Annotated in this window: 131 protein-coding genes and 1 tRNA gene (1 of these 132 cut by a window edge); 112 read left to right on the plus strand and 20 right to left on the minus strand. The window is 70.2% G+C overall.

What is annotated here, in order from left to right:
• Position 1: 1 nt before the first annotated feature.
• Together ACIRJP_RS18625 and ACIRJP_RS18630 are read right to left on the minus strand one after the other, a co-directional pair.
• Positions 2-1057 (minus strand): hypothetical protein, encoded by a 1056-nt coding sequence (locus tag ACIRJP_RS18625; protein ID WP_404174875.1) that lies wholly within the window; start codon positions 1055-1057, stop codon positions 2-4.
• Between the two features lie 127 nt (positions 1058-1184).
• Entirely contained in the window at positions 1185-1637 is a 453-nt protein-coding gene (locus ACIRJP_RS18630) for a hypothetical protein (RefSeq protein WP_404174878.1), read from the minus strand.
• A 157-nt stretch (positions 1638-1794) separates the two neighbouring features.
• Here ACIRJP_RS18630 and ACIRJP_RS18635 point away from each other — a divergent pair, with 157 nt between their 5' ends.
• From ACIRJP_RS18635 to ACIRJP_RS18720, 18 genes are all read left to right on the plus strand, one after another.
• Positions 1795-2112 carry a helix-turn-helix transcriptional regulator gene (locus ACIRJP_RS18635; protein WP_404174881.1) on the plus strand — a complete coding sequence of 106 codons (318 nt, stop codon included), beginning with the start codon at positions 1795-1797 and terminating at the stop codon, positions 2110-2112.
• A 123-nt stretch (positions 2113-2235) separates the two neighbouring features.
• On the plus strand, positions 2236-2757 hold the full coding sequence (locus ACIRJP_RS18640) for a hypothetical protein (protein WP_404174884.1): 522 nt from the start codon (positions 2236-2238) through the stop codon (positions 2755-2757).
• Positions 2758-2827: 70 nt separating this feature from the next.
• On the plus strand, positions 2828-3634 hold the full coding sequence (locus ACIRJP_RS18645) for a hypothetical protein (protein ID WP_404174887.1): 807 nt from the start codon (positions 2828-2830) through the stop codon (positions 3632-3634).
• A complete protein-coding gene (locus tag ACIRJP_RS18650; RefSeq protein WP_404174890.1) occupies positions 3631-4725 on the plus strand; it encodes a YqaJ viral recombinase family protein in 1095 nt (364 codons plus the stop codon). Before ACIRJP_RS18645 ends, ACIRJP_RS18650 begins: the two co-directional genes overlap by 4 nt.
• A 2-nt stretch (positions 4726-4727) precedes the next feature.
• Positions 4728-5756, plus strand: a complete 1029-nt coding sequence (locus tag ACIRJP_RS18655; RefSeq protein WP_404174893.1) for a recombinase RecT — start codon at positions 4728-4730, stop codon at positions 5754-5756.
• A complete protein-coding gene (locus tag ACIRJP_RS18660; protein ID WP_404174896.1) occupies positions 5753-6493 on the plus strand; it encodes an exonuclease domain-containing protein in 741 nt (246 codons plus the stop codon). The genes ACIRJP_RS18655 and ACIRJP_RS18660 overlap by 4 nt, the downstream gene beginning before the upstream one ends.
• Complete coding sequence (locus ACIRJP_RS18665; protein ID WP_404174899.1) at positions 6490-6804, plus strand: hypothetical protein; 315 nt, start codon at positions 6490-6492, stop codon at positions 6802-6804. The genes ACIRJP_RS18660 and ACIRJP_RS18665 overlap by 4 nt, the downstream gene beginning before the upstream one ends.
• Before the next feature lie 2 nt (positions 6805-6806).
• Positions 6807-7535 carry a hypothetical protein gene (locus tag ACIRJP_RS18670; RefSeq protein WP_404174902.1) on the plus strand — a complete coding sequence of 243 codons (729 nt, stop codon included), beginning with the start codon at positions 6807-6809 and terminating at the stop codon, positions 7533-7535.
• Positions 7528-8136, plus strand: coding sequence for a RusA family crossover junction endodeoxyribonuclease (locus ACIRJP_RS18675; protein ID WP_404174905.1), 609 nt, complete (start codon positions 7528-7530; stop codon positions 8134-8136). Before ACIRJP_RS18670 ends, ACIRJP_RS18675 begins: the two co-directional genes overlap by 8 nt.
• Positions 8133-8543, plus strand: coding sequence for a hypothetical protein (locus tag ACIRJP_RS18680; protein WP_404174907.1), 411 nt, complete (start codon positions 8133-8135; stop codon positions 8541-8543). Before ACIRJP_RS18675 ends, ACIRJP_RS18680 begins: the two co-directional genes overlap by 4 nt.
• The gene (locus ACIRJP_RS18685) at positions 8540-8821 is read left to right on the plus strand and encodes a hypothetical protein (RefSeq protein ID WP_404174910.1); all 282 of its coding nucleotides are present in this window, start codon (positions 8540-8542) and stop codon (positions 8819-8821) included. The genes ACIRJP_RS18680 and ACIRJP_RS18685 overlap by 4 nt, the downstream gene beginning before the upstream one ends.
• Positions 8822-8829: 8 nt before the next feature.
• Complete coding sequence (locus ACIRJP_RS18690) at positions 8830-9204, plus strand: WhiB family transcriptional regulator (protein ID WP_404174913.1); 375 nt, start codon at positions 8830-8832, stop codon at positions 9202-9204.
• Positions 9167-9409, plus strand: coding sequence for a hypothetical protein (locus ACIRJP_RS18695; protein WP_404174915.1), 243 nt, complete (start codon positions 9167-9169; stop codon positions 9407-9409). The genes ACIRJP_RS18690 and ACIRJP_RS18695 overlap by 38 nt, the downstream gene beginning before the upstream one ends.
• Positions 9406-9651, plus strand: coding sequence for a helix-turn-helix domain-containing protein (locus tag ACIRJP_RS18700; protein WP_404174918.1), 246 nt, complete (start codon positions 9406-9408; stop codon positions 9649-9651). Before ACIRJP_RS18695 ends, ACIRJP_RS18700 begins: the two co-directional genes overlap by 4 nt.
• A gap of 157 nt (positions 9652-9808) precedes the next feature.
• The gene (locus tag ACIRJP_RS18705; protein ID WP_404174921.1) at positions 9809-10363 is read left to right on the plus strand and encodes a hypothetical protein; all 555 of its coding nucleotides are present in this window, start codon (positions 9809-9811) and stop codon (positions 10361-10363) included.
• A 266-nt stretch (positions 10364-10629) separates the two neighbouring features.
• Positions 10630-11541: a hypothetical protein gene (locus tag ACIRJP_RS18710; protein WP_404174924.1), complete on the plus strand. Its 912-nt coding sequence runs from the start codon at positions 10630-10632 to the stop codon at positions 11539-11541.
• Entirely contained in the window at positions 11541-11696 is a 156-nt protein-coding gene (locus tag ACIRJP_RS18715; RefSeq protein WP_404174927.1) for a hypothetical protein, read from the plus strand. The genes ACIRJP_RS18710 and ACIRJP_RS18715 overlap by 1 nt, the downstream gene beginning before the upstream one ends.
• A gap of 80 nt (positions 11697-11776) precedes the next feature.
• Entirely contained in the window at positions 11777-12214 is a 438-nt protein-coding gene (locus ACIRJP_RS18720) for a hypothetical protein (protein ID WP_404174930.1), read from the plus strand.
• Positions 12215-12431: 217 nt separating this feature from the next.
• On the opposite strand, the gene ACIRJP_RS18725 is transcribed toward ACIRJP_RS18720, so the two are convergent.
• Positions 12432-12641, minus strand: a complete 210-nt coding sequence (locus ACIRJP_RS18725; protein WP_404174933.1) for a type II toxin-antitoxin system prevent-host-death family antitoxin — start codon at positions 12639-12641, stop codon at positions 12432-12434.
• A gap of 78 nt (positions 12642-12719) precedes the next feature.
• Between ACIRJP_RS18725 and ACIRJP_RS18730 the strand changes: the two genes are divergently transcribed.
• The 18 genes from ACIRJP_RS18730 to ACIRJP_RS18815 all read left to right on the plus strand — a co-directional run bounded on the left by ACIRJP_RS18730 (position 12720) and on the right by ACIRJP_RS18815 (position 26213).
• Positions 12720-13220, plus strand: a complete 501-nt coding sequence (locus tag ACIRJP_RS18730) for a GIY-YIG nuclease family protein (RefSeq protein ID WP_404174936.1) — start codon at positions 12720-12722, stop codon at positions 13218-13220.
• A 375-nt stretch (positions 13221-13595) separates the two neighbouring features.
• Positions 13596-13814 carry a CRISPR-associated protein Cas5 gene (gene cas5, locus ACIRJP_RS18735; RefSeq protein ID WP_404174939.1) on the plus strand — a complete coding sequence of 73 codons (219 nt, stop codon included), beginning with the start codon at positions 13596-13598 and terminating at the stop codon, positions 13812-13814.
• A gap of 179 nt (positions 13815-13993) precedes the next feature.
• Positions 13994-14866: a hypothetical protein gene (locus ACIRJP_RS18740; RefSeq protein ID WP_404174942.1), complete on the plus strand. Its 873-nt coding sequence runs from the start codon at positions 13994-13996 to the stop codon at positions 14864-14866.
• A complete protein-coding gene (locus ACIRJP_RS18745) occupies positions 14863-15072 on the plus strand; it encodes a hypothetical protein (protein ID WP_404174945.1) in 210 nt (69 codons plus the stop codon). Before ACIRJP_RS18740 ends, ACIRJP_RS18745 begins: the two co-directional genes overlap by 4 nt.
• Positions 15073-15160: 88 nt before the next feature.
• Positions 15161-15985 carry a DNA adenine methylase gene (locus ACIRJP_RS18750; RefSeq protein WP_404174948.1) on the plus strand — a complete coding sequence of 275 codons (825 nt, stop codon included), beginning with the start codon at positions 15161-15163 and terminating at the stop codon, positions 15983-15985.
• Positions 15982-16734, plus strand: a complete 753-nt coding sequence (locus tag ACIRJP_RS18755) for a zinc ribbon domain-containing protein (RefSeq protein WP_404174951.1) — start codon at positions 15982-15984, stop codon at positions 16732-16734. Before ACIRJP_RS18750 ends, ACIRJP_RS18755 begins: the two co-directional genes overlap by 4 nt.
• A gap of 211 nt (positions 16735-16945) precedes the next feature.
• The gene (locus ACIRJP_RS18760; RefSeq protein WP_404174954.1) at positions 16946-17509 is read left to right on the plus strand and encodes a hypothetical protein; all 564 of its coding nucleotides are present in this window, start codon (positions 16946-16948) and stop codon (positions 17507-17509) included.
• A gap of 15 nt (positions 17510-17524) precedes the next feature.
• The gene (locus tag ACIRJP_RS18765) at positions 17525-17728 is read left to right on the plus strand and encodes a hypothetical protein (protein WP_404174957.1); all 204 of its coding nucleotides are present in this window, start codon (positions 17525-17527) and stop codon (positions 17726-17728) included.
• A 68-nt stretch (positions 17729-17796) separates the two neighbouring features.
• Entirely contained in the window at positions 17797-18186 is a 390-nt protein-coding gene (locus ACIRJP_RS18770) for a hypothetical protein (RefSeq protein ID WP_404174960.1), read from the plus strand.
• Positions 18187-18189: 3 nt separating this feature from the next.
• On the plus strand, positions 18190-18690 hold the full coding sequence (locus ACIRJP_RS18775; RefSeq protein ID WP_404174963.1) for a hypothetical protein: 501 nt from the start codon (positions 18190-18192) through the stop codon (positions 18688-18690).
• Positions 18691-18839: 149 nt separating this feature from the next.
• Entirely contained in the window at positions 18840-19238 is a 399-nt protein-coding gene (locus tag ACIRJP_RS18780; protein ID WP_404174966.1) for a hypothetical protein, read from the plus strand.
• Positions 19239-19331: 93 nt separating this feature from the next.
• Positions 19332-20105 carry an XRE family transcriptional regulator gene (locus tag ACIRJP_RS18785; RefSeq protein ID WP_404174969.1) on the plus strand — a complete coding sequence of 258 codons (774 nt, stop codon included), beginning with the start codon at positions 19332-19334 and terminating at the stop codon, positions 20103-20105.
• Between the two features lie 13 nt (positions 20106-20118).
• Entirely contained in the window at positions 20119-21309 is a 1191-nt protein-coding gene (locus tag ACIRJP_RS18790) for a M20 family metallopeptidase (protein WP_404174972.1), read from the plus strand.
• Positions 21310-21455: 146 nt separating this feature from the next.
• Positions 21456-21626 (plus strand): hypothetical protein, encoded by a 171-nt coding sequence (locus tag ACIRJP_RS18795; protein WP_404174975.1) that lies wholly within the window; start codon positions 21456-21458, stop codon positions 21624-21626.
• 69 nt (positions 21627-21695) lie between these two features.
• Positions 21696-23441 carry an asparagine synthase-related protein gene (locus ACIRJP_RS18800; RefSeq protein ID WP_404174978.1) on the plus strand — a complete coding sequence of 582 codons (1746 nt, stop codon included), beginning with the start codon at positions 21696-21698 and terminating at the stop codon, positions 23439-23441.
• The gene (locus ACIRJP_RS18805) at positions 23435-23731 is read left to right on the plus strand and encodes a PqqD family protein (protein WP_404174981.1); all 297 of its coding nucleotides are present in this window, start codon (positions 23435-23437) and stop codon (positions 23729-23731) included. Before ACIRJP_RS18800 ends, ACIRJP_RS18805 begins: the two co-directional genes overlap by 7 nt.
• On the plus strand, positions 23728-24144 hold the full coding sequence (locus tag ACIRJP_RS18810) for a lasso peptide biosynthesis B2 protein (RefSeq protein WP_404174983.1): 417 nt from the start codon (positions 23728-23730) through the stop codon (positions 24142-24144). Before ACIRJP_RS18805 ends, ACIRJP_RS18810 begins: the two co-directional genes overlap by 4 nt.
• Before the next feature lie 182 nt (positions 24145-24326).
• Positions 24327-26213, plus strand: a complete 1887-nt coding sequence (locus ACIRJP_RS18815) for an ABC transporter ATP-binding protein (protein ID WP_404174987.1) — start codon at positions 24327-24329, stop codon at positions 26211-26213.
• A 132-nt stretch (positions 26214-26345) separates the two neighbouring features.
• Here ACIRJP_RS18815 and ACIRJP_RS18820 read toward each other — a convergent pair whose 3' ends face one another.
• Positions 26346-26840 carry a hypothetical protein gene (locus tag ACIRJP_RS18820; RefSeq protein ID WP_404174990.1) on the minus strand — a complete coding sequence of 165 codons (495 nt, stop codon included), beginning with the start codon at positions 26838-26840 and terminating at the stop codon, positions 26346-26348.
• Positions 26841-27197: 357 nt separating this feature from the next.
• On the opposite strand from ACIRJP_RS18820, the gene ACIRJP_RS18825 reads away from it, so the two are divergent.
• Positions 27198-27632 carry a helix-turn-helix domain-containing protein gene (locus ACIRJP_RS18825; protein WP_404174993.1) on the plus strand — a complete coding sequence of 145 codons (435 nt, stop codon included), beginning with the start codon at positions 27198-27200 and terminating at the stop codon, positions 27630-27632.
• A 45-nt stretch (positions 27633-27677) separates the two neighbouring features.
• Here the strand turns inward: ACIRJP_RS18825 and ACIRJP_RS18830 are convergent, their stop codons facing one another.
• Positions 27678-27920, minus strand: coding sequence for a GntR family transcriptional regulator (locus ACIRJP_RS18830; protein ID WP_404174996.1), 243 nt, complete (start codon positions 27918-27920; stop codon positions 27678-27680).
• A gap of 145 nt (positions 27921-28065) precedes the next feature.
• On the opposite strand from ACIRJP_RS18830, the gene ACIRJP_RS18835 reads away from it, so the two are divergent.
• Positions 28066-28254 carry a hypothetical protein gene (locus tag ACIRJP_RS18835; protein WP_404174999.1) on the plus strand — a complete coding sequence of 63 codons (189 nt, stop codon included), beginning with the start codon at positions 28066-28068 and terminating at the stop codon, positions 28252-28254.
• Between the two features lie 339 nt (positions 28255-28593).
• Here the strand turns inward: ACIRJP_RS18835 and ACIRJP_RS18840 are convergent, their stop codons facing one another.
• Positions 28594-28923 (minus strand): hypothetical protein, encoded by a 330-nt coding sequence (locus ACIRJP_RS18840; protein WP_404175002.1) that lies wholly within the window; start codon positions 28921-28923, stop codon positions 28594-28596.
• Between the two features lie 208 nt (positions 28924-29131).
• Between ACIRJP_RS18840 and ACIRJP_RS18845 the strand changes: the two genes are divergently transcribed.
• The 12 genes from ACIRJP_RS18845 to ACIRJP_RS18900 all read left to right on the plus strand — a co-directional run bounded on the left by ACIRJP_RS18845 (position 29132) and on the right by ACIRJP_RS18900 (position 35657).
• Positions 29132-29605: a hypothetical protein gene (locus ACIRJP_RS18845; RefSeq protein WP_404175005.1), complete on the plus strand. Its 474-nt coding sequence runs from the start codon at positions 29132-29134 to the stop codon at positions 29603-29605.
• On the plus strand, positions 29602-29766 hold the full coding sequence (locus ACIRJP_RS18850; protein WP_404175008.1) for a hypothetical protein: 165 nt from the start codon (positions 29602-29604) through the stop codon (positions 29764-29766). The genes ACIRJP_RS18845 and ACIRJP_RS18850 overlap by 4 nt, the downstream gene beginning before the upstream one ends.
• Complete coding sequence (locus ACIRJP_RS18855; protein ID WP_404175010.1) at positions 29763-29948, plus strand: hypothetical protein; 186 nt, start codon at positions 29763-29765, stop codon at positions 29946-29948. The genes ACIRJP_RS18850 and ACIRJP_RS18855 overlap by 4 nt, the downstream gene beginning before the upstream one ends.
• Positions 29949-30030: 82 nt before the next feature.
• Entirely contained in the window at positions 30031-31242 is a 1212-nt protein-coding gene (locus ACIRJP_RS18860) for a hypothetical protein (protein WP_404175013.1), read from the plus strand.
• Positions 31239-31910, plus strand: coding sequence for a nuclease-related domain-containing protein (locus ACIRJP_RS18865; protein ID WP_404175016.1), 672 nt, complete (start codon positions 31239-31241; stop codon positions 31908-31910). Before ACIRJP_RS18860 ends, ACIRJP_RS18865 begins: the two co-directional genes overlap by 4 nt.
• Entirely contained in the window at positions 31907-32242 is a 336-nt protein-coding gene (locus ACIRJP_RS18870) for a hypothetical protein (protein WP_404175019.1), read from the plus strand. The genes ACIRJP_RS18865 and ACIRJP_RS18870 overlap by 4 nt, the downstream gene beginning before the upstream one ends.
• Complete coding sequence (locus tag ACIRJP_RS18875) at positions 32239-33153, plus strand: hypothetical protein (RefSeq protein ID WP_404175022.1); 915 nt, start codon at positions 32239-32241, stop codon at positions 33151-33153. The genes ACIRJP_RS18870 and ACIRJP_RS18875 overlap by 4 nt, the downstream gene beginning before the upstream one ends.
• On the plus strand, positions 33150-33653 hold the full coding sequence (locus tag ACIRJP_RS18880) for a hypothetical protein (protein ID WP_404175025.1): 504 nt from the start codon (positions 33150-33152) through the stop codon (positions 33651-33653). The genes ACIRJP_RS18875 and ACIRJP_RS18880 overlap by 4 nt, the downstream gene beginning before the upstream one ends.
• A 1-nt stretch (position 33654) precedes the next feature.
• Entirely contained in the window at positions 33655-34845 is a 1191-nt protein-coding gene (locus tag ACIRJP_RS18885; protein WP_404175028.1) for a hypothetical protein, read from the plus strand.
• A gap of 80 nt (positions 34846-34925) precedes the next feature.
• Positions 34926-35171 carry a hypothetical protein gene (locus tag ACIRJP_RS18890; protein ID WP_404175031.1) on the plus strand — a complete coding sequence of 82 codons (246 nt, stop codon included), beginning with the start codon at positions 34926-34928 and terminating at the stop codon, positions 35169-35171.
• A 55-nt stretch (positions 35172-35226) separates the two neighbouring features.
• The gene (locus tag ACIRJP_RS18895) at positions 35227-35394 is read left to right on the plus strand and encodes a hypothetical protein (protein WP_404175034.1); all 168 of its coding nucleotides are present in this window, start codon (positions 35227-35229) and stop codon (positions 35392-35394) included.
• Positions 35391-35657: a hypothetical protein gene (locus tag ACIRJP_RS18900; protein ID WP_404175036.1), complete on the plus strand. Its 267-nt coding sequence runs from the start codon at positions 35391-35393 to the stop codon at positions 35655-35657. Before ACIRJP_RS18895 ends, ACIRJP_RS18900 begins: the two co-directional genes overlap by 4 nt.
• Positions 35658-35885: 228 nt before the next feature.
• On the opposite strand, the gene ACIRJP_RS18905 is transcribed toward ACIRJP_RS18900, so the two are convergent.
• Positions 35886-36431, minus strand: a complete 546-nt coding sequence (locus tag ACIRJP_RS18905; protein ID WP_404175039.1) for a GIY-YIG nuclease family protein — start codon at positions 36429-36431, stop codon at positions 35886-35888.
• Positions 36432-36441: 10 nt separating this feature from the next.
• Positions 36442-36723, minus strand: a complete 282-nt coding sequence (locus ACIRJP_RS18910) for a hypothetical protein (protein ID WP_404175042.1) — start codon at positions 36721-36723, stop codon at positions 36442-36444.
• Positions 36724-36908: 185 nt separating this feature from the next.
• Here ACIRJP_RS18910 and ACIRJP_RS18915 point away from each other — a divergent pair, with 185 nt between their 5' ends.
• The 39 genes from ACIRJP_RS18915 (at position 36909) to ACIRJP_RS19105 (ending at position 78984) form a co-directional block, all read left to right on the plus strand.
• Complete coding sequence (locus ACIRJP_RS18915; RefSeq protein ID WP_404175045.1) at positions 36909-37703, plus strand: hypothetical protein; 795 nt, start codon at positions 36909-36911, stop codon at positions 37701-37703.
• An 89-nt stretch (positions 37704-37792) separates the two neighbouring features.
• A complete protein-coding gene (locus tag ACIRJP_RS18920) occupies positions 37793-38464 on the plus strand; it encodes a hypothetical protein (protein ID WP_404175048.1) in 672 nt (223 codons plus the stop codon).
• A gap of 276 nt (positions 38465-38740) precedes the next feature.
• Complete coding sequence (locus ACIRJP_RS18925) at positions 38741-39385, plus strand: hypothetical protein (protein WP_404175052.1); 645 nt, start codon at positions 38741-38743, stop codon at positions 39383-39385.
• The gene (locus ACIRJP_RS18930; protein WP_404175055.1) at positions 39385-40560 is read left to right on the plus strand and encodes a hypothetical protein; all 1176 of its coding nucleotides are present in this window, start codon (positions 39385-39387) and stop codon (positions 40558-40560) included. The genes ACIRJP_RS18925 and ACIRJP_RS18930 overlap by 1 nt, the downstream gene beginning before the upstream one ends.
• Positions 40557-41270, plus strand: a complete 714-nt coding sequence (locus tag ACIRJP_RS18935) for a formyltransferase family protein (protein ID WP_404175058.1) — start codon at positions 40557-40559, stop codon at positions 41268-41270. Before ACIRJP_RS18930 ends, ACIRJP_RS18935 begins: the two co-directional genes overlap by 4 nt.
• A gap of 93 nt (positions 41271-41363) precedes the next feature.
• On the plus strand, positions 41364-41771 hold the full coding sequence (locus ACIRJP_RS18940) for a hypothetical protein (protein ID WP_404175061.1): 408 nt from the start codon (positions 41364-41366) through the stop codon (positions 41769-41771).
• Positions 41772-41803: 32 nt separating this feature from the next.
• Positions 41804-43219, plus strand: coding sequence for a phage terminase large subunit (locus ACIRJP_RS18945; RefSeq protein ID WP_404175287.1), 1416 nt, complete (start codon positions 41804-41806; stop codon positions 43217-43219).
• A 344-nt stretch (positions 43220-43563) separates the two neighbouring features.
• A complete protein-coding gene (locus ACIRJP_RS18950; RefSeq protein WP_404175064.1) occupies positions 43564-43890 on the plus strand; it encodes a DUF1360 domain-containing protein in 327 nt (108 codons plus the stop codon).
• Positions 43887-45629: a hypothetical protein gene (locus ACIRJP_RS18955; RefSeq protein ID WP_404175067.1), complete on the plus strand. Its 1743-nt coding sequence runs from the start codon at positions 43887-43889 to the stop codon at positions 45627-45629. The genes ACIRJP_RS18950 and ACIRJP_RS18955 overlap by 4 nt, the downstream gene beginning before the upstream one ends.
• A complete protein-coding gene (locus ACIRJP_RS18960; protein ID WP_404175070.1) occupies positions 45626-45844 on the plus strand; it encodes a hypothetical protein in 219 nt (72 codons plus the stop codon). Before ACIRJP_RS18955 ends, ACIRJP_RS18960 begins: the two co-directional genes overlap by 4 nt.
• Entirely contained in the window at positions 45837-49256 is a 3420-nt protein-coding gene (locus ACIRJP_RS18965; RefSeq protein WP_404175073.1) for a phage minor head protein, read from the plus strand. The genes ACIRJP_RS18960 and ACIRJP_RS18965 overlap by 8 nt, the downstream gene beginning before the upstream one ends.
• 27 nt (positions 49257-49283) lie before the next feature.
• The gene (locus tag ACIRJP_RS18970) at positions 49284-49640 is read left to right on the plus strand and encodes a hypothetical protein (protein WP_404175076.1); all 357 of its coding nucleotides are present in this window, start codon (positions 49284-49286) and stop codon (positions 49638-49640) included.
• A gap of 107 nt (positions 49641-49747) precedes the next feature.
• Complete coding sequence (locus ACIRJP_RS18975) at positions 49748-51451, plus strand: major capsid protein (RefSeq protein ID WP_404175078.1); 1704 nt, start codon at positions 49748-49750, stop codon at positions 51449-51451.
• 86 nt (positions 51452-51537) lie between these two features.
• Positions 51538-52380 carry a cupin gene (locus tag ACIRJP_RS18980; RefSeq protein ID WP_404175081.1) on the plus strand — a complete coding sequence of 281 codons (843 nt, stop codon included), beginning with the start codon at positions 51538-51540 and terminating at the stop codon, positions 52378-52380.
• Positions 52377-52937, plus strand: coding sequence for a C2H2-type zinc finger protein (locus ACIRJP_RS18985; protein ID WP_404175084.1), 561 nt, complete (start codon positions 52377-52379; stop codon positions 52935-52937). Before ACIRJP_RS18980 ends, ACIRJP_RS18985 begins: the two co-directional genes overlap by 4 nt.
• Before the next feature lie 3 nt (positions 52938-52940).
• On the plus strand, positions 52941-59204 hold the full coding sequence (locus ACIRJP_RS18990; protein ID WP_404175087.1) for a hypothetical protein: 6264 nt from the start codon (positions 52941-52943) through the stop codon (positions 59202-59204).
• Positions 59205-59257: 53 nt separating this feature from the next.
• Positions 59258-59743 carry a hypothetical protein gene (locus tag ACIRJP_RS18995; protein ID WP_404175090.1) on the plus strand — a complete coding sequence of 162 codons (486 nt, stop codon included), beginning with the start codon at positions 59258-59260 and terminating at the stop codon, positions 59741-59743.
• Between the two features lie 50 nt (positions 59744-59793).
• Positions 59794-60735 carry a hypothetical protein gene (locus ACIRJP_RS19000; protein WP_404175093.1) on the plus strand — a complete coding sequence of 314 codons (942 nt, stop codon included), beginning with the start codon at positions 59794-59796 and terminating at the stop codon, positions 60733-60735.
• Positions 60735-61199: a hypothetical protein gene (locus ACIRJP_RS19005; protein WP_404175096.1), complete on the plus strand. Its 465-nt coding sequence runs from the start codon at positions 60735-60737 to the stop codon at positions 61197-61199. Before ACIRJP_RS19000 ends, ACIRJP_RS19005 begins: the two co-directional genes overlap by 1 nt.
• Positions 61196-62218, plus strand: a complete 1023-nt coding sequence (locus ACIRJP_RS19010) for a glycosyltransferase (RefSeq protein WP_404175099.1) — start codon at positions 61196-61198, stop codon at positions 62216-62218. The genes ACIRJP_RS19005 and ACIRJP_RS19010 overlap by 4 nt, the downstream gene beginning before the upstream one ends.
• Before the next feature lie 119 nt (positions 62219-62337).
• A complete protein-coding gene (locus ACIRJP_RS19015) occupies positions 62338-63039 on the plus strand; it encodes a hypothetical protein (protein ID WP_404175102.1) in 702 nt (233 codons plus the stop codon).
• A gap of 2 nt (positions 63040-63041) precedes the next feature.
• On the plus strand, positions 63042-63749 hold the full coding sequence (locus ACIRJP_RS19020) for a hypothetical protein (protein ID WP_404175106.1): 708 nt from the start codon (positions 63042-63044) through the stop codon (positions 63747-63749).
• Entirely contained in the window at positions 63746-64561 is an 816-nt protein-coding gene (locus ACIRJP_RS19025; RefSeq protein WP_404175109.1) for a hypothetical protein, read from the plus strand. The genes ACIRJP_RS19020 and ACIRJP_RS19025 overlap by 4 nt, the downstream gene beginning before the upstream one ends.
• Positions 64562-64573: 12 nt before the next feature.
• Positions 64574-65179, plus strand: coding sequence for a hypothetical protein (locus ACIRJP_RS19030; RefSeq protein ID WP_404175112.1), 606 nt, complete (start codon positions 64574-64576; stop codon positions 65177-65179).
• Positions 65176-65559, plus strand: coding sequence for a hypothetical protein (locus ACIRJP_RS19035; protein ID WP_404175115.1), 384 nt, complete (start codon positions 65176-65178; stop codon positions 65557-65559). The genes ACIRJP_RS19030 and ACIRJP_RS19035 overlap by 4 nt, the downstream gene beginning before the upstream one ends.
• 145 nt (positions 65560-65704) lie before the next feature.
• The gene (locus ACIRJP_RS19040; protein WP_404175118.1) at positions 65705-66478 is read left to right on the plus strand and encodes a hypothetical protein; all 774 of its coding nucleotides are present in this window, start codon (positions 65705-65707) and stop codon (positions 66476-66478) included.
• Positions 66479-66748: 270 nt separating this feature from the next.
• Positions 66749-67291 (plus strand): hypothetical protein, encoded by a 543-nt coding sequence (locus tag ACIRJP_RS19045; protein WP_404175121.1) that lies wholly within the window; start codon positions 66749-66751, stop codon positions 67289-67291.
• 5 nt (positions 67292-67296) lie between these two features.
• Positions 67297-67518, plus strand: coding sequence for a hypothetical protein (locus ACIRJP_RS19050; RefSeq protein ID WP_404175124.1), 222 nt, complete (start codon positions 67297-67299; stop codon positions 67516-67518).
• Between the two features lie 102 nt (positions 67519-67620).
• Positions 67621-71034, plus strand: coding sequence for a hypothetical protein (locus tag ACIRJP_RS19055; RefSeq protein WP_404175127.1), 3414 nt, complete (start codon positions 67621-67623; stop codon positions 71032-71034).
• Position 71035: 1 nt separating this feature from the next.
• Positions 71036-72475, plus strand: coding sequence for a hypothetical protein (locus ACIRJP_RS19060; RefSeq protein WP_404175129.1), 1440 nt, complete (start codon positions 71036-71038; stop codon positions 72473-72475).
• Between the two features lie 797 nt (positions 72476-73272).
• Entirely contained in the window at positions 73273-74280 is a 1008-nt protein-coding gene (locus tag ACIRJP_RS19065; RefSeq protein ID WP_404175132.1) for a hypothetical protein, read from the plus strand.
• Positions 74280-74750 (plus strand): hypothetical protein, encoded by a 471-nt coding sequence (locus ACIRJP_RS19070; protein WP_404175135.1) that lies wholly within the window; start codon positions 74280-74282, stop codon positions 74748-74750. The genes ACIRJP_RS19065 and ACIRJP_RS19070 overlap by 1 nt, the downstream gene beginning before the upstream one ends.
• 60 nt (positions 74751-74810) lie before the next feature.
• Entirely contained in the window at positions 74811-75530 is a 720-nt protein-coding gene (locus ACIRJP_RS19075; RefSeq protein WP_404175137.1) for a hypothetical protein, read from the plus strand.
• A 166-nt stretch (positions 75531-75696) separates the two neighbouring features.
• Complete coding sequence (locus ACIRJP_RS19080; RefSeq protein ID WP_404175140.1) at positions 75697-76431, plus strand: hypothetical protein; 735 nt, start codon at positions 75697-75699, stop codon at positions 76429-76431.
• A gap of 12 nt (positions 76432-76443) precedes the next feature.
• Positions 76444-76773, plus strand: coding sequence for a hypothetical protein (locus tag ACIRJP_RS19085; protein ID WP_404175143.1), 330 nt, complete (start codon positions 76444-76446; stop codon positions 76771-76773).
• A gap of 3 nt (positions 76774-76776) precedes the next feature.
• Entirely contained in the window at positions 76777-77850 is a 1074-nt protein-coding gene (locus tag ACIRJP_RS19090) for an N-acetylmuramoyl-L-alanine amidase (protein WP_404175146.1), read from the plus strand.
• The gene (locus ACIRJP_RS19095) at positions 77851-78141 is read left to right on the plus strand and encodes a hypothetical protein (RefSeq protein WP_404175149.1); all 291 of its coding nucleotides are present in this window, start codon (positions 77851-77853) and stop codon (positions 78139-78141) included.
• On the plus strand, positions 78138-78431 hold the full coding sequence (locus ACIRJP_RS19100) for a hypothetical protein (protein ID WP_404175151.1): 294 nt from the start codon (positions 78138-78140) through the stop codon (positions 78429-78431). The genes ACIRJP_RS19095 and ACIRJP_RS19100 overlap by 4 nt, the downstream gene beginning before the upstream one ends.
• 121 nt (positions 78432-78552) lie before the next feature.
• On the plus strand, positions 78553-78984 hold the full coding sequence (locus ACIRJP_RS19105; RefSeq protein ID WP_404175153.1) for a DUF6221 family protein: 432 nt from the start codon (positions 78553-78555) through the stop codon (positions 78982-78984).
• A gap of 188 nt (positions 78985-79172) precedes the next feature.
• Here the strand turns inward: ACIRJP_RS19105 and ACIRJP_RS19110 are convergent, their stop codons facing one another.
• Positions 79173-79346, minus strand: a complete 174-nt coding sequence (locus ACIRJP_RS19110) for a hypothetical protein (protein ID WP_404175156.1) — start codon at positions 79344-79346, stop codon at positions 79173-79175.
• Between the two features lie 24 nt (positions 79347-79370).
• Positions 79371-79703, minus strand: coding sequence for a DUF6233 domain-containing protein (locus tag ACIRJP_RS19115; protein WP_404175159.1), 333 nt, complete (start codon positions 79701-79703; stop codon positions 79371-79373).
• 245 nt (positions 79704-79948) lie between these two features.
• On the opposite strand from ACIRJP_RS19115, the gene ACIRJP_RS19120 reads away from it, so the two are divergent.
• Positions 79949-80965: an NAD-dependent epimerase/dehydratase family protein gene (locus ACIRJP_RS19120; RefSeq protein ID WP_404175162.1), complete on the plus strand. Its 1017-nt coding sequence runs from the start codon at positions 79949-79951 to the stop codon at positions 80963-80965.
• Here ACIRJP_RS19120 and ACIRJP_RS19125 read toward each other — a convergent pair whose 3' ends face one another.
• Complete coding sequence (locus ACIRJP_RS19125; protein WP_404175165.1) at positions 80966-82378, minus strand: DNA-binding protein; 1413 nt, start codon at positions 82376-82378, stop codon at positions 80966-80968.
• 175 nt (positions 82379-82553) lie between these two features.
• Here ACIRJP_RS19125 and ACIRJP_RS19130 point away from each other — a divergent pair, with 175 nt between their 5' ends.
• The 11 genes from ACIRJP_RS19130 (at position 82554) to ACIRJP_RS19180 (ending at position 89499) form a co-directional block, all read left to right on the plus strand.
• Positions 82554-83027 (plus strand): ATP-binding protein, encoded by a 474-nt coding sequence (locus ACIRJP_RS19130; RefSeq protein ID WP_404175168.1) that lies wholly within the window; start codon positions 82554-82556, stop codon positions 83025-83027.
• Complete coding sequence (locus ACIRJP_RS19135; protein ID WP_404175171.1) at positions 83024-83473, plus strand: DUF6415 family natural product biosynthesis protein; 450 nt, start codon at positions 83024-83026, stop codon at positions 83471-83473. The genes ACIRJP_RS19130 and ACIRJP_RS19135 overlap by 4 nt, the downstream gene beginning before the upstream one ends.
• A 329-nt stretch (positions 83474-83802) precedes the next feature.
• Complete coding sequence (locus tag ACIRJP_RS19140) at positions 83803-84003, plus strand: DUF5999 family protein (protein WP_404175174.1); 201 nt, start codon at positions 83803-83805, stop codon at positions 84001-84003.
• Positions 84000-84656 carry a hypothetical protein gene (locus ACIRJP_RS19145; RefSeq protein WP_404175176.1) on the plus strand — a complete coding sequence of 219 codons (657 nt, stop codon included), beginning with the start codon at positions 84000-84002 and terminating at the stop codon, positions 84654-84656. The genes ACIRJP_RS19140 and ACIRJP_RS19145 overlap by 4 nt, the downstream gene beginning before the upstream one ends.
• A 194-nt stretch (positions 84657-84850) precedes the next feature.
• Positions 84851-85081: a hypothetical protein gene (locus ACIRJP_RS19150; RefSeq protein WP_404175179.1), complete on the plus strand. Its 231-nt coding sequence runs from the start codon at positions 84851-84853 to the stop codon at positions 85079-85081.
• Entirely contained in the window at positions 85078-85644 is a 567-nt protein-coding gene (locus ACIRJP_RS19155) for a nucleoside-diphosphate kinase (RefSeq protein WP_404175182.1), read from the plus strand. Before ACIRJP_RS19150 ends, ACIRJP_RS19155 begins: the two co-directional genes overlap by 4 nt.
• Positions 85645-85672: 28 nt before the next feature.
• Positions 85673-86845 carry a radical SAM protein gene (locus ACIRJP_RS19160; RefSeq protein ID WP_404175185.1) on the plus strand — a complete coding sequence of 391 codons (1173 nt, stop codon included), beginning with the start codon at positions 85673-85675 and terminating at the stop codon, positions 86843-86845.
• Positions 86842-87444 carry an exonuclease domain-containing protein gene (locus ACIRJP_RS19165; RefSeq protein WP_404175189.1) on the plus strand — a complete coding sequence of 201 codons (603 nt, stop codon included), beginning with the start codon at positions 86842-86844 and terminating at the stop codon, positions 87442-87444. Before ACIRJP_RS19160 ends, ACIRJP_RS19165 begins: the two co-directional genes overlap by 4 nt.
• Complete coding sequence (locus ACIRJP_RS19170; protein ID WP_404175192.1) at positions 87441-88037, plus strand: AAA family ATPase; 597 nt, start codon at positions 87441-87443, stop codon at positions 88035-88037. The genes ACIRJP_RS19165 and ACIRJP_RS19170 overlap by 4 nt, the downstream gene beginning before the upstream one ends.
• Entirely contained in the window at positions 88034-88816 is a 783-nt protein-coding gene (locus ACIRJP_RS19175) for an aldo/keto reductase (protein ID WP_404175195.1), read from the plus strand. The genes ACIRJP_RS19170 and ACIRJP_RS19175 overlap by 4 nt, the downstream gene beginning before the upstream one ends.
• Before the next feature lie 191 nt (positions 88817-89007).
• On the plus strand, positions 89008-89499 hold the full coding sequence (locus ACIRJP_RS19180; protein WP_404175199.1) for a response regulator transcription factor: 492 nt from the start codon (positions 89008-89010) through the stop codon (positions 89497-89499).
• Between the two features lie 88 nt (positions 89500-89587).
• Here ACIRJP_RS19180 and ACIRJP_RS19185 read toward each other — a convergent pair whose 3' ends face one another.
• A complete protein-coding gene (locus tag ACIRJP_RS19185; RefSeq protein WP_404175202.1) occupies positions 89588-89788 on the minus strand; it encodes a DNA-binding protein in 201 nt (66 codons plus the stop codon).
• Positions 89789-89917: 129 nt separating this feature from the next.
• On the opposite strand from ACIRJP_RS19185, the gene ACIRJP_RS19190 reads away from it, so the two are divergent.
• The 6 genes from ACIRJP_RS19190 to ACIRJP_RS19215 all read left to right on the plus strand — a co-directional run bounded on the left by ACIRJP_RS19190 (position 89918) and on the right by ACIRJP_RS19215 (position 96927).
• A complete protein-coding gene (locus ACIRJP_RS19190; protein WP_404175205.1) occupies positions 89918-90502 on the plus strand; it encodes a helix-turn-helix domain-containing protein in 585 nt (194 codons plus the stop codon).
• 71 nt (positions 90503-90573) lie between these two features.
• Positions 90574-92151: a tyrosine recombinase XerC gene (gene xerC, locus ACIRJP_RS19195; RefSeq protein WP_404175208.1), complete on the plus strand. Its 1578-nt coding sequence runs from the start codon at positions 90574-90576 to the stop codon at positions 92149-92151.
• Positions 92152-92363: 212 nt separating this feature from the next.
• Positions 92364-92427, plus strand: a tRNA-Ile gene (locus ACIRJP_RS19200).
• A 926-nt stretch (positions 92428-93353) separates the two neighbouring features.
• Positions 93354-93551 (plus strand): hypothetical protein, encoded by a 198-nt coding sequence (locus ACIRJP_RS19205; RefSeq protein ID WP_404175211.1) that lies wholly within the window; start codon positions 93354-93356, stop codon positions 93549-93551.
• Between the two features lie 130 nt (positions 93552-93681).
• A complete protein-coding gene (locus ACIRJP_RS19210) occupies positions 93682-95565 on the plus strand; it encodes an ABC transporter ATP-binding protein (protein ID WP_404175214.1) in 1884 nt (627 codons plus the stop codon).
• Between the two features lie 96 nt (positions 95566-95661).
• Positions 95662-96927, plus strand: coding sequence for an MFS transporter (locus ACIRJP_RS19215; protein WP_404175217.1), 1266 nt, complete (start codon positions 95662-95664; stop codon positions 96925-96927).
• Between the two features lie 56 nt (positions 96928-96983).
• On the opposite strand, the gene ACIRJP_RS19220 is transcribed toward ACIRJP_RS19215, so the two are convergent.
• Genes ACIRJP_RS19220 through ACIRJP_RS19230 form a run of 3 tightly spaced genes read right to left on the minus strand, consistent with a single transcriptional unit; the run spans position 96984 to position 101019 of the window.
• Complete coding sequence (locus ACIRJP_RS19220) at positions 96984-98330, minus strand: carboxyl transferase domain-containing protein (RefSeq protein WP_404175220.1); 1347 nt, start codon at positions 98328-98330, stop codon at positions 96984-96986.
• Positions 98323-99774, minus strand: a complete 1452-nt coding sequence (locus tag ACIRJP_RS19225; RefSeq protein WP_404175223.1) for an acyl-CoA synthetase — start codon at positions 99772-99774, stop codon at positions 98323-98325. The genes ACIRJP_RS19220 and ACIRJP_RS19225 overlap by 8 nt, the downstream gene beginning before the upstream one ends.
• 36 nt (positions 99775-99810) lie before the next feature.
• Complete coding sequence (locus tag ACIRJP_RS19230; RefSeq protein WP_404175226.1) at positions 99811-101019, minus strand: nitrate/nitrite transporter; 1209 nt, start codon at positions 101017-101019, stop codon at positions 99811-99813.
• 148 nt (positions 101020-101167) lie between these two features.
• Between ACIRJP_RS19230 and ACIRJP_RS19235 the strand changes: the two genes are divergently transcribed.
• On the plus strand, positions 101168-101599 hold the full coding sequence (locus tag ACIRJP_RS19235; RefSeq protein WP_404175228.1) for an Lrp/AsnC family transcriptional regulator: 432 nt from the start codon (positions 101168-101170) through the stop codon (positions 101597-101599).
• On the opposite strand, the gene ACIRJP_RS19240 is transcribed toward ACIRJP_RS19235, so the two are convergent.
• From ACIRJP_RS19240 to ACIRJP_RS19255, 4 genes are all read right to left on the minus strand, one after another.
• A complete protein-coding gene (locus ACIRJP_RS19240) occupies positions 101577-103178 on the minus strand; it encodes a GAF domain-containing protein (RefSeq protein ID WP_404175231.1) in 1602 nt (533 codons plus the stop codon). The two genes, ACIRJP_RS19235 and ACIRJP_RS19240, sit on opposite strands and share 23 nt — an antisense overlap.
• 22 nt (positions 103179-103200) lie before the next feature.
• A complete protein-coding gene (locus ACIRJP_RS19245; protein ID WP_404175233.1) occupies positions 103201-104238 on the minus strand; it encodes a rod shape-determining protein in 1038 nt (345 codons plus the stop codon).
• 182 nt (positions 104239-104420) lie between these two features.
• A complete protein-coding gene (locus ACIRJP_RS19250) occupies positions 104421-104981 on the minus strand; it encodes a hypothetical protein (RefSeq protein WP_404175235.1) in 561 nt (186 codons plus the stop codon).
• 33 nt (positions 104982-105014) lie between these two features.
• Positions 105015-105518 carry a MarR family winged helix-turn-helix transcriptional regulator gene (locus tag ACIRJP_RS19255; protein WP_404175237.1) on the minus strand — a complete coding sequence of 168 codons (504 nt, stop codon included), beginning with the start codon at positions 105516-105518 and terminating at the stop codon, positions 105015-105017.
• A 149-nt stretch (positions 105519-105667) separates the two neighbouring features.
• On the opposite strand from ACIRJP_RS19255, the gene ACIRJP_RS19260 reads away from it, so the two are divergent.
• The 4 genes from ACIRJP_RS19260 to ACIRJP_RS19275 all read left to right on the plus strand — a co-directional run bounded on the left by ACIRJP_RS19260 (position 105668) and on the right by ACIRJP_RS19275 (position 108768).
• Positions 105668-106687 (plus strand): NADP-dependent oxidoreductase, encoded by a 1020-nt coding sequence (locus ACIRJP_RS19260; protein WP_404175239.1) that lies wholly within the window; start codon positions 105668-105670, stop codon positions 106685-106687.
• Between the two features lie 89 nt (positions 106688-106776).
• Complete coding sequence (locus ACIRJP_RS19265; protein ID WP_266733217.1) at positions 106777-107205, plus strand: organic hydroperoxide resistance protein; 429 nt, start codon at positions 106777-106779, stop codon at positions 107203-107205.
• Positions 107206-107318: 113 nt separating this feature from the next.
• Positions 107319-108137, plus strand: a complete 819-nt coding sequence (locus tag ACIRJP_RS19270) for an EI24 domain-containing protein (protein ID WP_404175242.1) — start codon at positions 107319-107321, stop codon at positions 108135-108137.
• Positions 108138-108159: 22 nt separating this feature from the next.
• Positions 108160-108768 (plus strand): LysE family translocator, encoded by a 609-nt coding sequence (locus tag ACIRJP_RS19275; protein WP_404175245.1) that lies wholly within the window; start codon positions 108160-108162, stop codon positions 108766-108768.
• 22 nt (positions 108769-108790) lie between these two features.
• On the opposite strand, the gene ACIRJP_RS19280 is transcribed toward ACIRJP_RS19275, so the two are convergent.
• A protein-coding gene (locus ACIRJP_RS19280; RefSeq protein ID WP_404175248.1) for a flavin monoamine oxidase family protein crosses the window boundary here: on the minus strand, positions 108791-109459 show its 3' portion. The gene runs 1287 nt beyond the window's last position; only the last 669 of its 1956 coding nucleotides appear in the window; its start codon lies beyond the right edge, outside the window; it ends in the stop codon at positions 108791-108793.

Consider the following 109459-nt stretch of genomic DNA (forward strand, 5'->3'; position numbering starts at 1 on the left):
ACTAGTTCTGTGTGACCTCGACGTCAAGGGTGTCGATGCGGAACCCCACCGGTACGCGCCAGGCGTCCACGCAGAGAGTCCAGCTGCCCTCTATGTGGCCGCCGGCCGGGACGGGTGCAGGTAGCTCGCGCGTCTGCTTGATGGTGATCCAGTCGACGCCGAGCGGGCCGAGGATGTGCGTTCCGAAGCGGAGCGTTCCCGATGTTGCTGTGGTGCCGCCGGTGTTACGGATGTCTACGGTCACGTTCTGGCACCACCGCGTGTCCGTGTCTGCGAGCCGGGGCGTCCCGACCGTGAGGACGGCGGGGCTGGCTGGTTTGGTGGGCTTGACGGGTTCGGGAGGCTTGGTGGGTTCCGTGGTGCCCGGCCCCTCCGGCTGGCCAGTGGGTGGCGTTGAAGGCCCACCCGTCCCCTCCTCGGCACCGCCCTCGGGCCTGCCGCTTCCTCCATCGCTTGCAGGGGCGTGGCTGCTTGCGCTCGGCTCCGGTGTTGCCTCGGGGTGGCCGGCACGCTCTTGCTCCTCGTCGGTTATGAGGTCGACTGCGGCGTCCGCCGGGAGGATGCCGCCGTTCTGTGTGTCGCGCGGGGTCTTCCATCGGGAGCCGCGGGGGTTCCGGTCTGGGGCATCGAGGATGTCGGCGCCGTTGCGGTCCGGGGCGGCGGCGGCTGGGCGGTGGCCGCGGTCCTCGGCGGGTTCGTTGTCGCTGGCGGTCATGGTGAAGGCGGCGGCGGTGGTCACGGTGGCGACGGTGGCCGCGGCGGTGAGGGTGAGTACGCGGTGGCTCTGCCAGAGGGAGCGGAGGCGGTCGCGGACGACGGTGACGGCGGCGAGTGCTCCGCCGCCGATGTAGAGAACGAGGTGGCGCTTGCGGCGGGCCGGTCCTCGTTCCTCGGGAGGTTCGTCGGCGAGGCTTGAGGCGATGCCGGCGCCTGTGAGGGCGGCGATCCGTTGGGCTGCTACCTGGGCGCTGAGGTCGGTGATCAGCTGTCGGTTCTGCTTCCATCCTTGGTAGAGCAGAACTATCGCCAGTGTTGCGGCCCCTAGAAGTGCTGCCATTGCCAGCAGCACGAGGTCTGTCACGGTGTCCCCCTAGACGTGGTGTGGTGACATTCCGTGAATGATCATGCGCTAGGGGAAGTTTTTTACTGATTCGTAAGGGTTCGTGACAAATCTGTGACGTGCGTCATCCGGCGCGTCGCTGGCGACGCTCCTCCTCGCCCCCTATGGGCCGATTCGTGAGGTCGAGGCGGCGGATCACCTCGGCCTGCGCCTCCGGCGGGAGCGCGGCCATGATCGCGTACACCGCATCCACGGGCGGGGCGTAGGCAGGCGCCGGCGTCGGCTCCGGGGTGATCTCCTTCAGTGCTGCCGCGGCGTCCTCGCGCCCCACTTTGACGAGCTGGTCCGGGGCGACGCCGACGACCTGTGCAATGCGGGCCAGGGTCTCCGGTTTCGCCCTTACCTCTCTGTACTCCCCGCCCCCGAGGGACTCGGCGCCGCTGACGATCTGACGCCACAGCGCCTCGCTGATGCGTGCCTGCTTGGCGGTCTCGCGGACGGTAAGCCGCTGCTGCTTGCGGGCCGCCTCGATGAGCGGCGCCTCGCGTGGGGGCTCCGGGCGCGTACTCCTCTTCATACGCGCAGCTTCGCACGAGTACGCACTAGTTCGCTAGGCGGCCCATGGCGTGTCGGTGCGCGCGCGCACATTAGTGCGTATCTTCGCCGTTTTCTGCGTTACTACCGAACTAGTGACTTGTGTTGCTCAAGTCGCTAGTTACCGCTAGTTTTCAATCATGACCGTCCCGCAAGATCGAAAATCTTCGCGGCGTCCTCGTGGTGCTCCGCTGGATCACGCACCGGAAGGCGTCACCTACGCCCGAGTGGCGGCCGGACTTACGAAACAGTCCCTGGCCAGCACGTTGGGGATCAGTAAGCAGTTCATGGGGGACATCGAGGCCGGTCGGCGCAACGCCGGACCGGACCTCCTGGAAGCGATGGCGGCGCAGTTGGACTGCCCGCTGGTCGTCCTCCAGGCGAAGCAAGCCGGGGCGACCTCGGAGAAGCGCACCCGCCCAGATGAGGCGGAAGCCGGGACCGCACCGGGCCCCTGAGCCGGTGCGCCCGCCGGGGTGGAGATAGCCGTCTCACGCCCCCGGCCGGGCACCGCATCGCGTCCGGACCTTGCCCGTCCTGGACGCCCACACCAGAAACCTCAACCGTGAATCGAGGTAACGATGGCAGCCAACTCTATCCACCAGCAGCCTGTGATGGCGCCGGAGCAGCGTGAAGTAGTCGGCCGGCAGGTCGGTGACGTGAACCCCGCGACGGACGAACTGATCGTGTCGTTCGCGGAGGCGGTTGCGAACCGCCGCGACCACGCTCACCCCGAGTGGGAAGACCTGTTCTGCGCGAACCTCTCGTCCTACATGGGTGAGCGGGTGGCCCCGGTGCTGCGGCGCCTGATGGACGCCGAGGCCGAGCGCGACGCGCTGCGGGCCCAGGTCGCCGAGCTGGAGTCCTTGCAACTGGGCGCCATCGACGGCCGCATGTCCGCAACGTGCGACAACCCGGAGCACCCGACATGGCTGCGGGCGGCAGACGACACACGGGGATGCCCGTGGTGCCGGGTCGCCAAGCTGGAGACGGCGCAGGCCACAACGCTCCGGGGACCCGAGACGGCCTCCCCGCACGACTCCCCGCTGCACCATGGCTACGCCCTCGGCCGCGACCTGCCGAAGTCGGGCGGTGCGTCGTGATCTGGCTTCTCGGCATCGCCTACGCCGCCCTCGTCTTCTGGCTCCTCGCGCTCGCCCTGGGATGGCACCGATGAGCGCCGCCGGATATGCCCACCGCACCCGCATCAATCACTCCGCCGTGACGGCACAGACCCGCACCGAGCCGGGGACGTGGTTCCAGGCGGGTGTCTATGCGTCGACGGCAAGCGCGGACTGCGCGGCCCGGTCCATCCCGCACGCGGAGCGGATGCCCAACTACGCACCCGCCGGGGCGTTTGAGGCGTACACCGCCCTGACCCCGGAGGGCCCCGCCCTGTGGGTGCGGTGCGTGGAGGGCGAGGAGTTCCCCGCGATCCCGGAGCGGATGAGCGTCCGCGTCCCGGACGGTGGGCCCGAGCTCGGGGAGATCCAGGTCATCACTGCCTCGGTCCTCCCGTACTGCCCGCGCTGCGGCGGCCCCCGCGGATGGGACGCCCTCCAGCCGTTTGAGATGCCGCTCGGGGACACCACGCACGTGGTCGACCGGTGGGAAAACCCGTGCGGCCACCTGGACGTGTACGCGGACGTCCTGGTGGAGGCCCGCCGCACGCCGACCCCGCAGGCTCCGGCCGCCGGCCACGGCATGGGCCACCACCCCGCGGACCCGCTCCGCGCGGGGGAGTTCCACGCAGCGGTGGAGGTCATCGTCCAGGCCGCGAGCGCCCAGCGTGGGATGCACGCGAAGCAGGCCGCGGCCCTCCTCCGCCTCCGCGGCCACACGGAGGCCGCCGACCTCGTGGAGCTCAAACTCCGCGACGAGCGCGGCCACTTGAGCGCGAAGCAGGCCGCCCACTTCCTCACCGTCGAGGGCGCCCGGCGCGCCTCCGCCGTCCCCATCAGCCAGGAGAGCACCGCATGAGCACCATCACTCTGCCCACCGTCCCGGCCGTGGGTGACCTAGTCGACACGACCGACGAGCAGGGCGGTGCCCTGGTCGACGCCCCGACCGCGCGCCTGCTGCTCCCGGCCAACGCGTCCCGCGAGGAGTGGCTAGAGGTGCGCCGGTCCGGTATCGGCGGCTCCGACGTCGCCGGAATCCTCGGGCTGGCCGGGAAGTACGACAGCCCGCGCCATGTCTTCGAGGAGAAGCACGGCCGCAGCACCTTCGAGGGCAACGAGGCCGCCGAGATCGGCACGGAGATCGAGCCGTTCCTCGCCCACCTCTTCACGAAGCGTTCTGGAATCCGAACCGCCGAGGCGCCCGGGACGCTCGTGCACGTCGACCGGCCGTGGATGCGGGTGAACGTGGACCGTTTCACGTTCGAGCGGCCCGGCCCGGCCTCGGGTGTCCTGGAACTGAAGAGCCGCAGCGAGTACCAGGCGGACCAGTGGGAGGGCGGGGCCGTTCCCGATGCCCCCGCGATCCAGTGCCACTGGGGCATGGCGGTCGGCGGCTGGGACCACGGCTTCGTGGCCGCGCTGGTCGGCGGCAACAAATTCCGGTGGGTCCGCCTGGAGCGCGACGAGGAGATGATCGAGCACCTCGTCGACTACTGCGGGAAGTGGTACGAGAGGCACATCGTCGAGGGCTTCGAGCCCCCGGCTGACGGCCTGGAGGCCACGACCGATCTCCTGGCGAAGCTCTGGTCCGTCAAGGCCGAGACGATCGCCGAGATCGACACCTCGAAGGCCAAGGAGCTGCGCGCCCGGCACGCCGACGTCAAGGCGCGGCAGAAGGCCATCGAGGAGGAGCTGCGGCTCGTCGAGAACGAGATGAAGCTCCTCACCGGCGAGAACGAGATCGCCAAGTCCGGCGGCAAGCCTGCCTGGACGTGGAAGGGCAACGGGACCTTCGCGTCGAAGCAGTTCGCCAAGGCGCACCCCGAGCTGGTCGAGAAGTACACGCGCATGGCGCCCGTGCTCGACGTCGACCGGCTCAAGGAGGAGCAGGCCGACGTCTACGCCGAGTTCCGCGCCCGCAAGCTCCACGTCCCCGCGAAGGGAATCTGATCATGGCTCTGTCCACGCTCAAGGACCGCGTGCGCGCGGCCACCAACCCGGACGCCGAGCAGCCGAGCATCGAGGCGACCATCACACGGTCCGCCGACGTCCCGCAGCAGCAGTCGGCGCCGGACCAGTTGCACACCTCCGCGAAGGCGGATGGCGGCGACGTCGCCGACTTCGCCCTGGCCTGGCTGGAGCGGTACGGCGAGGAGTTCACGAAGGCGCTGCCCGCGCACATCGACGCCGCCGCGTTCTTCGCCGCCGTGCGGGCCGCCCTGCCGGGCCTGGTCCGCTGCACCCCCGCGTCCCTGCTCCAAGCCTTGTTGACGTGCGCCCGGTTCGGTTTGGTGCCGGACGGGCGTCACGCGGTCATCCGGCGCGAGGGCAAGACCGCCGTGTTCGTGCCGATGGCGCAGGGGTACGTGGAGCTGATGTACCGCTCCGGCCGTGTCGGGTCGGTGCACGTCGGGATGATCTACGAGGGCGACGAGTGGAGCTACGAGCCCACCGCCCCGGCCCCGCTCGACTTCACGCACAAGCCTGCCCTGTTGAAGTCGAAGGCTGAGCGCGGGGCGCCGATCCTGGCGTACGCGTTCGCGTGGATGGCGTCCGGCGCCCGGTCCCAGGTCGTCATCCTGACGCGCGAGGACGCGGAGGAGATCCGCGACGAGTACAGCGAGGCGTACCGGCGCGCGCAGGAGTCCGGGAAGAACGACAGCTTCTGGCACGTTGCGTTCGACCGCATGTGGGAGAAGAGCGCGTTGCGCCGCCTGCACAAGAGGGTGCCGATGTCCCCCGAGCTGGTGGCGATGGTCCAGGCGGACGAGGCCGGGGACGCTGGGCAGGTGCAGGTGGTGCACGCCCCGGACCCGGAGACGGCCGGGCTGGTCGAGGAGGCCGTACGGGCGCACCGCGCCGCAGAGGCATCCCAGGAGCCCCGGGTCCGGCCGCTGCCCGTGAAGGGCCGGGGAAGTCGCGGCCGGTCCAAGCCGAAGAAGAACCGGTCCGCCGGCCGCGCCTCGCGGAGGCGGTCATGAGCGCGCGTCAACTCAGCTGGCACTACCAGCGGCTCACCGGATTCGATCTCGAAACCACCAGCCAGGACCCGGAGACAGCCCGCATCGTCACCGGCGCCGTCGTCCACTACGGCGGCGGCCAGCCGACCACCGGTCAGACGTGGCTCTCTGACGTCGGCGGGGCGGAGATCCCCGCCGCCGCCACGGCAGTTCACGGATACACATCCGAGGCGGCCCGCGTTGCGGGCCGCCCGGCCTCCGCGGTGGTGGAGGAGATCACCACCGCCCTGGCGGCGGCCGTCGAGCAGGGCCGCCCGCTGGTCATCATGCACGCCCCCTACGACTTGACCGTGCTGGACCGGGAGGCCCGCCGCTACGGCGTGGTTCCCCTGTTCGACCGGGTGTCTCCGTATGTGCTGGACCCGCGGGTCCTGGACAGGCACGTGAACACGTTCCGGCGCGGCGGGCGGACCCTTACGGATCTGTGCCGTCACTACGTGGTTCCGCTGGACGGCGCGCACAGCTCGGAGGCGGACGCCATCGCGGCGTGCGCCGTGGTGTGGAAGATCGCCAACCGATACCGGTCGATCTCCGGCCGGCCCCTGGCTCAGCTCCACGCCGATCAGGTGGCGTGGGCGCGGGAGCAGAGCGAAAGCCTGCGGGACTACTTCGCGCGCACGCCCGGGAAAGAGGGATGGGCGCGGGACGTGCGGCTGGACTGGCCGCTCCTTTCCTACCGGGCGGCGGTGGCCTCATGACTGCCGTCTTCATCGGCTCCGCTGTCCTGGCCTCCTCGTTGACGCTCCTGGCCGCCCTGCTGTGGTGGCTATGGCGGGCCGGTCGCGGACGGCATCGCGCACCCCGCTACCCCGGCCCGCTGCTCCTGACGGCACCGGAATTCCTGGACGGCACCGAGGACGCGGTCACGGTGGCGCTCCTCATGGATGCCGACCGTGCCGGCCTGGAGTACTGCCCGGCCGAGGGGCGGACAACGCCCCACTTCATTCACCACTGCGGCGCCCGGACGTGCTGCGTGTGCGAGACCGAAACGGCAGGCGACGAGGAATGACCGTGACCATGGACCTGCTCGGGGTGGACTACCTCCGCCCCGCTCAAGAACCGTGCCCCGACTGCGCGTGCTGCATGGTCGACCTGTGCCGGAAGGGGCGGGCGTCCGTCAGGGAGTGCGCCGCGTTCACCCACGACGACCTCAAGAGCGTTGTGGCCGTGTGCCCGTGCTCAGCGGCCACCACGGAGGGAACCGCATCCTGGCGGGACGCCATGGTGAACGCGACGCGCCAGGCGGCGGAGCTTCCGCTCCCGGAACCGGCCGAGGGCCTGCTCCGCGCCATGGCCCGCCAGGACCCGGACGTCCTGGACCCGGCCGGATTCATCATCGCTCTGCGGCTGCGCCAGTTCGTGCGGGGCCGGGAGGGCGGTTTTACCTGGGTGACCAGCCTCGGCCAGGCGTACCTGGCCGCGCTGGACGGGGAACGTGTCGCAACGCGCGTCTTTGTGTTGACGGTCGATGTGAAGGCGAACACGGCCGGCGTCATCGTCGCGGGCTGGAGCACGGAAACGGCCGTCACGGTGCTCCTGGACCACCTCGTCCAGGCCACCGGGCTTGAGGTTCCGGAGCTGCTTGGCACGTTCCTTGAGGCCGTCGCCAACGTGGACGCGGAACGGGCTCAGGAGATCGTCCTCACCGACATTCGCCCCGTGGTGGAGCCGCTCCCGCAGGTGTGGAAGGCCATCCCGGCCGCCATCGTGGCGAAGGGCCAGGAGGCCGGCGATGAATGAGCTCGCCCTCTTCGGGGAGCGCAGCGCCTTGGCGCTGCAGGAGACTGCCGCGGCCCTGGACGATGCCCCCGCTGTCCTGGGGGCGGAGGCCGCGCGGGTTCTTGAGGTCCCGGCGTTCGAGGTCACCGTCTACGGCTTGCCGGCCCCGCAGGGCAGCAAGTCGGCGAAGCGGAACCAGTACACCGGCCGTATCCACCTGGTCGAGTCGTCCGAGAAGGTCAAGCCGTGGCGGGCGGACGTCGTGTCCGCCGCGCTCCAGGCCAAGCCCCGCGGCTGGCGACCGCTGATCGGGCCGCTTGAGGCAGAGATGGTGTTCACGCTCACCCGGCCCCGGTCCCACTTCGGGACCGGCCGCAACGCCGAGCGTGTCCGGCCGTCCGCGCCGGCGATCCCGGCCAGTCCGCCGGACCTGAGCAAGCTTGCCCGCTCGACCGAGGACGCCCTCACCACGGCCGGTGTCTACAAGGACGATGCGCTGATCGTCGACTACCGGCGGCTGCGGAAGCGGTACCACACCGACCACGGCCGGGTGCCGGACGTGCTGGACGTGTCCGGCTGCGTCATCCGCCTGTGGCGCGTCTCCGAGGAGGCGGCACGGTGATCAACGCTGCTCAGATCGCGCGGGCCCTGGCGCCGGACGTGTCCACGCGGAGCGTCGCGGACCGGCTCGGCTGCCCGTGGGGCCGCGTCCAGCAGGTCCGTGAGGCGTGCGGTGTGCCGACCTACCGGCGCGGCCGGCGCCCGGCAGCCCCGTGGCGGGAGCGCTACGCCGCGCACACGGAGCCCGTGGCTGGCGGTCACATGCGGTGGACGGGCCCGGCCGCGGAGAGCGGCACGCCCGTGCTGTCCGTCCAGGGACGCCCGGTGACGGTGTACCGGCTGCTGTTCCAGGACGAGCACGGGCGGGAGCCGGAGGGCCATGTCCGCCCGGGATGTGGCTACGCCCGGTGTGTGGCCGGCGGCCACCTTGAGGACCGCCGTGTCCGTGAGGAGCGGGTGGGCCGGTGAGCGCGGTAGACGTCCTCGTGACGGTAGGGCCCGTCATAGCGCTGCTGGAGACCTTCCCCATGTGGGGTCCGGTCCTGGCCGTGGTGGCCGCCGTTCTGCTCTACCTGGCGATACGTGAGACGTGGGGCGGGGACGCGGAGGACACGAGCGGGGACACCGTCCCCCTCGTCCACCAAGGCGTCCCCGCAGTGGAGGACACAGGGGAGGACACCCCCGTCCCCCGGGCCGTGACCTGCGGGGACTCCGTCCTCCGTGTGTCGGCTGACAGGGAGACGTGAGGCCGCTGATGGCCTGGACCGGATGGAGTCAGTACGACGCGCCGGACAACCTTCCCCGGCCCGCGCATTGGTCGAAGGACGCCGCGTGTCGGGAGGCCCACCCGGACCTCTTCTACCCGGAAGGGGACTCCGGGGTGGCCCACCTCGACACCGCGGAGGCCAAAAGGTGGTGCGCGCGGTGCCAGGTCCAAGACCGGTGCCTCGCGGACTCCTTGGCCCGGGGCGAGCCTCACGGCGTGTGGGGCGGCCTGGACGAGAAGGAGCGGCGCCGCCTCCTCCGCCGGCAGCGGGAGCAAGCCCGAGCCGCGTACCGGCAGGAGCGCAAGCGGGAGGAGGAGGCCGCCGATGTCGAAGCGCAGTCGGCCGCGGCTCCAGCGGCCTGAGCTCCCGCCGAGCGGGCTCCTGGACTGGCACAGCTCAGACCACTGGTCCACCAACCCCGCACCGTGCCGCTACTGCGGCCACATGACCAACCTCCGCGACTCCCGGAAGCACCCCGCGCACAAGACGTGCGCGGAGGACGCCGTCCGCCAGTGGGTCCAGGAGGAGAGCGAGAAATACCAGAACGAGAGGCTGACCGACACATGAGCATGAGCGACGGAGACAACCACCTGTCCCGGCTTGGGATGAAGTACAAGCCGCGCCTCAAAGGTGAGGAGCGGACGAGGGCCGCGCGGAGCCTGGCGAAGAAGTACGACGCCGGAGCCACGATCCGCGGCCTGGCCGCGGGCCGGGGCATGTCGTACGGCACGGTCCGCAAGCTCCTCCTGGAAGCAAAGGTCGAACTCCGCAAGCGCGGAGGCCGGGCACCGCGGGCACAGGCCCGGTGATGCGGCGCTTCCTCCTCGGCCTGCCATACGGCGCTGTCCGCACGTCGCTGCTCGAAGCGAATGCCAACGTGCGTAGCCGCGCCGGCCGGCCCCCTCGTGTCCAGACCCGCGCATGAACGCGCGCACCCTCACCCCTACTTGCACGAAAGGCCACCACATGAGCGGCTTCAGCCTGAACCGGCTCGTGCGCGACGTCCTTGAGTCCAGCTCGAAGACGGACCCGCGCAATCTTGCGGACGAGGTCCTCGACCGCGTCGACGGACACGATCTCCGGGCAGCGCTCGGGCAGTGTCTCCCCGCGTTCGTCCGCGAGGAGATCCGTAAGAAGCGAAACGGCGGGGTGCCGCCGCTCGACCGGGGTGAACTCCAGCTCGTCATGACGGAGCAGCCGAGAGGCCCCGGAGGCGCTTCCCGCCGGCACGCATCGGTTCGGCTGGCTCGCTCGGCGAAGGTTGCAGCGATCCGCGCGGCGGGGCCGCGCTGGCTCGACGACCGGCTGTGCACCGGCGAGCACGAGTGGAAGCGCCTCGGCGATTGCACCTTCACGGATCTGATGTATGCGGTCAGGCAGCGGCGCGATCAGGCGGCGCGCACTGAAGCGGTCGCCGCAAGCCTGGAACGCCTCGCGGATCTGCTCCGTACGCACGGAGTTGAGTGCGTCCGTGACCTGCCGGCCGAGGCGATCAACTCTGTGGGCGGTGCTGCAGCGTGACGATAGACTCGCCCGCAAACGTCCCCGACGGCCAAACCCCATCCGGAACCCAAGCATGCTCCGCCGTCGAGGAGCAGGCTCCGCCGGCGCCGACCATTGTGGCATCGACACCCAACGATGGCTCGTCGGCGTCGGCGGTCGGAGCCCTCGCCACAGACTTCCCCGACGGCCATCGTGTCCTCGATAGCCATACGGCAACCGCCGTCGGGGAGCAGGACCCGCCGACACCGGCCATGCATCGCTCGGTACCCAAAGCCGGGTCGCCGGTGTCGGCGCCCTCCCTCGGCCTTTGGGCAGACTCCAACGCCCCGCTCCTCGCGCTGCTCGCTGACGTCCTCGACGACCTTGAACGCACCCGCATCGCGAACGAGAACAGGCTCCGGCAGCTCACCCGTACCGAGCCGGACAAGGACGGCGAAGAGCGCGGCTTCGGCCTCACCCTCGACCATCCGCAGATCGCCACGCTCTCGGACATGGTCGAGACGCTCGCCAAGGTCGAGCACCAGGCCACGCTGAACCTCCAGCGCGCCGTGCGCAAGCACCCGCTGGGCCCGTGGGTGAAGGCGACGATCGGCGTCGGTGAGAAGCAAGGCGCCCGCCTCATCGCGACAATCGGCGACCCGTACTGGAACACGCTCCACGACCGGCCACGCACAGTGTCTGAACTCTGGGCGTACTGTGGGCTCCACGTAGTCTTCCCCGCCGCCCAATGGCCTCACGGCCCCCAACTATCAGTCGGCGGCGGGGAGCAGACTCACCCCGGCCGAGGAGTACCCGACGCCCAGTTCACGGTCGCCGGGGTGATCAAGCAGGGCGACCCCGGCCAGAGTGAGCACGGCACCCAGAGATCCGCCGCCGGGGTCGCCCCCAGCCGGACACGAGGCCAGCGCGCCAACTGGTCCACCCTCGCGAAGACACGCGCCTACCTCGTCGCCGAGTCGTGCATCAAACAGGCCCGCTCACCGTATCGAGCGGTGTACGACAACTCCCGCGAGAAGTACACCGACGCCACCCACGCGGCGCCGTGCCGCCGCTGTGGCCCCTCCGGCAAGCCCGCCGCCGCGGGGACGCCGCTCAGCGCCGGACATCAGCACGCGCGAGCAATACGCGCCGTCATGAAAGCCCTCCTCCGCGACCTGTGGCGCGAGTCGCGACGGATCCATGAGGAGGCCCGGTGATGCGGCGCTTCCTCCTCGGGCTGACGGCCGGAGCCGTCGCCGGCGGCGTGACGTACGCCGTCCATCCGGCACCCCCCTGGTGGTTCCTGGTCGCCTTGGTGGTGGCCGCCGCCGTGTGGTTCAGGGAGCTGTGGGTGGACCTCCTCATCACCTGACCGCTCGCCCGAGAGGGCCAGGCGCCCGCGGCCTGGCCTCTCGCCCTTCCCCTCTTCCCGCCCCATTCCTGGAGACCGGTGTGTCCACCTCCTCCCGCCCTGACTCGGCGCGCCCCGTGCGGTACTTCCACGGCGGCGTCCCCGGCCTACGCCCCGGCGCGCTCGTCCTCCCGCCGGAGACCACCGGCACGGAGCGGACGCTCACCGCAGACGTGCTGAGCATGGGCGGCGCCGCACGGCGGGACCGGGTGTACGTGACCACCGGGCGGGAGGTGGCCCGGGTCTACGCCGCACTCCACCCGGACGGCGCGCTCTACGAGGTCGCGCCGGACGGGGACCTGGCACCAGACCCGGACTGTCACGTGCCCGGGGTGTCGTTCGAGTGCGCCACGGCCCGCGTGGTGCGGGTCGTGGACCCCGTCGTCCTGGCCCGCACACGGCCACTGGACGCCTGGCTCCGCAAGCTCGACCGGGCCACGGAAGAGGCCGGCCGCCAAGCGGCCGTGGGCAAGCCGTGACCGCCGCGGCACCGCCGCTCGGACGGTGCGCACTGTGCCGCCTCCACCGGGCACTATCCGTGCACACCTCGGCCCGGGACAGGCTCAAGCGGCTGGCGTGTACGCCCTGCTGGTCTACGGCAACCCTCACCGAGGAACGCGGCGACACAGTGACCTGGGCCCCCGGGCACACCGAAGAGGCCACCTCGGTCGAAGGCGGCCTGTGGTGAAGCGGGAATCAGTCGTTCTTCTTCTCGGCGGGCCCTGCGGTCTCGCCGAGGGCTTGAAGCGCCCGCTGGTAGAAGGCGGGCGATACAAGTACGGCCTGCTGCTTCTCGCGCCGGGTGAGGACGATGCGCTCCTCGCGGAGGCGCACGCGGGCGATGACCTCGGTCAGGTTGGCGCGGGCGTCGGAAATGCCCATCTGGACTTCGAGGGACTGACTCATAAGGGAAGCGTACATGACCACCCGTCGAAGGTTCATGTCCGACGGAATTGCGTATGCGTCGTGTTGTACAGTTCGAGCATGGGTAACGATCTTCCGCGCCACTGCTCGGCGCGTCCACTTGTCCACGAAGCACCCTTGAAGGACCTGCTCACTACGGAGGAACGCCGAGGTCGTCGGAGCGTGGGCCCGCACGTCTATCGCTTCTACGCGGAGGACCGGGAAGCGCTCTACATCGGCGTCACGTGTGGCACCGCACTCCGGTGGGCTGATCACCGTAGGAGCTCCCCGTGGTGGTCGGAGGCGAGGTATGTGGCCGTCTCCTTCTACGGCACGTACGAACAGGCGATGGTCGCCGAGGCCGCCGCGATCAAGGCCGAGCGCCCCTGCTTCAACAGGCAGTGGATCACTCCGCGCAAGCAGACGGTCATCCAGTTCGGAGACGGCGCCGAGGCCATCGCGGCCGAGCTGCACAAGATCGCGTCTCCCGAGTTCGTCGGCGAACTGGCCCGACTGCTGGCGTCGCCCGAGCAGTTCCCGCAGCCGCTACCGCCCCCTGTCCCAGCCTTTCCCCAGCCATAGCGGCCATCGGGAGGGGCCGCCCCGCGACCCCTCCCCTTCTCTCCCCGACCACCCGAGCACGATCGAGATGAGACGACGTGAGGATTCGGCGCTCAAGGCTCACCCGGGACTTCCTCCAGGTGCCTAACGCGACCGCGCGGGATGACCGCCTGAGCCACATGGCTCGCGGCATCCTCGTCGAGCTCCTCAGCCGTCCCGACGGCTGGGAGACCACCGCCGATGACATGTGGCGCGAATCTGTGGCCCGGCACGGCAAGGGCAGCCCTGGGCGGCGTGCCTTCCGGGCCGCGTTCGCCGAGTTGAAGAGCCACGGGTACCTCTTCGCCGAGGTCGCCCCGCTCGCCGGCGGACGTCATGGCACGGTCTTGACCCTGTGTGACGTTCCCGCGCTTCAGACCGAGGTGCCGTGCGACGGTTCGCCGGACTCCACCGACGTACCGCACGCTGGTACGTCGGCCCCACCTGCGGGAATGGACGTTCTCCCAGGTCGCACCGACGTACCGCTTTCCGACGTACCACACGCTGGTACGTCTAATAGAAAACGGTCTAGGAATACGGGAAAAGAGAAAACGGGTGGGGTTGCTGACGCCGTAGGCAATGGTGCGGGTGGTTTCGAGCGTGCGGGCGCGAGCGACAGCGCGGCAGACGAAAGCGGCCAGGCCGATGGCGGCTACGCCGCGCCCGAAGGAAACACCCCTCCCCAGCGAAAGAAGTCACCCCGGCCGGCCACGACGAAGACCCGGCCCCGCCAGCAGGTGCCCGGCTTCGAGCAAGTGAGGGCAGCCGTCCCCGCCGAGGTGGCCAAGCCCGAGACCAAGCTGTTCCCCGGCCTACAGCGGGCGATCAACGACCTGCTCACCGGTAACCCGGCTGCTGGCATCCCGAGCCGGACCCCGGAGCAGGTGATCGCACGCATCAACCGCCGCTGGTACGGCGAGCACGCTGATGCCCGCTCGGCCGCCGACTACCGCGGCTGCGCCCGGTGCACGGCCTCCGGGTGCGACGCGGCGCGGCGCGGCCTCGAGAACCCGGAGGGCTGCGACCGGATCAAGAACCGCAACTCCTGGCTCGCTGCCGCGATCCTCGCCCAAGACTGCCCCGACCCTTCGTGCGAGGACGGGCAGCTCATCGGCGGCACAGGATGCCGGGACTGCCAGGAGCGGCGCGAGGAACGTCGGGAAGCCGAACGCGCTGCTGCCGAGGCCGCTGCCCGGATGCAGGAGCACATCGACGCCGAGGCCGCCGCCCGTGCTGCTGACACCGCATGGTCGGACGCTGAGACCGCCGAGGAGCACCGGGTCCGCGCGCTCCTGGCCGCCGCCGGCGTGTACGGCGTGCGGCTCGACCATCAGGTCCACCAGCACATGACCGGCTGGCGCGACCGGAACCCGAAGCCCAGCCCCGCCAGCCACTGCGAACAGGCACCCGCAGCCCCCCAAACGCCCGTCCAGGGAGCGTTCTTGATACCCGTGCCCACCGGGGCCGCCGAGGGCGCCGCAGCCCCGCACACGGCCACTGAACGATCTTCGTCCCGCCGGCACCTGCTGGAGAACTGCGACGGCTGCGACCGGGCCCACCGCCCGACCACCCCCGGCAAGCCGTGCGCGACCTGCCGCGCCGAGCAGCGGGCGGTGAGCAACGCGTGAGCCCCGACCTCACCCCCGGCCGCCTGGACGAGATCCAGGCGCTCGTCCGGCAGCTCGCCGGCACCATCCCGGACGGCGACCTGGTCCCGCTGCTCGCGTCCTGCCGTACCGCTTTGACGGACCTCCTCGCAGACCGGGACGCACTGGTCACCGCCAACGCCGAGACCGCCGAGGAACTGGCCTTGTGGACCGGGGCCTTGCGATGACCGCCCGGCGCACCCGCAGGAAGCCGAGATCCGCCACCTTCCGCCCATGCATCCCACCCATGCAGCACCAACTCACCCGGAGGACCTGATGAAGAGCCCCGTCCCGTACTTCGGAGCGAAGGGCCGCACCGCCCCCTGGATCGTCAGCGTCCTGCCCCCGCACCAGCACTACGTCGAGCCGTACTGCGGCGGCATGTCCGTCCTCCTCGCCAAGGCGCCATCCCCGATGGAGACCGTCAACGACCTCGACGGTGAGCTGATGACCTTCTGGCGAGTACTCCGCGACCGGCCCGCCGAGCTGATCCGCGCCTGTGCGCTCACCCCGCACAGCCGGCACGAACTCGCGGCCGCACACGAACCGGTCGAGCCCGCCGATGATCTGGAGCTCGCCCGCCGCATCTGGTGCCGCCTCGCCCAGGGCCGATCCGGCACGCTCCGCAACACCGGGTGGCGGTACTACATCGACCCCGCAGGCTCCGCCACATCCATGCCCGGCTACATGGCCGCCTACGTCGACCGGCTCGCCGCCGCCGCGGAACGCCTGCGCCGCGTCTCCCTGGAGTCGATGCCCGCCCTCGACCTCATCGCCAAGTACGGGCAGAAGGAGGACGTCCTGCTGTACATCGACCCGCCGTACCTCGGCACGACCCGACCGTGGTCGAACTACCGCATCGAGATGAAGGACGAGGCGTCGCACCGCGCGCTCGCGGCCGCGCTCGCCGACTGCAAGGCCGCAGTCGTCCTCTCCGGGTACGCGTCGCATCTGTACGACGAGCTGTACGACGGCTGGCACCGGGCCGACGAGCAGACCATGACCGGCAACGCGGCCGCAACGAAGGGCCGGACCGAGGTCCTGTGGTCCAACCGCGTACTCGCCGGCCGACTCAGCCTCTTCGGCGACGACGCCGCGTGATCAGCAGTACGCCCGCCCGGGTCGTAGCCGGGCGGGCGACCACCCACCGTACCCACCACCAGGAGAACCCCGTGACGTACTACTGCGACGACTGCGACGCCGAGTTCGAGGCGCCCACGGACACGGCCACTGTCCGGTGTCCCGGCTGCGGCGAGATGGCCGACAAGGTCACCACCCCCGCCGACGAACTCCGCGCCGCAGATGCCCGGCTGCGTGCTCTTGCCACCGCCGCCAGCACCGACACCGACGGCACCCCCACCACCCAGTGGAGCACCGCACCCTGCTGGCCCAACGACCCCGACGGCACCAGCCGCCTCTACGGCGACTACCTCACCCGCGACGACGGCCGCCGCATCGCCTGGCCGCCCCTCCTGCACGGCGGCAGCCAGCAACGACCGACCCGCATGCAGACCCAGCACGCCGACTACATCGCCCTGATGGGCCCCGGGCTCGGCCTCGCCCTAGCGGACTGGCTGAACGCCGCCGCGAAGTTCTACAACGCGTCCGTGACGGCAGCCGCCAACGTTTGGCCGGAGACGCGCGACATCGCCGAGCGTGACGCCTGGGTGGCCAAGCACGCCGACGGGCACGCCCTCGCGGTGGCCCGGCAGATCCTCGGCGCCGGGCAGGGACCGAAGGGACTCACCGCCGGGCACGTCTGCGACAACTGCGACGGCATCGATCCCAGCACCTGCCTGACGAACCCGGAACGGACCGCCCCCGCCGGGACCGAGGAGCCGGGCCGATGAGCGACCTTGTGGTCCGCGCCTTCCGTGGGCGCCGCGCCTACCACCTGAGGCAGAGCGACTACTCGAAGACCCTCCAGGACGAGCCTGAGATGGCGCCAGTCCGCGACCGCGCAGAATCCCTGCGCAGAGAACTGGCTGAGCGGTCGCACCGGTCCCGACTCGGCTGGACACACATCACCATCACGCCAGCTACCACGGAGGAGCCAACCCGATGAGCGACCAACCCACCTCCCGCACAACCAAATTCAACGAGGCAGAGGCTCGACGTGGCCTGATTGGTCTCGTACAGAAGATCGCGAACGAGCGCTTCCCTGATCCCGTGATCAAGAAGGGAACGGTCGCGATGTTCAGCGGCCTCCTGGCCCTGTACGGAGACGCGGTCCAGAAGACGGCCACGGAAGCGCAGGCGGGCCAGGCCGAAGCGCGTATCGCTGAGCTGGAACAGAAGCTCGCCGGCGCCGAACTCCACGCTGCCCGGTTCCATGCCGCATGGCACAGCGCCCGCCTACGCGCCCAGCGCGAAGCCAGCCACTCCCGCGTATCCCGCATCAGCCGCGACGGATGGAGACGCCGCGCCAAGCGGACCGAGACCGCCATCGACCGCGTGCGGGCCCTCCATCAGCCCACCCAGGGCCTCGGGTTCGGCTGCGACGAAGACCCACGCTCCTACGGCGACATCGCCCAGGCATGCACCTCGTGCGGCAAAGCAGACGAATACGGCGTCCGCTGGCCCTGCCCGACCATCCGCGCCCTCGACGAGCAGCCCACCACCTGACCCACGGAGGACCCCATGTACCTGCCGGAAACCCCGTTCAACGCCGACGACGCCTCGTCGTACTACACCCTGGAGATCGACGAGACAGGCCCCGTCGTCTACTCCGAGTGCTGTCTCGACCGCATCGGCCTCAGTACCGCCCGAGTCCTGCACGAAGCCCTCGGACGCTGGATCGCCGACCAGCCCGCCCCTGAGACGGATGATCAACCCCGCGCCTGACCCGCCCGGCCCGGTCGCGCACAGCCGTGCGGCCGGGCCGCAGCCCTGACCCATGAAAGAGCCCGCTGATGCACGACACACCAACCGCTCGCCCCGTGACCGTCCACGAGCTGCGCGACGCGCTCTCCCGCTCCCACCAGGGATGGGCCCTCGACCTCTCTCCGGAGATGGCTGAACACATGGCCACCAACCTGCTGGCCGACTTCCACGTCCACCACCGCCCGGACGCCACCACGAAGGCCGCCGCGGCCATCGACCTCGCCGCCGTACCGCTGATCCTCCCGCCCCCGCCCCCGCCCGGGCCGCGCCTCGAATACGTCTCCAGCCCAGCCCCCGACGGGTGCGTGATGACGACGTACTCCATCGACCGTACCCCGATCACCGACCCTCGCGAACGCACGCTCTGCCGCGGGCTGCTCGTCCACGCCCTGACCCTCCTCGACACCCAGGAGGCATGACCAATGACCACCCCGGCCACCCCGGCCGCCGAGGAGCAGCTCCCGCCGTACAGCGGTGAGGACGTCACCTGTGGGAAGTGCGCCAATGTCGGCGCCTACACCAGCCACCGCGCCGCCGGTGAGTTCAGCGGCAACGAGGCCCCGAGGTGGGGACGGTCCCGCAAGGGGGAGCGCCTCGAACGGTCCTGCTCCCGGTGCAGCTTCATCTGGGACGAGGCCCTCGTCCGGCCCGTCGACAAGCTCGACGAACAGCTCGCCGCCTGGCTCCGCGAACAGATCGCCAACGCGCTGCGGACCACGCCGACCAGCGGCCACGTCCACACGCCCGGCGAGGAGCGGTACGACCACCACCCGAAGAACGAAGCGGAACGCGGCCACACATACACGTACACCTGCGCCCTATGCACCCGCGACGTCGACGCCCTCACCGCCGCGGTGGTCGACGTCATCAGCCTGGCCGTCATTAACCTGCCGGCCACTGACCCGACCGGAGCCACATCATGAACGAGAACCCCAACCAGCACCGCCCGGACCCGTCCACGGACAGTCCGCTCGCCCGGGGCGGAATCGTCCGGACAGCCCCGGCCATCGGAGAGACGATCGGCTGTGGGCCCCTCCCGACTAGGGCGGACTCTGCCCGGACAGGGCTGGACATGGACGGTCCGGATGGTGTCCTCATTGAGCCGCGCGCCCTCGCGGTGGCCAGGCAGATCCTCAGCACCGAGACTGAGCCCTTCCTCCCCGCGGACACCGTCCTCGACCAAGGGGATACGGCCGGGGACACGCCCCCGGCCAACGGGAGACACGCGCGGACACCTGCCACCGCCGGGGAGCCCTGGTGCAGCCTGACCAGTGGGGACACCGCCCGCCCCCACGCCGAGGACACCGGGGACACGACCGGGGACAACCGTGGGGACGGTGTTCGCTTCGCCTACACCGCCCGCGTCCGCCGCGGTCAGGTCCGCCACGCCATCACGGAGGCCTTCGAGCTCCTGGACCGCGAGCTCAACTCCCGCCCCGGCACGGAGAAGGGGCAAAGCCACGATGCGTGACCACGGGCCTAAAGGACGGCTGGTGTGGGTCTTCTGGGCCGCTGGGCGGCGGGGAAGACTGGCCGGGACATGCCAGTGGATAGGGAGAGGGCGGTGTCTGTGGCCAACAACATCGACTCGGCGCTCAAGCGGGCCCGACTCGCGCTGAACATGACACTGGAGGAGGCATCCGATGCCCTGAACGCGATCACCGGCGGAGCGACGGACGCGAGCCTGATGAGCGCGTGGGAGTCCGGGCGGCGCCGCACAGGCAAACGGAACCGGGCCGGCCTGTGCCAGATGTACCGAGAGCGCCCCGAGGCGCTGTTTGCCCACCAGGACGGCGCGGCCACCAGCGTGCTGGAGACCTCGGGCACCGCCGTGGTGGTCAAGGTGCTCACCCGCTGGACTGACTTGGTCGAGGCGATGGTCGATGTCGTCGACGGGGCGCGCGAACAACTGGTCGTCACCGGCAGCCGCTCGCGGGAAAAGGCGTACTTAGCGGCGATCGAGACGGCCGTGGCCCAGCGCCCGGACATGGTCCACTATCGCGTGCTGTACGGCCCGCCGCGGCACCGCGCGCTCGCCGAACATCTGCTGCGACTGCTGGAGTTGCGTGACCCGTCCACACGCCGCAACGGCGTCAAGACGCTGCACATGGGGATGGTGGAGTCGGACCAGGCGCTGGAGCGGTTCTTCGTCGCCTCGGAGACCGCCGCGGTGGTGCCGCTGCCGTCCTTCCACGGCACGGAAGGGTTCGACTGCGGCGTCTTAGTCGGTCGCGAGGCAGCGGTGGGCCTGGTCCACCATGGGCGGGAGGCATGCGCGTCCGCGCGGCCGGTGGAGACGATCGAGGCCGTCCGCGCGCTGCCCGTACGGCACAACTGACGTGGGGGAGAACATGAGCGAGGACCTGCAACAGCCTGCACAGGCCCGAATGGCGTCCGTCGTCGGCCTGGCCCAGGAGCTGATCCGCCGTCCCAGCCGGGCAGGGATCGACGACTATGGGCCGGTCCTGGGCGTGCTGGAGGACTGGCTCACTACCCGCAGCCTCCCGCACAGGCGCCTGCACGATGGCGCGGGTGCTCTCGTCGGGCTGCTGGTAGAGATCCCTGGAGGGCGGCCGGGCTCCTGGTGGGCGCTGGACGCTTGCGTGGACACCGCCCCGTACGGGGACGAGACGGCTTGGTCGTTCCCGCCGGCCTCCGGTGAGATCGTGGATGGCTGGCTGTTGGGCCGGGGTTCGGCGGACTCCAAGCTCGCCGCGACGATGTTCTGCCATATCGCCGCCGACCTCGCGCCACGCGCTGAGTCTCTGTGCGGCGGGCTCGCCGTGCTCCTGGACGTGGATGAGCACACCGGCGACTTCGGCGGCGCCCGCGCCTACCTCACCGATCCGTCCACGGCCCGCCCCGCAGGAGTGATGATCGGCTACCCCGGCATGGGTGAGGTCGTGGTAGGTGGCCGGGGCCTGTGGCGCGCCACCATCACGGTCCACGCCCCATCGGGGCACTCCGGTTCGAGTAGGACCGTGGTCGGCGCCGTCACCCGCGCCGCCCACCTCGTACGGCTCCTGGACACGGCCAAACTGCCCAGCACCGCCGGTACTTTGGGGTTCCCGCTGCCGCCGAAACTGTCGGTCACTGCCTTCCATGGCGGTCAGGGTTTCTCGGTCACCCCTGACCGGGTCGACATCAACGTGGACGTGCGCACGACTCCCGGCTTCGACGCCCATGACGCCGAGACGCTCGTACGCAAAGCGGTCGCCGAGCTTGACGCGGAGCTGCCCGCCCCGAAGCCCACCGAGGTAGCCCCGGTGGCCGCCTGGCCGCCGTTCCGCCTGGCCGAGGACGAGCAGCCCGCCGCCGCCCTGCTGCGGGCCGCCGCCGGGGCAGGGCTCACGGTCCGGCCGAAGACGGCTGGGCCGTCGAACATCGGCAACCTGCTTGCCGGGGAAGGGATCCCGGCCACTGCCGGGTTCGGGGTGCCGTACGAGGGGCTGCACGGCATCAACGAACGCGCCCACCTCGCCGAGCTCCCCGCGGTGTACGCCGTCTACCAGCGCGCCGTGCTCGGCCTCCTTGAAGGCTGACGTCCAAAGCACGTCCCAGGAACGTCCCAGATCCACTCCCAGCAAGTCCCCAACTCCGTCTCTGGGAACAGATCTTCGAACGCGGTGACATAGAGGAGCACCAAGGAACACCAACCGAAGGATTCTCCGAGACAAGGGAGCCGGTCATGGCCGAGCAGACCGTCATCAACACGAAGCCCGCCATCAAGGACGCACCCGCCGCGGCGCCGAGCACCGACGGCTTCGCGCCGCAGGTCAGCACCCACCCGGTGGCGACCCTCACCCTGGGCCGCCAGGTGTTCAACGACTCGGACAAGTCCAACTACTTCGAGGGCTGACAACCGAGCACCCCGGGGGCTGGCCGTCGAACGGCCGGCCCCCGGGCGCGTCACAGGGGAGGCGAGCAAATGGAACGGGAGTGGATGACCGGCGGCACCGCCGCCGTGAACGGAACGGAAGTCGAAGGGCTCGGCGATGTCCACCGGTCCCCGGCCGCGCGGGTGCGTGCGGTCACCGAGGGTCCGGCAGCACTCGCGGTCGTGGGCGACTGCCCCGCCACGAAGCAGGAGCTGCACGCCGCGCTGGCGGACGTGCGGGCGTGCCGGTGGGCCGAGCTGACCCGATGGCCGGGCTCCTACTGGGTAGCCGCGGCCAGCGGTCAGCAGCGGTTCGTGTGCGGCGACCTGGCCGGCATCCGGGCCCTGTACTACACGCTGCGCGGCGACGGGACGGCGTGGGCGACCGAACCAGGTCTTCTTCAGCGCCCACTCGTGCCGGACCTGCCATGGCTGGCTGCCCGGCTCGTCGCGGGCGAGCACCACTGGCCCCACCACAGCCCGTACGAACAGATCCGTATGGTGCCGGGCGGGTTCGGGCTGCTGCTCGCGCCGGGGGCACCGTCGCAGCTCATCGACATCACCGGCGTGGAGCCGGTCGACGAACTCCGCGAGGGCGCCGACCGGTTCGGACGCGCGCTCACCGACGCCGTCCAGCACCGGGTTCGCGCCGCCGGCGGTGTGGTGGGGGCGGACCTGTCCGGCGGGCTGGACTCCTCGGCGGCCGTCGTCCTCGCCGCCGACACCGGGCGAGTGCATGCCGTCACGTACACCGACGGCTACACCAGCGGCGAGGACATGGCATTCGCCACCCGCATCGCCGAGCACACCGGCATCGTGCACACGGTGACCACCGGCGCCGACGAGCAACTGCCGTTCGGTTTCCCCGCCGGGCAGCCGACCGGGCTGGAACCGGTGCTGGAGGCAGCGGTGTTCGCCATGGACGCCTCGTATCTGCACCCGGTGCGCGGGCTGCCGCTGCACCTCACAGGGCACGGCGGGGACATCGTGCTGGACGCCTCCAGCTCCTGCTGGGTGCAACTCCTCCAAGACGGCCGGCGGCGCGAGGCCCACCGCCAGGTCGTGGCGTTCGCCCGGCTACGCAACACCGCCCCCGGCCCGTACTGGAAGGCCCTCAAACAGGCCGCCAACCTCGGACGGAGCGGAACCCTGGAGCGTGCCGCCGAGGCCCTGGAGCGCGGGCCCGTCACGCTGGACCTCGGCGTGACCGGCTGGTCATGGTGCCGTCTCGGAGCCGGGGCGTCCTGGCTCACAGAGGAAGGCCGACACCAGGCCGCTGCACTACTGCGGCAGGCCGCCCGCGACCAGCAGCCGGAGCGGGCCGACGAGTTCGACCAGTGGACCGCCCTACGCTCGGCAGGCGCCTGCGCCCGCGGCTGGACCCCGTACGCCGAGACGCTCGGCGTGACCCCGGTCCACCCGTATCTGGACAACGAGGTTGTACGGGCCGCGTTCGCCGTCCCGGCCCTCGCCCGGCGCGGACTGGTGACGTACAAGCCGCTGCTGCAGGCCGCCCTGCCGCAGCTCCCCGGCTGGCTGACGTCCCGCCGCTCGAAAGGCTCGTTCGCCGCCCAGCGCATCGCCGGACTCGCCCGCCACCGTCACCAGCTGGACGAGCTGGTGACCTCCAGCCCCCTCGCGGCCAGCGGGCTCATCACCCCTGCGGCCGTCCGTGCTGCGCTCGCGCAGGCGGCCCGAGGGCAGAGCGCCACGGTGATCGCCGACCTGCACCAGCTGATCGTGACGTGCTGGTGGCTCACCGGCCAGACGACCGGGAGGGAGGTGACGGCATGCTGACCCCGGCCCGTCACATCCACCACGCCACCAGCCCGTACGGCACGGCCGTGCTCGACGTCCGTCAAGGGTCGTGGCTGATGCTCGATCCGGACGCGTCGACGATCTGGCGCGCCGTCACCGTCCGCGGCGGCACCGCCGGGCTCGCCGACGAGATCGCTGTCCCCACCGGCCAGGACCCGCGGGACGTCGGAGAGCAGATCGCCGCGTTCGTCAGCGAGCTGGTGACCAGTGGTGTCCTCGTCGACACCGACCGGCCCCGGCCCGCGCGGCGAGGGTGGTGGCGTCGATGACGGTCATGGTCCCCTCCGCCCGGCCCACCGCCCCGATGCGTGACCGCCTGGTGGCCACCCTTGCGCTCGCCCTGTCCCTGGCAATCAGCCGGTTGCCGCTGCGCCGGCAGATCGCCGCCGTGCGGCAGCTGGGCCGTCTACCAAACGCGCGCCTCGCCCGCCTTGAAGCTCTCTACACCGCCGTGCTGGCCGTGATCCCGGTGTGGTGGCCGGGCCGCGTCGCCTGCATGGAGATCAGCCTCGCCACCGTCATCGCGACTGCCCTCACCGGCCGCCAAGCCCGCTGGGTGCTCGGCGCCCGTTTCCTCCCCGACGGCGCGCACGCCTGGGCCGAAGTCCCCGAGGGGGCGGTCGGCCGGGACATCGGCGACGCCATTGACCGGCCCTGGATGCCGGTCCTCGCCGTTCCGTAAACGCCTCTGGACCGCCGTGGTCTGGGGCTGGCCCGAGCCTCCCCGCCCCGGACCACGGCCTCACTCGAACGAGTGAATGCGGGGGTGTGAGGCTGACGCCTGGGTGGTGCGACCAGGGGCGATACGGGACGCGCGGAACAATCCCGTTGCCCAGCCGCCTCGCTCAGATCCCTGATGGGTCCGTGAGTTCTTCCTTATCCTCGCCGCCCATCGCCGCCGCGGGCCAGCCGCCCGTGATGCATCTGGCCTCCGACCGGCACTTGGAGACGAGCGTCCACCTGTCCACGGCCGCGATAGCGCGCCGTCTGCCCCGCACCCTTACCGAGGCGGCACGGCTCGGCTGGCGCACCGACCGCCGCGCCGTCCTGACTCTGCTTGCCTGCCAGCTCGGCGCAGCCGCACTCACTGCAACCGCGCTCGCGGCCACCACCCGCGTGCTGGCCACCGTCTTCGCCGGCAGCGACATCGCCGCCGGGCTCCGCAAGCACCTGACCGCCGTGGTGGTCCTCGCCCTCGCCGCCTCCGGCCGCTACCTGCTCGACGCCGCCGCCCGCGCCGCTGCGGCCCGGCTCGCCCCGAAGGCCGTACGCGAAGCCGACCTTCAAGTCATCACCGCGGCAACCGATGCTGAGCTGGTGGCATACGAGGACCCGGAATTCGAGGACGCCCACGCCGCCGCCTCCGACGGCGCGGAGAAGACCGGGGACCTCATCCTCGACGCCCAGCTTCTCACGTCCGCCGCCGCTCAACTGGCTGCTGCCGCGACGGTCGTCACCATCCTGCACCCGGTCATGCTCCCCCTGCTGGTCCTCTCCGTCATCCCGTGCGCGTGGGGCGCCGTACGCGGCGCACGGATCGAACACGCCACCCACCACCGCAACCTCGCGGACTCCCGGCTCCGGAACGTATTCCGCTCCTACACCACCGAGCGGAACACCGCCGACGAAGTCCGCGCGGGCACCATGGCCGGCTTCCTCATCCGGCAGTACCGCATCGTCTCCGGCCGCCTGGAGGCCGAACAGCTCAAGGCCACCCGGCACGCTCTGGTCGTCCAGGGCATCGGTGACGCACTCACTGCCGCCGGTACCGCCGCGACCTGGGGAGTGCTCGTGCTCCTGGTGACAACTGGGCGGATGGACCTCGCGGTCGCGGGAACTGCGGCCCTGGCGGTACGGACCTCCAGCACGGCACTGACCACCACGGTCCGGGCCGGTGCCCGCCTGTTCCGCACCTCGCTGTCCCTGGACGACTGGGCCCGGTTCCTGGCTGTGGCCAAGCCATGGACGGCCCGGCGAGGTTCAGCCCAAGTCGCAGAAGACGGGCCGCAGGTGATCGCCGCCCAAGGTGTTTCCTTCACGTACCCCGGCGCAGACGCCCCCGCGCTCGACGGCATCGACCTCGACCTCAAGCGCGGTGAAGTCATCGCCCTCGTCGGCGAGAACGGCGCCGGCAAGAGCACCCTCGCCCGGATCCTCACCGGCCTGTTCCTACCCACCACAGGCTCGGTGCGGTGGGACGGGATCGACCTCGCGGACGCCGACCCGGCCAACGTACTGTCCAAGATCGCACTCGTACCGCAGGACTACACCCGCTGGCCACTAGCAGCCCGCGAGAACATCACCCTCGGCCAACCCAGCCCCGACGGCGACACGGCGGTACACACCGCCGCGGAGGCGGCCGGCGCCGACACCGTCATCGCCGCCCTCCCGCACGGACTGGACACCTCACTCGCCCGCTCATGGTGGGGAGGACACGACCTGTCCGGCGGACAGTGGCAGCGCATCGCGGTCGCACGAGCCTTCCACCGCAACGCCCCGGTCCTCGTAATGGACGAGCCGACCGCCGCGCTCGACGCCCGCGCCGAGCACCGGATTTACACCCGCCTCAAGGCCCTCGCCGCTGGGCGGGCGACCCTGTTCATCACCCACCGCCTCGCCAACACCCGCCTCGCCGACCGCATCATCGTCCTCGACCAGGGCCGTATCGCCGAGGCCGGCACGTACGACGAGCTGATCGCCCAAGCCGGAGGCTTCTTCGAGATGCTGAAGCTCCAGGAGGACCGGGCCTGATCCGCTCCACTCGCCCGCGAGCGCGGCGTCCAGGGAGAGCAGGACGGCGCGGCGCAGATACGACGAAGCTGACCGACCAGCGATCCCCTGGCCGGTCAGCTTCGCAGGCGTAGCGAGCGAGGGTGCGCCGTATTACTGCGAGTCCGTGGTCCGGTCAACCTTAGTCACGCGCACGGACCGGATGTCCTTGATCTTCCCGTTGCGGATCTCCGCATCCAACGGGGCCGTGTTCCCCGTGGAAACCTTGCCTTGCCCCAGCTTGTCCGCGGTGATGCCTGTCTGGCCGAGGTGATCCCCGTCCTTGTCGAGAAACTCCAGCTCAGCGTAGTAACTGGCAGCCCCGCGCCCCTGGTTCGTCACCTCGTAGTGGACGACGTACGCGCCCGGACCCCACGTCTGGTGGTCCTCGAAACCGGACTTCGTGACCTTGACGTCCTTCCTCGCCGCATCTGCTGCCGGCGCCTCGGCCGCACCGTCCGCGGGCTTCTCGGCAGGCTTCTCAGCCGCCCGAGAGGCCGACGCCCCAGTGTCGCTGTTCTTCGCGTCCTCGCCGCCGGAGCACCCGGTCAGAGCGATGGCACTGGTAACGACTACGGCCAAGACATGCCGGAGCTGTAAGCACTTCATGATGATCCTCGCGTACTGGTGTGCATGGCGTGAATCCCGCACAGTACTGGCACTCATGAGCCGACGGGCAGGAACTAGAAGATTCCATTCCGCAGCACACAGGGACGCGAGCCCGAGACAGATCCCACGGGCCACGCCCCCGGGCCGGCCGCGATGAGGATGCTCCTCGGCGGCGGGATCCTGCTCCCCATGCCCGCCAACCGGTTCATCCGCTGACCTCGCCGTACGCCCCCGTACGCATGGTGGGTGGGCGCGGCATAACCACGACGGCCGGACCACGCTGGTGAGAACGAGCGAGGTGCACCCATGGGGAATTCGGGGGTAACCGATAGTGTCTGCGATATGGCGGCAGGACCCATGGATCTCGGCCCCACATCACGGGTCGTTGCAGACAACATCCGCAGACTTCGCGAGGCGCGGGGGCTGAGCCTCCGCGCACTGTCGGCCGACCTCAAGCGGCGCGGCCACAGCCTTAGCGCCGACGCCCTGAACAAGATCGAGAATGGGCGGACCCACGAGGGTGGCGCCGAGCCTCCGAAGAATGTCCGTCGCATCGACGTCGATGACCTGATCGCGCTTGCCGCGGCCCTCGGCGTGAACCCCAATGCCCTGCTGCTCCCTCACCAGGGATCAGGCAACATCACTCTGACCGGCACAGGTCAGGTGGACGCGAAGATCGTGTGGGCATGGGCCGAGGGGAGCCGCCCGCTCGCCGTCCCCGAGGGCGACGACGGGACCGCAAACGTCGACTTCCAGCGCTACGCCCGCCCGCTCGGCGTTCGGAACTACTAGGGATAAGCAGTCCCTACAGTCGGTGGCCACGGGAGGCTCGCCGTTTCACATGCCGGTCTGGTCGGCGACGAATGTGCCGAGCCCGACCTCGGACCGCACAAGCCCCTCGGCCTTCAGCGCCGCGAGGACCTTCTGCGCCGTTGACGCAGCCACGTCCCACTCGGCAGCGATCTCCACCACCGACGGCACTCGACTCCCCGGCGCGTACGTGCCGTCAGCGATCCGCCCCGTGATCGTGGCGGCGATCTGCCGCCACACGGGTCGGCTCCGGTCCAGCTCTGTACTCATACCAGTGGACGCTAGGTATCTGCGGTACACCGCGCGACCGCAGTAAGGTGCGGTACACCGCGGTAGACCCCGCTACCGGGCATAAGTAACCCCCGCAGCCGGTGGCACGGCCCGGGGGACGGACGAGCGTTCGGAGGAGCTCGCCATGAGGAAGACTACCGACCCCGTACACACGCACACAGGCCCCGGACTCGGCTGGTGCCACTGGCACAAAGGCCCATCCGGCACCGCCGTCCTGGTCGACGTCATCGAGCAGGGCTCAGGCCCAGGCCGTCAGCTGTACGCGTGCGCCCCATGCCGCGAACAGCGCCGCCTCACCCCGTACTGCGAATAGCCGTGAGCCCGCCCGCGCCGGCCCGGGAAGGGCTCGCGCCGGCGTGCCGGATCGGCGAGCACGGGGAGTGCCCGGGGCCGAGCGTCATCCGCCGGCCAGGGGCCCCAGAGTGGGAAAAGCCGATCGAGGTACATCGCTGCGCCTGCCCCTGCCACCACCCCACCTATCGACCGGGCGGGTCCGCTGGCGCGTCGCTGGCAACCTGACGCGGTCCCCGGCGTGGTGCCGGGCACTTCCCGGAGGCAGCCGGTGCGAGATCGGGTTGCGTACCCCGGCAGGGAGATCATTCCCCCGGGGGTTGCTTCACGTCCGACCCTGGAGCGCTACGGCCGGGCGGTCTTACTCACCGCTCGGCCTTTCCGTTTCCGCAGCGGGCTTCGTCCTGGGCTTGGTGCGCCAGGCGCCCGCATGGCCGCGCTCGATGCTCTGCACCGTGCCGAGTGAGACTTTGATCATTCCGGCGATCTTCCTGTACGGGGTCGGGGGCTCCTGCGCACGCAGGGCGAGGACCACGTCGCGTCGCTCCTCACGCCACTTTGGCGCGTTTTTGTCGACGTAAGTCAGGACCTCGCTGATAGCCGCCGCGCGGGCGACTGGATCTTCAATCTCCAGCACCTGCTTCAGCGCCTCGATCACCTTCTGTGTCTCCTCGGCCAACTCGTCGGCCATGCCCGTCCCTTCAATGGCGCGGGCTGCTTGCCCCGAGTGTATGGCATGCCATACATTTCTCGGTAGAGGCAGCCAGACGCCTCGTCACGGGCAGTCCCGGCCCACGTGGTTGGACATGGAGGCCAGGACTGCCCCGTACGTACAAGTCGGCCCCCGGTCGGGGCCTAGTAAACGCCGACCGGGGGCCACGTCAGATGGAGCTGACGCAGTGACCAACTGTACTGATCAGACACAGGACGGCGCCCCCGGCGGCACCGATTCCGTCGACAACGCCATGGTGGGCCAGGTCCTGCGGGTCCTGGTCGCGATGGCGGACCACTTCACCGAGAACCGGCCCGGCGCCCTGCTGACCTCGGACGCGCTCCAGGTGTGCACCGCGGCGGAGGTCTACAACGCCACCGGCCGGAGCGTCCTCGGATCCGGCGCCGTCCTGCTGAGCGCCGTCACGGATGCCCTCCCGGAGGCCGCACCGGCCTCCACCCGCGGCCAGTACGCCGCCGTCCTCCGCGAGGAGGCCGCCGCGTACGACGGCGCGGAGGAGCGTGTGGCGAAGCTGCACCGCGAGTGCCGCGAGGACTACCAGGGGGCCGCGTCCGCGCGGGAGCGGGCACGGGACCAGCGGGCGCAGGACTCGGCCCGGGAGAACGCCGACGAGGAGCTGCCGGCGGGGGGTGATCGGTGACCGCCCAGAGCACTCAGCAGCAGAGCCCGCCGCGGGACCAGGAGGTCCGGGTGGCGGAGCTCCAGCGCCAGGCGTCGAAGGACTACGCCTCCGGCCAGGAGGTCCGTGAGGGCCTGGACCGCGCGTACGTCCGCCGCCTCGAGATGTGGGGGCGGGTGTGAGCCGGGCCGGGGACTTCTTCCGGTCCCTCGTGCCGGGCGATGACGTGGCCCTCGCCGCGCAGCTCCGGCAGAGCGCGCAGGAGCGGGAGCGGGAGAAGGAAGCAAAGAAGAAGGCGAAGAGGGAGGAGGGCAGCCGGAGGAGGGCCCGCGCTCATAAGCGCAACCTGCCCCGCCTCGGCTGACCCCGCGCCACCAGGAGCCGGACCCGCACCCCTGCGGGTCCGGCCCTGCTGTGGCACTGAGCGAGAGATGAGAAGAACCTCGGTGAGTACCGACAACCAGCCCGAAATGCAGATCCCCGGCGTCCGCTACGTCAAGCGGAAGATCTACGACGTCGAGGCGACGACGCTGGACGGGGAAACCACCTACCGCGAAGTGGCGCGGACCGTCCGCGTCCCGGCGCCGCCGCGGGACTGGGACATGGTCCTGGCCCGCAGCCTGATCTGCGGCGCCATCCTCGTGACCGCCCTGTCCGTCGGCTGGTCGACCAACAGCATCGGAGGCCTCCTCGCCCGCTCCTCCTCGGAACTCGCCGCGTACTCCGTGGCGATCATCTTCGACGTGGTCTGGCTCTCCGGTCAGATCCGGGAGTGGCTCGACCGCCGTGACCCCGAGCGCGCGAAGATCCCCCGGCGCGCTGGGTACGTCGCGCTCGCTATCACCATGGCCGCGCTCGTCGCTCACGGGTACGTGGAGCGCGAGCTCGTCTCCGGCATCGTCGGCGCCACCGTCTCCGCCCTGGCCAAGGGCATGTGGATGCTGGTCCTCGGCTATTACGCCGTGCCGCTGGACCCGGGCATGGCCCACCACCTTCTGACCCGCCGCCGGCGGATCGCGGTCAAGCTCGCGCTCGGCGCGGAGCGGCGGCAGCTCGCCGCCCTGGAGACCACCGAGCGGCTGCTCTACGGCTACCAGGGCGGGGACGCCCAGGTGACCCGACACGAGACAGCGCTCGCCCCGGTGTCCCCGGTTGTCCTCGGTGCCTCCCCGGCACCCGCTGCTGTGTCCCTCCCGTACGTTCCGCACACCCCGGCACCCGTGCCCGCCGCACCCACCGTGTCCCCGGTGTCCCCGCAGGTCGCGCCTGTCCCCGCAGCCCCGGCCGCGCCGGTGTCCGCGCCCATGGGGAACGCGTCCCCGCAGGTCCCGACCGTCCTCACCTCGCCTGTCCACCCGGACACCGCCCGCGAGCACGTTCTGTCCGCCCTCGGCCTGCCGCTCGACACCCCGGGCGCACCTGCCCCGGCCCCGGCCGCGCCGGAGGAGGAGGCAGGGCAGGCCGCCCGGCCCCACCTGAGGGCGGTGGACGGGAAGCAGACGAAGACCGACTTCATCCGGGGCGCGATCAAGGAAGACCCGGCCATCACGTTGGACGACCTCACAGACCAGGTCCGGGACGTCTACGGCGACAAGAAAGACCTGCGTAAGGACGTGTACCGCCTCCGCCTCCGTATCAAGAAGGCGGAGGCGTCATGACAGCCCTTCTCGTTCTGGCCGCGATCGCCGCCTGGCTCTACCACCGGCACAACCGGCGCACCCAGCCCGGCCCCGGAGCGTCCGCCGCCGCCCGCGCCCGCCATCTCCGCACACCAGCTGTACGTCTCGCCGACGCCCTCAGCATCCCGACCCAACGCGGCCAGGAAGCCGACAGGTACGAGGCAGCAGTAAAGGGTGAGAAGCGCACCGCAGCCCAGATCGACCCGCTGCGTCGCGAGGGGTGGACGATTCTCCACGACCTGGCCCTCCCGACCGGGAAGGCCAACGTGGACCACCTCGCCATCAGCCCGACAGGCGTCGTGATCATGCCGGACACGAAACGCTGGTCCGCCCGCTACCGGATCCGGACCAGCGGCGGCCGACTGTTCCACGGCACCCTCGACGTCACCCACCGCCTGAACGGGCTCCGCCACGAAGCCCGCACGATCTCGCGTGTGCTCGGCGTCCCCGTGATCCCGCTCATCGTCATGGACGGCGCCCCCATCGAGGGCGGCGAACTCACCTATGACGGCATCCGGATCGTCCGCTCCGAACGTGCCGCGGATGTGCTCCGGACCGTCGGGCGCACCCGCACCAGCCACGACGCCCGGGACCTCGCGGCGCGCGCCACCCGCCTCTTCCCCCCGCACACGAGGAAGCACCGATGACGACCACGTACTACGTGCCCCGCTACCGGCCCGCCGATCCGCGCGCGCCCCGCCCCGCATACCGATACACGGGCGGCGACATCCGGAAGATGCTCGGCGTCGAGCTGCCCGCCGGCTACTCCTGGGAGCCCCGCCCTGCCCTGACCCTCGTCTGCGGCAGTGACCCCACCGTGCCCGGCCCGGACGAGCGCAGCGCCCGAGACATCCTGCTCCGCGCCCTCTCCCGGCAGGGTGCGGCACCGGGCGACATCGAGGACACGGTGGGTGCCGTGATCCGCTTCCCGCTGGTCGCTGCACCAGCCGTACGGCTGGCCGGGGGTTTCCCCGCATGAGCAACGGCCTCCGCGACGTTGACGAATTCCTGGCCGACGTAGACGCACTCCTCGCCACCCCGCCCACGCCGGCCGCGTCTCCGGCCCCGGACACCCGGCCCGAGCCCGAAGCCCCGGCCGCCTCGACCGGTGACGAGACCTGGGAGGCGATCACCGCCGGCCGCCGGACGCAGCCCGCCGGGTCCGTCGGAACCGCACCAGCCCCCGGCCGTGCCGTCCCCGTCACCGGGCGCTCAGGGCGCCTCCCGGACTGGCGGTCCGGTCAGACCATCGACCTGTCCAAGCCCGCCGAGCCCGAGCCCACCGAGCCCGAGCCCACCGAGCCCACCGAGCCCGAGCCTGGAGAAGAGAGCGAGCAGCCGGCCGCCCCCACCAGCGACGACACCCCGGCACCAGGTCATGTTGCGGAGGAAGACGCCCCCGCACCAGCACCCAGCCGCACACGGCTCATCGCGACGACCGTGCAGGAGTGGCGCCCGCCCGACATGCCCCGCGGGAAGGGATGGATGCGCCCCGTGGCGTACATCGCGAGCGGCATCCTCTGCGCCGGACTGACCGGCTGCACCCGAGGGGTCTACGACACCCTGACTCAGATCTCGGTCAACCCCGATCACGTCGCCGGTATCAGCCTCAGCGCCGCAATGGCCATCCTCATGGTCGACCGGTCGAAGAAGACGTTCATCATCCTCGGCGCCGCCCTGGCCCTGGTCCTCGTCATCCAGTACGTCAGCCTCCCCGCCTTCGTCGGCGGCCTCGCCACGCTCCTCGTCTGGGGCCTGGACCAGCGGGCCCGCACGATGCGTCAGCCCATCGCCTGGACCGTCCGCACCGCATTCAGCACGGTCGCCCTCGCCACGATCGCCCTCGTATGGACGACCGTCGTCCACTTCCTCACCGGAGCAGCACAGTGACACCCGCGGCATACATCAACATCGGCACCCTGACCCTCATCGTCGCAATGATCGCTCTGCACGTGCGGACGTTCATCAAGGGCGGCAAGGACCCCAAAATCCTGCTGTCCGGCCTCGGCGGCGTGATCGTCGGCTCATCCCTCGCCATGTGCGTCGGCGGGGCGCTCAGCTCCATCGCCATGTACATCGCCGGAGGCGGCAACGGAATCAGCGGCATCGCGCCATGGGCCACCGGCACCGGAGACCGAGCTATCGCCGCCGGGTCTGCCAGCGGACTCTCCATGGAAGGCGGCATCATTGCCGCGGTCGTCGCCGTCCTCGGATGGGTCACCATCCGCGACGCCGACAAGACCAAACGCCTGCGCCTCATCGGCGGACTCTTCTGCGGTGTCTGCCTCACCTACACCGCCGGATACGGCGGCCTCGTCGATGACTCCCTCATCCCGTTCTACAACGGCCTCGGCGCCCAGCTCATCGCCGCCGTCGAAAGGCTGTTCTAACATGCCGGGCCTGATCCCGCGCGCCGCCGCCCGGGTCCACAGCGGCCTGGGCGCCGCAGCCCGCCGCCTCACCACCGGCCACAGCATCCTCATCGCGGCGGCAGAGGAGCGGCCGACCCCGCCGCGGCGCGCCCGTCAGCCCGCTGCAGCGCCCGAGGAATCCGCACCTGAGAAGACCACTGACGAACCGGCAGCCGCACCCGAGAAGACCGCCAAGGACCCGAAGACCGCACCCAAGAAGCCCGCCCCGAAGGAAGGCGAGGAGACCAAGCAGAAGCAAGCCGCCCCCGCCCCGCCGCCCCACACCAGATACCGGCCCGGCCCCCGCCGAGCACTCGCCGCAGCATGGCACTGGACCACCAGCGGAGAAGGACCCTGGGACTTCCTGCTCCGCGCTGGCCTCCTGGCCGTCGTCCTCGGCGCCGGGGCCTACTTCACGCGCCCGCTCTTCGCCGGCCTCCACCCGGCCGCCCTCTGTGCCATCGCCGCGGCCGTCGTCGTTTACGAGATCTCCCCGAGGCTGTCCGCCCTCCTCGCTATCGGCCTGGGCGCCGCTCTTATCCACCCGGTCTGGCTCTGCATCGCCTTGGTGATCCTTCTTGCTGTCGAGATCGCCCCGACCCTCGCCGCCCTCCTCACGCTCGGCCTGGCCGTCGCTCTCATCCACCCCGCGCTCATGTGGCCGGTGATGCTCGCCTGGGCAGCTGCCGCGTGGCAGGCCGGCGCCCCCGACGAGGAGCCCGCCGCCGCGGCCGTCGAGCCTCAGGCCGAGACTCCCCGGACTCACCTCGTGCGGTGGCTCGATGACCTCACACGTGGCACCTCCGGGATCCACCTCGACCAGCTGCACGCTGCCCTGCTCGCGCACCCCGACCTCACCAGCCTGACCCGGAGACAGATGCGGGCCTGGCTCAATCGGCATGAGATCACCGTCGATCGCACCCTCCGGGTGGGCAGCATCCCGGGCCGCTCAGGCATCTCCCGGACCACGGTCGAAGCCCTCCTCTCAGCCCCTTCCCAGGCCTCTTCCGGCGGATTCCCCTCCCCCGTGGAGAGTGGCGTGGAGAGTGCCCCGCTCCACGCCTCTGACCTGCAAGAATCTCCGAGCTCTCCAGGGGTGGAGAGTGGTGTGGAGAGCGGTGTGGAGCCCCAGCCGGCGCCCTCTTCCCGGGCCGTCGGCGCCGTCGCCTGATAATCGGAAACCGTCCCCGCCCCCAGCGTCCCGCTGTACACGTACTGGAGCAGAGATGACCACCCAGGAAGGCCCCCGCCATGCCGACGTACAGCTACCGCTGCCCGCAGTGCCACACCACCTCGCCCCGCGTGCGCACCCACGCCGAAGCCATAGACGAACAGGACTTCCACCGCGACGAGGCCCACGGCCGCCACCGGCCCGACGGGGACGGCATCACCTGCCACCGAACCGAGCGCTGGTCGGAAGCGGACACCCTGGAGCGGTGGTTGACCGTCATCATCGCGGCCGGTGCCTTACTCGTGATCGCTTACAAGGCGTTCTGACGCCCGGTCTACCGGCGGATCTACCGCCGGGCTACCCATCACCGAGAGGAACCTCATGGACAAGCAGATCGCCATTGGGACCGCCGCCCGCGAAGTACTCGCGCACGGAGGGCCTGACGCGCTCACTGACCCGCACATCGCCACAGAGGCCATGGGGCACGCCCTGGACCTCGGCGCCACGCATGAGGACATTGCCGCCGAGATCAACCGTCAGCGCGCGTGATGGCCCGCCACGACGACTGGTGCCGGATCTACGACAGCGCTCCCGTGACCGACATCGACACCACCACGGCCTACCTCAAGGAGACCAGCACCGACGGCGGGGCCACGTGGGAGTACCCGCGCGACTCCACCGGTGAGCACCTGCGGCTCGATATGACCGAGGCCCTGATCGCCGACCTCACCATCGGGCTCCGTGAGGGAGTCGTCGTCATCCAGAGCCCCCACCCCGCTGGCGGGCTGATCCGCTACACGCCCATTCGCTGACCCAGGGGTGGCCGACCGCGGCCAGGCATACGACCGCCCTGGATACCCCGGCGAAGCGCCCCTGGCGCACCGTGAGGGCCGCATCCGGAAGCGTTCCGGATGCGGCCCTCACAGCGTTTTGAAGCCCTGCGTTTTCGACGAGGTGGCCGGCGGCTGGCCACGGTGGTCAGGTTCAGCTCTTCTCCAGTGCAGAACCTGGCGCGGCCGGGGTGCGGGTGCCGGTGCTGGTCAGTCGGCGTAGTTCGCTGCGATGCCGTCGCGAATGCGGCTGACGTACTCACGCTTGTACGGCGAGGCGTCGGTTACGTCGGTGAGCAGGCCACGGCGTACTTCGGTGCCCGTCGGCAGCAAATACCGGATCAACGCGACGCCGCGGTACTTATGCCACGCTGAGGCGCGCGTGTAGAGGTCGAGCTGGTCCAGGAGCTCGGCCTCGCTCATGAACTCGTCCGGGGCATCGTCGTATTGCTCCAAGCGGGCGCGCTCCTCGGCGGTCAGCGGGAGCGGGGCCGGCATCGGCTGACGCTCGCGGTCCACGGCGTGCACCACGTTGTGGGCCGGCCGCTCCGCCTGGATGGCCTCCTTCTCGACCCGCAGCGCCTCGTCTCGCGAGTCGTACCAATCCACCGTTTGGCGGGCGACCTCAGGCCACCACGGCTTGAGACCGGCATGCTCCCGCCAGCGCTTGCCGAAGTCTTCGGCTACGCCGACGTACAGAAGCGTCCCGGTTTCTGCGAAACATCGGTATACGGCGGTCTGGTCCTTCGTGGGCATGGTCCTCCGTTCAGCCGGAGGACGCGCCTCCGGTGCGCTTCTGGGGCTTGACGGACCGCACGGTTGGCCGGCGCTTGCGCGGTACGTCGTACTCGCGGGCGATCTGTCGGACGGTCTCCTCGGTCCACGGCAAGTGCTTGGCCATAGCCGGGGCGGTCAGCTCTGGGTGCGCCTTCATGTCTGCGGCCACGGCGGCGCGCAGCTCCGTGCGGCACTTCTTCACTAGCGCCTCGGCGTCCTCCAAGGCGTGGAGGGCGTCGGCGAGTGCACTGCTGGGGGTGTACGACGTCATGCGCGCAGTGTCGCACAACCCGATTTGGCCAACAAGGCTGGGCTAACCCGACGTCCATGTAAACAGTGCGGCAGGCGCTAAGGCAAATTCGCTTGGCCAACTTGCATTGGCCAAGTCGAGTTGGGTAATGTCTGTGGTGTCAGCACGGGCGAAGGGGCCCGGACGCAAGACGGAGGGACGAGGACATGAGCAGCAAGACCACCGCCGCCACCGCCCGCATCATGGCCCGCCTGGTCGAGGCGGAGGACGTCCTCACCGCCGCCCGCCGTGAGGAGGCCCGCGCCGCCGGCATGGCCACCCGCGCCGCTGCCCGCGCCAAGGCCGCCCGCACCGTCGCCGCCATGGCCCGTCGCGAGCTCGCCAAGGTCGAGGCCGCCGCGCTCACCAACGGTGGCAAGGGCCTGCTGGCCGCTACCCGCAAGGCCGACACCCGCACCCGCAAGGCCGAGGAGCTCACCGCCGCGGCCGGCGAGGCGAAGGCCACCGCGACCATCGCCCGCCGCGCCGCCCGCACCGCCGCCCGCCGGGTGGAGCGCATCGCACGCCGCGCCGCCCTCGCCGCCACCCGCTCCGTCGAGAAGATCGCCGCCACCCTCGGCGAGACCTCCCTCACCCCGGCCCCGGAGGCGGACCGCGTCCTGGACGCCGCCGAACTCCCCGCCGTGGAGGAGATCGAGACCCACGCGGCCCGGTACGCCGAGCTGGACCGCCAGGCAAAGGACACGGCCAAACTCGCGGACGCCGAGAAGGTCTGGCTGCGGCAGCTCCCGAACGGCCAGTACGGCGGCGTGGTCATCACCCGCACCCCGGGCCGCTCCGTCCTGGACGGCGCACAGGTCGCCCTCCACTACACCGACCTCGGCAAGGTCCCCCCGCGCAAGAACACCCGCGCCACCTTCAAGTGCGACGCGACCGCCCTCCTGAAGGGCCGGGCCGCCGAGCGCGAGGAGGCCCCCGCCGTCCTCACCATCGCCGCCTGACAACCACACCGCCCGGCCGGGCGCCGCACGGCGCCCGGCTGGTGTCACACCGAAAAGCCCAGAGCCCCCGAATCGAGAGGATGGACGCTATGCGCACCGCCAACTACGCCGACGCCATCAAGTGCACCGCCGCTGAGGTCATCAAGGACGCCACCGCCGCCCGCACCCGCCTCGCCGAGCAGCTCACCGATGGCCACGCGATCGACGCCTCCGCGTACGAGGCGGTTATGCAGGCCGACGCGAGCGCCCAGCCGTGGCAGACGGTCCTGCGGCGGGCCGAGAAGGTCACCCTCGCCGAGGCGATCGCCTCGGTCCGCGAAGACGCCGCCGAGGAGCTGCTTGGGTACGGAGAGCGCCAGTCGACGAGCGCCCTGCAGAACGAGCAGGACCGCCTGTGCCGCGAGAGCCTGCGGGAGTTCCTGCGCCGGTCCCGCGGCGTCGTCGAGCGCCTCACTAAAGCGGCAGAGGCCCAGGTTGCCGGGCAGCAGCCGACCCCCGCGTCGGCGACCCCGCCCGCTGGTCGCAAGCCGACCAAGGCACAGCTCGCCACCCTCCAGACCATCGCCGCGGGCGGCGCGAAGGTGCGCGAAGGACACATCGGGGGCGGCTGGCGGGCGGAGGGGCCGACGGGGCGCCTGAACGCCAGGACCGTCGAGGCATGCATCACGCAGGGCTGGGCCTCCCGCGACGTGTCGACATCCCTCTATCGCGGCCAGGCCATCACGGTCACCGAGGCCGGGCGCGCCCACCTCCCCGCCTGAACCCAGGCCGCCCCCCGGGCGACCGCCCCTCGCGCCGCACCGCTGGCCGGGTTCCCCCCACGGGGAACCCGGCCAGCGGCGTCTCCAACCCAACCAACAATGCCGCCCGCACGGCGTGGTCACCGTCGCCTCCCTCCTCAAGGCCGCCGGGACCGACCCGTCATAACCCAGCCGAGAAGCCCGCCGGTGCTGGCCGCCCCAGCCCCGTCAAAGTGATCATTCCGGGCGCTTATCCTCCAGGGCCGCCGAACCCCGCCGCGACCAGGAGCCCCGCCCATGCCACCCGCCACACACGTACGCACCGACACCATCCCCCTCGACCAGCTCGCACCCTTCCCAGGCAACGCCCGCCGCGGCGACGTGGAACTCATCCTCTCCAGCCTCCGCAGAAACGGGCAGTACCGCGGCCTGGTCGTCCAACACGTCCAGCCGGACGGGCCCCTGGTAGTTCTCGCCGGCAACCACACCATGCAGGCCCTCCAGCTCCACGGCCCCGGCCCCTGCGACTACCGGGCCACGTTCCGCGGCGAGGACCAGCCGTGCGGTGTCTGCCGCAACGAACCGTGGACGCCGGCCGCCCGGTGCGAGGTCATCATCTGCGACGACGACACCGCACGCCGGGTGAATCTCGTCGATAACCGCGCGAACGACATAGGCGAATACGACCAGGACGCCCTCGCGGAACTCCTCTCCTACCTCGACGATGACGGCTACGAAGGCACCGGCTACACGGAGGCCGAGGTCAACCAGCTGGCCCACGCCGTCCCGCCCCTCGACACTGCCGACGCCCTGGCCGACACAGAGGACGTCTACCGCGAGCAATACGGCGTCATCGTCGTCTGCGCTGATGAGACCGAACAGCAGACCACCTACGAGCGGCTCACGGCCGAAGGCTTCAACGCGCGGGTGGTGACCACCTGATGCGCGTCGAAGTGCACCATCGCTGCTCCGACTTCAACACCTACCGTGCCGCCCGCGTGAAATCCCTGTTCAACGCGGAGGACGGAACCCGCTTCGACCACACCGCCGACCTCGACATCGACGACGGCAACTGGAAACTCGGCGTCGTCGTCGGCCCCTCCGGCTCCGGCAAGACCAGCATCGGCACCCGCCTATGGGGTGAAGAACACATCTACACCCCAGACGGTCAGTGGCCCGACGACGCCCCGATCGTTGACGCCATCGCCCCTGGCGGGAGCTTCGACGCCGTCACCGCCGCCCTCGGGCAAGTCGGACTCGGAGACGTCCCCTCCTGGCTACGCCCCTACCGCGTGCTGTCCAACGGCGAACGTTTCCGCGCGGACCTCGCCCGCATCATCGCCGAGACCCCAGACCGGGTCGTCATCGACGAGTTCACCTCAGTCGTCGACCGGCAGATCGCCCGCGTCGGCGCCCAGGCCTTCGCCAAAGCGTGGCGCCGCACCCCCGGCCAAGCCGTCCTGCTCTCCTGCCACTACGACATCCTCGACTGGCTCCAACCGGACTGGGTGTACGACACGGCCGCCGGCTCCTTCACCCGGGGGTGGGTTCAACGTCGCCCGCCTATCACTGTCGAGGTCCGCGAAGGCGGCTGGGACCTTTGGCCGCTCTTTGAACCCCATCACTATCTGAAAGCCGGACCCATGCCCGGCGCACGCTGCTACGTCGGATTCATCGACGGCGAACCCGTTGTACACCTTGGCGTCAGCACCCAATACGTCAACCTCGGCAAACGAGGCCAGAGCATCGAGGCTCGGGCCTGCCGCATGGTCGTCATGCCCGAGTGGCAAGGTGCCGGCGTAGGTATGCGGTTCCTCAACCACGTCTGCGAACTCCAGCGCCAGGGGAAAGGGCGCCTCCCCGGGCGCCGCATGACCACTGTGTTCCACACCAGCCACCCGCAGTTGTGCGCCGCGCTGCGCCGCGACCCGAAATGGCGCCAGGTCTCCGCCGCCCTCCACGGCGTCCACAAGACCCGCTCCGCCCGATCCATCACCTCCACCAAGCGAAAGAATGGCCTCTCGGGCTTCACCGGCGACAGTGCCGGCTACGGCGGTCACTTCCGCGCCGTGCAGGGCTTCCGCTACGTCGGCCTTCCAAAGGAGCACAACCAGTGACACTCCGCGTATACGTTTCCGGACAGCGCTCCTTCGGAGCCGCCGTAGCCGACCTCGTCACCGGCACAGGCCACACCCTCACCGGCGCCGCCTCACCCCCCTATGCACCCGGCCCGCCGAACAGCATCGGCGAACCCCCCTTAGACAAACTCCGCGCCGCCGCCTGGCACCACGACGCGCCTTGGACCGACTCCATCCGCCTCACCGCCGGCGACATTCCCGCAGACACCGACGTCATCATCGCCGCCCACTCCCACGCCTTCCTCGGCACCCGCACCCGTGCACGGGCACGCCTCGCCGCCGTCGGCTACCACCCCAGCCTCCTCCCTCTCCACCGAGGCCGAGACGCAATCCGCTGGACCATCCGCGACCGCGACAAAGTCACCGGCGGCTCCGTCTACCACCTCACCGCAGCCATTGACGCCGGCCCCCTTGCCGCACAGGACTACCTCCTCACCCCGCCCGACTCCACCCCCAACTCCCTATGGCGCGACCACCTGTTCCCCCTCGGGCTACGCCTTCTCCAGAAGGTCCTCACCGACGCAGACAACGGCGCCATCGCCTACGTCCCGCAAGACGAAGCCTGCGCCACCTGGGAGCCCTCCTGGGAACGCCCACGCCTTCACCGGCCCGAACTCCCAGAGCTCCCCCCGCCCGGCGGAGCCGCCGTCCACTACCGCCCCGACCGCACGGCGCTACGACCGTCCTGACCAACACCGGGCCACCACCAACCACGCCCCGGGCAGCCCAGCCAGCGCGCCCGTCTCTGAAACCCATAAGACTCTGGAAAGTGAGGGGCCCTCATGGGCGCATCGAAAGCACAGCGCGCCGCCGCCGCGAAGAAGAGGACGCAGGCAACGACGCTCCGTCTCGCCGGTATGGACTGGGCGACGATCGCTGACCGCGTCGGCTACGCCTCTCCTGGTGCCGCCTGCACCGCCGTAAACGAGGCACTGAAAGCCAACCTCAGGGAACAGACGGAGAACGTGGAGGAGCTGCGTGCCTTGAACGTGGCCCGCTACGACCGGCTGCAAGCCGCGTTCTGGTCCCTCGCGATCCAGGACAAGGACAAGAAGGCGGCCGACGTGGTCCTCAAGTGCATTGCCGGGCGCGAGCGGCTACAGGGCTTGGCGGCCCCGGCGAAGGTCGAGCACTCCGGGGAGATCACCGAGTACAGGATCACGGGCCTTGACCCTGAGGACCTTGTGTGACGGCCACCGGTGAGGAGGGCGCGCCGGTGGTCGTGTTCGAGCCGCGTGGCGCGAACCTCGACCTTCTGCGGTGCAGAGAAACGGAAGTTGCCGCCGTCGGTAGGGCCGGTACAGGCAAGACGTTGGCAGCCTGCTGGAAGCTTCATCTCACGGCGATGAAGGTGCCGAACCTGCGGGCCCTCATGATGCGTGCGACGCACACGTCCCTGACTGCGACAACCCTGGTGACGTTTCAGCGTCAGGTAGCGCTCGGCTCCCTCATGGACGGAACGGTGCGGTGGTTCGGCGGCTCGGGCAAGGACCCGGCCGCCTTCCGGTACGCCAACGGCTCGACGATCCTCGTCGCGGGCGGGGACCGGCCAGAAAAGTTCTTGAGTGCCGAGCTTGACCGGATCTTCGTTGACGAGGCGGTAGAGATCAGCCTCGACCTGCACGAGACGCTGCTGTCCCGCTTGAGGGGCCAGGCCCCCACGTATAAGCAGCTGGTCTTGGCTACGAACCCCAGCCACCCCCAGCACTGGATCAAGCAGCGGGCGGACGACGGCCGCCTGATCATGATCACGTCCTCGCACCGGGACAACCCCTTCTACGTGAACCGTGACGGCTCGTACACCGAGGCCGGCAGCTCCTACATGAGCAAGCTGGACGCACTTACTGGTGTGCGCAGGATGCGCCTGCGAGACGGCCGTTGGACGGTGGCCGAGGGCGTGATCTACGAGGAGTACGAGGACACCGTCCACCTCGTCGACCGCTTCGAGGTGCCGGCCGACTGGCCCCGCATATGGGGCGTGGACTTTGGCTACACGAACCCGTTCTGCTGGCAGTGCTGGGCCATCGACCCCGACGGGCGGCTGTGGCTGTACCGAGAGATTTACATGACCAGGCGCACCGTGGACGAGCATGCGCGGACGATCCTGACCCACGTCACCGAGGGGAAAGGCGATGACGTCAGGTGGACGGAGCCGAAGCCGATCGCGATCGTCTGCGACCACGATGCGGGCGACCGGGCAGTCCTGGAGCGCGAACTCGGCCTCCCAACGACCCCGGCCCGAAAGACCGTCAACACGGGCCTCCAGGCCGTGAAGACGCGTCTACGGGCATCCGGGGACGGACGGCCGCGACTGTTCCTGATGCGTGGCGCCCTCGTCGAGCGGGACGAAGCCCTCGCCGAGGCGAAGAAGCCGGTGTGCACGGCCGACGAAATCAGCGGCTACGTGTGGGCGAAGCCGACAGGGACCGCGGCGAACAAGGCAGAACCGGAAGCGCCGTTGAAGGTGGATGACCACGGCTGCGACACCATGCGGTACGTCGTTGCGGAACTGGACCTCGTCGGCCCTTCACGTGTCCTGTCCCCGGCGCGGAGTGGCCAGGGCGGCGGCCAGGGCGCGCCACGGGCGGCTTCCCGGTACGGGCGCAGCATCGGCCGCGGAGGCGCCCGCACGCGGTGACCGCGGCTCGGCCTGGCCGCTGACCGCCCCGGGATGGCGCGGGCCCCCGGCTCGAAGATGAGCGGCTCCGGCCGGGGGCCTCCATGGGGCGGGGCGGGGCGGATGTGGGGCGTGTACTCCCACGCCGTCCGGACACTGCATCGGCATAACCGCCGGGCCCCGTGCTCGGCACCCTACCGGCATTCGCTGGAATATCCCGCACTGAATTGATCAGAATTAGTACGCGCTAAACCCCTGTATTGATCTAAAACGTGGCCCTGACCTTGAGGTATGCCCGTCCAGAATTCTTTCGAGTTGGCCTATGATGCTCCGCCGATCAATGGTGAATTTTGCAAGGGGCGGAAATGATCGAAATTCCGGAACTCGTCATCCTGGTACTTGCCGGGTACAGACTCACCCAGCTCGGCGTCCATGACTCCATCCTGGACCCCGCCCGCGACCGGGTGTTCGACTGGCAGACCCGCCGCCCGGAGTCCAGCGTCCGGGCCTTCGTCATCACCCTCATCTCCTGCATCTACTGCCTCGGGTGGTGGCTCAACGGCGCGGTGCTGGCCGCCTACCTCCTGTGGCCGGACAACCGTGTGGTGCAGGTCGGCATCATGTGGTTCGCCCTGGCCGGTGCCGCCGCGCTCCTCAACCGGTGGGACGACTCTCGCAAGGCCAACGCATGAGCGCCCCGCGCCGCGAACTCAAGGCCGCTGCTGCCCGCTACACCCAGCGCACCGCGAAGACCTCCGCCCAGAACCCGGCACGCGCCGACCAAGAGCAAGCCTGGTCGTTCTACCGGACCCCGGAGGTCCGCAGCTTCGCCAACTGGATCGGCAACGCCATGAGCGGCGCCCGGATCTACGCCGGCCGACTGGGCCCCGGCGACAGCATCATCCCCGCCCCGGAGAACCACCCGGCCGCCCGGATCGTCTCCGAGATCGCCGGAGGGCGGCTCGGACAAGCCCAGCTCCTGCGCGAGTACGGTCGGCACCTCGCCGTCGCCGGCGAGGGTTGGACCGTCATCCGCCCCCGGGAAAACGACCTGCCCACCTGGCACGTCGTCTCCGTCCTCGAGATGACCACCAAGGGCAAGGGCATGGAAGCCACGATCGATGGCAAGCCGGTCACCATCCCGCCCGCCGACGAGGACACAGGCGAGGCTGCCAACGACCTGGACCCCATAGCCATCCGCGTGTGGGACCCGAGCCCGAAGAGGCACCTGGAAGCGGACTCCCCGGTCCTGGGCAGCCTCAACGAGCTGGAGGAACTACGCCTCCTCGGGGCCGCCGTCCGTGCCATCACGCTCTCCCGGCTCACCGGCCGCGGCATCCTCATCGTCCCCAAGGGCACACGATTCCCGTCCACCCCTGTCCAGGGAGACGCCGAGGACGACTTGATCGACGTCTTCATGGAGGTCGCCGAGACCGCGATCCGCGACCCTGCCAGCGCCGCCGCCACGGTACCGATCATCCTGGAAGTGCCGGCGGAGATGGTCGGGACCATCCAACGCCTCACCTTCGAGAGCAATTTCGACGAGTTGGCGATCAAGCTGCGCGAGGAGAACATCCGGCGCTTCGCCTCGGCCGCAGACATCCCTGGTGAGTTCCTGCTCGGCCGCCTGGGCGACGTCAACCACTGGGGCGCCTGGGAACTCACCGCAGAGGCGATCCGCCTCGGCATCGTGCCCCGGCTCGACGTTGTCACCCACGCCTACACCCACCACTGGCTGCGCCCCCTGCTGGAGAGCGAGCACGGGGTGGACGCCGAGGAGTGGTCCGTCTTCGCGGACTCCTCGCCCCTGCGCGTGCGTACCAACCGCTCGCAGACCGCCTTGCGTCTCTTCGAACTCAACGCCATCTCCGGCAAGGCCCTGCGCCGGGAGACCGGTTTCGACGAGGCCGACGCCCCCACCGCGCAGGACACCACCGACCGCGAACGCCAGCAGCATGACCAGGCGCAGCAGCCGGAGCAGGGCCGGGACAGCGGTGGCAGGACGAGCATCCCCGTGGACGAGTCCGAAAGCCTTCCGGACACCCTCCCCGCCTCCGCTACGCCCGGCCTGCCCACCGCCGTCCTGGAGGCCGCGGACGGCCTGATCTGGGCCGCGCTCGCCGCCGCCGGGGACAAGCTCCGCAAGACACCGGCCTGCCCCCGCTCCGAACGCGCCCGCGCCCGGGAGATCGAGCCCGCCCGCCTCCACACCATCATCCGCGTAGAACCGGAACAGGTCGAGCAATGGCACCTGCTGGAAGGCGCATGGCCACGCCTGCCGGAGATCGCGACCCGCCACGGCCTCGACCAAGAATGCCTGAACGCATCACTGGAGGCGTATTGCCGGGAGCTCATAGCCGCCGGCCTCGCCCACGACTACGAGTTCACCCGCGGCGCGCTGCGCGCCTCCTGCCTGACGGCGGCAGCATGACCGCCCCCCGGCGCACCGGCCCGCCCCCGCCACCGAACCTCGTCCTCACCATCACCCCGGCCGTGGACTGGCGCCTGGACTGGTGCCACGCCTGCAAAGCCTGGACACGGGCCACCGGCTCCACGTTCCTCCTGACCCCGGACGGAGTGGCCACCGTCTCCACCTGGTCCTGGTGCGAGGTCTGCGACGCCCCGGGGGAGGCGCACCGTGACTGACACGAAGGCCGCCCTCGCGACGGCGGAGCGGAACGTGGCCCGCACCGTCCGGACCGCCCTCCAGGAAGTTGCGGAGGAGTTCGCAGACGCCGTCTCCGGCGCGGATGAGCTCGTGGCCGCCCGGTTCTCCGTCGGCAGCATCGCCCGCATGTGGAACCGCCAGGTCCCGCGGATCGTGCGCCGCCTCTTCCTGGTGGCGGAGACCGCCGCCCATGACGCGGCGGACAGCGTGGGCGGCGAACTCGACGACACCTGGACAGACCTCCCCGCCCGGTACGACGACGGCCGTCAACTCCCCGAAGGGCTCGGCCAGTACGCCACGACGACGGAACACCTCCTGCGCGCCGTGGGAGACCGCCTCGCCGAGACCGCACGCACGGAACTCGCTGCGGGCCTGAACGCCGGGGAAGACGTGGACCAGCTCCGCGCCCGGCTCCGTGAGGCATTCGCCCGAGAGGGGGCGCAGCTCGGCACGGCCAGGGAGGAGCGCATCGCGGTCACGGAGGTCGGGCGCGCCTGGAACACGGCCACCCTGGAGGCCGGCCGGGCGCTGACTGGCCCGGACCGGCCGCTCGTCAAGCAGTGGCGCACACGCGGGGACCGGAAGGTCCGGGACGCGCATGACGCCGTGGACGGGCAACTCCAGCTCCTCGACGATCCGTTCAACGTGGCCGGTGTGCCCATGACCGGCCCCGGCGACCCAACCGCACCCGCCGCACTGGTCTGCAACTGCCGGTGCGTTCTTCGCCTGTCCCGAGCCGAGACACACGCCGCCGCCCTTGCATTCCAAGACGCCGGACGGAGACACGCTTACGAATCCCAGGAGACAACCATGGAAAACGGGCCCGTAACCGCCGCGGCGGACGGCAGCCACCTCCAGGGGGCCATGATCGCGCTCATCCCCACCCCCGAGGACGCCGCCCGTCTCGCCATCGAGGGCGGTGAGGACGTCGACGAACTCCACCTCACCCTCTACTTCCTGGGGGACGACGGCACCGCATGGAGTGAGGACCAGCGCCAGGAGCTCGCGGACGGCATCCGTTCCCGCGTCAGTGAGCTCGGCGGCCCTCTCCACGCCCGCGCGTTCGGCGCGAACCACTGGAACGCCGGATCGGACTCCCCGTCATGGGTGTGGGCCGTAGGCGACGACCGCGACCGGCCCGCCGACGCCCCCACCCTCGGCTACGCCGACGCCCTCATCACCGACGCCCTGGAAGACACCCACGAACGGCCCGAGCTCCCCACCCAGCACTCCCCATGGGCGCCACATGTGTGCGCTGCCTACAGCGCCGACCCGGGGCTCCTGGAGGAGCTGGAGGCGCGCCTCGGCCCGATCACCTTCGACCGTATCCGCCTGGCCTTCGCCGGCGACCGCATCGACATCCCCCTGAACCCGGAGGAGGAGACCATGCCCAACGAGGACACCACCGCGGACGGGATGCCCACCCGCGCTTGGTCGACACCCGGAGACGCCGGCCTAGCGTTCGAGAACCAGCAGACCGGCGACGGGAGGGTGTTCGTACCCGGCGCCCTGGAGTGGTCCGGACCGGGCCCGTGGCCGCTCCAGTACGCCGACGAAATGCTGAGCGGCCACGAGGGCGCCGAACTCGCCGGATCGATCAACAGCCTCGGCCGGGACGGCGACCGCATCACCGGTGACGGCGTCCTGTACCTCACCCAGCGCGCCGGCGCCGAGGCCGCCATGCTCCTGGAAGAGGAGGCGCCCCTCGGCGTGTCCGTCGACCTGGACGACGTCGATATCGAATTCGTCGACCTCACCATGAACCCTGAGGACGGCGGCGGCCTCGCCCTGGCCGCCTCCCTCGCCTCCGCGTCTCTCCTGCGCCTGGACGACGGCGGATGGATGATCAACGCCTCCACGGCCCCGTCCTGGACCGCGTCCGGCGGCCACCCCGCACGCCTCCGGCACACCGCGCAGCTCATCACCGGCCCCGGAGGCAACGTCACCCTCGCATCCGTACAGGCGGCGTTCGGCGGGGCCGGTGTCCTCACCGCCGCCGCCGGAGATCCGGACCCCGACGCTGGCACCGTCGTGCACTCGGAATCCTCCGGGGACCTCCTCATCCGCATCACCCGTGCCCGGCTCCGCGGCGCCACCCTCGTCGCGATGCCGGCCTACGACCGGGCCCGTATCGTCCTGGAACCCGTCGAGGAGAACCAGCCGCTGGCCGTCGCCCTCTCGCAGGTCCGGGCGGTCGTGGCCGCGTCTCCGGGCGAGGCACACCACCGGGTGGTGTCCTACGTGTGCGCATCCCCCGCCCCAGTGGGCGCGGCCGAGGCCGCCCGAGCGCTCGGCCTGGAGGCCAGCGCCGTCCGCGGCCACCTGCAGCGCGCCGCGAAGGCCGGCCGCCTGGTCCGCCTGGCCCCCGGCCTCTACATAGGCCCGTCCAGCATCCCCGAGGGCCGTGACGTGGCCGCCTCCGCCACAGCGGCCCTGTCCCGCCCCGCCCCGGTGACGCACACACACCAGGCGCCGGACGAGGCGATGGGCGAGCTCGTGGCCTCCGCCTGGACCGCGATGCGCGACGCCGACCCGATGCCCGCCGCCTGGTTCCGTGAGCCCACCCCGGAGGAACTGCCGCCCGGGAGCGGCGGTGTTCACTACGCAGGCGGCCGGATCTACGGATGGGTGGCGCAGGCCGGGGAGCCCCACGCCGGATACGCCGGCCGGAACCTCACCATCGAGTCCCTCGGCGCGCTGGACATGACCCACTTCCTGCGCGCCCGCTTCAAGCTCGACGACGGCAGCTACGTCAAGGCCGGAGCGTTCACGATGAACGCCCCCCACTCCCGCGACGGCGCCGAATGCGACACCGCCAGCTGCCAGTTCGACGACACCCGCACCGTGGCCGGAGTGATCACCGTCGGCCTCAACGAGCGCGGCCTCTGGTTCTCCGGCGCAGCCGCCCCGTGGCTGTCCCAGTGGGACCGGACCGTGTTCACCGCGTGTCAGCCGAGCTACCACATGCGGCAGGGCACGAACGGCCGCTGGCAGCTCCGCGCGGTCCTCTCCGTCCCCGTTCCCGGCCACTCCTCCCCGCTCATCGCCGCAGCGGTGGAACGCTCCAACCTGGCGCTCGCCGCGTCCGCCGCGGTGGTGGGCCCGGCCCACGACCTGGAGCGCGCCGTGACCACCGCGGCGACCCTCCAGGACCCGCAGCCCACACCCGCACCCGCGGCCGACCCCGCCGAGCCTGCCGTCCAGACAGCCGTTCAGGCGTCCGGTGACGCCGCGGACGTCATGGCCGCCCTCCTGCGCCCGGAGGCCCTGGACAACCTCCTGGACGCCCTCAACCACCGCCAGACCGAACACGACACCGCCCGGAGGGCCGAAGTGGAGCGGCTGTCCGCTGCCTTCGCGGCCGCTCCGCCCGCCACCGTCACTTTCTGACCCCCACCCCCTGAAAGGAGCACCGCCATGCCGTGCGCGTGCCAGAACAAGCGCCAGTCGTTCGAGGTCGTCCAGAGCGGAGGAACGGGCCGCGTCGCCTTCACCTCTTCCAGCCAGGGAACAAGTGAGGCGGTTGCAGACCGCTATGCCAAGAGCATCGTCCGCGACAAGAAGACCGGTGACCCCGTCTACCACTCGTGGCCGAAGGGAAGTTACGAGGTCGTTCTCCAGGCCGGGGCCGGCGAGGTCGTGTTCACCGGCACGGAGCGGAATCGCCTCAAGGCCTCCGCCGACGACCACGCCGGCGCCGTGGTGCGCAGCACCGCCAACAGGACCGTGGTCTACCCGCTGGCCGCCGCCCTCGCCGCCAACCCCGCGGCGTAGCCGCGGTAACTGAACCGCTTGACGGCGCTGGTGAGTAGCTATGCTGTCTCATCAGCGCCGCTGGTTTTGGGCCGGGCTCTCCGTTCGATGTATGGAGACCCGCCCCCATGGCCGAGTTCGAGCTCCCGCAGGACCTCAACACCCTCTCCGACGCCGCGTTCCTCACGTCCCTGACGGACGAGGACCTGGCCGACGCCCTCAACGTCTCGTCGGTGACCTTCGCGGCACTTGCCGCGGAGGACGCACTCACTGACGACTCCCTCCAGCAGATGCGCGCGCTGGCCACAGGCTCCGAGGCGATCCGCTCCGAGCAGTTGGCCCGGCGGAAGGCCGCGGAGGCCGCCGCCGCCGAGATCGAGGCCATGGCGGCCCGGGTCCGCGGCGAGGACCCCAACACCCCGGCCCCGGCCGGGAACACCACCGCCGAGGGCGCCGAGGTCCAGGAGACTGCCGCGTCCGCCGAGACGGCCCCGGCCGCCCCGGCCGCGGAGACCGCCCCCGCTGCTCCGGCGCCGTCCGCGACCGCCGCGGCGGTCGTCCGTCCCGCCCTCAACCTCTCCGCGGTCCGCCGGGTCCAGCCGCGCGTCCTGCCCGAGCCGCCGGCGCCGACCACCCGCATCACCGCGGCCGTGGACGTCCCCGGCTACACCCCGGGCGCCCCGCTCGACTTCAACGACATCACCGCCGGAATCATCAGCCGCGCCAACGCGCTCAAGACGGCCGGCGGGGGTGTGGGGCAGGTCATCTCCTACCGTCACCCGTACTCGCAGGAGCTCATCGTCACGGACAGCTCCAGCGCCCCGGAGGGGACGACGGTGTCCCTGACGGCGTCGAACCAGCGGCGCCTTCCTCAGGGTGATCTCGTCGCCTCGGGCGGCTGGTGCGCCCCGTCGGAGACGATCTACACGCTCACGGACACCGCGTGCCCGGATCTCCTCTGGGACGCCCCGGAGATCCAGCTCGCGCGCGGCGGCCTGCGCTACTACAAGCCGCTCAGCCTGGACGTCGCGGCGATGACGTGGGTGCACACGGAGGCCGACGACATCAGCGGCGCCGAAAAGCCCTGTTACCGGATCCCGTGCCCGGAGCCTGTCGAGGTCCGCTGTGACGCGATCGGCGTGTGCCTGGAGGCCGGCATCCTGACACAGCGCCACTTCCCGGAGCTCGTCTCCTGGTACCTGCGCAACTCCATGGTCGCCCACGAAATCCGGGTGAAGCAGTACCTGTTCCAGAAGGCGCTCAACACCGCGACCCAGGTCACGTTGGCGCCGTCGTTCGGTGCGCTGTCCGCCGTGTTCGGTGCGGTCGCGTTGCAGTCCGCCGACATGATCGAACGTCACAGCCTCTGCGAGTCCACCGCCCTGGAAGTGGTCTTCCCGTACTGGTCCCGGCAGCTGTTCCTCGCGGACCTGGCCCGCCAGAACGGCGTCAACATCTGCGACCTGGACCCCGGTTGCGTGCAGGACACGTTCTCCAAGCTCGGCGTCCGCGTCCAGTTCGCCCGCGGCCTCAACCCCGCGGTCCCGGACGAGATCGGCGGCCCCAACCCGGCCACCGCGTTCCCGAGCGAGGTCAAGTTCCTCATGTACCCGTCCGGAAGCCTGGTCATCGGCCGCGGCGAGGAAGTCAACCTCGGCGTCATCCACGACTCGAACAAGTTCAAGTACAACGACTACACGGCCTTGTTTGCGGAGGAGTGCACGGCCCTGGTGGACCGGTCCGTGGACACGCGCCTGGTCACCGTCCCCGTGTGCCCGGACGGTGCCACCGGGGCGCAGCTCGAAATGGTCTGCGCCGCCAACGCGAGCTGACCCCTCACCCCGCTGGACTCGTGGCGGGCCCGCGCTCAGGTACCGCGGGCCCGCCACGCCCTCATTGAGCCCACGGAGGTGGAGCCATGCCCGCAGGGATGCGGAAACTAGTCGAGCCCATTCCCGGCACACCGCTGCCCCACGGCATCCTCAACGCGTGCACGACCGTCAAGGACGTGGACGACATCCACGAACTCATGGGCGTGGAGTGGATGGCCCTCGGCTGCTGCCCGGTGCGCCAATGGGTAGACCCCTGCGAGGCGGAGGAGTCCCCGGGGGAGGAGTCGCCAGGGGAACGGCCCGCCAAGGAGTTCTGCCGGCCGCACGTGGAGCACGCCGCCCCAATCACCCTGTACGCCGGTGCGGAGTGCTCCACCCTCGGCTGGTCGTACGAGGAAGCCGTCGCGCACGCCAAGGCGACGATGGAACTCGGCGAACAGCACGGCCTTGAGGCTGCGTTCTGGTCCAACCGGCTCACCACTGACGTGGTGGACCTGACCCCGCCCGAGGGGCCCGTATCGATCGCTCAGGGCGTCGCAGCTCTGGAGGGGTGCCTCGCGGAGTCCTACGGCGGGGCGGGCGTCCTCCACGTCCCGGCCGGTGTCGCCGCGCTCCTCGGCTGCTGCAACGTCCTGCGCGAGGACCCCGCCACCGGCGAGCTCCGGACCCTGGCAGGGAACTGCGCGGTCATCGGCGCCGGTTACTCGGCCATGAACACCGGGCCCGGCCAGATCCCCGCAGAGCCCGGTACCGCCTGGCTGTACATCACCGGCCCCGTCCACATCCGGCGCGGCCCCCTCGACGTTATCCCGGACCGGTCCGCGTCCGTGAACATCCGCACCAACGACCGCCGGATTCTCCTTGAGAGGACGTACGTGGTCGGCACGACATGCGCAGTCTGCGCGGTTCAGGTGGTGGTCTGCCCGTGAACGCGATCATCCGTGTCCAGCCGACCCGGCACAAGCGCGTCGAGTTCGCCCGGTGGGCGGTCGCCCAGCAGCCAAAGGTCGGCACAGTCTCCCCACAGGCCTTCGGCGTCCCGCCGCACCTCTTCACGGACATGCCGGAGGACCTGCTCCGCGGCTCCCTCGTGGACGGCCGACCGTACATCTCCCCGGCCGACGAAGAGCCCACCGAGCCCGCTCCCGTGGGCGCGCCGGACCTCCTGGGCGTAGCGACGTTCGAGGCGGGGGAGCTCGCCGCGGTCCTCGGCCAGGACAGACCACAGACACATGTCCCCCTCAGGGACACGGCGGGGGACACCAGCAGGGACACCCCCGCAGGAAATGGGACCACCGGAGCGGACATCCCGCCGGTGATCAGCGAGGACACCGCCACGGACACGGCGGACACCAGGAAGGACACGGCGGGGGACAGCGACTCAAGCGACCCAGCCACCGACAACCATCAGTGCCCACACTGCCCACGCTCCTTCACCTCATCCCGCGGCCTGGAAGTCCACGCCCGCCGTCACCGGGAGGACTGACCCATGCCCGTTGAACCCCTCCCCTGCGCAGCGCCCGAGCCCGAGCCGCCCACCCCGCCTTGCTGCTCCCCGGGCCTTGCGTCCACCGGCCTGTGCCTCGCGAACGGAACCCCGATCGCAGTCCTCGCGGTCACCGCCTGCGAGGACTGCGGCGCGACCGCCGCCGCCCCCACCCAGACAGGGTGGATGAACCTCCTCAACGGCCAGTTCGCGGCCGGGCCACCGCCCGCCGGCACGGAGGCCTGCGCCGGGCAGCCCGCCCAGTTCGAGGTCGGCCAGTGGTGCGACCTCGACGCCGAGGGCGAGGTCATCGCACCCGTCCTCGTGGAGTACGAGTACGACGAGGACGGGCAGCTCATCGGCGTCCGCACCCTCACCCCGGCCGGCGACCCGTACACGGTGACGGGCACGCTCGGGATCTGCCCCGGGCCTGTGGACGACGTCGAGTACCTGGTGCTGTGCGACGTCCAGCCGGACGGCACGGCCATCGAGTTCCTGCGGGCGCTCACCCCGAACGGGGACGACACGAGCACCGCGCGGGACACGACCCTCGACGGGACCGCGCCTTACACCCCGACGGGGACGGTCGGTGTGTGCCACCCGCCGCAGTGCCGGCACTGCGAGAGCAGCGTCCTGTGCGACGTCCCGGCGAGCACCGTCACGGCCCTGCTCCTCAACCCGCCGTCGCCCCCGGCGCTCGCCCGCTCCGGCACTCTGCCGAACGGCGTCGGCTGGGAGGTCTACGGCGGGTCCAGCAGCATCGCGAACTGGTGGAGCATCGCCCTGCTCCCCTCTCCGAGCAGCGGGCCGCTGCCGGTCACCTTCACTCAGCCCGTGGAGGCCGAGTGGTCCGCGCAGGTCGGGCGGCGCAGCGGGGGCGTCGGCGTCATCGTCATGCCCCCCGGCACGCAGCTCGTCTCCCTCGACCCCACGCACCTCTGGGACCCGGCCACCCGGAACCTCAGCCCGGTCGCGACCGCCGGCCCGGTCGGCGCGGGCGCCCCCGTCTCCCGCTTCCGCCACCCCGGGCCCGTCACCGAGCTCCGGTTCGCCACCGACGGCGCCACCGGGTTCAGCACGACGCAGCGGATGGTCGGTGACTTCCTCATCACCCCGGCCACGCGGGCGTTCCTGCGCACGGTGTGCCGGGACTGCGACGGCCAGGTCCTCGACACCACCGACACCCACCTCGACGGCACCACCCCCTACACCGTCACGGGCCAGGCAGGCGTCTGCCACCCGCCGACAGAGGAGCCGTGCGCCTCCACAGTCGACATCCTGCGCCTGTGCGACCTCAACCCGACCGTCGAACCCGACCCGGAAACCGGCCTCCGCTGCGCCGTCCCGTTTCTGCGCCATCTGGTCCATGACTGCTCAGGCGCCCTGGTCGAGACCCGCGACACGACGGTGGACAGCAGCACGCCGTACACCCCGGTCCAGGTCACCGACTGCGGCAGCGGCCTACCCGCGCTCGCCGAACTCCTGTGGCCACAGACCGGGATCGCGGAGGACCCTGCCGGCGTCGCGCGGCAGGACTTCATCTACACGATCACCAACCCGCAGACCGACGAGACCGCTCACGTCCACCTCCACGCGAGCAGCACCTCACCGGGCGGCTGCGGTACGTACGACCCGGCGAACCCGGTCTTCAACAACCCGACCGTCTACACGCTCACCCTGGACGCCGCGGCCCAGGAGATGAGCGTCTTCCGGCTGGACCTCCTCGACTTCGACACCTTCGAGGGCGTCACCCAGCTCAGCCCGATCCCCTCCCGGGTCGAAGGTGACGTCACGTGGAACGGGTCCACGATCACGGCGAACACCAGCAACGCCCCCGCTTACGTCTACTGGGACCAGCCGCCCGCGACCATCTCCTACCGGTACGGCAACACCGGCGGCGGCCTGGCGTGCTCCGCCGTCGCGTTCCAGGGCATGACCCTCATCCCGGAGGGCTGCTGCGGCTGCGATGCGGCCGAGCCGTGCCGCGACACCGCGACGCTGCTGCTGTGCGACGAGACCAGCGACGTGACGTGGACACAGACAGCCGTGGCCGCAGACCCGAACTCTCCGCCCGATCAGGGCTGGGTCTTCACCCTCACCGCCGCAGACGACCCCGCGCAGGTCGCCAAGGTCCGCGTCACCACCAGCCAACGCCCTGCGGCCTCATGCGCCGCGAGCGGTCCACGCTGGTACGGCGGGGGCACGACCTTGACGTACGAGCTGGACGAGGTCGCCCAGACCTTCCCGACGCTGAGGGTCAACGTCCTGGACTTCGACAGGCCCGAGTACCTGACGATGCAGGGCAGCGCCACGCCGGACCGGCTGGGCGGCAGCGCCACCACGACCGGCAACGGGGTGATCCACTCCAACCTGGACAACTCCACCGGCTACCTGTACTTCGACGGGCCCCCCGCCAAGTTCGCGTACACCTTCACTGGCGCCTGCACATCGATCTCCTTCGACGCGATCAGCACTCGCACCACGCAGTTCCTCCGCAAGATCGTGACGGACTGCGAGACCGGCACCACCGTGTCCGTGGTCGACTCGCTACTCGACGGCACCCCGTACGAGGCCACGGGCGATGTCGGCCAGTGCCAGAGCACGGGCGGCGGCACGTCGCCGGAGCCGTGCCGCGACACGTCCAGCACCTTGCTCTGCGACACCGCGGCGACCGACGTCATCACCGTCTTCGACCCGGCCACCCGGCCGGACGCGGACGGCTGGGACGTCGTCTCCTTCACCGGGGCGAAGCCGGACGCCCCACCGGAGGCACCCCTCCCGTACCCGGCCCGCTACGCCACCGTGTCCGGCATGCCCGTCTTGGGCGCGCGGGCGGACGCGAACGCCGGATACGGCGGCGGCGGTTGGACCGGATACGACCTCGCCCCCGTTCGCTGGGTCCTCCGCAAGACCTTCCAGGCACCGGAGGACGGCGTCGCGGTCGCCCAGTCCGTGGGATTCCGGGGTGACGGCGGCGCCCGCGTCCGGATCAACGGCGCCGACTGCGGCCTGTACGGGCAGTGGAACCAGCCCGCGACCTCCGGCACGGCGCAGATCCCCGTCACGGCTGGCCCCAACACCGTGGAGATCGAGGTCCGGGACACCAACGGGCTGAACTACGTCACCGGCCGCCTCGACCTCGCCCTGCCGAAGACGACGCAGTTCATGCGCCGGCAGGTGGTGGACTGCGAGACCGGCGAGGTCATCGCCACGCACGACACCACCCTGGACGGCGACCCGTACACCGTCGTCGGTGAGGTTGGCGAGTGCCAGCCGGTCGCCGAGTGCTGCGAGCAGCCCCCGCCCGAGACCCGGGTCGACGTGGAGACGCAACTCCTGTGCGTCCGTGACCAGACGAGCGGTGACATCACCGGGAAGGTCATCGCCGAGCGGGTCTACGACGACCAGACCGGTGGCCTGGTGGAGCAGCGGCTCACCGACCTCGCCGGCGACCCGTACACCCTGCCGGCCGGGGCGGAGCTGGTGACGTGCCCGAGCTCGGACCGGATCACGCGACAGGTCTGCGTCGTCGAGTCCGGCCGCAGCGAGTTCCTGACCAACGCGGCCAACGCCACGGCTGGCGTGGACACGGATTGGCAGTGGGCACCGAACCTCAACGGTGTCTGGCACCCGATGTACCGGGTCGCGCCCAACGCCCTGTGGACCGCGACGGACACCGCGCCGAACAAAGCGCACTGGGTCGGCCCGCACTCCAACCGCACCGTCTGCCCGGCCGCCGGCGAAAACTCCCCGCCGGTCCCGGGCACCTGGTACACCCGGGCCTCGTGGAACCTGCCGGCAGACGTGAACCCGGAAACGATCCGGATCGCGGCGACGGTCCTGAACGCAGACAACAAGGTCGTGCAGTGGCGTCTCAATGACGGGGCGTGGCAGCCGGTCGGGGGCGGCACCCTCGCCAACCCGCCGTGGACGTTCCCTCCGACCGCCGTGCCTGGAGGGAGAGCAGGTCAGAACGAGGTCGTTGTCCAGATCCTGGAGACGCAACCGGCCGTGAACTGCCCGTCGGCCAACGAGGCCGGGATGCTGCTCCACGTCATCGCGACCTACGACCACGAGCCGCAGGTCTGGACGCAGATCATCGAGCCTGGCGGCCAGACGTACTACCTCGACGAGAACGGCGACCGGCAGAACTCCATCCCGGCCGGGAAGCGCCTCGTGGCGTGCGGCGGTGGAGGCGACGCGCCGTGCTGCCCGGCGGTGAACACCGACACCGTCACCCTGTGCGACACAGCCCCGGACGGCACGGTGACCGAGTTCCTGCGGCACCTCACCTATACGGAGGGCGTCGACGCTCCAGCGGTCGTGGACACCGGCCTGGACGGCACGACCCCGTACTCCGCGAGCGGCAGGGTCGGCCTGTGCCAGCAGCAGACCGAGGACTGCCGCAACGGCAGCACGCTCCTCCTCTGCGACGTCCCTACCGACGGCGCCCCGGCTGCGACGATCACCGACACCGCGCCGGCCCCGTACTACCCGTTCCCGACCGGCATGCCTATGGCCGGTGCCCAGGCCCTTTGGGACGGGAGCACCCTCACCGTTCCGCCCGGGTCCGGACCGCAGCCCGGGACGACGGGCACCGTGCGGACGATGGCCGCGAGCATCCAGGCCCCGCGCCCCGGATGCGACACCGGCACGGCGCGGGTGACCGTGTCGGTCGATGCCGAGCAGCTCGGCCCGGACGCCGGATGTGCCGTCACCGGCCACCTGCGGCTGTTCAACGGCACGACGCCCCTCGCTACAGCACTGCCGGCGAACAACACGCCGGTGGGCTGGTCGGGGACGCTGACGGTCGAAGCCGACGCGCCGGCCGCCGACGTTGCCGCCGGGAACCTCGCCGTCCTCCTGGCGCTCGATGTGTACGACGACTCACCTGCCGTGTGCCCCGGTAGCCCGCGTGAGACCTCGTGGCAGCTGTCCCGGTTCACCACGAGCGTCCTGTACGAGCAGACCGGTTGTGCGGAGCAGTTCCTCCGTACGGTCACGACGGACTGCGAGACGGGGGCCGTGACCGCGACATCGGACACCACCCTCGACGGGCAGCCGTACACGGTCACCGGCGAGCCGGGCCAGTGCGATGCCGGCGGCGGCTCCTGCTGCCCGGAGCGGCCATGCGGGGACACCGAGGTTCTCCAGCTCTGTGACCTGACGTACGACCCCCAGGCGCCCATTCCCACCCCGGCAAGAGACTTCGCCCTGACCGGGAACGTGGTGGCCGGCAACAACGGCACCACCCTGTGGTTCGCCCAGGCCAACCAGGAGGCCAACGGCGTAGCGGAGCTCACCGTCGGCGGGCTGCTCCCCGCCGTGAGGTACGAGTACCGGTTCGCGTCCGCGTGGATCGGCGCCGGAAACCCCACCCCGGCCACGAACAACGCGATCTATCTCCTGGAGATCCTGGACGGCACCACGGTCCTCGCCAACCGGACCCGCAACGTCTCCAACGGGTCCAACGTCTTCCCCGGCGGCACGCTGTCCGAAGACCTTCCGCCCGTGGCGTTCACCGCGCCCCCTACCGGCGCGGTCACCATCCGGCTCACCGACCAGACGACCGGCGGCCCCTTCAACGACAGGGACCTCTTCCTCATGCCGTTCGAGGTGCGGACGGAGACGCTGACCCTCACCCGTACCCCGTTCCTGCGGCGCTTCACCTACGCGTGCGACGGCAGTCTCACCTCGGCCCAGGATCTTGCCCTGGATGGCATCACGCCGTACGAGGTCCAGGGCGAGGCCAGTCACTGCACCGGCGGCGACGGAGGGACCACCTCGGCCGCCCCGTGCGACGTGCAGAACGTCATCCAGGAGTGCCGGTGCGACGACACCGACGGCGACGGCGAGGCGGACACCGACTACGTCGAGCTCCTGGGCGTCGACTGCGACGGCCAGCTCAGCTCGATCGGCACGTACACCGCGGACCTCTCCGCGCCGTACTCGCCGGTCGCACCGATTGACTGCCGTACCGGTGAGGCCGGGCCGCCCTCCGCGACCGGGGCGCAGGCCCACCGCGTCGAACTCACCGCAGGACAGACCTGGGACGCGAGCGCATGGCCGACGCTTCAGTCCGTCACGGCGGTTGCCCGGGGCGTCGGCACCGTGACCACGACTGACGGTGTATCCACCCTCGTCGCGGGAGAGTCCGTCACCTGGTCCGTGGCCCGCGACAGCGACGCCTCCCTCACCGGGCCGCTCACGATCGCGGCCACGGACGGCACGGTCACCGTGGCGTTCACCACCGCCATCACCCTCTGACCCCCTCACGGCCGCCCCGCGCCGGGGCGGCCCTCAAGGAAGGACCCCGAATCATGGCCGGAACCGTCGGCAGCGTCTCGACCCCGGACCTGGACGCCTTTGTCCTGTGCGACGACGACGGCGCCGGGACGGTCACGCCGTTCCTGCGCCGCTACACCCCGGGCGTCGCTCCCGGCTACGTCGACACGGCACTGGACGGGACGACTCCGTACACCGTCACGGGCACGGTCGGTACCTGCGCGCCGAACCCCACGCCGGACGCCGAGGTGAGTACTGCCCTCCACCGGTACACCGCCGCCGCGACCCCGGACCTGAAGGCGCTGTACCCGGGCCTGCAATCGGCCACGGTGACCGTGCTTGCGGGGACGGTGGCGGTGACGACTACAGGCGCGGCCGACCAGCCCGTACCGGCAGGCGTGGCGCTGACCTGGAGCACCAACGATGGTGACGACTCGTCACTGAGCGCGCTGTCGCTGAACATCCCGGCCGGCGCTGACGTGCTGGTGAGCGCGACCTACAAGGCGAGCGCCGCTGGGTGACCGGCGCCGTCGCCCGCCCACCCCCCTTTCAACGGCCCAGGAGGTCCCTCATGTCCGGAACGGGAGCCGCGCTGTCGCTGGACTGCCCGCAAACGCTCTCCACCGAGTGCTGGAAGGTGCCGGGCTACCGGTACGTGTCCTACGACAACTCGGCCGCCACGCCCTGTGGCGTCTCGGCGATCAACGGCACGGCGGCCGGTATCTGCGAGCGGCCGAACGTGCGCGTGACGTCGTGGGTCATCAACGGCAAGAACGTCATCGCGGACCCGTTCACCGATGGCTGGGACCTGTGCGGTGTCCCGTTCCTGTCCGATCTGGCCGCGACATTGAACACCTGGGACCCGTTCGCCGGCGGCTGGACCACCGCGTTCAGCGACGCGTGCGCGTATTTCCTGCGCTCCCGGGCGCTGCCGCCGACCGGTACGAAGTACGGCGTTCTCACGGCCGTCGACATCGATACCAAAGAGACCATCACGTTCACCCCGGTCGATACCGTCGTCGCGGACACCTACTACCGGCGCATCACTGAGGTGGACTGCGACGGCACGACCACGACGCGGTGGACCAACGACGCCGGGGCCACCGTCCCGGCCCCGGACCCGGCGCAGATCGTGGAGTGCACCGTTCAGGTCACCCCCGGAGCCCGGGTCACACCGACCCAGCGGGTACGGCCGCGTATCGCCCGGTTCACCGGCACGGCCAGCTCGACGAACCTCGACAGAATCCCGGCCGACGTCCAGTCCATGACCCTCACCGTCCTTGCCGGGGCCGTCCGCGTGCGGGCGGCAGGCTCCGGAGCGACGAACAGCAGCGGCGGCCCGACGACGTACGGCGACGATGTCACGGTCCCGGCTGGCATCACCCTCACGTGGGCCGTCGACGGCGACTCCAATGACCTTGCCCTCGATGGAGGCCTGATCTTCACCGGCACCGCGGCGGGCGCCGACTTCCTCGTTCACTGGACCGAGCACATCTACACGGACGCCGACTGATGGCCACTTCCAGCAGCATCCGCATCACAGGTGACGGGTTCGCTGTCCTCGCGGGCAATGTCGACCTTCAGCCGACCGCGTCCGGAGCCTGGACGAACACCGGCCTGGAGCTGACGCTCCCCGCTGCCGGCGTCTACCACCTCGACGCCTCCGTGCGCGCCGCCCTCAGCGGCACCAGCACCGTCAACACCTGGATCGTGGCCCGTCTCTGGGACGTCACCGCAGGCGCCCTGGTACCGAGCAGCGAAGTGCTGGTGCACCAGATCTCCCTAAGCACGGCAGGCGCGGCGGTCACCAACGGCAGCAATCAGCATGGGGCGATCAGCGTCCGCTACGCCGTGCCAGCAGCACGCCTTGTGCGGCTCCAGGTTGCCCGCGTGAACGGTGCCGGGGCTTCAGCGTCCGCTGCCATCCTGTCCGCTGACAACGGCCGAACCACGCTCCGATACGAGCGGATCACATGAGCGCGGGCGGCATGCGGATCGTGGTGCTCCTGCCCGTGTACGGGCGGAGCGCCCTCCCGACGGGGGCTTTCGTCACCAGCTACGAGTACGTTCGGGGGCTCGTGGCGGCCGGGCATCAGGTGCAGGTGGTGACGACGATCAAGGAGCCCGGTGAGCCGCGCACCGAGGACGGAGTGAGGGTGTGGCCGCTACGGGACTGGCGGCGCGCCGTCCGGGCCGCGCGGCCGGAGCTCCTGATCACCCACCACGGCGACCGGAAGGCCGCCCGGATCGTGTCCCAGGCCGCGAGCATCCCGCACCTGTTGATGGTTCACGGCATGAGCGACGACCGAAACCTCGGGCGCCCGGGCCTGGTGTGGTACCCCTCTGCGGCGTGCCGCGGCCACTACCCCGACCACCACGGCCAGGCCCTCGTCCTCCCGCCGCCGATCGACCCGGGCCGCTACCGCACCACCCCCGGCACCATGGTCACCCTGAACGGCTCCACGGTCGCGAAGGGCGCCGACGTCCTGGCCGCGGTCGCCGCACACCTGCCGGAGACCCGGTTCCTGATGGTGCGCGCGGCCGGCCACACCCCCGACGGGCCGCTCTCGCCGAACGTGGTGGTAGCCGACCGTACCGACCCGCGGCACATCTACGCCCAGACACGGGTGCTGCTGATGCCGTCCACCACGGAGTCCTACGGCCGGGCCGGGGTCGAGGCCATGCTGTCGGGCATCCCTGTCCTCGCGGCCCCGCTGCCCGGTATCCGTGAAGCCCTCGGGGATGCGGCCACATACATCCCGCGCGAGGACACCGGCCGGTGGGTGGCCGAGCTCCGCCGACTCACCGACCCAGCGGCCTACGCCGCGGCGGCGGCCCGGTGCCGCGCCCATGCGGACGGCTTGGACTACGCCGGGAACCTGCGGGCGTTCGAGGCCGCGTGCCGCAGCCTGCGCCCCCGGCACGTCCGGCCCCCTGGTCCGGCCGTACGCCCGCCCGCACCGCCCAGAAACAGGCGCCGGGGAACGGCAGCGTGACGAAAGACCCCGGCGGATAGACTCGTTGTGGATGCCGCTGGTTCTGGGCCGGGCCGACACACCACTTAACGCTGCTGGTTGTGGGCCGAGCCGTCCAACTCCCTTGTTGGAGGGCCAACGTGCCAGCTCCCCTGATTTCCAATGCTGCAACCGTCCGGATCACCCGCGTCGACGGCTGCGGCCGTCCCGTCTGCGGCGACGACTCCGCCTACGTCACCGACTGTTTCGCCTCCGTGCAGATGGCCGCGAACGTGGAGGACGGCGAGGACATCACCTTCAAGGCCGCCAACGGCCGCCAGTGTGGCTACCGCAAGGGCTGCCCGACGCTGAACGGCTACGACTTGACGTTCAGCTTCTTCCAGGCCTCACCAGAGCTCACGGAGATCATGACCGGCTCCCCGGTCTACTTCGACTACGCGGGCATGCCGATCGGGTTCGATTCCTGTTCGATTGCCTGCAAGTCGGGCTTCGCGCTGGAGGTCTGGACGGACGTCCTCGGTGAGGACGTGTGTGCCGACGAAGCCGCGGAGGGAGCGTGGGTCTACTTCCTGCTGCCGTGGGTGACCAACGGCATCATCGGTGACCTCGAACTCGCCAGCGAGGCGGTCAACCTGGAGCTCACCGGCGCGACCAGGTCGGGCGGGAAGTGGGGCACCGGCCCGTACGACGTCCAGGCGCAGGACGCCGCCGGCACCGCGGGCCCGATGCTCACCCCGCTCGGCCCGAACTGCCACCGCCGCATGTTCATCACCTCGACCCCGCCGCCGGAGCCGTCCACCACGTACGTTCCGGTCGCGGGCGATTTCTGCAAGGCATCCTGACGATGGGTGAGCTCGACATCGTTGTGCCGGTGCGGGAGGGCGCCGCCAATGAGCAGCTGCGTTATGCGCTGCGCTCCTGGGCGGTCAACCTCCCGCACCGGCGGGTGTGGCTCGTGGGTGGCCGGCCGCCGTGGGCGGACGGTGTGGAGCACATCCCCACCCGGCAGGCGGGCCGGACGAAGTACCGGAACACGACCGCCGCCATGCGCGCCGTGTGCGAACACCCCGACGTCTCGGACACGTTCCTCTACTGCAATGACGATTTCTTCGTCATGCGTCGCCTGGAGTCCATGCCGGTGTTCCACCGGGGCCCGGTGCGGGAGGTGGAGGCGTACTACGCCACGCGCGGGAACGGGTCCTACTTGCGTGGGCTCCGGGAGACGCGGGACCTCCTCGTGGGCCTCGGGCATGAGGATCCGCTTTCCTACGAGCTCCACGTCCCGCTCCCCATCCGCAAAAACGGGATGTTCCATGCGCTGGAGGTGGGCGGCCACCTCGACGTCCTTCACAAGCGGACGGCCTACGGAGTGCTCGCCGGGATCGGCGGTGAGCGGATGGCGGACGTCAAGGTCCTCGACCGCGGCCCCCGCTTCGACACCACTGGCACGTATCTGTCCACCATGCCGGACTCCTTCACCAACGGCATGGTGGGCCGTCACATCCGCGAGAGCTTCCGCCGGCCGGGCCCGTACGAGAGGGGACGCCGGTGAGTCTCCAGATCGGCCCTTGCGAACCATGGCCCGTGGCGCTCTGCTGCGACGTGGAGGAACGCGACCCGGCCGAGGTGGAACGCTGGACACGGGTTGCCTCCACGATCCTCTGGCACCTCTCCGGCATGCGCTACGGCCCGTGCCCGGTGACGGTGAGACCGTGCTCCCGCTCCTGCCTGGACACGGCAGGCCCGATCTCCTTCCAAGCCGTGTCCGGCGCTTCCACTGGAGGCTGGATCCCGTACATCGACGCCGGTGGCGTCTGGCGTAACGCGTCCCTGTGCGGCTGCAAGAGCGCCTGCTCCTGCGGCGAGTTGTCGGAGCTCTACCTCCCGGGCCCCGTGTATGACGTGGTGGAGGTCAACGACGGCGGGACGATCCTCGTCCCGGGCCTGGAGTACCGGGTGGACGCCCCCGGCCGCCTGGTGCGCCTCGGCGGCCAGCAGTGGCCGACGTGCCAGGAGATGGCCGAGCCGCCCGGTGCGCCCGGCACCCTGACCGTGACCTACCGGTGGGGCCTCCCGCTCGACGAGGCTGCCGTCGCCGCGGTGTCGGAGCTGGTGTGCCACTTCCTCAAGGGCTGCGGCGCAGGAGGCTCCTGCGGATGCAAAGCGAACCGCAACGTCACGAGGATGACCCGCCAGGGCGTTGAGATGGAGCGCCAGGACCCGACGCTCCTCTACGCGGAAGGGCTGACCGGATTGGCCACCGTCGACATGTGGCTCCTCGCGGTCAACCCCTACCGCCAGCGCTCGCCCTCACGCGTGTACTCGCCGGACTACAGGCGCCCACGCGTCACCGTCTGGCCCTAGGGAGGCTCTGCAATGCCCTTGACCCCGTTCGCGGTTCACGACCTGGCGGAGGCCGTCCTCGGCTGCGTGTGCGCCGCACTGGACGCCGCCGCGGAGGAGATCCCCGGACAACCCGGATGCCCTGAGTGCCGCGCGTGCGTCATCCCCGGCCAGGCGGCTTGGGACAGTTGCGACGCAGAGCAGGGATGCGGAGGCGCCGGCGGCGCGCCCGGACAGCTCACCGTGAACGTGGCCCGCATCTACCCGGCCGCCCAGGGCTTCCCCGCGGAGGACCGCACCGTCCAGGGCGTCCGTGGCTGCACCCCGGCCCCGCTCACCGCCGTCGAGCTCGTCATCACCCTCCTGCGGTGCGCGCCGGTGATGGACGAGGACGGGTGCCCGCCGTCGTGTGAGGAGCAGACCGAGGCCGCGCGGATCCTCCACGTGGACATGGCCACCGTCTACTCCGCCCTCTGGTGCTGCCTCTCCGGTCTCGGCCCGCACCCGCGGAAGCCGTACCGGTTCCTGGTCGGCGGTCAGCGGACCATCGGGCCGGAAGGCGGTTGCGTCGGCCTGGAGCAGCGGGTCACTGTGGCTCTGCCTGGGTGCGGGCGCTGCCCTGGCGAGGAGACGTCGTGAGCGTGGAAGTCCGGATCGACCAGGGCCGTATCGCCCGTCTGCTCCGCAGACGCGGCGGCCGGGCCGAGCAGAAGTTGCGGGAGCGGACGCGGCGGGTCGCGGCCATCGCGGAGGCCGAGGCACCCGGCAGCATGGGCAAGTACATCAGTTGGAAGGTCGCACCGGGGCCGGGAGGCATGCAGGGTGTCATCGTGTGCGATCACCCCGCGGTCCACTACGTCTTGAACGGCACAAGGCCTCACCTGATTAAGCCGCGTCGCGCAAATGGGGTGTTGAGGTTCGAGGTGGACGGCGGCCGGGTGGTGTACACGAAGCTGGTACGACACCCTGGCACGAAACCGAACAACTTTCTTGCTCGTGCGCTGCGTGAGGGGCGGTAGAGGCGGGCTGTCTGGCCAGTGACTGAGCTCATTTGACGGTGCAATCAGATTCACGACCTCGGAGCACTGGACCAGAAGTCTCTAGCGGTACAGCATGGATATAAACGGGTGCGATCGAAGAACTAAGGCGGATGCCGGGATCTACTTGGCAGACACTTCGAATTCGCATCCGATCGGCCACGCCGCAGCGTTGTGGCGCATCGGCCCTCCAGCAACTACAGTTCGCAACACACTGGAAGTTGAAATGCTAACGAAGAAGCGGGCGGCACGACTCGCAGCGACTACCGCTCTCGTCACGGCGCTGGCTCTCGGAGGAAGCGCGGGCATCGCCTTCGCTGATGACGGAAGCGGCAACGACGACTCCAGTAGCAGTGCTGGCAACAGCGACACCGGCGGCGGTAATACCGACGAAGACTGGACCCCAGGTGGTGCCATGCAGGGCGGGGTCAATCCGGATGACAGCGGTGCCATGCACGGCGGGGTCAATCCGGACGACAGCGGTGCCATGCACGGCGGGGTCAATCCGGACGACAGCGGCGCAACCAACAACAGTGGCAACCCCGACAACACGCAGACGTACGATCAGACCCAGGTGCATTTCTACAGCATTTCTGTGCCAAACAAGCCTCGCGCGCAGGAGGATAAGCTGGCAGAGGCAGGTCTGGACACAATCAACTGCGCCAAGGAAAAAATTGGACTCCAGAAGGCCGCCGGAATAATCGGAGCAGCCTACGGCCCCGTGGCTAAGGTCGTGCTGGCAGGCAGCAAGTACTTTGTCTATCTCAACGACATAGAACTCGTTAACGCCACGCACGGAAAGGAGAAGGCCGAGTATCAGAAGAGGCTAATCCTGGACATTCGCGGGGAACGCGGCTGCTACACGCTTGGGGAGAAAACCCTCTCCGGTGCTTATAAGTGACCCCCGCCCGGCGAAATGCCTGGATGCGCTTTCCCTTTCTGAAGGGTTTGCGGGCCGGACGGAGCCTCGTCGACAACCAACCCTCTTGGCCTCCGTCGAATGCCTGACGGGAGATGGCGCTGACGTTCGATTAGTTGGGCAGCGTCGTTCCCGAGCGTCCGTCCCGAGTCGACACTGGTTCGCAGGACGTGGCGCGATCGCGACCGGTTACCCTGCCGGTACGCCGCTGGTTTTGGGCCGGGCGAGGAGCGTGAGACAGGAAGACCACCTGTGCGTAAATCCTTTGCCCTTCACACCGAGCCGCACGTCGCCGATGTCGGCGGGACAGAACTCTTCTTCCAGCCCGAGGTGTTCGGGGACGAGTTCATGGACGCCTACGCAGAGTTGAGGGATGCCCGGAAAGCTGAGGGCGTCGACCTGGACGACCTCGCCGACGCCGACCCCTCCGACATCCGCAAGTCGGGCCGTGCGCTGCGGGTCTTCCTGGCCCGGCAGATGCTGCCCGAGTCCGCCGAGCAGTTCCTCCGTATCGACGTCGTCAAGGCCGGCAAGGTGCTGCGGTCCTTCCAGGACCTGGAGGAGGCGGAGGCGTACGCAGCGAAGCAGAAGGGGGCGCGCATCGTGGACGCGTTGCGGCTGCCGCCCCGCGTCCCCGCCGAGCTGATGGAGTGGGTGGTCGAGCTGTACGGGGGTGGTGGTGACGCCCGCCCTACTACGTCGTCCAGCGGCTCCTCAACAGCATCTCGGCAAGCTGGGAGTCGTGGGACGGGGCGCTCGCCCTCCAAGGCATCGACCCGCACACGTGGCCGCTGAGGCGGATGCTGTCTGCCGCCGAAGCCGCGATGGACATGGCGGCCGAGGACGACGCCGAGCGGCAGCGGAACCGGGCGCAGCTGTACGCACCACCCAAGGAGGCGCGTCGGCGGATGTCCGGCGGCGCGCTGAGGCGCGATGCGGCCGGACTCAGTGCGGGCGATGCGCGGGCGCTGATGGCGCAGATGGCGGCGGAGGATGCCCGGTTCGGTGGGCCCCGTGGCTGAGTACGGTCACCGGCTAACCTGGGATCACTACCGGCTCCATGGCAGCCGGTGCGCCGCTGGTTTTGGGCCGGGCAACCATTCACGAGCTCGTGAGGTTGCCCGGTGGCTGGCGAGGACGACGATTACGGATCTGCCCGGATAACGATCACTCTCGACGACTCGGGGGTGGTCGGCGAAGCACGCGACCTCGGCATCCGGATCCAGCGAGCCCTAAACCGGGCGACGCGCGGCCTGGGTGCCGAGATCCGCCGCAATATCCAGCGCGGCCTTGACGCGGCGGCGGTCACGGTTCGTGTGGAGCCGGACCTGCGCCGGTTCGACGCCCAGCTCCTCACCGGGCTCCGGTCGCTGGACAGCATCAGCATCCCGGTCACCCCGGACCTCACCGACTTCGTCGCGCGTATCCGTACCCACCTCGCGGGCGAGGAGGTGTCGATCCGGGTCGTCCCGGATCTCAGCGACTTCGACTCCCGTATTCGGGCGCACCGGCCGCCGGACGTCACGGTCCGCGTCAATGCGGATGTCGACAGCGATCGTTTCGCGCGGGCGTTGAGCGGCCTCGGGAAGATTGCAGGCCAGGTCGGTTCGGCGGTGCTCGGTGCGCTGAAGTTCGGCGCGATCGGTGTTGCTGCGGCGGCGGCCAGCACGGGCGTCCTGTCGCTCGTCACCGCGCTCGCCTCTGCGGGCGGCATCATCGCGGCGGTCCCCGCCGTGGTCGGCGGCGCGGTCATCGCGGTCAGCGCTCTGAAGCTTGCCCTGTCCGGGGTCGGTGATGCGTTCAGTGCGGCGTTGACGGAGGACTCCGAGAAGTTCGAGAAGGCACTCGAAGCGCTCTCGCCCGCTGCTCAGAAGGTGGCCCGGGAGTTGCGGGCGCTGCGGCCCGAGTTCGATGCGCTGAAGGACAAGGTCCAGGATGCCTTCTTCCGGCCGTTGGTGGGGCAGGTCACCGGTTTGGCCCAAGTACTGGGCGGGCCCCTCAAGAGCGCACTGTCTTCGATATCGGGGCAGTTCGGGACGGCGGCCGGGCAGGTCGCCAAATTCCTGCGGTCGGCCGACGGTGTTGCCGCGGTCAAGCAGACGTTGGCCGGGACGACCGCCGCGACGAAGGGACTGGCCGCGGCCATCAACCCGGTGGCCCAGGGGTTCGCGAAGCTGGCCGGCGAGGTGTCGGCCGCGTTCGGGGCGAGGCTCGGGACAGCGATCGAGGGCGTCGGGAAGAAGCTCGGCGCGTTCCTGTCCGGTGCTGCGGACAGTGGCCGGGCGGTGGCCTGGGTCAGTGATGCCGTTGGGGTGTTCAAGACCCTCGGGGGCACCCTCCTCAACGTGGGCAGCATCCTCCGCTCCGTCCTGGGCGCGGCGGAGCAGACCGGCGGCGGGCTCCTCAGCACGTTGCGCGACCTGACTGGGCAGGCTGCCGCGTTCCTGAAGACGGCGGCGGGCAGCTCCGCGCTCAACGGCCTGCTGTCCGGGCTCGCTGGTGTCGGGGCGCAGCTCGGCCCGATCTTCGTCGCGCTGGTCAAGCAGGTAGGCGGCCTCGTCCCCGCCCTCTTGCCGGTCATCAACTCCCTCGGGAAGGCCGTCGCCACGTTGCTGGAGGGGCTGGACCTGCGGGCGATCGCCGAGGGGCTTGCCCCGGTCGCTGACGGGCTGCTGGAGGCGATCAGGCTCATCGCCCCCGAGCTCAAGCCGGTTTCCGAGGGGCTCGGGGAGCTGCTGGCTTCGGTGGCCCCGCTGCTGCCGGTCGTCGGCCGGCTCGTGGCCCTGGTCGGCAAAGAGCTGGCCTTCACCATGAAGGCGCTCTCACCTGTCGTCAAGCTGTTGTCCGAGTGGCTTGCTGCAGCACTGACCCCAGTCATCGAGCTCGCCGAGGGTGGGTTCCGGATCCTCTCCGGTGCGGTCAAGGTGGCGTGGTCCGTGCTCGGCCCGTTCGTGAAGCTGATCGGCGGAGCCCTCGTCAAGGCGTTCCAGAAGCTCAGCAAGAGCGGCATCATCACCAAAGTCTTCGACAAGCTGGCCGGTGCGCTGCGCACTTTGAAGCCGTTCTTCGATGAGGTCGCCCCGGCCGCCGCCAAACTCGCCCGCGATTTGAAGCAGCTTGGGCAGGACGTCCTTGCTCAACTCCTGCCCGCGCTTGGCAGGTTGAAGAAGGAGATCGCTCCGGCGCTCGCCCCGCTGAAGCAGCTCGGCGCGGACGTCATGCAGAAGGCCGCCCACGGGGCTGAGCTCGCGGGCAAGAGCTTCGCCAAGCTCCTGGCGAAGGTGGCGCCGCTGGCACGCGAGCTGTTGAAGACCGTGAAGCCGGTCGCCAAGCTCGCGGCGTCATTTGTGAAGATGCACGTCCTGGACGGGCTGCCGCAGAAGATGGACATACTCGCCGCCGCGCTGCGGCGCATGGGCGGTGCGCTGGCGGACGTGATCGGCGACGTCCTGACATTCGTCGGCCAGGTGATCGACGCGTTCCAATGGCTGTATGACGTCCTGGTCGGGCACAGCATCATCCCGGACCTGATCAACGCCATCATCCAGTGGTTCGCGCAACTGCCCGGCCAAGTCCTCGGCGTCATCAGTGGTTTCGTGTCCAGCGCGGTCAGCTGGTTCGCCCAGCTACCTGGCCGGATCATGGCATCGCTGTCCCAGCTCGGCGTCAGCCTCCAGACCTCCATCTCGGCAGCGTTGACGTCCGTCACCGTCACCCTCCAGACGTGGGGGGCCGGAGCGGTGGCTTGGTTCGCGTCGCTGCCCTCCCGGATCTGGGCGGCCATGTCGTCCCTCGGGAGTCTGCTGGCCAGCCTGTTCTTCTCCGCGCTCAGTTCCGCCAGCGCCGCCGTCAGCTCCGGGCTCACCCTGCTTACGACCATGTTCGGGGGGCTCCCTACCCGGATCTGGACAGCCCTCTCCTCCCTTCCGTCGCGACTGTCGGCGATCTTCCAGACGGCAGGTGCAGCAGCCCTCGGCGTCGCCCGGACAGGCGGGTCGGCCGTCGTCAGCTTCTTCTCTGGGCTGCCAGGCCGGATTGCCGGAGCCCTGGATTCGCTCGGGTCACGACTCGCCGGCATCTTCCACTCCGCGCTCGGGTCCGCGCGCAGCGCCGCGAGCTCGCTGATCTCCAGCATCGTGGGGCTGTTTTCCGGGCTGTCGGGGCGGATCGCCGCATCGGTCGGCGACATCGGCGGCGCGATCATGGGCAAGATCAAGGGCGGGCTACCCAGTTCCGTACGGGGGCTGCTGCCGTTCGCGAACGGCGGGATCGTCACCGGTCCCACCCCCGCGCTGATCGGTGAGGCCGGGACCGAGGTCGTTATTCCCCTCACCCGGCCGGCCCGCGCCCGCCAGCTCGCCGAGCAGTCCGGTCTCGTCGACCTTCTTGCCGCGACCGACGTTCAGCAGGGGCAGAGGAGCACGGCCCGGCCAGGCCCGGTCATCACGAACCACTGGACGATCACCGAGGCCGGGGATGCCAACATGACAGCCCGTCGCGTACTCAACCGCATGGCACTCGCCGCGGGGGTGATGTGAGGTGTACACCGACTTCATGGCCCTGGGCGGCATCGAGCTTTTCAACTCGGCGCGCCTGGCCGCGTACCTCGCGAGTGTCGGCTCCCCGCTCGATAGCGTTGGTTCCTGCGGGTGTCCCACTTTCGACGCCGAGCACGTCGGGGATGAGCCCTACACCACGCCGTGGGAGGACGAGGCCCCGTGGTGGGACGAGGACGTACCCGAGTCCGGTGACTTCGCCGGCCTGCTGGTGCTGTCGGTCGACGGCATGGACGACCACCCCGTCACGAGGTCGGTCACCGGGTCCGTCACCGGCGGGGCCGCGATCGGCAAGCCCCGTGTGCAGCCGCGGACCATCACGGTGACCGGGGCGCTCCTCGGCTCTACGTGCTGTGGTGTTGCGTACGGGCTGCGGTGGCTGGCCCAGGCCCTAGCCGGGTGTACGGACGGGTGTGGCGGGGACTGCCTCACCGTGTACAACTGCTGCCCGCCCTCGACCGAGGACCCCGATGAGTTCGCGGCACGGCACCGGCGGACGCTGCGCCGCGTGGCCCTCACCGACGGACCACGTGTGATCGCCCGGAACGGTGACGGGTGCACGGGCAGCGGTGCGTGCCAGTCCGGGGCCGACATCCTCACGGTGGAGATTGTGCTCACTGCCGGGACTCCGTGGCTGTGGGCGGACCCGGTTCCCGTGCTCGACGTTCCGGTCCCGACCGACGACGGCGAGTGCGTCACCTGGTGTATCCACCGCGGCCCGGAAGGACCGCCCCCGCCGGTCTGTATTGAGATCGGCCCGGACGCCCCCCAGTGCGGGACCGGAGCGGTGACGGTCCAGCTCACGGACGCGGCAGGGTGCGAGGTGGAGTGGCCGGTGCTGGAGCCGGTCCGCGACTCGTGCGACGCGACGTGTCGGTTGGCCGCGTGCCCGGACCCTGAGTCCCTGTGCGCCGATACGACGTGCCGGACCCCGACCCCGCCGCAACTCCCACCGCCCGAGACCTGTTTCCGGCACGCCCTGGCCGTGAACACGGAGACGTACGAACTCGACTTGTCGTCCTGGCCGCGCTGGTTCGGGGCGGTACCGGTGATCGAGGTCAGCGCCGGGAGCAGCGACCTGCGCCGCGTCACCATCACCCTGTACGAGCGCACGCTGGAGCACCAGGGGCTGAGCTGCGATGAGGTCGTGGAACTGGAGCGCTGCAACCCTCACTCCGTCTACGAGATCGGCTACGTGGCGGCCGGCGGGACGATGACGCTGGACGGGCAGATCGGCCGGGCCAGCGTGGAGTGCTACGGGCGGTGCGAGTCGACGACGGACGCGTACGGGCGCGACGGCGGCCCGCTCGCCTTCGCGTTGCTGACGTGCGATCGGTACTGCGTCGAGGTGGCCGCTGACGCCGTTGTGACCCCGGCTGACGACGCGACGGTAAAGGTGTCCCTGAGCGGCCGGGAGTACTGACAGCACGAGCCCGCCACAGTTATGGAAATGACCAGACCGCGGCCCAAAACCTGCGGCCTGGTCATCTCAAAAACTATTGCAGCGCCAAGCAACGTGCCCAATGGAGCGAATTATCGAGGGCTCTGCTGCTCTACCAGCTGCATGGCACTGAGCTGCCGCCGTACGGTAGCTTGGCGTCCCAGATCCAGCCCTCATAGACCTGATTGCCGTAGTAAGCGGTGAGGTGAGTCCACGTGTTGCCGTAGCTGTTTTCAGTCCAGCAGTCATATACGAGCTTGTTACTTGAGCCGCCTATGGTGTATGCAGGCAGGCAGTCACCGTAAGGGCCTTGCTTGTGGAGCACTACGGCCTGAGTTGTGTACACCACGGTGCCGTCCTTGCCCTTCTGCCAGGACGCCGTTTGGCACCCTGCCGCGCCGGACGAGGCCGCGTGGGCCGGTGCTGCGGCCACACCCGCGAGAAGTGCGGTGCTGAGAGCCGCGCTGGCGACGGCATGACGAACACGCATGTTGCCCCCCTGAAGAGCGTTGGCTGATGATGCGAACTAGCACTGAATGTCTAGCAAGCCTTCCAGGAACTGGGAATGGCACCTACCAGCCATCCAGCGCGAGCGTTGGCTAGAACACCCGTGCCGCCTCACGAAATACGCCTTGTGAAGTGGCGACGCTACGGGTGTGGTGGGGACCCCGTCCGAGAACGCGACCGTGACGGTGTCCCTGAGAGGCCGGGACTACTGACCGTACACTCGCCGTGCTGCTGGTTTTGGGCCGAGCACCACCACGACCCTAGGGGTTGCTGTGGCAGCTGGCTGCGCGTCGCATACAGCGCAGATCATCGACCGTGACGGGGCGGCCGTCGCGGGCACGGACGTGCTGGTGTCCGTGGAGTGGTCCCGCGTCCTGGACGACCTGTCCGAGGCCAAGGCCGTCATCGCCCCGGACGCGGACTGTTGCGCGGCCCTGTCTCGCGTCCGGACCTGGCGCCACAAGCTCGCGATCCACCGCGGCACCGATCCCGTGTGGGAAGGGCCGATCACCAGTGTGGAGTGGACGGTCGACGGGGCGGAGATCAGTGCCGTGGACATCCTGGGCTGGCTGGACCGCCGGACCCCGCACACCAGCCAGGAGTTCGTGGATCACGAGCTGGCCGACGTCGCGGCGTGGTTGATCGACGACGGCTTCGCGCCGGACGGCCCTGGGCACACGGTGACGGTCGTGGCCCCGTCCCGTATCCGCGGCCGCCGCTCCTACCAGGCCGACGTGGGCCAGACCGGCGACCACCTCCGCGACCTGGCGGCGACCGGCCTGGACTTCACCGCGCTCGGGTCGCGGATTCTGATCCTGCCCGAGGACCACTCCGCACGCGTCGCCTCGCTGTCTGATGCCGACTTCGCGGACGAGCTGGTGGTCGTCGAGGACGGCCTGGCGCTCGCCACCCGGTGGGTGGTCCACGGCAAGGACGATGTCGTGGGCGTGGCCGGCGGGGCCCACCCGTACTACGGGCTGATCGAGCGGGTCGTGGAGGAGACCTCGATCCTGGACGATGCCTCGGCGGAGGCTGCGGCCCGGTCCCGGCTCGCGGCGTCGTGCCCGGCCCCGGTGTTCCTCGACTCCCAGGAGGCTGTGCTGTCCCCGGACGCGGGCCTGGACGTGGCGGCCCTGGTGCCTGGGTGGTGCGTGGACGTGACGACGACGCAGACCTGCCGGACGATCTCCCAGGCCCTGAAGATCGCCACGGTCAAGGTCAAGGAAGACGGCGACTCGGAGACCATCAGCCTCCAGCTGACTCCGGCGGGGGTGGCCTGATGGCGCTGCGCGGATCGGCCGCCAGGCGGTCACCCGACAACCCCCTCGGGGGCGTGCTCCGCGACCTGGACCGGCGTACGCGGTCGATGGAGCACCAGCCCAAGTCGACTCCGGCGCCGGGGCCGACGGGCCCGCCGGGCGACGCCGGCCCGGCAGGTCCGCCCGGCCCGTCCCCGGCCGCTGCGGTGGTCGTCACCGACGAGGACGGCCGCGCCACCTGGACGCTGGTGCCCGAGCTGCCCGCGCCGCCGGTCATCAGCGCGGTCGCCGTCGACCCCGAGCGGGGTGACGGGCCGCTGACCGTCACAGCCGAGGACGTGACCGGAGCGGCGGTGACCGTACGGGTGTGGCGCACACGGCCCGTGCTCGGGCTGGGGCTGCTCCCGGCCGTACCGGCGCCCGGGGTGACGGTCCACCTCACCGCGACGCCGCCGCCCGCCGCCACGGACACACGGTCGGAGGACGACTAGGCTCCCAGAAGCCGCTGGTTTTGGGCCGGGCTCGTCACTCCAACCCCTTGGGAGGGGACCGTGGCCAGCGTCTGCGCGTGCGGTGAGTACTTCAACGTCGACGAGACCGGCGAGCTCTGCCTGAATCCGGGCACCATGGGACTGAGGCGGGTCATCGTGCACAAGAGCCCGGGTACGTACCAGTTCCGCAAGGCGGATTACCCGTGGCTGGCCCGGGTCCGGGTCAAGGTACAGGGGGGCGGCGGTGGTTCGGCTGGTGCCGCAGCCGCAGCGAAGGAACTGATCGCGCGAAACGGCGCGAGCGGCGGTGGATATGGCGAGTCCGTGATCGAGGTCGGGGCGCTGAGTGACGTCGAGACGATCGTGGTTGGGGCGGGCGGTACGGGCGGGACCGGTAACAACCCGGGCAGCGCTGGCGGGGCGTCGAGCTTCGGTGGGGTGGTCACCGGGGCCGGCGGGAATCCGGGCACTGACGGGATGGACTCCGGCACGAGCAACACGGTTTCCAATGGTGTCGCGGCGCCGAGCGGCGGGTCCGGGCAGATGACGGATGGCGGCGGTGCAGGGGAGGCGGCGCTGCGCATGGGGATGCGTGGGATGTCCGGCCGGGGCGGGGACTCCCGTATGGGGCACGGCGGGTACGGGCGCACCACGTCCGGTCCGGGCAGTGCCGGGCGCGGCTACGGCGGCGGCTCCGGAGGCGCGTTCAGCGCGGACGGGAAGAGCTACGACGGTTCGGCCGGGGGTGTCGGGATCGTGGTCGTGGAGCTGTACGGGTAGTTGCTGGGTACGCTGGGCGTGCCGCTGGTTTTGGGCCGGGCCACCTCATCAGAGATGGAGTGGGCCTGTGGCTCGATGCGGATGCGGAAATGACCGGTGCTCCTGCGTGATCGTGGGTGGTGACGGTATCGAGGTCGACGGGGCAGGGAACCCGTCGAACCCCCTTGTGATCACCGCGAAACCGAAGCCGCTGGTCGTCGGTCAGGGCGACTGCATCACCCTTGCCGGGCAGGGCACCGAGGCTGCGCCGCTCACTGCGGCGCCGCGCCTGGACCCGAACCCGGCCAACCTCCTTGTGTGCGGGCCGGGCGGCCTGGTCGTGACCGGCGGGACGGGCGGGACCGTGGCCACAGGGTGCGGGCTGACCGGCGACGGCGCGACCGGCACACCCTTGGCCGCGGCCACAAAGGACTGGCCCCACCCGTGCGACATCGACGCCGCGGCGGGCGGGGTGTACTGCGACAGCACGGGCGTGCTGCGCTCCGAGCCCCGGACGCGGGTCGCCAACGCGACCGCGGAGGGAAACCAGGTGCTGCCGGCGACGGCGGTTCCAGCCGGCAGCGACGTGATCGTGGCGACGCACACGCTCGACATAGTCAACCGAGACGGCTGCCGCCCGGCCCTCGCCTGGGTAGTGGCCACGATCGACATCGACTTCACACTTCCCGCGAACTCTTCGGCGTCCGCCGGGATCGCGGCGGACGACATGCAGGCCTTCGTGAACCGAGGCAGCAGCACGGCTACAGGAGTGCACACACAGGTGTCCAAGCAGTGGCGGCGGAGCATCCCGGCGGGCGGGACGCTCGTCGAGCCTCTAGAGATCACGCTGGGGCGGGGTACGGGCGGGGCCACGTACACCCGGATCCAGTGGTCGTTGCAGGCCCTCATCATCAGCGCCTAGGAGACGGCAATCATGGAAGAGACTGAAGAGACCTACTACTACCGGCACGCTGACGGCTCGTATTCCACCGTGACGGTCACCGGGGAAGGGCCCATCCCGGAACCAGAGTTGCCCGAGGGCGCGGTGGCGATTACCGAAGCCGATTACAACGAGGGCGTGGCCGCGGTCGAGGCGGCGAACGCCGAGCGGGAGGCCCAGGAGCGTGCGGCCGAGCAGGAACGGTGCCGCGTCGACTACGAAGCCCTGATCGCGGCCGGGGTGCCCCCGGAGACCGCAGCTCGTATGTCCGGGTACAACCCGCCCCACCCGACCGTGGGCAGCGCACAGAAGAAGGGGACGTGAGCCATGGCGACCCCGCTCAGCTCTGACAGGCTGCTCCAGGCGCTGCGCGCCGAGGGCGTCCGCATCGTCGAGGTCGGTAACTGGCCGACGCGCAACCGGAACCACAAGGGCCCGTGGGGGCCGGTGAACGGGTCGCTGGTCCACCACACCGTGACCCGGGGCACGGACTCCACGGTGAGGATCGTCCGCGACGGGTACCCGGAGCTGCCGGGTCCGTTGTGTCACGGGATGATCGCGAAGGACGGGCGTGTGCACCTGGTCGGCTGGGGCCGCACCAATCACGCTGGGGGCGGCGATCCCAAGGTGCTGGACCAGGTGGTCGCCGAGTCGTACAGCAGCCGCCCGACTCCGCCCACCCGCGGCAACGCCAACGGGGTCGACGGCAACGCCCGGTTCTACGGGTGGGAGTGCGAGAACCTCGGCGACGGCCGCGACCTGTGGCCGGCCGCGCAGTACGACGCGATCGTCCGCGTGCAGGCCGCGTTGTGCCGGGCCCACGGGTGGTCGGCGAAGAGTGTGATCGGCCATCGGGAGTGGAGCGCGGACAAGATCGATCCGCGCGGGATCGACATGCCCCTGCTCCGTGCCGATGTCGCCGAGCGGCTGAAGCACCCGGCGAGCTGGAACCCGGGCACCGGCCCGAACGAGGAGGAGAACGACATGCCCGACTACGTGAACATCGGCTTGGCCAAGCCGTACATCCTGGCGCCGAATGCGTGGGACTCGATCGAGTTCACGCAGGAGTGGAGCGACACCGCGGACGGTCACGCGGTGGGTGGCAGCGTCTTCGTGCGCGGGGCCGCCCGGTTCACCGGCACCCTGAGCCTGCGCTTCGACGGCCTGCCGGTCGGTGACGTCGTCCAGGCCCGCATGTCTGAGTACGACGGCGACGCACACAAGGCCGACCACCCCGTCCACGAGATCGTCGGCACGCCCGGGGGCGCGGGCGGCGTCGTGGCGCTGACGAAGCGAGTCGGGAAGGGCCGCGGCATGCGCGTGCGGCTGCTGAACCAGTCCGAGAAGTCGATCACCGTGTCGAGTGCGGTTCTGACCGCGCTCGTCTGGAAGGAGTCCTAAATGCTGCCCTCCGTTCTCCGTACGTTCGTTCCGCTGCTCGCCGGGTGGATCATCGTGGCCCTGACCGAGCTCGGTTTCTCGGCTGACTCCGGCAGCGTGCAGACCGCGGTGGCGTTCGCGGTCGCCGCCGCGTACTACCTGCTGTTCCGACTCGTCGAGCGGGCCGCCGAGAAGCTCGGCGGGCCGGCCTGGCTGAAGGGCGCAGCGGGCGCGCTCCTCGGGTACGCCCGGCCTCCGCAGTACTCGCCGACGGACGACGTCGCTGAGCTGGTCAGGCAGAGCCGGCAATGAGTACGCCGCCGGAGCCGGAAGCGCAGGCCGTTGCCCTTGAGCTGGAGAGGCTGCGGGGGACGGTCACGACGGGGTTCTCTGACGTCAAGGGGGCCCTGGCTGTCCTCGTCGAGCGGTCCACTCATACGGAGCAGGACCTCGCACGTCTCCGCGAGCAGACGGAGCGGTCCCTGGACGTGCTGGGGGCCGAGGTCGACGCGCTGAAGGCCCGGCGGTGGCCGCTCGGGGTGGTCGGTGCGATGGCCGGCGTCGTGGGCGCTGCGACGGGGGCGATCGCCCTGTTCCGGTGATCTGCCCTTTGAGACTGAGCACCCGCCCTCCCGCTCCGGGGCGGGAGGGCTGCCATGCTGGCGGTCACGGACTTCGAGCAGGGGAGCGACCGTGACTGATGCACCGATTCGGCTGGACTAGGTGTACGCGTTCTGCGTCGAGCGCCTGGGTGACGACGAGAGCTGCGCTGAGCGCGGCTACTACAGCGACACACACTGGGAGCGATTCACCACAGAGGCCCTCCTCGGCGCCTGGCAGGAATGGCGCGCCTGCTTCCCACGTGACCAATGGGACGTGAAGGCCAACGACAGAATCTCGGGGGCCGCACTTGATGCCGTCCGAGCGAGGATTGGTGCGCACGAGAAAGACCGCAGCGCGCGCATGCTGGCAGACGTCGCCTTTAAGCGGGCTCTCCTTGTCGAGCACGAGCCTTCTCTGGTCGCGGCTGTGAAGGGCGACGAGATGACGCCGATGGTGGTGTGCGGTATCGATGGCGACGACTGCCCCTATACCCAAGGGCTTGCCGCGCTGTACGACGACCACCCGGACTACAAGGAGAGCTGGCGGCCATGAGTGAGGAGGGCTGGCTTCCCGCCATCACGGGCCGCTTTGCCGAGGCGCGTCCCGGCCGGTGACCCGGGCACGACCGATGTCCGTGCCCGTCCGTACGGTGGTTGTGTCCTTTTCCGTATGGCTGCTGGCTGCTTGCTATCGACTGGACCTGACGCCCTCGCTCGACAGTCTGAGCGGGGGCGTCGCACTTATGCCGTCTGGTCGACGTCTCCTCGTACGAGGTCGGCCCATGCGGTGAGGAGATGCCGGTACTCCTCCGTGCGGTACGGGGTGGCGGGCTGGTTCATGAGGTCGCGGATCCGGGCGTTGACGTCGTCGAGGGCAGGGGGCACCTGGCCGTCAGGCCGGGGAGGAGCTGGCATACCTGTACGGTACGGGTCGCCGCGCTACTCCAGGATCCCGAGCTCGGTGTCGGGGCGGCAGTGGATGCAGGCGCGGACGCCGGCGACGAGGGCCTGGAGCGCCTGCTCCCTGGTGACGGCACGAGCGTTCTTCGCCATGTGGCAGCCGCCGACGTGCACCTCGATGGGCGGGGCGCCCTGGCCGATCCCTCGCTCGACCATCCAGTCAGGGGCAGGCGGGCGCTGTGCCTTGCCCCGGTCTTCCTCCGCTGCCCGCTGCTCGGCTGCGGCGATTGCCGCATCCACTTCGCGCAGGCACATGGTGTGCCAGGTCCGGAGCGTCCGGAGCTGTGCAAGGTCAGGCGGCAGGTCGATCACGTATTCGATAATAGGTTCGATTCCCGCTTGCCGGGCCGGCTGCCTTGTTGACCACGAGGGTGACGTACGGCTTGTCGTGGGTGGCGAGCAGGGCGTCGTGGAGGCGGCGGGCCGTGCCGGTCTTCCGCCAGGATTGCCTGTCCGCCCACTCATCCGTTTGCCCGGTGCAGGCAGGTGGGGAATCACTGTCGCGTAGTCCTGCTGAGGCTCGTCTTGGGCCAGTCTTTAAGGGAAGATCCGTAGCTATGAGACTCCTCGTGATGGGTGGCACCTGGTTCCTGGGCAAGCACATTGCCGAAGCGGCCCTGGCTAGAGAGTGGGACGTGACCACCTTCAACCGAGGCCGCTCCGGGAAGGACGTTCCTGGGGTCAAGCCTGTTCGCGGGGACCGAACGGTCATCGACGACGTTCGGACGCTTGCAGCGCACGGCCCATGGGATGCAGTCATCGACACTTCGAGTTCCGATCTGCCACCACGTGACGTGCTGTTGGCAACCTCGGCGCTGAAGGACTGTGCTGCCCGCTGGATTCACGTCTCCACAGTGTCTGTCTACAAGGGCTGGCCTCACAGCCATCTGGCGGACGACTCCGAACTGCTGGAGTGTCCAGCAGACGCGGATGAGAACTACGGCTATACCGGCGAGGACGGCAGTCCCACCATCTATGGCTTTCAGAAGTCGGGCGGCGAGCGTGCCGTGACTGAGTCCTTCGTCGGCCGGGCCGTGCTCCTCCGCCCTGGCGTGATCCTCGGCCCCGGCGAGTACGTGGGACGCCTGCCATGGTGGCTGCGCCGTGCGTACAAGGGAGGCCCCTTTGTGGCACCAGCACCGGCCCAGCGGCGGATCCAGCCCGTTGACGTCCGCGATGTGGCTGCGTTCGCGCTAGACCGGGCCGCCGACAAACACGATTCCGGGAGCTACAACGTCGCGCACTCGGACGGCATCACGTTCGAGGACCTCCTGGGTGCCTGCCTGGAAGCCACGGGCGGAGCCGGGCGCCCCGTATGGATCGCCCCCTCAGTCCTCATCAGCAACGGTGTGAAGCAGTGGACCGAACTCCCCCTGTGGCGCACCCACAGCGGTGTCTGGTCCGTGGATTCGAGCCGGGCCGTTGCCGCAGGACTCCGGTGCAGGCCGCTGCGTGAGACCGTTCGCGACACCTGGAACTGGCTGCAGAACGACGGCCGCCCCGTGGACCACCCGCGGTGGGCGGCACACGGGATCGACCCTGAGCGGGAGGCAAAGATCCTCGCCTCCCTCTGATCAGGCATCCAGCGCCAGTACTCCGTACGGGGGAACCAGCTGACGCTGGCCCGGAAGACGCGTGAACTCCTCCAGCCGCTCGCCGAGATCGGTGGCAAGCGCCGCGCCCTGTAGGTGCCGCTGGGTGAGGGCGCGTCGCAAGTCCATGGCCCTCGCCACGAGCCCGGTTGCCCGATGCGTGCTGGTGATTGACAGCATCGCCTCAAGCGCTTCTGCGGCACCCTCCAGATCGTTCGACAGCAGTCGGGCCATGGCGACGTCAGCCGCAGCCTTCCCGAAGACGGCGGGGGATCGATCCTTGGCCGGCCTGGCAGCCACAAGTTCAAGCGCGCGCCGTGCTGACGTTTCTGCGGCGCGCCCGTCGCCCAGGAGCAGCGCGGTCGAGGCGTTCGACATGGCCAGCCGTTCGTCGCTGAACCCGAACTCACCGCCGACTGCGTCGTGCAGCTCGTCCGTTGCGTCGGTCCCCACCTCCTCCGACATGCTCAATGCGCGTCGGGCTGACTCTGTATCCCCGAGGTGCCCGTAGGCCCGAGCCTCGATTGAGTGGAGACGCCGCACCGCCACGTCTCCAAGGCCTCCGTACGTGAGCGCGTGCCGAACGTGGACGGGCGCCTGCGACTGCTCGCCGGAGTAGTAGGCGATGTAGGCCAGGCTCCCTGCTGCATATGCGCGCAGCGGCTCGTACCGCGCGGTCTCGCCGTAGAGGGCGGCAGTGCGGGCAAGGCGCTTGGCGCCGTCAAATGACCCTAGGTCGAACGCGGCGGTCGACAGTAGGGCGGATGCCTGTCCCGCGAGGATGAGGAGCACCTGCTGCTGGGCTGGGACGGCGGTGCGGTCGCGGTCGTTCTCCGCCTGCTCCCGGAGTTCCTTTGCTCTCTGCCAGACGTCGCGAGCGGACTGATTGCTGTAATTTCGAGCCAGCACGTGCAGGTCGTCACGCAGTTGGTCGACGGTCAGGTCAGAGACGGAGGATGCGGCAGCGGCGCCAGCATCATCCTGTGCTTCACGTGCGGTCATTGCGATCTCGGCTTCCAAGTCGAACGTCGATACATCGGGATCCGTCGACTCCGGAGGGGGCGCGAAGAGTTTCGACGCCTCGACGTGGAACATGTCTTGCAGCACCCGGCAGGCATCCGGGCTGGGCAACCCCTTGAGCTGGCCGCTCGTCCACCGGCGGTACTGCGTCTCACCAACCGTGGGGTTCTTTGCCCCTCGGCCGATGACCTTGTCAGCGGCCTTCGCGAACTCGCGCTCGAAGATCGCCCACGTCCACTGTCGCTGATCAATCAGGACTTTGAGCAGCGTCCTCGGCTTGCCCACTTCGGCCCCCAAGTCTCCGAGCGTCATCGTCGACCAGTCGTCGGCGGAACCCTCCTCATGAGGAAATACCGCGTGCAGTCGACAGGACAACGGTCCTGCGTAAAAGGCATTTAGAAGCTACCCCGAGGCCACGTCTGTCGTCCGGAAGTGTCGTGGAAGCCACCCCGGAAGCCATGGCGAAGCCACCCGCGCCGGGAGGACTCTGATCGCCAGCCAATGCTGAGTGTGCCGATCCGAACACATTCCGACGTCAGGAGTGAGAGTCGTGCGTCCGAGATACGCCGAGCCGGCGACACCGGTCACTTCCCTCACGGGGATTGCTCCGGTCGCCGAGGAATGGTCAAGAACTTTTGATTTCTTGCCGGGTGCCGCACAACTGGCGCGGTTGCACACCCGGACGCGACTGACGATGTTCAGGTGGTCGGGGAACAGTGAGGGCGCGACACAGGCCGCAGGAATCCTTGTTGGCAACGCCGTGGCGCATGCCGACCCGGGCCCGACGGCAGAAGACCGGCAGGTGCGGCTCAGGCTCGCCATCACTGAGGACCACGAGCTGACGATCGAAGTACGTGATCCGATTCCGCAGTTCCGGGACTTTGAGCAAGCCCCAGCCGGCCAGGAGAGGCGCGGCCTCTGGACGCTTCGTCGGCTCGGCGGTGAACTGTCCTGGTTCCTGTGCCATGATCGCGTCGGCAAGACGGTGCGCGCGCGTATGACGCCAGGGCCGGTGCCGGCATGACGGTCTCCCTCACCGCTCCGGTTCTGGAGAAACGCGTCGTTCGGCCTATGGCCAACGTCCCGAAGTGGAGGCCTCCGCTCGACCCGGACGACTTGAGACACGTCCTGAAGCGGGTCGCTGCGTGGACTCCGCTCGACGTCGATGCGGTCTTCGACGACCTGGACACGACGATCGGAAACCAGCCGCCGCCCGAGGCCGCGACTCCGGCGCTTGTCGAACGCTTGCGTACCCATCTCGCAAAGCTGAGCACCATCGCCGAAGCCGACACCAAGTACCCGCCGACTGATGAAATGGCGCAGCTCATAGAGCGAGGACGCTCCATGCAGGATGCGTGCCTGCCAGACGACCATCAGCAGGCCGTCGGGCTGGCTCGACGCCTGGCTTTCGTGATCTCCGACCTCGTCGAGGAACTCATCGAGGCTCGGTACATCAAGGACGTCGAATGACGCCTCGAACGGGTCGTCTCCGCGGAGTTGTGTTGTCGCTCCGTGGAGACGACCTTCCAACGGGGTCTTCCCCTTCCACCTCGATCGCCCCGCTTTGCACCGGCGGGCGCTGGTCGGCGGACAGCGCGGAGGGCCGGCTCACACTCCCCGTCGATCACGGGTGTGAGCCCCGGTCGCCCTCTCCCACTCCAATCGAGGGCGACCGGCCTGCCCCACAGCTCCTCCCCGAAACTCCCTCTCCGGTAAATCCAACTCCGCTCCCCCGCGGTTCGTAGGTTCAGCCGGAGAGGGCCCCTCACCACAGCACGTCCGAGAGGAATGCGACGCACATGTGCCAGCACGAGACTCCCTGCCCCACCGCGGACGCGCCAGATCGCGAGGCGGCCAAGACTGTGGCGCGAGACGACGTCTTGGGCTGGGCCTTGCGTTGCAATGGCGTATTGACCTTTGACGACACTGGTGAATTGCTGCCCGACGGCCAGATCATTCCCCCGCGCCGCCCCACTGCGCTGACGGGAGCAGCCGCATGAGCACGGTGAGCCGCGTCGTCCCGTACATCACGGCCCGCGACGGCGAGGAACCCGAATCGATCCTGGCCCTGCGTGCCACCTTTGACCGCGCCGGCCGGTCAGCCCTGGGCTACTGGGACGAGAGTCCAGAGGACCGCGATCCGCGAGGTGTGCTGTGGGGCCGGTGCTCGCAATCGATCGGCCCAGGTGGGTTGCCGTCAGGGCGGCCGCAGTGGCGGCTGATCCACCCCGCTAGGCAGCGCGAAACGATGACACGGCTCCACTGCCAGATCTGCGCAGGCCCTACAAGAACACCGCAGGGGTACCCGTTCCTGGCACCCGCTGCCGCTGGCCTTCCGCGGCCTGGGGACATCCTCCGCACCGCGCAGCCCCCTGTCTGCCGGGCGCATCTGCATGTCGCAGTTGAGCAGTGTCCGAACCTCCAGAAGGGCTACACCGCCCTGATGGTGCGCAACGCCCCCATCTACGGGGTCATCGGCACGCCTTACCAGTGGACACGTGACGGGATCAAGGCACTGGCCGGGAATGACACACCCATTCCCTACCGGGCGTCAGAGCTGCGGTGGTTCCTGGCTTCACAGCTCGTTCGCTGCTTGCAGGACTTCACGGTCGTCGACCTGGATGACCTCACGCCGCTCGCCTCGCATGCCTGAACGTCCTGGAGGCCCCATGTCCCGTCGCGCGTGGCAGGTGTCCACCCTCGTGGTCGCCATCACCCTGATCAACTACGCCGCAATGAAGCGGTGATGCGTGCCCGCTCCTCTCCGCAACGGTGCGGGCTCACGTCTCTCCGAGTAGCCCCTGTCTCACAGCCGCAACCGTGGCTGTACATCGACCTGGAGACTTCATGCTCACAGCTCCCACCTTCCGCAGCGTCGAAGGCGCCTACCTGGCCCTGAAACTCGCCTCGCACAACCACGAGCACCACATCGCCGCGCTGTTCGAGCTCTACCGGCAGATAGAGCACGAACAGAGGGACACCCTGAGCCTCGACGTGCTGGACGCGCTGCACCTGGGCCTGCGCTGGCTCGTCGGACACCGCTGGGCCGCGTGCTTCACGCCCGGAAGCGCCGAATGAATCAGAAGCCTTCCCGCAGCGGTGCCGTGGTCAACGGCGTGGGCTGGTCCCGCTGGTCGGTCATCCTGTGCAAGCCGGACGCGGTCGAGCGGGGCCTGGCCGATGAGGTGCTGAACCGGCTCGCCGCACCGGACGTGGAAATCCTCGGCCGGCAGGACGTGACGGTCGCGCCCTGGCAAATCCACGTGCACTACTGGGACCTGCTGGTCGACGCCGATTGGTTCGGCGGCCGAGACATACCCGCATGTCTGGCCGGCCTGTACGTCGGGCGGACCGTCACCGTCGCCCTGGCCTACGGCCCGCCGGGCATTCAAGGCCGCCTGCGCAGCTGCCTCGGCCACTACGACCCGTCGAAAGCGGAGCCCGGCACGATCCGCGGCGATCTCGGCGACGACAGTCTCGACCAGGCCCTGGCCGAGAAGCGGTTGGTGAACAACCTCGTCCACACGTCCGACGACGCGGACGCCGCGCGCCGAGACTTCGGCACCTGGTTCGGCGCCAACCGCCGTGGCCTGCTCGTCCCGCAGATCTCCCCGCGTCAGCGCGCCAACGTCGAGGACTGACACCGTTCCCACACTTGGAGGCACATTCATGAGCGTTCCCACGTTCCAGCGCCGCCCCCTCCCGATCCTGTCCGCCGACAAGATCGGCGAACTGAAGCCGGAACTCGCCGATGTGATCGAGTACCGCAAGTCAGGGCTGTCGCTGAACTGGATCGTCGGCTGCCCGCTGGAGTGCGGATACTGCGTCCGGCACCTGTTCGACAACTTCGAGATGAAGGCCCCCCGACGCCTCATGAGCGACGAGGAAGCCGTCGCCCGTCTCGTCGGCCACCCGTACTTCCGTGCCCACAAGGCGCCCATCCAGCTCCTGAACCGTGCCACAGACCCGATGCTGCCCATCGTGAAGCCCCACCTGTTCGAGGTGCTGCGGAAGCTCGACGAGCAGGGCCTGACCAACCACGTCCTGATCATCACGCGCTGGCGGGTGACCCCCGAGGACTGTGCCGTCCTCAACAGCTTCACGAACCTGCGCCTGACCGTGCTGGTCACGCACTCCAACATCGCCAACCCGGCCATCGAGCCCGTGGACTCCAACATTGCCGCGGCGAGCCTGCGCACCCTGTACGAGCACGCCGAGCGGTACCGCACTGTCCTGTACTGGCGGCCGATCGTGCCTGGCTTGAACGACTCCGACGCTGACATCGAGCGGGCCCGGGAGCTGTCCCAGCACGCACACGCCACCGTCTTCACGGGCCTGTTCTTCCGGGAGCAGATCGCCTCCTACTACGAGTCGCACGGGCTGCCGATGCCGTACGACGAAACGGCACGGCGGAAAATCATGCCGCAGGCCGCCGAAGAGCGGATACTCGCCGCCTTCCAAGACAGCGCCTGGGGGGCTCTGTTCCGCAAGACGAGCTGCGGTGTCGCCTACGCCCATGGAGAGGCCGACTACAACGGCCACTACGGCGTACGCGAGCTGTGCGACATCTGCCCCGAGGACCAGATCGCGCGATGCCAGGCGGCGTGGGTCAAGCCGGATCTGGCGACAGTCACCCAGGAAGCCCGAGTTCTCGGCGCGACGGGTGAGATTGAGATCAACGATCGTGCCATCGTCGTGGAGGGACTGGACGAACCGCCGCGCTACTTCCTCCAGCACGGCTTCGGCTACCAGTGCCACGACCGAAGCAAGCCTCACCACCACCGCCAGCACGGCCGTGCTCCCATCGGCTGGCAGGCAGGGAACGGAACCGGACCCGCATGAACTTCTCCTCCTGGCCGTCACTCCTCGTTGTCGATGTCGAAGGCAACGGCACCAACCCGCCCGACCTGGTCGAGGTCGCCGCCCTTCCCGTACGTGACGGGCGGCCGGACACGAGTACGGCAGGCGCGTGGCTGACCAAGCCGCGCCGCCCCGTCACGCCTTTCGCCGCCCGCGTCCATGGCCTGACCAATCTGCGGCTGGAGCGCGAGCCCGGCTGGGAGGAGATCGCCGACAAGGTCCACACACTGCTCGGTGACTCGTGGATCTGCGCCCACAACGCGCATGTGGACTACAAGGTGCTGTCGGCGCACCTTCCGCAATGGCGGCCGGCCGGAGTGCTCGACACCCTCCGGCTGGCCAAGGCCACCTACTCCGGCCTGCCGAAATACTCACTCGACGCCCTGATCGAGCACGTCCAGCCGGACCTGAGCGCAGCCCCCGCACAGCGGCACCGCGCCACGTTCGACGCCTACGCCACGGCGCAGCTCCTGATCGCCATGGCCACCCACTACGACACCTGGGACCAGCTCGTCGCCGCGGCCGTGCCGCCCGGCCTGCCCGGAGCCCACGACCCAGAAGAGGAACCCACCCTGTGGTGACTACGAATCCGCCCATCCGTATCGGCGTGCTCGGTGCCCACTCCACCGGCAAGACCATGCTGCTCAAGCGCATCGAGATGGAGCTGCGCGGCAACGGTATGGCCCCGGTCCGGACCGGCAGCATCGGAAAGCGCGCCGCCCTCAACGGGCTGCCCAAGATGCAGAAGCACACCGCGGCGTCCACCGAGTGGATCATCGCGCAGGGCATCGCCGACGAGATCGCCGCAGCCGCCCGGGGTGCGGACGTCATCCTCGCGGACCGCGCTCCCTACGATGCCCTCGCCTACTTCAACGCCGCTCTGGAGTTCCGCGGTGAGCAGATCGACGACTTGGAGCGGGACAGGCTACTGCTGCTGGCCTCTTCACAGTTGCCGAAGTACGACCTGCTCCTGGCGACGGTGCTCGACGAGACGATGCCGGTCCAGGCGAAGCACGACTACGACCCCCGGTACCGCGTCCTGGTCGACCAGCACACCCACGCGCTCCTCATCAGCGAGGAGATCCCTCACCTGCGCGTCACCAGCGACCCCGACAGCCAGGCGTACGCCGTCGTGCAGGCACTTGAGATGTGCCTGACGGAGGCCGCCGTATGAGCGCTGCACGGCCTGGGGGCGTGATCGGACTCGCTGGAAAGACCGTCTCCCGTCTCGGATTCGGAACGATGCGGCTGACCGGGCCCGGCACCTGGGGCGACCCCGTCGACCGCCACCAGGCAGTACGCGTCCTCCGCCAGGCCGTCCGCACCCACGGCATCACGCACATCGACACCGCAGACGCCTACGGCCCTCACACCGTCGAGCATCTGATCCGTGATGCGCTACACCCGTACCCCGAGGAACTGCTGATCGCGACGAAGGTCGGCATGGTGCGACCGGGCCCCAACCTGTGGGCACCACACGGTCACCCCGTCTACTTGCGGACCTGTGTCGAAGCCAGCCTCCGCCGTTTAGGAACCGAGCGGCTGGACCTCTGCTACCTGCACCGCATCGACCCGAAAGTGCCGCTCGCGGACCAGCTCGGCACGCTCCACGCACTGCGGGACGAGGGCAAGATCGCCCACATCGGCCTCTCGAAAGTCAGGCCTGAAGACATCCGCAGGGCCGGGAAGGAAGTGACCATCTCGGCAGTGCAGAACGTACTCAACATGACCGATCGCCACGATCCAGCCCTCGAACTCTGCCGAGACCTCGGCATCCCCTACGTGCCCTACCGGCCACTCGACGCGGGCACGCTGACGAAAGCCCACGGAGTCTTTACCGCCCTCAACTGGCTTCTCCAACTCGACGACATCGTGGCGCCCATTCCCAGCACAAGCCAACCGCAGCACCTCGAAGAGATCGTGAGCGCCGTAGCGGCTGGCGGCTGGTCCTGATGCGTACCGCCCCGGCTGTACCAGCCGCACGAGAAAGTGCACTGCGGGCCAGTTGCTCACCTCGAATCCGGGTCAAGGTTCTTGCCGGAGACCCTGTCTCTGACGCGGGGATTCGTACACACCTACGGACACGCCCCGAGATCGACCTCGTGGCAGGTGAAGATCCATCCGATGACCCGCAGGTGACAGTCATGGTGGCCGACAACGTCAGTGATGACGTGATCGTGCTGCTGAGCAAGACCCGGCGTACCAGTGCCACCCGCGTCGTCCTCGTCCTGGCTGAACTCACGGAGCAGGCGGCGTTCAGGGCGGTGGCGTGCGGGGTGGCGGGGCTCGTGCCCCGCAGCGAGGCCACACCAGACCATCTGGTCCACGTCATAAAGACCGCGGCGGCGGGCGACGGCTACATGCCCCCCAACCTGCTGGGGGCACTCATGTCGGAGGTTGGCACGCTGCAAGAGAACGTGCTCCTCCCACAGGGACGGCACTCCAGTGGTCTGTCCGTCCGTGAGATCGACATCCTCCGCCTCATCGCCGAAGGGCACGACACCGGAGTCATCGCGACGAAGCTCGCCTATTCCGAGCGCACGATCAAGTACACGCTGCACCAGTTGATGACCCGCCTCCAGCTTCGCAACCGGTCGCACGCGGTCGCGTTCGCGATGCGCCAGGGGCTGCTCTGACCGCACCGCCGCTCAGACACAGTGCTCTACAACCCGAAAAACTGCCCCGGCGGTCAGGTGATGGTCGCCGGGGCAGTGGTGTGGGGTGTCAGTGCGAGTCGGGCACCTGGAGCACGCGGAGCATGTCTGCGGTCACGACGCGGAAGAGGCGCCCGGGGCGTATGACCTTGCAGGGGAACGCGTTTGTGCGGGCGAGATGGTAGGCGTGGGTGCGCCCGAAGCCGAATGCGCGACCGGCTGTCTCCAGGTCGACGGTGGGTGGGAGGTCGAGGAGGTCGCGAGTGGTCATCGGCTGTTCAGTAGTCATGTGGGTCATTTCGGCGCAGCTCCGGCCTGGAAATGGAACAGGTTGGGTCCTCGTGGCGCACTGTACGTCATGGGTTGATACCGCACAACAGCGTCTGTACTTTGGGTCAACATGGAGCAACTCGATTGGTCAGCCCGCGTCAGCCGGACGATTGCGCAAGAGGTGCGACGCCACCGGCTTGCCCGGGGCATGAGTGCGCAGCAGCTCGCGGACGCCTGCGATCGGCTGGGTTCGCCCATGCCCAGAACGGTGATCTCCAACATCGAGAACGGCCGGCGCGGCAACGTGACCGTGGCCGAGGTCGGCATCCTGGCGGCGGCGCTGGAGGTGGCGCCGGCGGCGCTCGTTTTCCCCGTCGGCTACGCCGAGGAGGTCGAGCACCTGCCTGGCCGTACGGTTCCGCCGCTGGAGGCCGCGGACTGGTGGAACGGTGAGGCTGGTGCTTCCGATGGGTGGGCCCTGACGCTCCTGCGGAAGCACCGGCGGCTGGAGACCCAGATCCGCCGTGTCTACAAGGGGATCTGGGAGCAGGCCATCTCTGATTACCGGTGGAACGGTGAAGCCGCCGGGCCGGAGGCCGAGGGGGCCCGGCAGCTTGCCGAGGAGATGAAGCAGCAGCTTCACGAGCTCCGGGACGAGATCGCACGGCGAGGGCTGACCCTCCCGCCGCTTGCAGGGCTGGACCGGCAGGCCTAGCCGGGCCGGGACTGCCTGTTACCCACGGGCGCGCTGCGCCCTTCACGAAGCACGACGGAGGGGAATCAGTCATGCCCGGAGCACGGCGGGCCGGCGGGATCACGAAGCGGTGTGAGTGCCGCGACGAGGGCGGGAAGCGTCTCGGTCAGGAGTGCCCGCAGCTGTCGAAGCGTGCGCACGGCAACCACCAGTTGAGGCAGGAGCTGCCGGCCGACGCGGAGGGGGCGCGGCGGACGTTCCGGCGCACCGGGTACGGGACGGTGAAGGACGCGCAGAGTGACTTGGACCGTATCCGCGCCATCCTCGATCTGGTCGAGGACGATGAGGACGGGGCCCGGCGTGTGGGTGACCTGTTGGCGGCCGTGATGCGGGACCGTGCGCCGATCCCGGACCTGGCGGAGGTGAAGCGGAAGCTGGTCGGCGGTGTGGCGATGGACTCCGCTATGACCGTGGGTGAGTGGCTGGAGGAGTGGATCGAGTCCAAGAAGACGAAGAGGAGGACGACAGCCGGCTACCGGTCCCACATCCGCGTGCACCTGGGGCCGGGGGTCGGGCATTACCGGCTGGACCGCTTCAATGTCGCCCACGCGCAAGCGTTCTTCGACTCGATCGACGAGCAGAACGAGATCATCGCGGCGGAGAATGCGCAGCGCCGGGAGCAGGAGGCGCGCTGTAAATGGGGGAAGGCGTCCCGGCCCCCGGCGGCGGAGTCGGCGCGCCTCGCTGTGGAGCGGGAGAAGCTGGCGGCGATGCCGCCCTACCGGCTCATCACCGGGGCTGCGACGAAGCAGCGCATCAGGGCCACGCTGCGGACCGCGCTGAACTCCGCCATCCGCCGGCAGCTCATCACGTTCAACCCGGCGTCGTGGGTGGAGCTGGCGTCCGGGAAGCGGCCCAAAGGTCTGCTGTGGACGGACCGGCGCGTCGAGCGCTGGAGGCAGACCGGGGAGAAGCCGAGCGCGGTCATGGTCTGGACGCCGGAACAGATCGGGCAGTTTCTCGACGAGGCGGAGGAGTCGCGCCTGTATGCGTTCTTTCACCTGATCGCGTTCCGGGGTCTGCGCCGCGGTGAGGGCGTCGGCCAGGACGAGGTGAACACCGACTTGGACAGCCAGGAGATCACGATCTCCAAGGAGCTCGTGGTCGACAACTGGCAGGTCTACGAAGACACGCCGAAGACCGAGGAGGCCGCCGGAACGATCGGGTTGGACTCGGTCAGTGTCGCTGTCCTTCGAGCGCACCGCATCCGGAAGGCGGCCGAGCGTGACGCCTGGAACGAGCGGGCGGCACGGGAGCGGGCGGAGGGCAAGGACACACCCGATTGGGTGGACACGGGCAAGGAGTTCACCGACGTCGATGGCACGTGGTTGCACCCGGAGAAGGTGAGCGAGGAATTCCGGCGAATCTGCCGGAGAGCGGACCTGCCGCCGATCAACCTCCGCGATCTCAGGCACTGCGCGGCCACGCTCATCCACGCGGGCGGCGGCGACCTCCACGCCATCAAGGAGACGCTGCGGCATGGCACGACGCAGCTCGCGGGCGACACGTACACCTCGCTGCTGAAGGAGGTGGACCTGAGCATTGCGGAGCGGGCCGCGGCGCTGGTGCCGAGGGCCCGAAGGGGTGACGCCGCGCCGGTTGCCGAGTAGCGTCATGGGGGTCGAATCGGGTCGGCGTTACCGCAGGTCGGGGGCCCGTCCCGCTCGCCCCTTGCTCGCCCGATGCTCGCCCGAACGCTCCATAATGAGGCGTCACGGCGTGACACCAGCCGTCATGAAGGCCGGGGTGAGGATGCACGGAAAGGGTGCGTGACCAGCACTTTCCGGCAGTGTCCGACAGTGGGTGTCACCAGGTGACACAGAGCAGGGTGGGCCCGCAGCGGACTCATAATCCGTCGGCCGTGGGTTCGAGTCCCACCCGCCCCACCGAACAACTTCAGGAAGAATCGTTCTGACCTGGGGAAACGTGTTTTTGCGAGGGTGCCTCGCGGCTGTGACCCGGGCATTGACGCCCATTCCGCCCGCCACCGCGGCGAGGCGTGGCGGCGGGCGGGCTGAGTCCGGCACTGAGGAGTTGCTCGAAGGTGGGCGTGGGGCTGCCCCTCACTGGAAGTGCTTGCTGATCCGCGAGGCGGGAACGGCCGTGTGCGCTTCTGGGGTGACGGGGCACGATGATGCGCAACCGCGCCTCGATCCACTCGTCGTCGGCCCCTTGTGTCTTGGGGGGCGCTGAGGCTCCGACGGGGCTTCGTCGACGCGACTGCCCCCGTAACTCCCCTCGTTTCGACGGGGCTTCGGTGAAAGCTGATCCGTTCGTTCGCGATTCGGCCGGATCGCTGTCACCGGCATCAGCGTGCCGCATAGGGAGCCTTCCCGGCGAATCACCCATCCCCGTTCGGGCAGGGCCCGTGTCCATGGGCTTCGGCTCCGCCCTGTCGGCCGGACCGGGTGCGGGATCGACAGATCGCACCCACCGTTACGGAGCGTAATCGCTTGGTGTGTAGGGGTTCGCCCTGGCTTCCGAGGTCCCCTGCGACGCGGAGGTGATCCGGTGGGGCTGATTCCTGCCCGCTCCGCTGTCGGTGTTCCGGCGGAGCGTTATGGCCCGCGTGTACATGCAGGCGTCGGGGCTCTCGCCGTGAGCCGTCCACTTCCTGCCTATTTGCCCCCACCTGCGTTACATGTCCGGAGAGTCACCTGTGACAACGCTCCGAAGGATTAAGGTATTTCGTCACCTTTAATCCTTGATTACGGCTTCTACGACTTGTTGGTCGCAGGGGTCGGACGTAGTGTCGAAAGTGCCGCTGCAGGAGCAAGGAGCGGCACAGTGAACTCCTCCAGAGGAGGCGAAGATGAAGGTTCGCAGCATCTTCGACCACAGGGACGGCGGTCGCGGCGGATACGGTGGCCGTGGCGGTTACGGTGGCCGTGGCGGATACGGCGGTCGTGGTTACGGCGACCGTGGTTTCGGCGGACGCGGACGCGGACGCGGGTTCGGCGGCTACTTCGACGACTACGGCTACGGCCGTGGTGGACGCTGGGGTTGCTGACACCCTTCACTCCCGATCCCTGACATCAACTCGAGGCAGGCTCGCGCAGCGCGCGGGTCGGCCTCGTCTTGTGGGGACCTGTTCCCATGGCTACTGCCCATAGTCCGAGCACCTCTGCGATGTGATGCTCATGCGCTTTCACAGCCCGCTCCAGCGTTCCGCCCGTGACGAGGAGCCGCCCGAGGACCCGGTGACGGATGTTCCGATCCGCACCGACCCCGTCAGCATCATGGCGTCCTTCCGGCGCTTCTGGCCTCTGACCAGAGGCGACCGGCGCTGGCTCGTCGTCATCTTCCTGTGTGCGGTCCTGGCCGCCCTCGCCGAGACCATCACCGTCCTGCTGTTCGCCGAACTCACCGACAAAGCCCTGCAGACCGGCACGGTCAGCGCCTTCTGGAAGCCCGCCGGTCAGTGGCTCGCAGTGGCGGTCGCCGGTGCGGTGGTGGGGTACCTGGGCAGTTCGCTCGCGGTCTGGACCGCCGAACGCTTCGTGCTGAGGCTGCGGGCCCGCGTCTTCGGCCATATCCAGAAGCTCCCGCCGCACTTCTTCCAGCGCAATCGCCGCGGCGACCTGGTGGAGCGGCTGACGGGCGACGTCGAGGCCATCGAGGCGCTCGTGGTCTCCGGCATCGTCGGGGCGGCGTCGGCGCTGTTCGGCACCGTCTTCTACGCCGGTGCCGCCCTGCTGCTGCGCTGGGACCTGGCCCTCGCCACCTTCGTCATGGTTCCGATCCTGCTGCTCGTCACTCGCGGGTTCGCCAAGCCCCTGCGCGCGGTGTCCCGGCGCGGCCGGGCGGCGGACGGTGCCATCACCGCCGTGGTCGAGGAGACCCTGGTCAACGTGGTCATGACCCAGGCGTACAACAGGCAGCAGGACGAGGAGGACCGGCTCAGCAGCAAGGCGCGGCTCCGGTTGAGGACCGCGGTGAAGGCCGTCCGCCTCACCGAGTTCTATGAGCAGTTCATCGAAGTCCTCGAAACGCTGTGCGTCCTCACCATCATCGGGCTGGGGGCATGGGAGATCTCGGCCGGCCGGATGACCCTCGGACAACTGCTGGCCTTCGCCGCCTTCATCGGGTACCTCTACCCGCCGATCCGTTCGCTGGGCCAGCTCGGTCTGACGGCCACCGCCGCGACCGCGGGCGCCGAACGACTGCTGGAGATCCTCGATGCCGAGCCCGCCGTCACCGAACCGGGCGACTCGGTGCCGGTGCCGGAGCGCAGCCGGGCGCTCGGCGAGGTGGAAGCGCGTCAGGTCTTCTTCCACTACCCCGGCAGCGACGAGACGGTGCTCAGGGACCTCTCGTTCACCGCAAGTCCCGGGGAACTGCTGGTCATCACCGGTCCCAGCGGCGCGGGCAAGTCGACGCTGGCCGCGCTGCTGCTCAGGTTCTACGACCCGGACGCCGGCAGCGTCCTGCTGGACGGCGTCTCCGTGGACGGGATGCCGCTGACCTATCTACGCCGGAACATCACGCTGCTGCCGCAGGACACGCTTGTCCTGCACGACACCATCGAGGAGAACATCGGCTGTGGACGCCCCGACGCGAGCCACGACGATGTCGAGCGGGCCGCGCGGGCGGCCGACGCCCACGCGTTCATCGAGGTTCTGCCGGAGGGATATGACACCGTCATATCCACCGGCACCTCCCGGCTCTCCGGCGGCCAGTTGCAGCGCATCGCCATCGCCCGCGCCATGCTGCGCGACGCCCCTGTGCTCCTCCTCGACGAACCCACGACCGGCCTCGACCGGCTGGCCGCGGAACGCATCCTGGAGCCCCTGCGGCGGCTGGCCCGCGGCCGCACCACCATCGTGATCACTCATGATCTGGCCCTGGCCGCGGACGCCGACCGCATCCTCGTACTGGACGAGGGGAGCCTGGTGGAATCCGGCACGCACACCCAACTTCTCGGCAGGAGCGGCCTGTACGCCACGCTCTTCGAGCGCCGTTCCCGGCCGCACAACGGAACCGTCTACAAGTCCGCCCGGCCGTCAGGGATCCATCGGAGATAGCCGGGCGGCGCCACGGAGCCGTTACGTCACTGCCGCGGCGGCCGGTTCCCGACGGCGGCCGGACCGCCGGAGAACTGCTGGTGGTTACCATCCGCTGTGACCGAAACGACCGAAGGACCCGCTCCCCGCGCCCGAATACTCGCCGATCTGACGCCGCTGCGGACCTCCCCCGACTACCGGCGGCTCTGGTTCGGGAACACGGTCTCCTGGATCGGGCAGGGGATGACGTCGCTCGCCGTGTCGCTTCAGGTCTACGACATCACCGGGTCCGCGTTCTCGGTCGGGCTGATCGGGTTCTGCTCGTTCCTGCCGCTGGTCGTCTTCGGGCTGTACGGCGGTGCCGTCGCCGATACCATCGACCGGCGGAAGCTCGGCCTGGCCAGCTCCGCCGGGTCGTTCCTGCTCTCCGTCGCCCTGGTCGTCATCGCCGTCGCGGGCGTGGAGCAGGTGGGGCTGCTGTACGCGATCGTCTGCCTCCAGGCGGCCTGCTTCGCGGTCAACTCACCGGCCCGCAGCTCGATGATCGCCCGGCTGCTGCCGGCCGAGCAGCTGCCCGCAGCCAACGCCCTCACCTCCATGACCAGCACCACCGGCATGCTGGTCGGGCCGATGCTCGGCGGGCTCGTCGTCGGCTGGTGGGGTTACCGGGCCGCGTACACCGTCGACGCCGTCACCTTCACCGCCTCGCTCTACGCGATGTGGCGGCTGCCCGCCATGCTGCCGGAGCGGGAGGAGGGCGTGGGGCACAAGCGGGCGTCCGTCGCGGACGGGCTGCGCTTCCTCGGGACCAGGCCCAATCTCCGGATGACCTTCTTCACCGATCTGTGCGCCATGGTGCTGGCCCACCCCCGGGCGCTCTTCCCCGTCGTCGCCGTCCTCTGGTACGGCGGCGACGCGAAGACCACCGGGCTGCTGGTCGCCGCCCCGGCGCTCGGGGCGCTGCTCGGCGGGGTGTTCTCCGGATGGCTGGGGCGCGTCCGGCGCCACGGTCTCGCCGTGCTGGTCGCCGTCGCCTGCTGGGGCACCGCCATCGCGGTCTTCGGTCTGACCCGGCAGCTCTGGCTCGGGCTGGTCTTCCTGGCGCTCGCCGGGTGCGCGGACACCACCTCGATGGTCTTCCGCAACACCATGCTCCAGGCGGCCGTGCCGGACGAGATGCGAGGACGGCTTCAGGGCGTGTTCATCGTCGTGGTGGCGGGCGGACCGAGGCTCGGCGACTTCGTGGCGGGATCGGTCGCCGACCTCGCCTCGCCCGGCCTGGCGGTGACCGGGGGCGGGATCGCCTGTGTCGTCGCGGTGACCCTGCTGGGGCTGCGGTGGCGCGGGTTCGCCCGGTACGACGCGCGGAACCCGCAGCCCTGACCAGTCCCTGCCCCTGGTACGACGCGCGGAACCCGCAGCCCTGACCAGTCCCTGCCTCATTCCCCGGGCGGCCCCACCACCGAGCGGGCGAAGCCCAGCTCCACCAGGTCCTGGGGGCGCAGCCGCAGCTGGTCGGCCGTGGCACGCACCTCGTCCGGGGCGCGCTTCAGGATCGCCGCCGCCAGTTCCGGGGCGATGACCGAGAAGTAACTGTCCCGGGTGACATGGGTGTTCCCCGGCGCCGCCAGCGCCAGCGCGCCGCCCGAGCCGCCCTCGCCGATCACCAGGGTGGTGACGGGGACCCGGGCCTCGGCTATCGCCGCGAAGGCGTCGGCGATGGCGGCGCCCGCCCCGGCCTGCTCCGCCGCCGCGTCGTTGGCCGCGCCGGGGGTGTCGACCAGGGTGAGCACGGGGACGCCGATCCGGTCCGCCAGCCGGATCACCCGGGCCGCCGTGCGGTAGCCGGCCGGGCGGGTCGCGGTGCCGCACTGGGCCACGTACGCGATCGAGCGGCCCTCGCGCCGTCCGAAGCCGCAGAGCAGCCCCGGGTCCGTACCGCCGCACCGGTCGCCGACGAGCGGGAGGCGGTGTTCGAAGTACGCGTCCAGATACGCCTCGGCGCGCGGCCTTGCGGCCGAGCGGGCCTGCTGTACCGCGTCCCAGCCGGTCACCGGGAGGCCGGTGGCGGACAGTGCGTCCGGCACCGGGGCGGGCGCTGCGGGGGAGTCCGGGGCGTGCAGCGCCCGCAGCCAGCGGGCCACCGTCTGCGGGAGCTCCTCCGGCGGGACGACCGCGTCGACCTGGCCCGCCGCCAGCTGGCCCTCGGCGGTGTACGCGTGCGGGTCCGCGTCCGGCGGCCGTACCCGGGAACCGGCGAACCCGACCTGGGCGCCCGGCAGCGCCAGGATCACATCGGCGCCCGCCCCCAGCGTGGCCCAGCCGCCGCCCGTCGTCGGGTCGCGCAGGACCGCGATCTGGGCCGGGCCCGCCGCCCGCAGCCGCGCCGAGGCGCGGGCCACCCGCTGGAGCTGGCTCAGGGCGACCATCCCCTCCTGCATCCGGCTGCCGCCCGTCGCGATCAGCGAGACCAGCGGCAGCCCCCGCCTCCGGGCGGCCTCGTACGCGGCCACCAGCCGGTCCCCGGTGCGCTGCCCCAGCGAACCGCCCAGGAACCCGAACTCGAACGAGACCAGGACGCAGCGCCGGCCGCCGAGCGAGGCGAGGCCGTGGACGACGGACTCCTCCTCGCCGGTACGGGCGGTGGCACGGGCCCGGGACTCCCCGTATCCGGCCCAGGACAGCGGTCCGTTCCCGGCGTCCGGAGCACCGGTCCCGGAGGTGAGCTCCTCGAACTCCGTGGTGAGGGCCGCGATCGCGGCCCGCGCGCCCATCCGGTCAGCCATGGAGCGACCGCTTCATGATCTTGCCGAGGTCGTTGCGGGGCAGCGCGTCCAGGTAGCGGACCGTGCGCGGGCGCTTGTGCGGGGACAGCTGGGCGGCCACATGGTCCGCGAGCTGCCGCTCGGACGGCGGCGCGGCCGGGTCGGCCGGCACCACCCAGGCGACGATCCGCTCGCCCAGGTCCGGGTCCGGTTCACCGGTGACGGCCGCCTCGCGGACACCGGGGTGGTCCAGCAGCGCGTTCTCGATCTCCCCGGCACCGATCTTGTAACCGCCGCTCTTGATCAGGTCGGTGGCCTTGCGCCCGACGATCCGTACGTAGCCGTCGGCGTCCCGGGTGGCCATGTCCCCGGTGCGGAACCAGCCGTCCTCGGTGAGTGCGGCGGCCGTGGCGTCGGGGCGGTTCAGATAGCCGGTGAAGAGGTTCGGGCCGCGCACCTGGATCTCGCCGATGGCGTCGGGGCCGCCGTCCCCGGACAGGACGGTGCCGTCCTCCTCGACCAGGCGGAGCTCCACGCCGCGCAGGGGTGCGCCGACCGTGCCGGGGCGCGGCTCGCCGTCGGCCCGGACGCCGGTGTTCATCAGGGTCTCCGTCATGCCGTACCGCTCGATGACCCGGCGGCCGGTGGCCGCCGCGATCCGCTCGTGGTCGTGCACCGGCAGTGCGGCCGACCCGGACACCAGCAACCGGGCGCCGGCCAGCGCCTTGGCCAGATTGTCCGCGCCGGGGCCGTCGAGGGCCTCGGCCAGCCGGTGGTACATCGTCGGCACGCCGAAGAGCATGGTGCCGCCGGACGACAGCTCCCGGGCCACCCCCTCGGTGGAGAACCTGCCCAGGTGGCGCACCGATCCGCCCCGGCGCAGCGGCCCGAGCACGCCCAGGATCAGGCCGTGCACATGGAACAGCGGAAGGGCGTGGACGAGCACGTCGTCGCCGGTCCACTGCCAGGCGTCCTCCAGCGCGTCGAGCGAGGCGGCGATCGCCCGCCGCGGCAGGATCGCGCCCTTGGGCGGGCCGGTGGTGCCGGAGGTGTAGACGATCAGCGCGGGGTACTCCGGGGAGGGCTCGGGGAGCGGGGCGAGGGAGCCCTCGGCGGCCGTGTCGACGTCGATGCGCTCCAGCGCCCCCAGCACCGGCGGGAGAGTGTCGCCCGCCCCGGCCAGCACCATGGCCGGTTCGCTGTCGGACACGATGTGGGCGAGTTCCCGCGTCCCCGTCTTCGGGTTGAGCGGAACCGCCGGCACCCCGGCGTACAGCGCGGCCACGACGGCCACCACCGTCTCGGGGGTGGGGGCGGCCCAGATCGCGACCCGCCCGGCTCTGGCGAGACGTCCGGCGAGCGCGGCGGAGGCGGCGGCCAACCGCTCGTAGGTCATGGTGTGTTCGCCGAACCGGGTGGCTTCCCGGATCGAACCGTCATCCGGCACAGAGAGAAGAGGGGTCACCCACCGCACCTTATGGGCTGCGCCAGGTGAAAGACCCTAGTCCCGCTGGAGTCCCCGCATGCGGCCGTACGCGTACACGCATCCCGCCAGGGCCAGGTCGGACAGCAGCATGAAGCCGATCGAGTACGAGCCCTTCGCGCTGTAGATCGCGCCCATCACCAGCGGCGGGACGAAGCCGCCCAGGCCGCCCATCGCGCCGACGATCCCGGTCACGCTGCCCACCTTGGCCTGCGGTGTCACCTGCGAGACCAGGGCGAAGACGCTGCCGCTCGCGGTGCCCAGGCCCGCCGCCATGCAGAGCAGCGCGATCGTGCCGCCCGGGGCCAGCGGCGGATCGAAGGCCTGGACGATCGCCATCAGGGCGGCCATGCCGAGCGCCGCCGCCGTGACCAGGGCCGGGTGGAAGCGGTCCGAGAGCCAGCCGCCGAGCGGCCGGAAGACGACCGTGACCAGGGCGAACCCGGCAGCCTTCGTGCCGGCGTCGGTGGGCGACAGGTCGTACCAGGTCTTCAGATACGTGGGGAGGTAGACGCCGAACGCGACGATTCCGCCGAAGCCGATCGCGTACAGCGCGGACAGCTCCCAGGTGACCCGCAGCCGTCCGGCACCGGCCAGCCGGTGGCCGAGCGAGTCGGTCGGCACCGGGCGGCCCGGCCGGTCGCTGACCAGCACCGCGGCCAGCCCCGCGTACACCACGAGGGCCGCCGCGACCACCAGGTACGGCAGGTTCTCGCCGTGCCCGGCGATCCTGGGGGTGAAGTACCCGGACAGCGCGACACCGCCCATCCCCATGCCGAAGATCCCGAGCGCCAGGCCCCGCTCGGCGGGCGGGAACCACGAGTTGACCAGCGGGATGCCGATCGCGAACGTGGTGCCGCCCAGGCCCAGCAGAAAGCCCACGACGAGCATCGCGCCGAAGGAGTCCCGCGCCGGGATCAGCAGCAGCACGGGCACGATGGTGAGCGCCGAGACCAGCGGGAACATCAGCCGCGCACCGTACTTGTCGGTGAGCGCGCCCGCCGGGATCCGGCCCAGCGAACCGACCAGCACCGGCACCGCCACCAGCAGCGACTGCTCGAACGAGGTCAGCCCCAGCCGTTCCTTGTAGTCCCCGGACAGCGGCGCGATCAGGTTCCAGGCCCAGAAGGTGAGCCCGAAACCGATCGTGGCCATCACGAGATTGCGATAGGCGGCCGCGGACGGCGCGTCGACCGTTGCGGGGGACTGCTTGACGGCTGTGTCCACCCCCTCAGTCAAGGGCGGGCACCCGCCCCGGGCCTGCCGGAATGCGCCATCCGGGTCACCCGAGACGCGGGAGCCGGGTACAGGGGCGGGGTACCGGCCGACACGACTTGCACAGTCACGAACCGGACAAAGCTGCGACAATCACAGTATGGACCGGTTGGACAGAGAAATCCTCGGCATCCTCCAGGAGGATGCCCGGATCTCGTACCGCGATCTGGGCGTACGGGTCGGGCTCAGCGCCAACGCGGCGGCCGACCGGGTGCGCAGGCTGCGCCGCGACGGTGTCATCCGCGGCTTCACCGTGATCATCGACCCGGCCGCGGACACCCGCACCGGCCTCGTCGTCTTCATCGACGTGACGCTGCGGATGGACACGACCAACGAGGTGTTCGAGCGGGCGGTGCTCGCCCTGCCCGGCATCACCGAGGTGGTCCATGTGACCGGTGGCCACGACTATCTCGTACGGGCCACCGTCGCCGACACCACCGCCCTGGACGGGCTGCTGCGCAGGCTGAAGCGGGAGGCCGGGGTCGCCCACTCCAGCACCCGGGTCGCGCTCAGAGCGGCGCCTGCCAGGTGACGGCCTTCGACTCCGAACCGTCCTCGTCGCGGCCGTCGTCGGTGACCGTCAGCCGGACCGCGGCCCGCCCGTCCGCCGGCCCGGCCGTCGCGTCCACCGCCACCTCGATCGCCGACACCCCGGCCCGCCGGTGCGCGGCCGCGAGAGCGCTCCGCAGCGCGGCGAGCAGCTGCCGGTCCACGGGATCCCGGACCAGCGCGTCGACCGCCCCGGTGAAGTGCACCGACGGCGGGAAGCCGAGCACGGCGGCGGCACCCGCGGTCTCCCGCAGCACCCGGCCGCGGAAGGTGGCGGGGGCCTCGGCGGGCGGCTGCTGGAGGGCGAAGATCGCCGTCCGTACCTCCTGAATGGTGGAGTCCAGCTCGTCGACGGCCCTGCCGAGCAGCTCGTCGGTGTCCGGGGCGGCGGCCCTGCGGCGGGTCGACTCCAGCATCATCTCGGTCGCGAACAGCCGCTGGACCACGAGGTCGTGCAGATCGCGGGCGATCCGGTCCCGGTCCTCGTACACCGCGAGCTGCTCCCGGTCGTGCCGGGCGTTCGCCAGGACCAGCGCCAGCGCGGCCTGCGAGGCGAACTGCGTGGCCAGCAGCCGGTCCAAGGCCGTGTACGGGCGGTCGCCGCGCCGCCGGGGCAGGGCGAGGGTGCCGATCAGCCGCCCGTCGCTCTGCAGCGGCAGCATCATGCTCGGGCCGAACCGTGACCGCACATGCGTCGTCATCCGCGGATCGGTCGCCGAGTCCTCGATGAACACCGGTTCCCCGCCGAGCAGTTGGACCAGCACCGCCGAGCCGGGCGCGATGGCCGTACCGACGATCCCGGCCGGGTCGTCGAGCGTGGCGGCGGTGACGATCTCCATCCCGCCCTCCTCGTCGGGCTGGAGGATGACCCCGGCGCAGGCGTCGGCGAGCTTCCTGGCCCCTTCGGCGACGGTCATCAGCGCGTCGGCCGCGCTTCCGCCGGTCAGCAGTGCGGTGGTGACGGCGGCCGCCCCTTCGATCCAGCGCTCCCGCTGCCGGGCCGCCGCGTACAGCCGGGCGTTGGCGATCGCGCCGCCGGCCTGGGCGGCCAGTGCCCTCAGCACCGCCGCGTCCGAGTCGGTGAAGCGGCCGCTGTGCTTCTCGGTGAGGTAGAGGTTGCCGAAGACCTGGTCCTGGACCCGGATCGGCGCCCCGAGGAAGGACCGCATCGCCGGAGGGCCGGGCGGCATCCCGCCGGCCCGCGGGTCGGCGGTCGGATCGTCGCGACGCAGCGGTTCCGCCCCGTCGGCCAATGTGTCGGGCATCCCCAGGTGGCCGTCCGGGAACCGGCCGGTCCGCTGCCGCTCGGTGTCGTCGAGCCCCGTGGTGTACAGCTCGCCGATGGTGCCGCGCTCCGGGTCGAGCACGCCGAGCGAGCCGTACCGGGCCCCGGTCAGCGTCGTGGCGGTGTCCACGATCTGCTGGAGCACGACCCGTAGTTCGAGATCGGAGCCGATGCTCAGCACGGCTTCCAGAAGCATCGACAGCGGCGGCTTCTCCGGGGCGGGGGACGCGGCCGGGGCCGCCCCGGACGGTCCCGCGTCCGTCGTCTCGTCGGTCATGCGCCGCACCCCCGGGGTGTGTTCAGCAGGCGAGCGGGTCGAGGACCAGCGGCTCGATCTTCCCGTCCAGCATGGCACCGAGCCCCAGCACCGCGCAGACGTCCGGCCGCTCCGCGATATGGACCAGCATTCCCGTCGCGTCCCGCAGCATCTGGTCGAGGCCGGGCAGCAGCGCGCTCCCGCCGACCATCATGATGCCGCAGTCCACGAGGTCGGCCACCAGATCGGGCGGGCAGTCGCGCAGGATCGTGCCCAGCCCGTCCAGCACCGCGGTGAGCGGGGCGTGGATGGCCTGCCGTACCGCGGCGGTGTCCACGTGCACCGAGCGGGCCAGTCCGGTCGCCACGTCACGGCCGTGGATCTCGGTCGTGGCGGGCTCCTTCGAGCTCAGGCCGTTGCCGCTGAGCGCCAGCTGCAGGGGGCGCACGGACTGGCTCGGCAGCATCAGCTCGTGGTGCTGACGCAGATACTGGATCACCGCGTGATCGATGGCGTCGCCGCCCACCGGGATGCGTACGGCGCTCACGATCGAACCGAGCGAGAGCACCGCGATCTGGGTGGTCGCCGCCCCGCACACCATGATCATGGTGGCGGTCGGCTGCTCGACCGGCAGTCCGCAGCCGACGGCCGCCGCGATCAGGGTGTCGACCAGCTCGACCCGCCGGGCGCCGATCCCGACCATCGTCTCGACGGCGGCCCGCTGGGCGAGCGGATCGCTGTCGTGCGGGGTGCAGGCGGCGGCCCGCAGCCGGGGCTTGCGCCGCAGCTGCCGGCGGAGCTTCTCGCCGAGCAGATGGCGGAGCATGCGCTGGGCCATCTCGATGTCGATGACGGTCCCGCCGGTGACCGGCCGGGTCACCCGGATGTAGTCGGGGGTGCGGCCCGTCATCTGTTCGGCGAGCGCGCCGACGGCGATGAGCGACCCGGTGCGGGTGTTCACCGCGGCGACGCTCGGCTCGTCGACGACGAGCCCGAGGCCCTTGACGTACACCCGGGTCCGGGCGGCCCCGAGGTCGACGGCGACATGGCAGCGGCGCAACTGCTCAAGACTGACGGTCACGGCAGGTCTCCCGAGAACGCGGAAGGTGGCACCGGCGGCAGCCGGTTCTGTCCCGCAATCGTGCGCCGTTCGGAGGTGTGGCGCGCGTTGGGATGCGCCGTAGGAGGGGCCTGTGGGGCGGCCCCTGGCTGACGGGCCGGCAGGAGGGGCGCGGTACGCGAAGGAGGCGCGGTACGCGGGAATCAGCCCGGCAGCAGCCGCTGGAGGAGTCCCCAGGTGAACTCGGCGACGTACGGCTCGCCCGTGCCAGGATCGGTGATCGCGAGCGCCCACCGGGCCGGGGCGCCGCCCTCCATCGGGCGAGCCGGTGCGAAGGCCCGCGCCACCTCGTCGACCGTGCCCGACCAGGGGCGAAGGTCCTCGGCCGTGCGCAGTTCGGGGCCCGGCGCCCCCGGCGCCCGCACCAGCCACTCGTTCCACACCGCGCCGCCCGGCGCGACCATCACCTCGAACCACAGGTCAGGCCACAGCACCGTCCGCCAGCGCAGCGCGTCGCACTCCAGGTCGCCGACGGTGCGGCGGACGGACGACAAGGGTTCGCCGAGCACCGAACGGTAGCGGCGCAGCGCGCCCCGCCCGCCGGGCGCCCGCACCATGGCCTGCCAGCGGCGGTTGGCCTCCCGCATCTCGGCGGTCGAGGCGCCCAGCTCGTGCCGGGCGTCCTCGACGAGGCCGGGCTGGTGGTCGGCCATCCGGCGCAGCAGGACGAGCTGGAACTCACGGGGGCCGAAGGGCGCGGTCATGGTCTCAACGGTTCCACACCCGCGATCCCGGCTTCAACGGTTCCACACCCGCGATCCCGGCTTCAACGATTCCCCACCGGGACCCTGACCGCCCTGACCACCGGACGGCCCCGGCTCGCCCAGCATCCGGTGCAGCAGGTCTCGCAGCATCGTCCGGTCCTCGTCCGACAGCTCGGCCAGCGGCTCCCGGGCGAAGGTGAGCGAATCGCGCAGCTGCCGCGCGGTCCGGGCGCCCAGCGCCGTGGGAGCGGCCAGCTTCACCCGCCGGTCGGCCGGATCGGGCCTGCGCTCCACCAGGCCGCGGGTCTCCAGCCGGTCGACGATGCCGGTCACGTTCGACGGCTCGCACTTCAGCTTCTGGGCGATCCTGCGCATGGGCATCGGCTCCAGCGAGAGCAGCCCCAGCACCCGGGCCTGGGCGCCGGTGAGCGAGTGCGCTGCCGCCGCCTCGTCGTACTCCTCGTAGTAGCGCGCCACGACGGTACCGATGAGCTCGACGACTTCGAGAGTCAGAGGGTCTGTGCGGGAGGTGGCCATGACACCCAGGATAGCCCGTTGCTTGACAACATGAAATATTCAGGAGCATGGTTGTTTCACCACCTGAAGTACTTTGCTCCCCTGGTGCGGCCCCACCGCCCGGCCGGAGTTTCCCCCACCTCGTAGGACATTGAGGAGAACCCGAGCCCATGTCAGCAGCACTTCCCACGTCCGGCCGTGAATGGCACCTCGTCGCCCGCCCCCACGGCTGGCCGAAGGCCGAGGATTTCGCGCTGCGTGAGGTCCCGGTCGCCGCTCCCGGCGAGGGCCGTGTCCTCGTCCGCAATCTGCACTTCTCGGTCGACCCGTACATGAGGGGCCGGATGAACGACGTGAAGTCGTACACCCCGCCCTTCAAGCTCGACCACCCCATGGACGGCGGAGCGGTCGGCGAGGTCATCGCCTCGAACGCCGACGGCTTCGCGGTCGGCGACCACGTCCTGCACGGTCTCGGCTGGCGCGAGTACGCCGACGTCCCGGCCAAGCACGCCGTGAAGGTCGACGCCTCGCTCGCCCCGCTCTCCGCCTACCTAGGCGTGCTCGGCATGACCGGGCTCACCGCCTACGCGGGCCTCTTCGACGTCGCCTCCTTCAAGGAGGGCGACGCCGTCTTCGTCTCCGGCGCGGCCGGCGCCGTCGGCAGCCAGGTCGGCCAGATGGCGAGGATCAAGGGCGCCTCGCGGGTCATCGGCTCGGCCGGCTCCGACGAGAAGGTCAAGCTCCTCGTCGAGGAGTACGGCTTCGACGCCGCCTTCAACTACAAGAACGGCCCGGTCGCCGACCAGCTGCGCGAGGCCGCCCCGGACGGCATCGACGTCTACTTCGACAACGTCGGCGGCGAGCACCTCGAAGCGGCGATCTCCTCGCTCAACCTGCACGGCCGCGTCACCGTCTGCGGAATGATCGCCCAGTACAACGCGACCGAGCCGACCCCCGGCCCGCGCAACCTCGCCCTCGTCATCGGCAAGCGGCTGCGCATCCAGGGCATGCTCGTCGCCGACCACGCCGACCTCCAGCCGCAGTTCGTCCAGGACGTCGCCGGCTGGCTGGCCTCGGGCGAGCTGAAGTACCGCGAGACCTCCGTCGAGGGCATCGAGAACGGCTTCGACGCCTTCCTCGGTCTGCTGCGCGGCGAGAACACCGGGAAGATGATCGTCTCCCTCGCCTGACAGCCGCTTTGGCGGACCGGTTAGGCTCACCCACAGGCCGTCGCGATCGTGGGCGCGAGTCGCGGCGCACAGCAGGAGGAACACCCAGCATGACCATTCAGGACATAACCGTTGCCTACACCGCCGTCGCCACCGCCGAGAACGGCCGTGACGGCCGCGTCTCGTCGGACGACGGCAACCTCGACGTCGTCGTCAACCCGCCGAAGGCCATGGGCGGAAGCGGCGCGGGCACCAACCCGGAGCAGCTCTTCGCGGCCGGCTACAGCGCCTGCTTCCAGGGCGCGCTGGGCGTGGTGGCCCGCCAGGAGAAGGCGGACATCACCGGCTCCACGGTGACCGCCGAGGTCTCCATCGGCAAGACGGCCGAGGGCGGCTTCGGCCTGGAGGTGGCGATCAGCGCCACCATCCCGAACGTCGACAAGGCCACCGCGCAGTCGCTCGTCGAGAAGGCCCACCAGGTGTGCCCGTACTCGAACGCCACTCGCGGAAACATCAAGGTCGAGCTGTCGGTCGCCTGACCGCCCGCCCACCCGCAACGGCCGAGGGCCGCACCCCGCGAGGGGGTGCGGCCTGAGGGGGTGCGACAACCACCCGCCCGACGGCGCCCCTTCGCCACCAGTACGCTGACGTCATGCGTGATCTAGGGGCGGGCTTCGGCTACTTGATAAAGGGACAGCGCTGGGTCGGCCGGCACGGACGCTGGTTCGGCTTCGGACTGCTGCCCGGACTCGTCACTCTCGTCCTGTACGCGGGCGCCCTGGTCGGCCTCGGCTACGGCGCCGACAACCTGGTGGACTGGGCGACCCCGTTCGCCGACGACTGGTCCTCGCCCTGGCTCGGCCTGCTCCGCAACACCCTGACCGTGCTGGTCTTCGGCCTCGGACTCTTCCTCGCCGTGATCACCTTCACCGCCGTGACCCTGCTGGTCGGCCAGCCCTTCTACGAATCGCTCTCCGAGCAGGTCGACCGCACCGAGGGCGGGGCGGTCCCCGAGTCCGGGCTGCCGCTCTGGCGGGAGCTGTGGATCTCCGCCCGCGACAGCGTCCGCATCCTGGTGCGGGTGGGGCTCTACTCGCTGTTGCTCTTCGCCCTCGGGTTCGTCCCGGTGATCGGCCAGACCGTCGTCCCCGTGATCGGCTTCTGCGTCACCGGATACTTCCTCGCCGAGGAACTCACCGCCGTCGCGCTCCAGCGCCGCGGCATGGCGCTGAAGGACCGGCTCGCCCTGCTGCGCGGCCGCCGCATGCTGACCCTCGGCTTCGGCGTGCCGCTGGGGCTCGCCTTCCTGGTCCCGTTCGTCGCCGTGTTCCTGATGCCGGGTGCCGTCGCCGGAGCGACTCTGCTGGCACGCGACCTGGTGCCGTCGGACGAGGACGGGGACGGGGACGGGGACGGGGACGACGGGGTCCAGGACGACGCCCCAGCCCCGTACACCCTCGACAAGGACTGAGGCCCGAGGAGATCATCCGCCCATGACCGAGCTCATCGCCGTCGCAGTCATCACCGTCCTGGCCGTCATCAGTCCGGGCGCGGACTTCGCGATGGTCATCCGCAACAGCTATCTCTACGGCCGCACGACGGGCCTCATGGCCGCCGCCGGGGTCGCTGCGGGTGTACTCGTCCACGTCACGTACACGATGCTCGGCGTCGGGCTGCTGATCGCCTCGTCCACCGCCCTGTTCACCGCGATCAAGCTGGTCGGCGCCGCCTATCTCGTCTACATCGGGCTGCGCACCTTCTTCGCCCGCGGCGATCTCGACGTCGACCTGGACTCCAAGCCGCAGCTGACGCGGTTCGGGGCCCTGCGCACCGGTTTCCTCACCAACGCGCTGAACCCCAAGACCACGCTCTTCGTCGTGTCGACCTTCACGCAGGTCGTCGGGCCCGGAACCAGCGTGTGGCAGCAGGCCGGCTACGGGCTGTTCATGTCCGCCGCCCACTTCGGCTGGTTCGCCCTGGTCGCGCTGTTCTTCTCGAACTCGCGCCTGCGCACCTCGATGCTGAAGTGGCAGAAGGCCCTCAACCGGGGCATCGGGTCGGTGCTCGTCGGACTGGGCGTCACCCTGGGCCTGGCCCGCTGAGCGACGCCCCGCCGGACCCGGGTCAGCCGGTGTGCACCTCCAGCGCCGACCTGACCGCCGACTCCAGCGCCCCCTCGATCCAGGCCGGCTTGATCGAGGTGTGGTCGCCGGCGAAGTGCAGCGGTCCCTCCACCGAGCGCACATCGGCGAAGAGTTCGGTGTGCTGGCCCGGCAGCAGCACCGACGCCTCGCCGTACGCGTACGGATCGCGCATCCACGACTGGGTGGCGCCGACGCCCGTGTAGAACACCTCGACGCGCTGCCCGTACACGTCCTGCACCCCGCCCAGGGCGTGCGGGTAGCGCTCGTCGTCGTCGAGCGAGTCCCACTTCAGCGCGTCGTCGGCCCAGCTGTACGAGGCGAGGACGACGCCGCCCGCGCTGCCCTCGACCGGGTGCGAGGGCTGGAACATGAAGCGGTTGGGGTTGTCGGTGACCGATCCGCCGCCGATGACGTGCGCCGCCTCGGGCTGGTTGCGGGCGGTGGCCCGGTACGCGGCGTAGTGCACCCGCTGGTTGGGCGGGAGATGGCCGGGCGGTACGGAGGGGTGGGCGCCCAGCAGTGAACCGTCGGCCGGAGCCTTGCCCAGCCGGTAGGCGTCGTACAGGCCGGGCTTGATCTTCTCCAGCTCGGTCTTCCACTCCTTCTCCTCGAACTCCCACCAGCGGCGGCTGAATTCGAGCAGCACCTT

This window comes from Streptomyces sp. NPDC102437 (assembly GCF_044765565.1).
GTDB lineage: Bacteria > Actinomycetota > Actinomycetes > Streptomycetales > Streptomycetaceae > Streptomyces.

What these genes read in the sequence shown, in the direction of transcription:
- ACIRJP_RS18825 (WP_404174993.1), top strand. Translation starts at nt 27,198, where the DNA reads ATGGATCTCGGCCCCACATCACGGGTCGTTGCAGACAACATCCGCAGA.
- ACIRJP_RS18960 (WP_404175070.1), top strand. Translation starts at nt 45,626, where the DNA reads ATGACCGCCCCCCGGCGCACCGGCCCGCCCCCGCCACCGAACCTCGTC.
- ACIRJP_RS18690 (WP_404174913.1), top strand. Translation starts at nt 8,830, where the DNA reads ATGGCCTGGACCGGATGGAGTCAGTACGACGCGCCGGACAACCTTCCC.
- ACIRJP_RS19190 (WP_404175205.1), top strand. Translation starts at nt 89,918, where the DNA reads ATGGAGCAACTCGATTGGTCAGCCCGCGTCAGCCGGACGATTGCGCAA.
- ACIRJP_RS18790 (WP_404174972.1), top strand. Translation starts at nt 20,119, where the DNA reads ATGAGCGAGGACCTGCAACAGCCTGCACAGGCCCGAATGGCGTCCGTC.
- ACIRJP_RS18640 (WP_404174884.1), top strand. Translation starts at nt 2,236, where the DNA reads ATGGCAGCCAACTCTATCCACCAGCAGCCTGTGATGGCGCCGGAGCAG.
- ACIRJP_RS18950 (WP_404175064.1), top strand. Translation starts at nt 43,564, where the DNA reads ATGATCGAAATTCCGGAACTCGTCATCCTGGTACTTGCCGGGTACAGA.
- ACIRJP_RS19090 (WP_404175146.1), top strand. Translation starts at nt 76,777, where the DNA reads ATGGCGACCCCGCTCAGCTCTGACAGGCTGCTCCAGGCGCTGCGCGCC.
- ACIRJP_RS19205 (WP_404175211.1), top strand. Translation starts at nt 93,354, where the DNA reads ATGAAGGTTCGCAGCATCTTCGACCACAGGGACGGCGGTCGCGGCGGA.
- ACIRJP_RS19145 (WP_404175176.1), top strand. Translation starts at nt 84,000, where the DNA reads ATGAGCACGGTGAGCCGCGTCGTCCCGTACATCACGGCCCGCGACGGC.
- ACIRJP_RS19095 (WP_404175149.1), top strand. Translation starts at nt 77,851, where the DNA reads ATGCTGCCCTCCGTTCTCCGTACGTTCGTTCCGCTGCTCGCCGGGTGG.
- ACIRJP_RS19210 (WP_404175214.1), top strand. Translation starts at nt 93,682, where the DNA reads ATGCGCTTTCACAGCCCGCTCCAGCGTTCCGCCCGTGACGAGGAGCCG.
- ACIRJP_RS19160 (WP_404175185.1), top strand. Translation starts at nt 85,673, where the DNA reads ATGAGCGTTCCCACGTTCCAGCGCCGCCCCCTCCCGATCCTGTCCGCC.
- ACIRJP_RS18875 (WP_404175022.1), top strand. Translation starts at nt 32,239, where the DNA reads ATGAGCAACGGCCTCCGCGACGTTGACGAATTCCTGGCCGACGTAGAC.
- ACIRJP_RS19085 (WP_404175143.1), top strand. Translation starts at nt 76,444, where the DNA reads ATGGAAGAGACTGAAGAGACCTACTACTACCGGCACGCTGACGGCTCG.
- ACIRJP_RS19265 (WP_266733217.1), top strand. Translation starts at nt 106,777, where the DNA reads ATGACCATTCAGGACATAACCGTTGCCTACACCGCCGTCGCCACCGCC.
- ACIRJP_RS18715 (WP_404174927.1), top strand. Translation starts at nt 11,541, where the DNA reads ATGCGGCGCTTCCTCCTCGGGCTGACGGCCGGAGCCGTCGCCGGCGGC.
- ACIRJP_RS19000 (WP_404175093.1), top strand. Translation starts at nt 59,794, where the DNA reads ATGTCCGGAACGGGAGCCGCGCTGTCGCTGGACTGCCCGCAAACGCTC.
- ACIRJP_RS18925 (WP_404175052.1), top strand. Translation starts at nt 38,741, where the DNA reads ATGCCACCCGCCACACACGTACGCACCGACACCATCCCCCTCGACCAG.
- ACIRJP_RS18770 (WP_404174960.1), top strand. Translation starts at nt 17,797, where the DNA reads ATGCACGACACACCAACCGCTCGCCCCGTGACCGTCCACGAGCTGCGC.
- ACIRJP_RS19010 (WP_404175099.1), top strand. Translation starts at nt 61,196, where the DNA reads ATGAGCGCGGGCGGCATGCGGATCGTGGTGCTCCTGCCCGTGTACGGG.
- ACIRJP_RS18905 (WP_404175039.1), bottom strand. Translation starts at nt 36,431, where the DNA reads ATGCCCACGAAGGACCAGACCGCCGTATACCGATGTTTCGCAGAAACC.
- ACIRJP_RS18885 (WP_404175028.1), top strand. Translation starts at nt 33,655, where the DNA reads ATGCCGGGCCTGATCCCGCGCGCCGCCGCCCGGGTCCACAGCGGCCTG.
- ACIRJP_RS18795 (WP_404174975.1), top strand. Translation starts at nt 21,456, where the DNA reads ATGGCCGAGCAGACCGTCATCAACACGAAGCCCGCCATCAAGGACGCA.
- ACIRJP_RS19185 (WP_404175202.1), bottom strand. Translation starts at nt 89,788, where the DNA reads ATGACCACTCGCGACCTCCTCGACCTCCCACCCACCGTCGACCTGGAG.
- ACIRJP_RS18660 (WP_404174896.1), top strand. Translation starts at nt 5,753, where the DNA reads ATGAGCGCGCGTCAACTCAGCTGGCACTACCAGCGGCTCACCGGATTC.
- ACIRJP_RS19270 (WP_404175242.1), top strand. Translation starts at nt 107,319, where the DNA reads ATGCGTGATCTAGGGGCGGGCTTCGGCTACTTGATAAAGGGACAGCGC.
- ACIRJP_RS19150 (WP_404175179.1), top strand. Translation starts at nt 84,851, where the DNA reads ATGCTCACAGCTCCCACCTTCCGCAGCGTCGAAGGCGCCTACCTGGCC.
- ACIRJP_RS19260 (WP_404175239.1), top strand. Translation starts at nt 105,668, where the DNA reads ATGTCAGCAGCACTTCCCACGTCCGGCCGTGAATGGCACCTCGTCGCC.
- ACIRJP_RS18865 (WP_404175016.1), top strand. Translation starts at nt 31,239, where the DNA reads ATGACAGCCCTTCTCGTTCTGGCCGCGATCGCCGCCTGGCTCTACCAC.
- ACIRJP_RS18765 (WP_404174957.1), top strand. Translation starts at nt 17,525, where the DNA reads ATGTACCTGCCGGAAACCCCGTTCAACGCCGACGACGCCTCGTCGTAC.
- ACIRJP_RS18990 (WP_404175087.1), top strand. Translation starts at nt 52,941, where the DNA reads ATGCCCGTTGAACCCCTCCCCTGCGCAGCGCCCGAGCCCGAGCCGCCC.
- ACIRJP_RS19005 (WP_404175096.1), top strand. Translation starts at nt 60,735, where the DNA reads ATGGCCACTTCCAGCAGCATCCGCATCACAGGTGACGGGTTCGCTGTC.
- ACIRJP_RS18725 (WP_404174933.1), bottom strand. Translation starts at nt 12,641, where the DNA reads ATGAGTCAGTCCCTCGAAGTCCAGATGGGCATTTCCGACGCCCGCGCC.
- ACIRJP_RS18705 (WP_404174921.1), top strand. Translation starts at nt 9,809, where the DNA reads ATGAGCGGCTTCAGCCTGAACCGGCTCGTGCGCGACGTCCTTGAGTCC.
- ACIRJP_RS18830 (WP_404174996.1), bottom strand. Translation starts at nt 27,920, where the DNA reads ATGAGTACAGAGCTGGACCGGAGCCGACCCGTGTGGCGGCAGATCGCC.
- ACIRJP_RS19110 (WP_404175156.1), bottom strand. Translation starts at nt 79,346, where the DNA reads ATGCCAGCTCCTCCCCGGCCTGACGGCCAGGTGCCCCCTGCCCTCGAC.
- ACIRJP_RS18750 (WP_404174948.1), top strand. Translation starts at nt 15,161, where the DNA reads ATGAAGAGCCCCGTCCCGTACTTCGGAGCGAAGGGCCGCACCGCCCCC.
- ACIRJP_RS19135 (WP_404175171.1), top strand. Translation starts at nt 83,024, where the DNA reads ATGACGGTCTCCCTCACCGCTCCGGTTCTGGAGAAACGCGTCGTTCGG.
- ACIRJP_RS18650 (WP_404174890.1), top strand. Translation starts at nt 3,631, where the DNA reads ATGAGCACCATCACTCTGCCCACCGTCCCGGCCGTGGGTGACCTAGTC.
- ACIRJP_RS18920 (WP_404175048.1), top strand. Translation starts at nt 37,793, where the DNA reads ATGCGCACCGCCAACTACGCCGACGCCATCAAGTGCACCGCCGCTGAG.
- ACIRJP_RS18820 (WP_404174990.1), bottom strand. Translation starts at nt 26,840, where the DNA reads ATGAAGTGCTTACAGCTCCGGCATGTCTTGGCCGTAGTCGTTACCAGT.
- ACIRJP_RS19275 (WP_404175245.1), top strand. Translation starts at nt 108,160, where the DNA reads ATGACCGAGCTCATCGCCGTCGCAGTCATCACCGTCCTGGCCGTCATC.
- ACIRJP_RS18625 (WP_404174875.1), bottom strand. Translation starts at nt 1,057, where the DNA reads ATGGCAGCACTTCTAGGGGCCGCAACACTGGCGATAGTTCTGCTCTAC.
- ACIRJP_RS18810 (WP_404174983.1), top strand. Translation starts at nt 23,728, where the DNA reads ATGACGGTCATGGTCCCCTCCGCCCGGCCCACCGCCCCGATGCGTGAC.
- ACIRJP_RS19175 (WP_404175195.1), top strand. Translation starts at nt 88,034, where the DNA reads ATGAGCGCTGCACGGCCTGGGGGCGTGATCGGACTCGCTGGAAAGACC.
- ACIRJP_RS19070 (WP_404175135.1), top strand. Translation starts at nt 74,280, where the DNA reads ATGGCGCTGCGCGGATCGGCCGCCAGGCGGTCACCCGACAACCCCCTC.
- ACIRJP_RS18835 (WP_404174999.1), top strand. Translation starts at nt 28,066, where the DNA reads ATGAGGAAGACTACCGACCCCGTACACACGCACACAGGCCCCGGACTC.
- ACIRJP_RS19020 (WP_404175106.1), top strand. Translation starts at nt 63,042, where the DNA reads ATGGGTGAGCTCGACATCGTTGTGCCGGTGCGGGAGGGCGCCGCCAAT.
- ACIRJP_RS18915 (WP_404175045.1), top strand. Translation starts at nt 36,909, where the DNA reads ATGAGCAGCAAGACCACCGCCGCCACCGCCCGCATCATGGCCCGCCTG.
- ACIRJP_RS18730 (WP_404174936.1), top strand. Translation starts at nt 12,720, where the DNA reads ATGGGTAACGATCTTCCGCGCCACTGCTCGGCGCGTCCACTTGTCCAC.
- ACIRJP_RS19240 (WP_404175231.1), bottom strand. Translation starts at nt 103,178, where the DNA reads ATGACCGACGAGACGACGGACGCGGGACCGTCCGGGGCGGCCCCGGCC.
- ACIRJP_RS19100 (WP_404175151.1), top strand. Translation starts at nt 78,138, where the DNA reads ATGAGTACGCCGCCGGAGCCGGAAGCGCAGGCCGTTGCCCTTGAGCTG.
- ACIRJP_RS19050 (WP_404175124.1), top strand. Translation starts at nt 67,297, where the DNA reads ATGCTGTCTGCCGCCGAAGCCGCGATGGACATGGCGGCCGAGGACGAC.
- ACIRJP_RS18655 (WP_404174893.1), top strand. Translation starts at nt 4,728, where the DNA reads ATGGCTCTGTCCACGCTCAAGGACCGCGTGCGCGCGGCCACCAACCCG.
- ACIRJP_RS18700 (WP_404174918.1), top strand. Translation starts at nt 9,406, where the DNA reads ATGAGCATGAGCGACGGAGACAACCACCTGTCCCGGCTTGGGATGAAG.
- ACIRJP_RS18645 (WP_404174887.1), top strand. Translation starts at nt 2,828, where the DNA reads ATGAGCGCCGCCGGATATGCCCACCGCACCCGCATCAATCACTCCGCC.
- ACIRJP_RS19220 (WP_404175220.1), bottom strand. Translation starts at nt 98,330, where the DNA reads ATGGCTGACCGGATGGGCGCGCGGGCCGCGATCGCGGCCCTCACCACG.
- ACIRJP_RS18895 (WP_404175034.1), top strand. Translation starts at nt 35,227, where the DNA reads ATGGACAAGCAGATCGCCATTGGGACCGCCGCCCGCGAAGTACTCGCG.
- ACIRJP_RS18675 (WP_404174905.1), top strand. Translation starts at nt 7,528, where the DNA reads ATGAATGAGCTCGCCCTCTTCGGGGAGCGCAGCGCCTTGGCGCTGCAG.
- ACIRJP_RS18800 (WP_404174978.1), top strand. Translation starts at nt 21,696, where the DNA reads ATGGAACGGGAGTGGATGACCGGCGGCACCGCCGCCGTGAACGGAACG.
- ACIRJP_RS18760 (WP_404174954.1), top strand. Translation starts at nt 16,946, where the DNA reads ATGAGCGACCAACCCACCTCCCGCACAACCAAATTCAACGAGGCAGAG.
- ACIRJP_RS18780 (WP_404174966.1), top strand. Translation starts at nt 18,840, where the DNA reads ATGGACGGTCCGGATGGTGTCCTCATTGAGCCGCGCGCCCTCGCGGTG.
- ACIRJP_RS18840 (WP_404175002.1), bottom strand. Translation starts at nt 28,923, where the DNA reads ATGGCCGACGAGTTGGCCGAGGAGACACAGAAGGTGATCGAGGCGCTG.
- ACIRJP_RS18630 (WP_404174878.1), bottom strand. Translation starts at nt 1,637, where the DNA reads ATGAAGAGGAGTACGCGCCCGGAGCCCCCACGCGAGGCGCCGCTCATC.
- ACIRJP_RS19255 (WP_404175237.1), bottom strand. Translation starts at nt 105,518, where the DNA reads ATGGCCACCTCCCGCACAGACCCTCTGACTCTCGAAGTCGTCGAGCTC.
- ACIRJP_RS18665 (WP_404174899.1), top strand. Translation starts at nt 6,490, where the DNA reads ATGACTGCCGTCTTCATCGGCTCCGCTGTCCTGGCCTCCTCGTTGACG.
- ACIRJP_RS18980 (WP_404175081.1), top strand. Translation starts at nt 51,538, where the DNA reads ATGCCCGCAGGGATGCGGAAACTAGTCGAGCCCATTCCCGGCACACCG.
- ACIRJP_RS18910 (WP_404175042.1), bottom strand. Translation starts at nt 36,723, where the DNA reads ATGACGTCGTACACCCCCAGCAGTGCACTCGCCGACGCCCTCCACGCC.
- ACIRJP_RS18970 (WP_404175076.1), top strand. Translation starts at nt 49,284, where the DNA reads ATGCCGTGCGCGTGCCAGAACAAGCGCCAGTCGTTCGAGGTCGTCCAG.
- ACIRJP_RS18995 (WP_404175090.1), top strand. Translation starts at nt 59,258, where the DNA reads ATGGCCGGAACCGTCGGCAGCGTCTCGACCCCGGACCTGGACGCCTTT.
- ACIRJP_RS19250 (WP_404175235.1), bottom strand. Translation starts at nt 104,981, where the DNA reads ATGACCGCGCCCTTCGGCCCCCGTGAGTTCCAGCTCGTCCTGCTGCGC.
- ACIRJP_RS19030 (WP_404175112.1), top strand. Translation starts at nt 64,574, where the DNA reads ATGCCCTTGACCCCGTTCGCGGTTCACGACCTGGCGGAGGCCGTCCTC.
- ACIRJP_RS19140 (WP_404175174.1), top strand. Translation starts at nt 83,803, where the DNA reads ATGTGCCAGCACGAGACTCCCTGCCCCACCGCGGACGCGCCAGATCGC.
- ACIRJP_RS18870 (WP_404175019.1), top strand. Translation starts at nt 31,907, where the DNA reads ATGACGACCACGTACTACGTGCCCCGCTACCGGCCCGCCGATCCGCGC.
- ACIRJP_RS18940 (WP_404175061.1), top strand. Translation starts at nt 41,364, where the DNA reads ATGGGCGCATCGAAAGCACAGCGCGCCGCCGCCGCGAAGAAGAGGACG.
- ACIRJP_RS18805 (WP_404174981.1), top strand. Translation starts at nt 23,435, where the DNA reads ATGCTGACCCCGGCCCGTCACATCCACCACGCCACCAGCCCGTACGGC.
- ACIRJP_RS18635 (WP_404174881.1), top strand. Translation starts at nt 1,795, where the DNA reads ATGACCGTCCCGCAAGATCGAAAATCTTCGCGGCGTCCTCGTGGTGCT.
- ACIRJP_RS18695 (WP_404174915.1), top strand. Translation starts at nt 9,167, where the DNA reads ATGTCGAAGCGCAGTCGGCCGCGGCTCCAGCGGCCTGAGCTCCCGCCG.
- ACIRJP_RS18930 (WP_404175055.1), top strand. Translation starts at nt 39,385, where the DNA reads ATGCGCGTCGAAGTGCACCATCGCTGCTCCGACTTCAACACCTACCGT.
- ACIRJP_RS18890 (WP_404175031.1), top strand. Translation starts at nt 34,926, where the DNA reads ATGCCGACGTACAGCTACCGCTGCCCGCAGTGCCACACCACCTCGCCC.
- xerC (WP_404175208.1), top strand. Translation starts at nt 90,574, where the DNA reads ATGCCCGGAGCACGGCGGGCCGGCGGGATCACGAAGCGGTGTGAGTGC.
- ACIRJP_RS19235 (WP_404175228.1), top strand. Translation starts at nt 101,168, where the DNA reads ATGGACCGGTTGGACAGAGAAATCCTCGGCATCCTCCAGGAGGATGCC.
- ACIRJP_RS19155 (WP_404175182.1), top strand. Translation starts at nt 85,078, where the DNA reads ATGAATCAGAAGCCTTCCCGCAGCGGTGCCGTGGTCAACGGCGTGGGC.
- ACIRJP_RS18775 (WP_404174963.1), top strand. Translation starts at nt 18,190, where the DNA reads ATGACCACCCCGGCCACCCCGGCCGCCGAGGAGCAGCTCCCGCCGTAC.
- ACIRJP_RS18955 (WP_404175067.1), top strand. Translation starts at nt 43,887, where the DNA reads ATGAGCGCCCCGCGCCGCGAACTCAAGGCCGCTGCTGCCCGCTACACC.
- ACIRJP_RS19180 (WP_404175199.1), top strand. Translation starts at nt 89,008, where the DNA reads ATGGTGGCCGACAACGTCAGTGATGACGTGATCGTGCTGCTGAGCAAG.
- ACIRJP_RS19120 (WP_404175162.1), top strand. Translation starts at nt 79,949, where the DNA reads ATGAGACTCCTCGTGATGGGTGGCACCTGGTTCCTGGGCAAGCACATT.
- ACIRJP_RS19165 (WP_404175189.1), top strand. Translation starts at nt 86,842, where the DNA reads ATGAACTTCTCCTCCTGGCCGTCACTCCTCGTTGTCGATGTCGAAGGC.
- ACIRJP_RS18975 (WP_404175078.1), top strand. Translation starts at nt 49,748, where the DNA reads ATGGCCGAGTTCGAGCTCCCGCAGGACCTCAACACCCTCTCCGACGCC.